Origin of the sequence: Bacillus sp. HMSC036E02 (genome assembly GCF_001836235.1) — a bacterium.
In the GTDB taxonomy this organism is placed as follows: Bacteria; Bacillota; Bacilli; order Bacillales; family Bacillaceae_G; genus Bacillus_A; species Bacillus_A cereus.
Genome location: NZ_KV827882.1, coordinates 1 through 115,343, shown reverse-complemented (window position 1 = coordinate 115,343; position 115,343 = coordinate 1). Strand labels below are relative to the sequence as shown.

Here is a 115,343-nt window from a genome sequence, read left to right as displayed (position 1 = left end):
AAAAACGTATAGAAGAATTACGTGACTTGTTAAATACATTTAACTATCAATATCACGTATTAGACAATCCTTCTGTTTCTGATGCGGAATATGACCGTAATATGCAGGAGCTTATAAAATTAGAAGCAGAGAACCCAGAGTTTATGAGTGAAGATTCTCCCTCCGTTCGCGTTGGGGGGACTGTTCTTGATATATTTGAAAAAGTAACACATAAGTCACCAATGTTAAGTTTAGGAAATGCATTTAACGAAGGAGATTTACGTGATTTCGACAGAAGAGTACGTCAAGGAATTGATGGTGCGAATGTAAGATATATATGTGAATTAAAAATTGACGGGCTTGCCGTTTCGCTTCATTATGAAAAAGGACGCTTCATTCAAGGGGCGACACGTGGTGATGGTGTAACGGGTGAAGATATTACTCAAAATTTAAAAACGATTAAAGCTATCCCACTTCGTTTAAATGAAGAAGTAACGTTAGAAGCAAGAGGCGAAGCTTATATGCCGAAGCGTTCATTCGTTAAACTAAATGAAGAAAAAGAGCAAAATGGAGAAGATGTATTTGCGAATCCGCGTAATGCAGCAGCTGGTTCAATACGTCAACTTGATCCGAAAATTGCAGCGAAGCGTAACTTATCTATGTTTGTGTATGGTCTTGCGAATGTAGAAGAAAAAACAATTTCATCACATAGTGAATCGCTGGATTTCTTAGGTGAACTCGGATTTAAGACAAATCCAAATCGCCGTACATGTGAAACAATTGAAGAAGTTATAGCTTATGTAGAAGAATGGCAAGAAAAACGTCCGCATCTTGATTATGAGATTGATGGAATCGTTATAAAAGTAGATGATGTTGCTCTTCAAGAAAGTCTAGGAACTACAGCGAAGAGTCCAAGGTGGGCGATTGCTTATAAATTTCCGGCTGAAGAAGTTGTAACGAGATTAACAGGCATTGAATTAAGTGTTGGCCGAACAGGGGTTGTAACACCGACTGCAGAACTAGAGCCAGTGAGAGTTGCTGGTACGATTGTTCGTCGTGCTTCTTTACATAACGAAGATTTAATTCGTGAAAAAGACATTCGAATTGGTGACTACGTTGTTGTGAAGAAGGCTGGAGATATTATTCCTGAAGTTGTGAACGTTATTTTTGATAAGCGTACTGGTGAGGAAGAAGAATACCGCATGCCAACTCATTGTCCAGCATGTGAGAGTGAACTTGTTCGTTTAGAAGAAGAAGTAGCACTTCGTTGTATAAATCCAACTTGTCCTGCTCAAATTCGAGAGGGATTAATCCATTTCGTTTCAAGAAATGCGATGAATATTGATGGACTTGGAGAACGTGTCATTACACAACTCTTTGATGCTGATTACATTCGTACATTTGCTGATTTATATGCATTGACGAAAGAGCAATTATTACAGTTAGAACGTTTTGGTGAAAAATCAGCAACAAACTTAATACAAGCAATTGAAAATTCTAAAGAAAACTCGTTAGAGCGATTATTATTTGGTCTTGGAATTCGCCACGTTGGAGCGAAAGCAGCACGTACATTTGCAGAGCACTTTGAAACGATGGATGAGCTTGTAAAAGCAACGGAAGAAGAACTAAAAGCAATTAATGAAATTGGCGAAAAAATGGCTCAATCTGTTGTGACATATTTTGATAATGAAGATGTATTAGAGTTATTACAGCAGTTTAAAGAGTATGGCGTGAATATGACATACAAAGGTATAAAAATTGCAGATTTACAAAATGTTGAATCTTACTTCGCAGGAAAAACGGTTGTTTTAACAGGTAAGCTAGAAGTTATGGGACGAAGTGAAGCGAAGAAGAAGATTGAGGCATTAGGTGGAAAAGTAACAGGAAGTGTTAGTAAGAGTACGGATTTAGTTGTTGCAGGTGAAGCAGCTGGTTCGAAATTAGCACAAGCGGAGAAACATAATGTTGAGGTTTGGAATGAAGAGAGGTTCTTACAAGAGCTAAATAAGTAAGAGGTGCAAACTTACCATGAAAAAAATAGCATTAGCGGTATTAAGCCTTGGCCTACTTGTAAGTGGGTGTAGTGCAGGTGCCGACAAAGATGAAAAAGTGGCTGGGAAATCGGGGAAAGCAAAAGAACAATCAGTTGTTCCAAAATACGCTATTTCGGATGAATATTATAAGACGACTATTCCATTTGATGGTGGAAAGGCACGTGGTTTAGTGGTGCAAGGGTTAAATAGTCGCCTTGATATAGATGAATTTGAAACAGGATTAATGCGAATTGCAAAAGAATCATTTAGTACGAAAGATAATTTTTTAAAAGGCGGAAAAGCTCTAGATACTCAAACTATACAGATGCTTGTTAAAAGAAAACGTACAGATGCTGAACAAAAGGAACTAGAGGAAAAATTAAAAAAAGATGCAGTTAAATTTCCTAATATAGGATTAAATCCTGCATTAGGAACAGGATCCGAATCACTAGAAGTGAAAAATAAAAAAAATCCAATATATATTTCAAATATTTTAGAGCATGATTATTATGTGAAAAAAGGCGATAACGGCGAGGAACGTGTTGGTATGGTAGTTGGATTAGCGATGAATTCTGTTCAATATTTTAACGAAGAGCATGGTTACCCACGTGAAACTGCAATCCCAGATGAAAAGATGTTAGCTGAAGGGAAAAAAATGGCGCAAGAAATTTTGAAAGTCATACATCAAAAAGAACCTGAAACAAAAAATATTCCGATAACATTTGCGATTTATCGCCAAGCTCCAAAGTCTTCGCTCGTGCCAGGTAATTTTGTTTCTTATGCAAATGTCGAAAAAGGTAGTGAAACGGTTGAAGATTGGAAACAAATTAATGAAAAATATTATTTGTTCCCATCAGAGCAAGCGAAAACAGATAATAAACGTGAAGATCTTGCAAGAGTATCCAACTTTAAGGCAAAACTAAGCGATTATTTCCAAGGCGACTATACAGCTGTTATTGGTACTGGTATGTATAGAGATGATGAATTAAGAGAAATGAAGCTTGATATTCCTGTCCAGTTTAATGGAAAAGCTGAAATAGTTGGTTTTACACAATATGTGGCAGGGCTTGTTATGGAATACTTCCCGAATTATATGAAAGTACAAGTAACGATTAAATCTGTAGAACGCCCAGAAGCTATTATTATACGTGAAGCAAAACAAGATGAACCACTTGTGAAAATTTTAGATTAAATATGAAGGCTGTTCCTCTATGGAACAGCTTTTTTTCTTATGTAATTTTGTTATAATTTAAAATGTTGTAAAAAATAGGGGTGAGGGGTAAAGCTCATGGAAGAATTAAGTTTTCAAGTCATTATTTTATTAATTGCATTCGGTTTTTTAGCAGCTTTTATTGATTCCGTTGTTGGAGGAGGAGGGTTAATTTCACTTCCTGCACTTATGTTTGTTGGCCTATCGCCAGCTTCGGCAATTGCAACGAATAAATTAGCGGCAACAATGGGGACGTTTACGAGTGCGATGTATTTCATTCGATCAGGAAAAGTTGATTTTAAAATTGTAGGAAAGTTAATCCCGTTAACTATTGTTGGAGCTGTTGCAGGTGCTTTAGTAGTAAAATTTATTCCATCGGATATTTTACGCCCATTAGTACTTGTGATGTTGGTATTTATTGCTATTTATATTATTGCAAAAAAGAATTGGGGAAGTGTGTCTACCTATAAGAAGATGACGCAAAGAAAAACATTAATATTTTTCTTTGCTATTTTAATGATAGGATTTTATGATGGGTTTTTTGGACCAGGGACAGGGTCGTTTTTAATTTTTGCATTTTTATTAATTGGCTTGGATTTTATTCAAGCGGCAGCATCTGGAAAACTTTTGAACTTTGTTAGTAATATTGTATCTTTAATTACTTTTTTATTCTTAGACATAATTCATTTTGAATACGGTATTATCATGGGATTATCAATGATCTTAGGTGCTTATTTTGGATCGAAGTTTGCGGTTCAAAAAGGTGTTGGATATGTAAGGACTTTATTTTTATTAGTTACTATATTATTGATCGGGAAAAATGTTTTGGAATATACTCATATTTTGTAGATTCATACGCATGTATGAATCTCTTTTTTTATTATATTTTAAAAATTTATTAATTTTTAAAATATAAGTCTAGGAATATTTGAATAAATCTAAATTATCGTGTAGAATAATGTTGTAAAATGTAAACGTTTTTCTAAGGGGAGGCTAAAAAAATGGTAGTAGCATACAAACATGAGCCATTTACAGATTTTTCAGTGGAGGCTAACAAATTAGCGTTTGAAGAAGGTTTAAAGAAAGTAGAATCTTATCTTGGACAAGACTATCCATTAATTATCGGGGGAGAAAAAATCACTACAGAAGACAAAATTGTTTCTGTAAACCCTGCAAATAAAGAGGAACTTGTTGGTCGTGTTTCAAAAGCAAGCCGTGAGTTAGCTGAAAAAGCAATGCAAGTAGCGGATGAAACATTCCAAACTTGGAGAAAATCAAAGCCAGAAATGCGTGCAGACATTTTATTCCGTGCTGCAGCAATCGTTCGTCGCAGAAAACATGAATTCTCTGCTATTCTTGTAAAAGAAGCAGGTAAGCCATGGAATGAGGCAGATGCTGATACAGCAGAAGCAATCGACTTTATGGAATATTATGGTCGTCAAATGTTAAAATTAAAAGACGGTATTCCAGTAGAAAGCCGTCCAATTGAATATAATCGTTTCTCTTACATTCCATTAGGAGTAGGTGTTATCATTTCTCCTTGGAACTTCCCATTCGCAATTATGGCAGGTATGACAACAGCTGCTTTAGTTTCTGGTAACACAGTATTACTAAAACCAGCTAGTACAACTCCTGTAGTAGCAGCGAAATTTATGGAAGTATTAGAAGAAGCTGGCTTACCAGCTGGCGTAGTAAACTTCGTTCCAGGTAACGGTTCTGAAGTTGGTGACTACTTAGTAGATCATCCTCGTACACGTTTCGTAAGCTTCACGGGATCTCGTGATGTAGGTATCCGCATCTATGAGCGTGCAGCGAAAGTAAACCCAGGACAAATTTGGTTAAAACGCGTTATCGCTGAAATGGGCGGTAAAGACACAATCGTTGTTGATAAAGAAGCAGATCTTGAATTAGCAGCTAAGTCTATCGTTGCATCAGCATTCGGATTCTCAGGACAAAAATGTTCTGCATGTTCTCGTGCAGTAATCCATGAAGATGTATACGATCACGTATTAAATCGTGCTGTTGAATTAACAAAAGAATTAACAGTTGCTAACCCAGCAGTATTAGGTACAAACATGGGTCCTGTTAATGACCAAGCTGCATTTGATAAAGTAATGAGCTATGTTGCAATTGGTAAAGAAGAAGGTAGAATCTTAGCAGGTGGCGAAGGAGACGATTCTAAAGGCTGGTTCATCCAACCAACAATCGTTGCTGACGTTGCAGAAGATGCTCGCTTAATGAAAGAAGAAATCTTCGGACCAGTAGTAGCATTCTGTAAAGCGAAAGACTTCGATCATGCACTTGCAATTGCAAACAATACGGAATACGGTTTAACAGGTGCTGTTATTACTAACAACCGTGACCATATTGAAAAAGCACGCGAAGACTTCCACGTTGGTAACTTATACTTCAACCGTGGATGTACTGGTGCAATCGTAGGTTACCAGCCATTCGGTGGCTTTAACATGTCTGGTACAGACTCTAAAGCTGGTGGACCTGATTATTTAGCACTTCACATGCAAGCAAAAACTACTTCTGAAACTTTATAAGAAATAGTAGAGGAGCTCTTCACAGAATGTGAAGAGCTCCTTTTAAAATTGAAACCCCATATATTACCGTCGTTCGAAGAGAATGAGCTAAAACCTATTAATAGCGGGATAAACATGTAAACAGAAATAAAATAATGAGAAAAGTTGACTTATTAGTCATATTTTTTAGTATTCATTTTGAGAATTTCCTGTATAATACAATTTGAAAGAAAATCTATGGTTCGACAAGGAACACTCCTTTCGGTTTTGCTCACTGAAAGGAGTGTTTTTTTATGTAGCTAAAAATTCTTGCGTGCTTATTACATTTGCATATACACCATTTAAACTAGCTAAAATTGTATTATGAATATAAACAGCTGGTATAGTAGCGTTCTTAAAAGAAAGGTCTTTTGTAGCACAAGCATCATGTATAACGGTACATTGAAAGCCAAAATCGAATGCAGCCCTTACTGTAGCATCAATACACATATGAGTCATCATCCCGCATACAACGACATGTTCAATGTCTAAACGCTGTAATTGCTCTAGAAGATTAGTTTCTCGGAAGCTATTTGGATAATGTTTGACTATAACTGTTTCTTCTCTAAGTGGACGTACGCTTTCGTGAATATGTACACCTTCTGTATTAGGTAGGAAAAAAGTAGCGTCATCTTTTATAGCTACGTGTTGGATATGAAAAATAGGTTCGCTGTTTGTTCTAAAGTATTGTAATAACTGATTAGCATATTCGCTTGCTTCTACTGGATTACGCAATTCCATCTTTCCATTTGGAAAATAATCGTTTTGAATATCGACGAGTAAAAGAGCTGTTTTCATATATTTATCTGCCTCCGAGTTTCATATTCAAATAAATTTATTCAATTCGTGGAGAGGATTCTCCTGTTTAAAAATATGAGGAAGAAGAATTTTAAATAACCTTGAAAGTTACTATTTTCTCATGAATTTTCATCTGAAAATTTTAATAAAGGAATAATTAATATTTTTCTAAAAAATGTATTGACTCTTATTATTCTGAGTTCTATAATGAGAATTAATTAAATGACAATTAAATCGATACATTCTTATCCAGAGAGGTGGAGGGACTGGCCCTACGATACCTCAGCAACGGGTTTTTTAATACCGTGCTAACTCCAGCAAGCCATATAAAGGCTTGGAAGATGAGAAGATGTGAACGAGTACATATAAGTGCTCTCCTTCTTATCTTTATGGTTGATAAGAAGGAGAGCACTTTTTATTTTACCTCGAAAGCTCTGCTTCAAGTTTTTACAGCATATAGGAGGGAAAAAATGATTTCTTTTACCAATGTAAGTAAAGTGTATGAATCAGCTGGCCAATCTGTTCATGCGGTGGAGGATGTAACATTATCAGTTGAGAAAGGCGAAATTTTTGGCATTATCGGTTTTAGTGGCGCTGGAAAGAGTACGTTATTACGCCTAGTAAATATGTTAGAGAGACCGACGGCAGGAACGATTTCAATAGATGATAAAGATATTACATCATTATCGACGAAAGAATTGCGTAAACTAAGACAAAGAATTGGAATGATTTTTCAAAGTTTTAATTTATTTAATTCAAGAACAGTATTTGGAAATATTGCTTATCCATTAAAGTTAGCGAAAGTACCAAAGAATGAGATAAAAGAAAGAGTAAATGAACTGCTGAAGTTTGTAGGGTTAGAAGATAAAGCAAACTATTATCCAGAGCAGCTATCAGGTGGGCAAAAGCAGCGTGTGGGCATTGCTAGAGCACTTGCGACATCGCCAGATATTCTTATATGTGATGAGGCAACATCAGCCTTAGATCCAGAAACAACGACAGAAATTCTAAACTTATTAAAGAAAGTAAATCGAGAATACAATTTAACAATTCTTCTTATTACACATGAAATGCATGTTGTGAAAGAAATTTGTCACCGTGTAGCTGTAATGGAGAAGGGGAAAGTTATTGAAGAAGGAAAACTGTTTGATGTTTTCACGCAACCAAAAACAAAGACGACTCAAAACTTTGTACGTTCTGTCATTAATGATCATTTACCGGAAAGTGTTCTAGCGAAAATTCAAAATGGTGGTCAAATTTATCGTCTAACATTTACTGGTGAGGAGACAGGACAGCCGGTACTATCATATATCGCAAAAAACTATAACGTCGATGTAAATGTACTGTACGGAAATATTATTGAACTTCAAAATGTGCTATTTGGAAATCTTCTTGTAGAGTTGCAAGGTGAGCAGAGGGAAATTCAAAAAGCATTACAACATCTAAGACTGCAAGTGCAGCTGAAGGAGGTAGAAGCTCATGCGAGTTGATTGGAGTATATTTTGGCCGCGCATACTAGATGCGACGGGGGATACCCTCTTAATGGTAATTGTAACCCTTATATTCGCTACAATTCTGGGTATACCTCTAGGTTTACTTTTATATGTAACGAGAAAAGGAAACTTTTTAGAAAATAAATGGGTCTTTTCTATTCTTAACATCATAATTAATACAATTCGTCCGGTACCATTCATTATCTTTTTAGTAGCTTTAAGTCCACTAACAAGAAGTGTTATCGGAACGACGATTGGAACAGCAGCGGCAATTTTCCCGATGACGTTAGTCGCATCAATTGGTATTGCTAGAATGGTTGAAACAAACCTTGTTTCCGTTCCGAAAGGAGTAATTGAAGCAGCGCAAGCAATGGGCGCCTCGCCAATTAGAATTGTTTTTGAAATCCTTGTACCAGAAGCGTTAGCACCATTAATCTTAGGTGTCACATTTATGACAGTTGGTTTAATTGAATTTTCTGCAGTTGCTGGGCTTGTCGGTGGTGGAGGTCTTGGTGACTTGGCAATGACATATGGTTATCAACGTTTTGATACATCAGTTATGTTCGTAACGGTCGTGTTACTTATCATTCTCGTACAGATAGCTCAAAATTTAGGAAACTACTTTGCGAAAGTCTTGTTACGCAGATCATAAAAAGGAAGAGAGGAAAAGAAAATGAAGAAAATTTTAGCATTTGCATTATCAGCGATTGTAGGAGTCTCAGCATTAAGCGGCTGCTCAAGTGGAGACACGGGTGCAGGAGCGAAAGAAAAAGTAGTTCGCGTCGGTGTAACTGGAACGGATGGAGACGCTTGGGAAATTTTGAAGAAAAAAGCTGAAAAAGAAGGGATTAAGATTAAACTGGTGGAGTTCTCTGATTACACAACGCCAAATAAAGCGTTAGCTGATGGAGATATTGAATTAAACTCATTCCAGCATATTGCTTTCTTAGAGCAATTTAAAAAAGAGCATAAGTTAGATATTACAGCTGTTGGTACAACGCAAATTGCGCCAATGGGTTTATACTCTGAAAAATATAAGAAAGCAAATGAAATCCCAGATGGTTCAGAAATTGCAATTCCAAACGATCCAACGAACCAAGCACGTGCATTAAAACTTCTTGATGCAGCTGGATTATTAAAGCTTAAAAAAGACTTTGGTCTATTTGGAGATCCAAGTGGTATTGCTGAAAATCCGAAGAAATTAAAAATTACACCGGTTATCGCACAGCAAACACCTCGTGTGTTAAAAGATGTTGCAGCATCAGTTATTAATAACGGTGTTGCTGGTCAAGCTGGATTAGATCCAGCGAAGGATCCTATTTTCTTAGAAGATCCAAAGAATGAAAATGCGAAGCCATATATTAATATTTTTGCAGCTCGTACGAAAGATAAAGATGATCCAACATTGAAAAAAGTAATTGAACTATATCATTCAAAAGAAGTAACAGATGCAATTAAGAAAGAAACAAATGATGGTTCCATTTCAGTAGATCTTTCACTTGATGAGCTTGAAAAAATCGTAAAATAATCATTGGGTTTAATGGACTAACAGAAGGAACCCCTCCGCTGTTAGTTCGTTCAACATATAAACTTAACAAACGAACCCTAATTCTGTACCTTCCAATTTTGTATAACGTAGAATCCAATGTTTGTTAAGTAGAGTGATAGACCAGGAATTTTCCAGGTCTTTTTTTATGAATGAAAGTAGCTAGCGAACAGTAAGGTGATCCAAATTATAATGGGATAAGAAAATAAGCTGAAAAGGAGTGTAATTACGAATTGCTTTGGATGAATTAAGTGTTTTTTTGATAAAAAAAAGAAAATAGAAAAGAGAGTAATGAAAAATGCTGATATTACGCCGGGGTTATAAGAGCGATAAATGAAAAACAAAATAATATGTTGAACAGAGTTGAAGAAGATGGCCCCTTGTATAAAAATAATCCAGCATATAGAAGACAAGAAGTTAAGTTGATATAGAAAGACGATAAGTAATACAAAGATTGTTAATACGGAAATGGCGATGAAAAATTGTTGGCTAGTTATAAGACGGATTGAAAATTGATTAGCAAGGTATTGTGGCATTTGGAAAGCTTCTTCAAGGTTATGAATGAAAAATAATAAAGGAATGATCCAGAATATAGTAGTGGAATGTTTTTTCATCAATTTACATCACTCCAATAAAGTATAGAAAGCCTAAAAAAAGGCCCTCTATACAGAGATGGTTATTCAATTATGATATTTTTTAAATTAACTTCATGATGCTCTCGTTCTTTCAGATAAGCAGCTAGTTCCTCTTGTAAAATATTTAATATTTGCTTAGCTGATTGTTGGATTGGATTAGGTAGCTCTTCTAATATATGCATCCCGACTTTTACTTTTGTACGAATTACCCTTCGTAGTAATTCCTCATGCATGTACTACACCTCCAAACCGAATATTTAGTACATCTTCTTCAAATTTTGCTCCTTGAATAGAAAGGTGTGTTAATGTTTTTGGTAACGTGATGTTCCGTTTAACAGAACCCGCTCGAATAATAAGTTCATCACCTTTTTGATTTAAGGAAAGTTCACTTTTGTTTGAGAAGGGAATGGACAGAACGAAAATATACTCATCGCCATCCTTTTTTACATATTGAGTGCGCCCGTTAAATTTCACTTCTGTAGGGGAATGATCAGTTTTAAATAAAGAATCTCCTACACGTTCTAACATAGACAAACCAACAACTTCTTGTTCAAACATTGGAGATTCGTAAATAGGAAGGGGTTGAAAACTATCTTGAATTAATGTTTTATATTTCTTCTGTGTATCTTTCCATGCCTGAAAATAAGGATCGGTGACAGTGTTAGGGATGACGCGGTTAATCATAATAGCATCTACGTTATAATCGTATAAATTCAAATAAGTAAAGCTACGCTGGGCTTCTTTAATGACCATTTTTTCAGGATTTACAACGATGCGGATACTTGTTACTTCTCGATTTGATAAAATATCTCTCATTTCTCCGAGCTGTTCAAGTGTACTTGTTAATTCGTCCATAATATCGTCGGTTGGAAGAGGGACACCAAGGAGTGGTTGAGCTACAGGACGAACGACTTTTAAAACTTTTCTTTTAATAGGAAATAATTTTTCCATCCACCAGCCGAGCATGTCTGGAAAGCTTAGCATTGCTAATGTTTCTCCTGTTGGAGCACAATCAATGATAATAACATCATATGTGTTTTGTTTATAATAATCGAGTACGCGAAGTAGGCTAATTAAATCTTCCATACCAGGAAACATCGTTAACTCTTCTGTTGTAATATCATCAGCTGCTTTGGAAGTGAAGAGTAGTGTAATATATTTCTGTAATTTTCCCCAGCCTTTTTCCATTTCATAAATCGTATTAATTTCTTGTGCCCACAAATTTTCACGAATTTCTAGTGGTTCAGAAGATAGCTTTATACCAAATGAATCTCCTAAACTATGAGCAGGATCTGTGCTCATTACTAATGTTTTTAATCCTTGTTTCGCACTTTGAATTGCTGTTGCTGCTGAAATGCTAGTTTTTCCTACGCCGCCTTTACCTGTATACAAGATAATTCTCATCATTCATATCCCCTTTGTTTCGAATGCCGAATATTACGAGTGTCGAAGTAAATAGTTGAATAAAAACCCAGACAGGGTTTTATTCAATCGGAATGTTTTTCATTTTAGGTGTAGAAACTTTTTCTTCTGTTTTCTGCTGTGACGTAGCGATGTGATTCATGATTTTTTGGAAGATTTGTAGTAAGAATGCTTTTTCTTCTTCTGATAATGCTTCTGTTACTAAGCTAAAGTAATGGGCCGCATTTTGTTTTACTTCTTGAACGAGCATTACGCCGTTTTCTGTTAACCGAATTAATACAATACGTCGGTCATTTTCATCACGGTAGCGTTCAATAAATCCCTTTTTTACAAGGCGATTTACAACGCCCGTTGTTGTACTCATCGGTATATCAAGAAGATCAGCAATTTTCGTCATTGTAATATCTGTATTTCGTTCCATCCAAAGTAAACAAAATACTTCTGTTTTAGAAAGTGTTAAATCTAGGCTTACCCATTCTTCAGGATAGAAAAGTTTCTTGGCGTTATCTAGCAGTAAGTCTAAAAAATGTTCATATTGCAACAATTAATTCCACTCCCGTATATTTCGAGGTTCGTAATATTTATTTTTATTTTATGTAGAATAGAAATAATTGTCAATGATTTTAATTGTTTTTTCAGATTAGGCAGAAAACTTTCTTTAAAATAGTATTCTTTTATGATAGATTTATAAATATAAAACTAGAATTTACATAAAAATCCATCATGGTAAATATACTTATCTATAATGGGTATACAGCTAACGAGGGGGAGAACGATGAGAAGACGTAATACGCAAGCGTTCACGTTTTTAGCATGGACTTCATTTGTTTGTGCGCTTTCAGGTATGCTAATTGGGATTTATACGTTAGATGAAACGCTTAGTGTAAAAGGATACTATTTAATTGGAACATTATTTTTAACGATGTCTTGTTTTGTATTACAAAAAACAATTCGTGATAATGAAGAAGATAACGAGAGATTTCCGAAAAATAAACCGTTAGATAAAGAGTAAATTGTAAAGAAAGGCATTTGCCTTTCTTTTTTTATGTAAAAATGGCGTAAGTACTCTGTGTTGACTTGCTTGAAGTACTGAAAATTTGGTATCATCAATAGTATTGTAGATTGAACGATATATTATGGAGGTGGCCTAGCCGTGTCAAGAATTTCCGTTGAGAATGTAAAGCACGTAGCACATTTAGCACGTCTTGCAATTACTGATCAAGAAGCAGAAAAATTTCAAAAACAACTAGATGCAATTGTTACATTTGCAGAACAGTTAAATGAATTAGATACAACAGATGTAAAACCAACAACTCATGTATTAACTATGAAAAATGTTATGCGTGAAGATGTACCAGAAAAAGGTTTACCAGTTGAAGAAGTATTAAAAAATGCACCGGATCACAAAGATAATCAAATCCGTGTTCCAGCAGTATTAGAATAGAGGAGGGGAATTTCGATGTCATTATTTGATCATTCAGTATCAGAGTTACATAAGAAGTTAAACAGCAAAGAAATTTCCGTTACGGATTTAGTAGAAGAATCTTACAAACGTATTGCGGATGTTGAAGATAACGTAAAAGCTTTTCTTACATTAGATGAAGAAAATGCACGCGCAAAAGCGAAAGAATTAGATGCAAAAATCGGCGCTGAAGATAATGGTTTATTATTCGGTATGCCAATTGGTGTAAAAGATAACATTGTAACTAACGGTCTTCGTACAACTTGTGCGAGCAAAATGTTAGCAAACTTCGATCCAATTTATGATGCGACAGTTGTGCAAAAGCTAAAAGCTGCTGACACAATTACAATTGGTAAATTAAACATGGACGAGTTCGCAATGGGTTCTTCAAATGAAAACTCAGGATTCTACGCTACGAAAAACCCATGGAACTTAGATTACGTTCCGGGCGGATCTAGTGGTGGTTCTGCAGCAGCTGTAGCAGCAGGAGAAGTACTATTCTCTCTAGGTTCTGATACGGGTGGTTCTATCCGTCAGCCAGCTGCATATTGCGGTGTTGTAGGTTTAAAACCAACTTATGGACGCGTATCTCGTTACGGATTAGTAGCATTTGCATCTTCACTTGACCAAATCGGACCGATTACACGTACAGTAGAAGACAATGCATACTTATTACAAGCTATTTCAGGTATTGACCGCATGGATGCAACTTCTGCAAACGTTGAAGTTGGAAACTATTTAGCTGGTTTAACAGGCGATGTTAAAGGTTTACGCATTGCTGTACCGAAAGAATACTTAGGCGAAGGTGTTGGCGAAGAAGCTCGTGAGTCAGTACTAGCTGCTTTAAAAGTATTAGAAGGTATGGGCGCAACTTGGGAGGAAGTATCGCTTCCACACTCTAAATACGCTCTAGCAACGTATTACTTACTATCTTCTTCTGAAGCATCTGCGAACCTTTCACGCTTTGATGGCGTGCGTTACGGTGTTCGTTCTGATAATGTAAATAACTTATTAGATCTTTACAAAAACACACGTAGTGAAGGTTTCGGTGATGAAGTTAAACGTCGTATTATGCTTGGTACATTTGCGCTTAGCTCTGGTTACTATGATGCATATTACAAGAAAGCACAACAAGTACGTACATTAATTAAAAACGACTTTGAAAATGTATTTGCTAACTATGATGTTATTATTGGACCAACAACGCCAACTCCGGCATTTAAAGTGGGCGAAAAAGTTGATGATCCAATGACAATGTATGCAAATGACATTTTAACAATCCCAGTAAACTTAGCGGGTGTTCCAGCGATTTCCGTTCCATGTGGATTCGGTGCTAACAACATGCCACTTGGTCTACAAATCATTGGTAAACACTTCGATGAAGCGACAATTTACCGCGTTGCACATGCGTTTGAGCAAGCAACAGACTATCATACAAAAAAAGCAAGTCTGTAAGGAGGCGAGCATAGATGAATTTAGAAACAATTATTGGTTTAGAGGTTCACGTTGAGTTAAAAACAAATTCGAAAATTTTCTCTGCGAGTCCAACAGAATTCGGAGCGGAGCCAAATACACAAACAAGTGTAATTGACTTAGGATACCCAGGGGTACTTCCTACTTTAAATAAAGAAGCAGTTAACTTTGCAATGAAAGCTGCAATGGCATTAAACTGTGAAATCGCAACGGAAACGAAGTTTGACCGTAAAAACTATTTCTATCCAGATAACCCGAAAGCTTACCAAATCTCTCAATTTGATAAGCCAATTGGTGAAAATGGTTGGATTGAAATCGAAGTAGACGGTAAAAAGAAACGTATCGGTATTACACGTCTTCATTTAGAAGAAGATGCTGGTAAATCAACGCATACAGCTGATGGTTCATTAGTAGACTACAACCGTCAAGGTATGCCTTTAATCGAGATCGTATCTGAGCCAGATATGCGTACGCCAGAAGAAGCATATGCATACTTAGAGAAGTTAAAATCAATCATTCAATACACTGGTGTATCTGATTGTAAGATGGAAGAAGGTTCCTTACGTTGTGATGCGAACATTTCTCTTCGTCCAGTTGGACAAGAGAAGTTCGGTACAAAAGCGGAACTGAAAAACTTAAACTCATTCACTTACGTACAAAAAGGTCTTGAGCATGAGCAAGTGCGCCAAGAAAAAGAACTGTTATCTGGTGGCATCATCCAACAAGAAACACGTCGTTATGATGAAGCAACGAAGAAAACAATCTTAATGCGTGTGAAAGAAGGATCTGACGATTACCGTTACTTCCCGGAGCCAGACTTAGTTGAACTTTACATCGATGATGAGTGGAAAGAAGCAGTTCGAGCTTCTATTCCAGAACTTCCAGATGCACGTAAAGCTCGCTACGTTGCAGAACTAGGCTTACCAGCTTATGATGCACACGTGTTAACATTAACGAAAGAAATGTCTGATTTCTTTGAAGCAACTGTTGCAGACGGTGCTGATGCGAAATTAACATCGAACTGGTTAATGGGTGAAGTACTTGCATACTTAAACAAACAACAAAAAGAATTAAAAGACGTTGCATTAACGCCTGCTGGTTTATCTAAAATGGTTCAATTAATTGAAAAAGGTACAATTTCTTCTAAAATCGCGAAGAAAGTATTTAATGAATTAATTGAAAAAGGTGGAGACCCAGAAGAAATCGTTAAAGCGAAAGGTCTTGTTCAAATTTCTGATGAGGGTACACTTCGTAAAGTTGTAACAGAAATTCTTGATAATAATGAGCAATCTATCGAAGACTTTAAAAACGGTAAAGACCGTGCAATTGGCTTCTTAGTTGGTCAAATTATGAAAGCTACAAAAGGACAAGCAAATCCACCACTTGTTAACAAAATCTTACTTGAAGAGATTAATAAGCGATAATAGTAGTGACTTTTAAAGATTAAGCAGAAAAACACCCGTACATGGGTGTTTTTCTAGGTTAATCAAACGTTTGTTTAAATGAGACAAAATCGTTTAAACAAACGTTTGATTAACTGTCAAAAGTGGAAAAATGTTTGTATAGCAACTATGGTATGATAGTTGCAAAAAGGTGGGAATAATGATAAATCTAAACATAGAGGTTTTTTTCATCTCATGAAATAATAGATAGTTATTATTCGTTATATGTAAATTTTTATGGAAGAATGGATAGAAATAAAGTGAAACTTTAATCAGTAGGAGGTTCATCCACCATTGATTATTAGCCCTCACCAATCGGGCATTTACTGCCCGCAAATAGCGGGATAAATTTTGGAGTCAAATAAAAAAACCATTGAAATGAATATTTACTTTTGATGGACTACACGAATCGGGTTCTTACTGCCTGTTTGAGCGGGATAAAAGAAGGATAGCAAGATGAGAGGAGGTAGGCATGGGAATACTGAATAGAAGTTCAGTATGTTCTTTTTCGATACATAAAGAAATTTCCTGTGCTAATAAATGATGAAGCGAGCAAGAATTATTTATAATCCTACTTCTGGGCGTGAGCTATTTAAGAAGAGCTTACCAGAAGTATTACAAAAATTAGAACAAGCTGGCTATGAGACATCTTGTCATGCGACAACGGGTCCTGGAGACGCTACTGTGGCGGCGAGGCAAGCTGCGGATCGTAAGTTTGATGTTGTTATTGCGGCTGGTGGCGACGGTACATTAAATGAAGTAGTAAACGGTTTAGTTGGGCATGAATTCCGTCCGAAATTTGGAATTATTCCAGTTGGAACGACAAATGACTTTGCACGTGCAATTGGTGTACCTCGTTCTATTGAAGAGGCAGCAGATATTATTTGCGAAGGAAAAACAGTGCCATTAGACCTCGGTAGAGCGAACGATACATATTTTATTAACATCGCTGGTGGCGGTCGTATTACAGAATTAACATACGAAGTACCGAGTAAGTTAAAGACAGTATTAGGACAACTTGCTTATTACCTAAAAGGTATCGAGATGTTACCATCATTGCATCCGACATATGTTGAAATTGAGTATGATGGAAAGTTACTACAAGAAGAAATTACGATGTTTTTAATTACGAATACTCGTTCAGTAGGTGGATTTGAAAAGGTAGCACCGTATGCATCTATTAACGATGGGTTATTTGACCTATTAGTACTGAAAAAAGGTTCTATCGCTGATTTAATTAAAGCAGCAACACAAGCACAACGTGGTGAACATATTAATAATCCAAAAGTGTTATATACACAAGCGAACCGAATTAAAGTACATTCACCAGATAAACTAATGATTAATTTAGATGGTGAGTATGGTGGAGATGCACCGATGGAATTCGAAAATATATATCATTGTTTAGAACTATTTGTTCCTGAACATCAAGAGGATGCCCTGTAAAGGCATCCTTTTTTACTTTGTTAAAATGAATTGTAAATTGGGAGTTAGTTTGATTTTTATGGTATTTTTACAATTCTTTTATTTTACATCCATACTTTATTGATACACTGGAAGAGATAAGAAATGAGAGGTAGGGTAACTAACTGTTACGATTTATTTAACCGATTATAACCAATGTTAATTAAATATATCAGTAAGCCCTGCTAGTCAAGTGATTGGCTAGTAGTGAGGGTTAACTGCGGGCAATCCCTAAAGCTGATTGAACTACAACGTGGCTAGAAATAGCGAGCGTGAATGTTGCGAAAGCAGAAAAAATCAATCAGATGGTGCAAGGTTAAATCCTAAACACTAGAACAATGGGTCTTCCGCCTCGAATCATCTAAGTCAAAAGTGATAGGATGAACGTTCAACGACTATCTCGTATAACTGACGAGAGTACATCACAAGCCTATGGTGGTGGAAAAATCCTCTATCTCTAAAGAGATAAACATATAGTCTGCGCTCATGTGAAAACATGAGAAGTTCATAAGAGAACTGGCTAAGGAATTGCGCCCTTAGTTGAACAAGATAAATTTTATTGAATCTATCAAACTTTATTGATTTTATCGAACGTACGTGCTATGTTTGGTTCGATGAGGTGAGAATAATAATGAAATTTTCACGAGTTAGTCAAGTATCGGAATTAACAGGTTTGCATCCGAGTGGTCTCAGGAGAATGCTGGTGGAACACGCTACGATTCAGAAGAACAAATCTTTCATTAAAGGAGTTACATTCTGATGATATTGGCGAAGAAGGTTAGACTGATTCCAACGCCTGAACAAGAAAAAGTGCTTAGAAACCATGCTGGTGCTGCAAGATTTGCTTATAACTATTGTAAAAGAATAAGTGATAGATATTATAAGCTATTTGGAAAATCTGTTTCACAGTTAGCTTTACAGAAACGATTTACAAAGATCAAGAAGCGAAAGAGATATGAGTGGTTACATGACATCAACGCACAAGTTCCTAAACAGGCTTCAAAAGATTTTGACAAGGCGCGAAAACATTCGTTCAAAAAGTACAAAAATGGTTATCACACTTCTTATAAATCCAAAAAAGATTTAATTCAAGGGTTTTATGCCAATTATGAAAGACTGATTATAGGAAAGAAAGTAGTTGATATTCAGTCTATTGGAGAAGTGAAAACAAGCCAACAACTACCAAGAAACAAAAAGCCATCCAATCCAAGAGTTACCTTTGATGGTCGTCACTGGTGGATTAGTGTAGGGTTCCAAGAAGACTTTGAATCACAAGAACTAACCAATGAGTCGATTGGTGTGGATGTTGGTTTAAAAGAGCTGTTTGTAGCTTCTAATGGTACGAAAGAACGAAATATAAACAAAGATGCTAAGGTTAAAAAACTTTTGAAAAGGAAAAAGTCAGCACAAAGAGATATGTCTAGGAGATTTAAAAAAGGTGTAAAAATTCAATCTGCCGGATATGAAAAAGCGAAAGCTGAGCACCTGCGGTTATCTAGGAAAATTACGAATATCCGAAATAACCATATCCATCAAGCAACAGCTAAATTGGTGAAAACCAAACCAATGAGAATTGTTGTGGAAGACTTATCTATTTCAAACCTGTTAAAAAACAAAAAACTATCGAAAGCATTTTCATTTCAAAAATTAAACTTCTTCTTTCAATGTTTGTCATACAAGTGCGAGAAGTATGGCATTGCGTATGTAAAAGCTGATAAATGGTTCGCCTCAAGCAAGATTTGTTCATGTTGCGGCATGAAATACGACCATTCAGTTCAACCAGAAGGACAGTGGAGTTTAAAAATACGTGAGTGGCGTTGTGCTTCATGTAATAGCCATCACGATAGAGATTTAAATGCTTCGATAAATTTATCAAGATGGGTAAAATAAAAGCTTGATAATAGGAGGTAACGATACTGCCTCGTGTGGAGTGTTATACCCCTCGTCCCTTTGGGGCTGCGAGAACACGATGAAGCACTAACTTGTGTGAATTTGATTGAATTGTATAGATTTAGTTAAGTTTATCGTATCGGTGCTATGGAGAAGGTAAAAGCAATATTATTTGATAAAGATGGGACATTAATGGATTTTCATTCAATATGGATAAAAGTAGCTGAAGAACTTGTAGCTGAATGTATAAGTTTATATCATTTACCAAGTACAATGCGGCAGACCTTATTAGAAGAGATTGGTGTAGAGGGAGCATTTGTTAATCCAAGGAGTGCAATAGCTGCTGGAACAAGCCTTGATGTAGCGAAGGGGCTTTGTAATTATATTGAGTCTGCTAGAGAAGAAGAGATGCATCAGTGGGTAAGTGAGAAGTTATTTTCCCTTATGTATGAGCATCGTTCGCATATGAAAATGACAGCAGACTTACCGAAAGTGTTACAGGCATTAAAAGATAAAGGATTTATATTAGGGGTTGTCACGGCGGATGATTTCGCACCAACAGAATTATTTTTAAAACAATATAAGTTGGAGAACTTTTTTGATTATATTATAGCCTCGGATACATTCCCTGCGCAAAAACCAGATAAAAAGATTATAGAAGTGTTTTGTGAGAAATTTAATTTAGCATCATGTGAGGTTGCGGTTGTTGGAGATACGCCAACTGATTTACATTTAGCCCAAAATGGCGATTGCTATGCAATTGGGGTGCTATCTGGTACGGGAGACCGTCCAACATTAGAACCACTTGCTGATTTAGTGTTAGATTCTGTTGAAGAGTTTATTTCTCAATCGGGTGAGTTTTTCTGGGAGAAAGAAAAGTCTAATGTGTAAGGAAAATAAGTCTATAAAGACTCTTAATGAGTCTTTGTAGACTTATTTTTTATGCCTGGATACAAAGAATATAGGATAAATGCTAGAAAAGAAAGTTGGCATACATTTTGCAATAAAAAGAGAAAACAATGTAAAGAAAAGGATGGGGTACGCAATGAACACAAAAAAATTTGCTAAAATAAATGAACAAATTCCAGGACCGAAAGCGGCATCTTTATTAGAACGCCGTCAAAATATAGTACCAAAAGGAGTAAGTAACGGCATCCCAACGTTTGTACAATCTGCAAATGGTGCTCTTGTAACAGATGTTGATGGTAATCAGTACATTGATTTTGCAGGAGCAATTGGGACAATTAACGTAGGGCATTGTCATCCAACGGTTAAAGAAGCGCTCCATAAACAAGTCGATCAATACATTCATACTGGATTTAATGTCATGATGTATGAGCCATATATTGAATTAGCGGAAAAGCTTGCGGCATTGGCACCGGGAAGTTTCGATAAGCAAGTCCTCTTTTTAAATAGTGGTGCAGAAGCAGTTGAGAACGCGGTGAAGATCGCTCGTAAATATACGAAGAGACCTGGTATTATCGCATTTTCTAAAGGTTTCCACGGGCGTACATTAATGACAATGACGATGACAAGTAAAGTGAAGCCATATAAATTTGGGTTTGGTCCCTTTGCTCCAGAAGTATATAAAGCGCCATTTCCATACGAATACCGTCGCCCAGAGGGATTAACGGAAGAGCAGTATGATGATTTTATTATTGAAGAGTTTACGAACTTCTTCATATCGGAAGTAGCACCAGAAACAATTGCAGCTGTTGTAATGGAACCTGTTCAAGGGGAAGGTGGATTTATCGTCCCAAGTAAGAAATTTGTTCAAGAAGTACGCCGCATTTGTTCAGAGAACGGCATCTTATTTGTAGCGGATGAAATACAAACAGGCTTTAGTCGTACAGGAAAATATTTTGCAATTGATCACTATGATGTCGTTCCAGATTTAATTACAGTGTCTAAATCATTAGGTGCTGGTGTACCGATAAGTGGTGTCATTGGACGTAAAGAAATTATGAATGAGTCTGCACCAGGTGAACTTGGTGGAACGTATGCAGGAAGTCCATTAGGATGTGCGGCTGCATTAGCTGTTCTCGATGTAATAGAAAATGAGAAATTAAATGATAGAGCGATAGAATTAGGAAAAGTCGTAATGAACCGATTCGAAGAGATGAAAAATAAATATCATTGCATCGGTGATGTGCGTGGGTTAGGAGCAATGTGTGCATTTGAGGTCGTTCAAGATCGTAAGACGAAAGCACCTGACAAAGCGTTAACAGCTAATCTATGTACAGAAGCAAATAAGCGTGGGTTACTGTTATTATCAGCAGGAACATATGGAAATGTTATCCGTGTGTTAATGCCTTTAGTTATTACAGATGAGCAACTTGAAGAAGGATTAACAATAATTGAAGAATCGTTGCAAGCTTGTTATGAACAAACAAACATCGCTCGCGTTTAAAAACTGAAGTATAAATAGCAAACATTCTAGCTGACTCTATATTAAATGCAGAAAATTCACTTTATAATAAAGGTAGTGAAGTGGATCGATGGATTTGAAGTTAGGGGTGGCTAGGATGGTTGCAGAAAAGGAACGAGTGTTAATGGATTTAAAAGATGTATTTGAATATGCGTTTGACGAAATTTTTGTTACAGATGAGCAAGGGATCGTTGTGCGTGTAAATAGTACATGTGAAAGGCACTACCAACTAGCTGCCGAAGAGTTAGTTGGTAAGCATGTAAAAGAACTACAAAAGGATGGAATCTTTTATCCATCAGCGACATTAGAAGTGATTGAAAAAAAGAGGCCAATTGAACTCGTTCAAACTACAAAATCAGGAGAGTATTTACACGTTCGTACAAGGCCTGTTTTTGATGATGAGGGAAATTTAAGAAGAGTGATTAGTTATTCTCGCGACCTTACTGAACTCTATCAATTACGTCAAAAGGTAGAGGAAATGGATAATCAGCTAAAAACATATAAAAAAGAATTAAGAGAAACATATGAGCATGAAGGACTTATTTTTAAAAGTCTAGCTATGCAAAAAATAGTCGATACAATCAAAAAAGTATCTGTAGTGGATAGTACTGTTCTCGTTTTAGGCGAGACTGGAGTAGGAAAAAGTCGATTAGTACGCCATTTACATGAAGTGAGTCACCGTAAGCATGAAAGTTTCTATGAAATTAATTGTGCGGCATTGCCAACTAATTTAATTGAATCAGAGCTTTTTGGATATTCAGGTGGGTCTTTTACAGGTGCGAATCGTGAAGGGAAAAAAGGACTATTAGAATCCGCGCATAAAGGAACTCTTTTTTTAGATGAAATCGGTGAAATGCCGCTGGAAATTCAAGCGAAGCTTTTGCAAGTATTGCAAGAAAAAACATTTCGTCCTATAGGGGGAAGAGAATTAAAAAAAGTGGATGTTCGAATTGTGGCGGCAACAAATAGAGATTTAAGCGAGATGGTGAAACAAGGAACATTTCGGAAAGATTTATACTATCGTCTGAATGTCATTCCAATTGCAATTCCCCCGCTTAGGGAAAGAACAGAAGATATTTTACCGCTTATTTATCATTACTTGCAGCACTTTAATAAAAAGTACGGACGTGATGTGAAACTAGCGCCGAGTACGTTACAAATGTTTGTTGGATATCCGTGGGAAGGGAACAATAGAGAAATAGAGAATGTAATTGAGAGAATTGTTATTACTGTTGATGATGTTGTAACGGTAGAGGATTTGCCACTCTCTATGCAAGAGGCTGCAGTTGAACAATCGGGGCAAAGCCTTTATAAAATGCTGGAAGAGGTAGAGAGAAATATAATTCTTAAAGCGTATAAAACGTATGGATCAAGTTATAAAGTGGCTGAGTTTTTGCAAATTAGTCAATCTGCTGCTACTAGGAAAATTAAGAAGTTCATAGAGGAGGAAGAAAACATTGGATAAAAAGGCGACTTTCGTAAGTATAGATAAAAAGGCGATGTATATAAATGGTAAGTGGATTACACTACAAGAACAAATTGAAGTAAATAATCCTGCGACGAAGGAAATATTTGCAACTGTACCAAAAGGCGGAGTAACAGAGGCAAAGCAAGCTGTTGATGCTGCACATGAAGCTTTTAAAACGTGGTCTAAGTTAACGGCAGCAGATCGTGCAACGAAGTTAAAAAAGTGGTTCATGCTTATTGATGAAAATAAAGAAGAGATCGCAGCGCTTATGACGAAGGAACAAGGAAAGCCGTTTGCAGAAGCGCTTGGTGAAGTAAATTATGCAAATAGTTTTGTTGAATGGTATGCAGAAGAAGGGAAACGTGTATATGGTGAAATGATTCCTGCTTCTCATCCGAATAAGCGCATTTTAGTTATGAAGCAACCAGTTGGCGTTATGGCAGCTATTACACCTTGGAACTTCCCAGCTGCTATGATTACGAGAAAGGTAGCCCCAGCGCTTGCAGCAGGCTGTACAGCCGTTGTGAAACCGGCAAGTCAAACGCCGCTAACTGCATTGAAATTAGCGGAATTAGCCCATGAAGCAGATATTCCAAAGGGCGTAATCAATATCGTAACAGGTAGTGCAAAAGCAATTGCTGATACATGGATGGAAGATGGTCGCGTTCGAAAAGTGTCCTTTACAGGGTCAACGGAAATCGGGAAAGAGTTAATGGCTAGTGCGGCGCAAACGATGAAAAAAGTTTCGCTTGAGTTAGGGGGACACGCTCCGTTTATCGTAATGAATGATGCAGATTTAGATAAAGCAGTAGAAGCGGTGATTGGTTCGAAATTCCGTAATGCAGGACAAACGTGTATATGTACAAACCGAGTATTCGTTCAAGAAGAAGTATACGAAGTATTTGTAGAGAAGTTCCAAAAGGCAGTAGGGCAGTTGAAAGTAGGAGACGGTTTCGGTGACGGAACGACTGTCGGGCCACTTATTGATGAGAATGCAGTTTCAAAAGTACAAGAACATATTGAAGATGCTATTCAAAAAGGTGGAACAGTTTTATATGGTGGTCAAAAGGTCGCAGAGTTAGAGGGACATTTCATTCAACCGACTGTAATTGGGTTGGCAAATGATACGATGCTTTGTATGAATGAAGAAACATTTGGGCCAGTGGCACCAGTTGCGAAATTTAAAACAGTTGATGAAGTAATCGAACGTGCAAACAATACACCATACGGTTTAGCTGCGTATATTTTCACGAAAGACATTAGCCAAGCATTCCAAATTAGTGAAGCGTTAGAGTACGGTATTATCGGTCTAAACGATGGTCTTCCATCAGTTGCACAAGCACCATTTGGTGGATTTAAAGAAAGTGGTATCGGTCGTGAAGGAGGCCATTTCGGCATCGAGGAATATTTAGAAATTAAATATATTTCATTGGGATTATAAGTAGTATACTAGAATCTCTATAAGGTAACAGAGAAGGAGATTCTAGTATGGTATATTGGCTATTATTACTTGTTACAATTATTTTTGAAGTAGCTGGAACAATTGCGATGAAATTATCGAATGGTTTAACAAAGCTCGTTCCAAGTGTACTGATTTTCGTATTTTATGGAATTTGTTTTAGCTTATTTGCTATCGTCGTTAAAAAGATCCACTTAAGCATTGCATATGCCATTTGGTCTGGCGTTGGAACGTTACTTATTACAATCATTAGTGTGTACTTTTTTAAAGAGCATATTAGTTTATTTCAAGCATTTTGTATTCTTTTTATTGTTTTGGGTGTCATTGGGCTTAAGGTTTCATCGGCATCATGAAAGCTATCTTTTGTAGAAGATAGCTTTTTTCTATTTGTGCAGTTAGCAATTAATACGACAAAATATGACAAGAAAGCGTAAAGCATTTTGTTATGATACATATGAAATATTGTCTTATGTGGGGGAAATAGTATGTTAAAAAAGGTGAGTCGAATTTTTTTGATTTCTGGCATAGCTTTTAGTTTAAGTGCTTGCACTGAGACTAAAGATAGTAATGAAAGTAAACAAGAAGATGTTCAAGATAAAGTGTATAAAATAGGGGAGACGGTAGACGTAGATGGTTTGCAAGTAACTATCGATTCAGTTAAATTAGGATATCCAAATTATGATGAGGATAAAAAGAAAGAGGAGATTTTGGGGATTATTTTCAAAGTGGAAAATAATAGTGAAAAGGAAATGCCTTTTGCATTTTATGAATTTGAGATTACCGATAAGAAAGGTACAAGATTTAAAGAATATAATAACCCTGATAGCTTTATTAGTAAAAAGTTAGCACCAGAAGAAAAAATTCAAGATATCATGCTATTTGACGTAGCGAAAGAAAATACGTATATCGCTACGTATAGACCAGAGTTTACGCATGAAAATAGAACAATAAAATTTGAATTGAAACCAAATAAATAAAGAAACACATTGGATTATCCAATGTGTTTCTTTATGGTAATAAATTTAAAACGCCCAGTTACCTTTACGGAAGATAGGCTCATGTCTGCCATCAGCAGTAATACCGTCAATATCAAGCTCAGCTGATCCAATCATGAAGTCGTTGTGTGTAATACTAGCGTTTGCGCCGTTTTCAGCAAGTTCTTCTTTAGACATTGTTTTTCCGCCAACTAAGTTAAATGCGTAAGCATTTCCAATCGCAAGGTGGCAAGATGCATTTTCGTCAAATAGTGTATTGTAGAATAAAACATTTGTGTTTGAAATTGGTGAGTCATGAGGTACTAAAGCTAATTCCCCTAAGAAGTGAGAACCTTCATCTGTTTCTACTAAATGTTTTAAAGCTTCTTCACCAGCTTCAGCTTTATAGTCTACGATACGTCCGTTTTCAAATGTTAACGTGAAATTATCGATAATATTACCTGCAAATACTAACGGTTTTGTACTAGAAACTTGGCCGTTTACACCTGTTTTAAGTGGCATTGTAAATACTTCTTCAGTTGGAATATTAGCCATAAATGGTACGTTCTTTTCATTTAAGCTACCAGCACCAGCCCATACATGTTTTTCTGGAAGTTCGATTGTTAAATCTGTTCCAGGACCTGTATAGTGAAGAGCTTTATAATGCTTTTCGTTTAAGTAATCCACTTTTGTATGTAATGTTTCATCATGTTCTTTCCATGCTTCTACAGGATTTTCTAAATCAGCACGAGTAGCTTTGAAAATAGCATCCCATAACTTGGCTTCTTGTTCTTCTGGCGCTACGTCAGGGAATACTTTCGCAGCCCATTCTTTCGTAGGAACAGAAATGACACACCAGCTTACTTTATCTGCTTGTACGTAATCACGGTATACTTTCATTGCTTCTCCAGCTACTTTATGAGCTGTTGCGATACGCGATGGTTCTACACCTTTTAATAAATCAGGGTTTTCTGCATAGATAGACATAAATGCAGCGCCTTCTTTTGCTAATTCTTCACGAGCATGTGCTTTCCAAGATGGAAATTCAGCGAAAGCTTCTTCAGGAGCTAGATCGAATTTTAAGCGTGTTAACGTCTCATCATTCCAATCTACATATACGTGTTTTGCACCAGATTTATATGCTTTTTCTGTAACGAGGCGTACAAATTGTACAGCTTCAAGAGGTGCACTAATTGATAAAGTTTGTCCAGGTTGAATATTAACACCAACATTAACTGCAAGAGCAGCATATTTCTCTAACGTTTGTTCAAATGACATATGTATAATCTCCTTTAATTTGAAAGATTTCTTACTATATATAATACAAGAAAATTCTAAAAATATATATAAATATAAAGTAAAAAGAGAGCTCAAAATGTATTGAGCCCTTATATTTACTTAATTGAAGAAGCAAACTGCTCTACAGTCGTTGTATGGTGTATACGAACGCGCTTCATCTTTAACAATTCATCAGGTTCACCCTTCGTAATGAATTGCCCAGGCTTTGTCGTCGTCGCAAATTGATAATACTTCTTCGTTTCTGCAACAACCTTATCATCTACATGACCGAATGGATAAGCAATCGCGATAACAGGCTTACCTGTTATTTTTTCTAGCTTTTCTTTTGAACCTTTTAACTCTTCCTCATAGTTTGTAATTTTCGGTAAGTCTGCATGTGTTGCAGTATGAGATTGCACCGAGAAAATGCCGGAATCAACCATTTCTTTTATTTCAGAAGTAGACAATGCTCCTTCTACATCAACGTTATCAACAATCATATATTCTGTTGCTGCCGGTTTAAAAGTATCATCTTTTAGCTTTTGTAAAATGCGAAATGCATTCATATTATTTTTCATACCGTCATCAAATGTAACGAAAATCGGTTTATTTACTTTATTTATATCGCCCCAGCGTTCAAACGTTAAAAGCGTATAACCATTGTCCTTTAAATGTTTCATTTGTGCTTCAAAGTTAGCTGGTGATACGAATAAGTCTTTAATGCCTTGACCATGATAATCATCAATTGCGTGATACATAAGAACAGGAACCTTTTGTTCGAAAGTAATAGTAGATTTCGTAAGCGGGATTGTTTTCCCATCTTCTTTCATTCCTGTTGCTTCAATTTGGAACTCACCGCGTTTTCCTTCAAATTCCTTTATATCAAAAGGAAGTGTGAATTGTTTCTCTTTTTCTTTAGAAGAAAAAGATTTAGCACTTTCCTTGCCATCAGCTGTGCGCCAAATTTTATATTGTACTTCATTTAAAGAATCTTTTATGTCTGTAATATGAATACTTGTGTTTGTAGATTCGTATGTGATGGGAGTATAAGAAATTTTACCTTGTTCTTGTACAGTCTCTTTTTGTTTAGCTACTTCTTGAACCTTTTTCTCTTTTTTAGGTTCTGGACTTACATTGTTAGTATTACAGCCTGCTAGAATGGCAGACGTACATAAAGCAATTGCTGCGTATTTTCTCATAAAAATCACCTTCTATTGTGTAGTATGTTGCATATTTACATTAAAATCCCCACCGCTATAAGAGTGGTGGGGATATACCCTTGTTCATCATATCATTTGAAGAAAATGAGGGGAATATGATTTTTAGGAGGTTATTAATGTAATAGATTAGTGACTTTGAATAGATGTGTTTTTTTGTTTCTTATTAGAATTAATAATAATATAACCGACTACAAAGATAAGAGGAATAATGAAGACATAGATAGGCATTCCCCATACATAATAGCTTTTCAGGGTTAAGACTAGTAAATGTAAGAAATCGAAAAGGGCGTGAATTTTCATAAGGTCCTCCAATGTTTTTTACAAATTATAACATTTAATACTTGTTATTTGTATAATTTGGAAAGTAATTTAAGCTAATTTTAAAGTAAGAAGAAGACTTATTAATATGCAATTTTGCATAAGGATATGTATTTTATTAAAATATAAAGATTTTATACTATAATAAAAACCGCTATAAAACTAAGTAAGAATAATGTATGGAGTGGAGAATAGAAATGAAATATAAAAAAATAATATATATCTTTTTCATATCGCTATTTATAGTTGGTTGTCAAAGTGAAGTGAGTAAAGCGAATAGCGTGGAAGAGTATATTCCATCGCATCTTATGAATGCGGAAGTGACGGCGGATATTATGACACTTGAATTTCCTTATGAGATAAAAGAGAAATTAGAGAAAATCGGAAATAAAATGAGCGATAGTATTACAAATAATTTAGATTGGTATTTGAAGTATGCCGAAGAAGAAATTATACCGAAAAAAACGTTTCCTTATCATCAAAACTTAGGTATTACAAAAGAAGAATATGATTTTATGATAGATAAAATGGATAATGCAGAATATATAAATACCAAAGATGGAAAACTCTTTTTTAAAAAGAAAGATCATGAAATTCAAATTCTCTCTGATGAAAATTTGAATCTAATTAAAAATATTCGAATTGATACAGAGAAGAATACAATTAAAACTCCTTTGGGAGAATGCGAATATGAAGGTGAAATCAAGGCGTCTGATGAACAAAAAGCTACTGGTCCATGGAGTGGAAAGATGTGGACTTTAAAAAGCAATGGATTGCTTTATCATTTTTCATTAGGAAAGTTAAAAAACATAAACAAATCTATCATTTACATTTCAATAAAAGGTATATATAAAGATAGGATTATCAATACAGAAGAAGCAGTTGAATTTCACTCGGTTTCATAAATAATCAAAAAAATCACCTTACTCGTTAAAGTAAGGTGATTTTTTATTAAATAAACAATCCAGCGATTGTCGCAGATAAAATAGAAGCAAGTGTTGATGCAAATAGCATTTTCCAACCAAATTTAGAAACAACGCTTCCTTGTTTTTCAGAAAGGGCACGGATTGTACCAACGATTGCACCAATTTGGCTAATACTTGCGAAGCTAATTAAGAATACTGTAACGATTCCAACTGTACGTGGAGCTAATGTTGTAGCTGTGTCTTTTAAATCAAGGATTGCTACAAACTCATTTAAAACAATCTTCGTACCCATAATACCACCAGCTGGGATAATATCTTGAGTTGGAATACCCATTAAGAATGCGAATGGAGAAAGTACGTAACCGAAGATTTGTTGTAAAGTAATGGCATGTCCCATTGCGCCTGAAGCTGCACTAATTACGTAGTTTACAACTTCCATCACACCGATAAAGGCGATCATTAATGCGGCAACGATACCAGCTACTTTTAAACCATCAAGCGCACCGTTAATCATTGCACCGATAAAGCTGTCCCCGAATAGCGTTCTATCAAATTTTTGAATCACTTCATCTTCTTTCTTCGTATCAACTGGTGTTAATAACGAACAAACGATTAAGCTTGAGAATAAATTTAGCGGAAGAGCTGCTAGTACGTATTTTGCATCTAACATCATTACGTATGATGCTGTAACAGAAGCAGAAACGGAGCTCATCGCAGAACAACAAATGATAAACATACGGTTTTTATTGAAATGCTGTAAATCGTTTTTAATAACGATTAACGCTTCACTTGAACCGAAGAATACAGAGTTTACTGCGTGGAATGACTCAACGCGTGGCAAACCAGTAATTTTTGAAATTGCACCGCCGACAACACGAACGATGAATGGTAAAACACCTAAATAACTAAAGATTGAAAGTAGTGCTGAGAAAAATACGATAATTAATAATACGTTTAAGAAAAAGACAAAATCTCTGTGAATTCCATTAAAGAGAAAATCGACACCTGTCGTACCAAGTTTAATTAGTTTGTTGAAAACTTTACTAATGAAAATAATGATTTGTTGACCAACCTTTGTAGCAAACATAAACCAACCGATTAAAATTTGGAAACCAATCATAATTGCAATTGCACGGAAGTTGATTTTACTTTTGTTGTTTGACAAAGCAAAACATAAACCTAACACGGCAAGAATACCGATAATGCTCATTACATATTGCATGTAGTTGCCCCTTTCAGAAGTTCGTATAAAGTTTGTACATAAAACGCTCGTTATATTACTAAAAATAAAGGAATGAGGTTTTATGTCATACGTAAGATGTCTGACCTTTTAGAAAAATAAAAATAAAAAAAGACCCATATGGATTCACTTTCATCTATGAGAGAAAGCTAATCAATATGAGTCCTTTTTTGCGCATAGGCTAATATTCATTAGTTTTCCCCATAGTCCAGCAATTTAAGGTTGCTGGGTAGAAACTCTCGATCCATATTATCAAGTATATATGAGGTAACATCGTCCGTATTAAATTAGTAGTAGCGTAACATTAACAGAGAAGTATCGTCAATAGCTTTTTTTCTTCCAATAGAAAAAGACCATATAAGTATGATAAAATGTAACGCAGTGTTATGAAAAAGAGAGGTCGGAAAATGAGTACTAAAATGACGCCACCAGTTGAGAAAAACGAGTTTATAGATGTAGTATTTGAAGATTTAACACATGATGGTGCCGGTGTTGCGAAAGTAAAGGGCTATCCTATTTTCGTTAAAAACGGATTACCAGGTGAAGAAGCGCAAATTAAAATTATTAAAGTGAAGAAAAACTTCGCATTTGGTCGTTTAATGAAGCTTCATACAGAAAGTCCATATCGTAAAGATGCTGAATGTCCAGTATATAATCAGTGCGGCGGTTGTCAGCTTCAGCACTTAACTTATGAAGGACAATTACAAGCGAAAGAAAAACAAGTACGTGACGTTATGCAACGTATCGGAGGACTAGGTGATGTTCCTGTTCATCCTGTACTTGGCATGGAAAATCCGTGGGTATATCGCAATAAAGCACAAGTACCAATCGGAGAACGTGAAGGCGGACTTGTAGCTGGTTTCTATCGCCAAGGAACGCATGATATCATTAATATGGAATCATGCTTAATTCAGGCAGAAGAAAACGATACATTAATTCAAGAAGTAAAACGTATTTGTGAAAAGCACGGTATCACTGCGTACAACGAAGAGCGTAACAAAGGAACACTTCGTCACGTAATGGCTCGTTACGGACAAGTAACAGGGGAAATTATGCTTGTCTTCATTACACGTACAGCAGAATTGCCGAACAAAAACGCAATCATTGAAGAAATTGCAGCGAAATTCCCAGAAGTAAAATCCATTGTTCAAAACGTAAATACGAAGCGTACGAATGTAATCTTCGGAGATAAAACGACAGTACTGTACGGATCAGAATATATTTATGACTTTATCGGTGACATTAAATTTGCGATTTCAGCACGTTCATTCTATCAAGTAAACCCAGAACAAACGAAAGTGCTATACGATAAAACGTTAGAATACGCAAAATTAAACGGTAACGAAACAGTAATTGATGCCTATTGCGGAATCGGATCAATCTCGTTATTCCTAGCGCAAAAAGCGAAAAAAGTGTACGGCGTTGAAATCGTCCCAGAAGCAATTGAAGACGCAAACCGAAATGCAGCACTAAACAACATGACAAACGCTGAATTTGGCGTAGGAGAGGCAGAAGTAGTCATTCCAAAATGGTACAAAGAAGGCGTAATTGCTGACACAATGGTCGTAGACCCACCGCGTAAAGGCTGTGACGAAGCATTACTAAATACAATCATCGACATGAAGCCAAAACGCGTCGTATACGTATCGTGTAACCCAGCAACATTAGCACGTGACTTAAAAGTACTAGAAGAAGGTGGATATAAAACACAGGAAGTACAACCTGTTGATATGTTCCCGCATACGACTCATGTGGAGTGTGTGGCTTGGCTTAAGTTGGTATAATAGGAAAGCAGTTGATATAGGGGAAATCTATACCACCTGCTTTTTGGTTTACAAAAATACCATTCATAAGCGATTTTAGTTAAAATAAATATTGCTGATTTTCACAAATTATAAATTAAGATTTTGAAATTGTATTCATAGTGAGAGGATTTGAATTTGAAATGATAGATAATTTTTGGCGTGAATTACCACGACCATTTTTTGTACTTGCACCAATGGAAGATGTGACAGACGTTGTTTTCCGTCACGTAGTAAGTGAAGCAGGTCGTCCGGACGTATTCTTCACAGAGTTTACAAACTCGGATAGCTATTGCCATCCAGAAGGTATGAAAAGTGTACGTGGCCGTTTAATTTTTACAGAAGATGAACAACCGATGGTAGCACATATTTGGGGAGACAATCCTGAATACTTCCGTCAAATGAGTATCGGTATGGCAGAGCTAGGATTTAAAGGTATCGATATTAACATGGGTTGCCCAGTTCCGAACGTTGCATCAAGAGGAAAAGGTAGTGGCCTTATTCTACGTCCAGACGTTGCAGCAGAACTTATCCAAGCAGCAAAAGCGGGCGGACTACCTGTCAGCGTAAAAACACGACTTGGCTTTAAAGAGTTAAGCGAGTGGGAAGATTGGTTAACGCACATTTTCAAACAAGATATTGCAAACCTTTCTATTCATTTACGCACAAGAGAAGAAATGAGCCAAGTAGATGCGCACTGGGAACTAATTCCGGAAATCAAAAAATTACGTGACCGCATTGCACCCAATACGTTAATAACAATCAATGGAGACATCCTTGATCGTAAAATGGGACTGGAACTTGCTGAAAAATACGGCATTGATGGCGTAATGATCGGACGAGGCATCTTCAAAAATCCATTTGCGTTTGAAAAAGAGCCAAGAGAGCATAGCAGTAAAGAACATCTAGATCTTTTAAGACTACAACTTGATTTACAAGATCAATATGCAGAAGTACTGCCACGCTCAATCACAGGGCTTCACCGCTTCTTCAAAATTTATGTGAAGGGCTTCCCAGGAGCTGCGGAATTGAGAAATCAATTGATGAGTACGAAGTCGACGGATGAGGTGCGTGCTTTGTTGGATAAGTTTGAGGATAGTGTTGGTGAGGCTCAGGATAGTGAGACGGTGTAATACTTTGAAGATAGAGGGAAATGGATTGTATTAATTTGTGGGTAGTTATTTTATTTAGTTTTGAGTTTTTTTGTTGATACAGTCTGCTTGCTGAAAAAAGAAGTCTTTGAGAATATAATGAACTAACGAATACTCGTAAGGAGAAAAATGACAAGAGCTGGAGTAGAGTACATTAGGCTCTATCGAGGTATGAAATGTAATCTGAATAATAGACAGAAATAAAAAATCTCTTTATTTGAGCATGGCCATCAAGTTAAGAAAATGTATGATTTTTATCTAAATAGGACCTCCTTACATGCAGAGTGCATGTAAGGAGGTCCTATTTTATGTTCAAATTAATTAATTTAACAGCGGAAAAATTAAATTTGAATTTCCGATTATAAAAATATTGTTTTTCGACTTCTTTCGACATAATTTATAAAGTTAATTATTTAGTATTGGTATGAAGATCTTTTGAATAATAGTTATTTTTAAATATTCGATAATAATTTTAGAGTACTGTGGAATTTTCTTCTGATTTGAAGATTTTTTCTTATAGGAGCTACCAGAATTTTTTTATTTTAATTGGAGGGAAATTATGAAGAAAGTATTAATAGCTTTACTTACAGCAGGATTAATTACATCGGGTTGTCAAAAATCAACAGAATCAGTACCAACAAAAGAAGTAAGCCAAAATGTTAAGCAAGATGAGAAGAAAATTATGACGAATGAGAGCAATGATATTTCGACTTCAAATTTAAGTGGAATAGCAATGTACCTAAAAAAAACTTATCGACTTGAAGATTTAGAGAGAACGCTTTCATCCCCAAGAACAAAAGAGGAAACTAGATGGTTATATGTAGATAATTATGCTAAATATACATTTGAAAGTGATGGGAAAATTATTAATCATATTAAGATTGAATTATTAGAGCCAAAAGATTTGAAGTATAAGGATGCCTTCAAATTATTAGGTCTTGATATTATGTTAGGTACTAAAATTGAATCAGAAGGCACTGAGGCGGAAGGGTATGCAAAATATGATGTTCGAGGAAATGATGCGGAAAGTGTGCAGATTGAGAAGTTTTCAGGAACTGGGGGCGGTAGCATATCTGTAAGTGTGGATGGGGCTTTCAAAAATAAAGAAGGTACTGTTTGGTTGGATTGTGACCGGGATGGTAATGTGAAATTTATTGAAATGAATTATAAGGGTAAGGCGGTAGGAAATGAAACAAGTGTTGCTAACGAGAAATTAGAACCCTTTGATGCAGAGGCAGGATCGGAAGTAGGAAAGAATATTGCAAATATAAAAGTTTATGATACGAAGGATTTACTTATTGAACAAACCGGATTAGCCCCATTTTTATTTCAAGCAACGCTGTATGATAATCCAAATATGTATTATACAGCTGATTTTCCGATAAAAGTTCGAGTTGATAATAAGTCTACGGTAGAAGAAGCTGTGAAAATCGGAAATGAAATTAACAATTTAGTGGTAAGTGCTGTAAATAAAAAGTTTCCACATAAAAATTTTAGAGTCAAAACGTACATTTATCATACAGAATTGGATTCATCAGGTAATTTTAATGCTACTACATCAAAAAAATTGAAAATAATAGAAAATTAATATGTGAAACTTTGGGGATTTGATTTTAATAATAGGGCAGGGAGAAATAAAATAATGAATTGTACAGCATGTAATAAGAAATTATTGAAAACAAATAAGTACTGTACTAGTTGTGGTACAGAGAGAATAAATTTGGATGAATCAGAAGAACTATTTGATAATGGAGAATTCCATAACGATATTACGCCCCAAAATAGAAATGATAAAAACATAAAATTAATAAGAATTGCAAAAAAATCTCCTTGGTACGTGTGGATAATTGGGATTGTGTTTATAGTTATATTAGTTAACGTTCTAATTCAAAATAATAGTCCACAAGAAACAGTAAAAGGCTTTTTTAAAGCTCTTGAATCAAGAGATTTAAACAAAGCAGGTGAGTATATACATCCGAGTCTCCCTTGGGATGTAGAAGCTGGAAAACGTATTGGAATTCCAAAAAATGCGTCAATAGATATATTGAATATAGAAGAAAGAAAAGTTGGAGATAGAGCAAAATTAAAAGTTACGATAGATATCTCTCCAAAACCTTTATACGGCCCTAATCCTGACAATATTACTATTGATTTGAAGAAAGTTGACGGAAAGTGGCTAATTTATGATATGCAATAGTCTCCTATATGGATAAAATTCATCGAAACCCATAAACTCTAGTTTGTATAGAAGAAATATAACAATGTAAGAGACGAGCAGTGTATTTGAGGAATCAATGCACTGCTTTTATAGTTAACAAATATAAAATAGAATGTAGATCTAATGAACTAAGAAAAAATGAACCGAAAAGTTACTGTAACCCTTCTATAGAATCAAATTATTGCTTGGATTGTAGTATAGCCTCTATAATCATAAATTTGGTTAAGACTACAAAACCTCCCCCTAAAATGTTAAAGTAGTAACTTAACGACATTAATTTACACATGCTAAAAGCATTACTATAATCAACATTTCAGGAGGAAACCCAATGGCAATGAGCAACAACGATATATTAAAAAGAGTACGATACGCTTTAGATATAAAAGATATAGATATGGTAGAAATCTTTAAACTTGGCGGGATGGAAGTAACGAAAGAAGACGTAGTTGATATGCTTACAAAAATAAAGAGAGCTCCTCAGCACGAAGCTGAAAATGATGAGGTAGCTGAAGATGAGTACGTAAAAACATGCGATATGATGATGTTAGAGGCATTTTTAAATGGATTTATTACTTTAAAAAGAGGAAAGCAAGATCCGAAACCAGGACAACCAGCACCTGTACAGAGCAAGGAGAGTGCCAATAACCTTCTTCTAAAGAAAATGAAAATCGCACTATCTTTAACGAGTGAGGATGTACTTGATATATTAGATAGCGTAGGCGTTACGGTAACAAAAGGAGAGTTAGGCGCTCTATTAAGAAAAAAAGGTCATAAAAATTACAAAGAGTGCGGCGATAGATACGCAAGGAATTTCATTAAGGGATTAGGTGTAAAGTATAGAGGATAATGAGGTCGTTAAAGCAGTAAATGATATAATAGGTAGAGTAGGACGTTCGTATCCTACTCTTTTTTATTTGTAAAAATACTATGCTAGGTGATGAAATGGTACATACATATTTAGGTGAGACAATTAATTTTCATATAACTTATAAGAAGAAAAAGTCCGTGCGTCTTTTTGTAGATTCGTATGGAAATGTGGAAGTGCAGGCTTCGAAAGGGACACCTGTTGAATACTTAGTCCAGTTGCTAGAAGAGAAGTGGGGTTGGATTCAGACAACACGTAAGGAAATGCAGGAGCGAGCGCATGGACCACAGGAAAAGGATTATGATCAAGGAGAAGGCTTTTTGTATTTAGGGAATACGTATCCGATACAGATTTCCCAAGATGCAAGCATTGAGCAAGACAACGCAGTATTTGAAGGGGATAAGTTACATATTTATGTGAAAGAGCTTAAGGATGAGAAAATACAACAAGCTTTAAAACGATTTTACTATAAGCAGTGTAAATCTTTAGTAGAGAAGAGTATTAAAGCGCATCAAAGTAATTTCAAAACAAAACCACGTTCTATTCGTATTACAGATAGTAGTCGTACTTGGGGTACTTGCGATTCGAATTTACAGCTAACATTCAATTGGAAGCTAGCAATGGCACCACAGCGAGTAATTGACTATGTAGTCGTTCATGAAATGTGTCATATGGTTCATTTAAATCATGATCGATCGTTTTGGCGTCTTGTCGGGAAGATAATGCCCGATTATAAGGAAATGGAGAACTGGTTAGCTTTATCTAGTTGGAAGATGACGGTTTAATGTTGCGCTTTGTATAGGTTGCGATTATTGTCAATCTTTGTCGGTAAGTCGATATATTTCGAAAATCGCTGATATATTTGGAGTTGCGCCGATATATTTCGAAAACCGCTGATATATTTGGAGTTGCAATCAATATGTTCAATGAAGAGAAAGTAAAAGGAGAGGTCACAGCAGACATCTCCTCTTTTCGAGTATATAGATTATCGTCCAAACTTCACAACAAAATCCCCATCCACTTTCTCCATCTCATACCCACGATACCCTTCCGAAAGCAAAGCCTGCTGTCCACTAGCATCACTCATTAGAATACTTTGAACATCCGTCAAATCGCTTTCTTTATCTCCGCGCAATTTCTTCACAAAAACATACCGCAGACTACCACCATACTTTTCCTTCAGCGCAGCAATCTCCATTCCTTGCGCAAATTTATCCTTCAAACTCGGAATGTTAAAAGGAGCAACGGTGCAGCATACATAATCATATTTGCTGTCTTCTTTTTGCAATTCTTCCATAATGACTTTTGCTAATATTTTTTGCATACCATTTCCTCGGCAGTTCGGATGAACGTTTGAGATTTCTTGATAGATGACGCGGTGTAGTTCACTTTCTGGCAAACCAATATCAAGCCCTAAATGTTCATCGTCGATAGGAGGGACGAGTAGAGCTCGAAATGCGATGAGTTCGTTTTCGATAAAAGCACCGATCATCATGCCGTTTCCTTCTAGAATGTATTGCAATTCTTCTTGTGAGAGTGGTTGTAAACGACTTTTATCTTCTAGTGCTTCAACTACAATGTTTTGTAGTGATAAAATTTGTTCGATGTGCTCTAGTGATAGTAATGTAACGTGAAATGATTCGTTATTTTGTTTTAATGTTCCTTCGTATAGAACCGTCATATGATAGTCCTCCTTTAGCGTACAACGTCTTGAAAGACGGTTAGTTCTTGTAGTGTATCTTCGTTTATTTCAATACCGAGTCCGGGCTTTTCGTTTAAGCGAATGAATGGTATATCGTAATGTAAGTTTCCGATGTCTTTCGTGAATTTTAATGGTCCTGTTAGCTCTACGCTCGTAATGATTTTCTTTGAGAAAGCGACATGGAATCCTGCGGAAGAGGCAACAGATGATTCGACCATTGATCCCACTTGGCATTCAATGCCGGCCATTTCAGCTTGATGAGCGAGCTTTACAGCTGGATGTATGCCACCGCATTTCATTAGTTTTATATTCACTTTATCAGCAGCTTCTAATTTAATAATTTGGCGCATTTCACGAGAACTTTTTAGTCCTTCATCAATCATAAGCGGGAGGTCTGTCTTAGAACGAATATGAGCCATGGCATCAATATCGTCCGCGATAACAGGTTGTTCAATCCAGTCAATGTTTAAATGTCCTAATGACCGCAGTGCTGTTAATGCGTTTGCGCTATTTTTCCAGCCTTGGTTTACATCAACGCGAATAGCGATGTCATTTCCTACACGTTCTCGTACAGCTTCAATACGTTTCACATCTTCTTTTACATTCGTACCAACTTTCATTTTGAAAGATTGGTAACCTTTTTGAATCATAGAAGCAGCTTCTTCAGCCATATCTTCAGGATCGGCAATACTTAAAACGTGAGTGACAGGGAATTCTTCATGATAGCGCCCGCCAATTAATTGATATACAGGTTGATTTAGTTTTTTGCCCATTATATCAAAACAAGCAATATCAATTGCAGCTTTCGCTGTTGGAACACCGTAAATTGTATTGTCCATCATGTCGTGTATTTTTTCGATATTCATTGGATTTTTCCCGATTAGAGCAGGGGTTAGCGTATGTTTTAAAGTATGGAAAGTACTTTCCCATGATTCACCTGTGACGTGATCATCAGCAACGCCTTCACCGTAACCGATAATACCTTCATCTGTTTCCATTTTGACGATAATAGAGGGCATATCAGAATAAGAGCCATAACTAATAACAAACGGATTGCGAAGCGGTAAACGAATTGCGTAAAGATGAATAGCTGTAATTTTCATTGAATAGAAACCCCTTCCTGTTTACAATAGTTTTGTACATTTGATATAGTTGACGTTAAATAGTCGTTAATTAATGATAAGGAGTTAGAGAAAATGATGATAAAAATTGCAGTTGTCGGTTCAAAGGAGTTTATGGAGAACCTTTTTCCTATTGCTCAAAAATTAGAAGGAATAGAAATTGATCCATATATTTACCTTCATCCGGCGGAATCTTCTGAATTATTAAAGTGTCTAAAGCCTTGTGATGTCATCTTTTTCTCAGGTGCTTTACCTTATTATATGGCAAAAGAAATAAGAGAACAATTACGAATTCCAAGTACATACTTACAGCAAGACGAGACAACTGTCGCATCTTCAATTCTTTCTATCATGTATCATCAAAGTATTCAACCACATAACATTTCCATCGATTTAGTAGACCGCTCGTTTATTACAAATGTGTTCCATGATATTGGTATAAAAGAAAGCCCGCAAGTGTTGGATTATGAAAATATGCTGTGGAGTAAAGATGAAATAAATAGAGTTATCGATTTTCATGTAGCTAAATATCAATCTGGAGAGGCTCATTTAGCTTTAACTAGTATTCACGCTGTTTACGATGAGCTTCAAAAAATAGGTGTTCCTTCAGAGCGTATGATTGATCCAACACAGTCCATTATACATGGGCTAAAAGATGCAAAAATAAAAGCTGAGTTAGCAAAAAGCTATTCAGCTACTGTTGGTGCCTGTATTATTTCTTCCTTAGAATTACGAGCGAGTTTGCTTGAAAAACTAGATGTCATTTCAAAAGAACTACGTGGTTCATTTAAACAAGTGGATGAAATGACATGCATTTTGTATACAACTCGTGGTGATATCGAATCAATTATTAAAACAAATGCGATAGATAACTTGTTTGCGAGCGTAGAAGGAACGATAGCTATTGGATTTGGTTATGGGAAAACCGTGAAAGAGGCGGAGCAAAATGCAAAAATTGCTCAAAGTTTTGCAAAGAATAATCCAATAGATCGTTGTTTTTATATACTAACAAGTGATAAAGATTTGTTTGGTCCGTTCCCGAAAAAACAGAGAGTACAAAGTTTGAAAAATGATAATCCGGAACTAATGAAAATAGCGAAGGAAACGAAGCTTAGTCCGGCCAACTTGTCAAAAATCATTCAATTTAGTCAATCGCATCCGTCATTGAAGTTTACAGCAGCTGACCTTTCTGAGTACTTACAAGTGACTCGAAGATCGACAGAAAGGTTGTTAAAGAAATTAGTTGATTACGGGTATGCTCATATTTGTGGCGAGGAAATGCCCTATCAACAAGGGCGACCTCGCGCACTATATGAACTGAATTTACCGCTATTTTTAAGCTTCTAGTTGAGCTTTTTGTTTCTTTAGTAATTCTGCTTTTTCAATGTCTGATAGTTTTACAATTGTGAAGCCTGTTATGCCATAAATGATTGAGATAATAGGTACGATGAAATTCAAAATAGCATAAGGGGCATATTCAAATGCACCTACGCCAAGTGTAGCGAGAATAAATACACCGCACGTATTCCAAGGAACGAAGACAGAAGTTAATGTTCCGCCATCTTCTAATGCTCTGGATAAGTTTTTTGAATGTAGTCCTTTTTCTGTGTATGCATTTGCGTACATTCTTGAAGGGACAACAATTGAAATATATTGTTCAGAGCAAGTAAGGTTTGTTGCAAAACAAGATGCGATAGTAGAAGCGATAAGCCCTTTTGCTGATTTCGCTAACTTTAAAATTTGATTTACAATTGATCGAAGAATACCTGTATGTTCTAATACTCCTCCGAAAGTCATAGCGACAATTGTCATAGAGACTGTATTCATCATCGAATCTAAGCCACCGCGGTTAAATAGTTCGTCTACTAGCTTGTTTCCAGTGTCTATAACAAATCCAGCTTGGAGTGCACCGACAGATGCTGAGACAGAACCACCTTGAATAAAGACTTGTGATAAAAATCCTAAAATAATACCGACGAGAATCGCTGGTATAGCAGGGACCTTTTTTGCGACCAATACCATAACGACTACGGGTATAATGAGTAGGAAAGGTGAGATAACAAAGTTTTGTTGCAATACTTGTAACGTTTGATCGATGCTCTTCGCATCAATATTGTTAGCGCCGAAGCTTCTTCCTAAGAGAGCATAGACGATAAGAGTAATAATTAAACCTGGAACTGTAGTAAATAACATGTGACGAATGTGTGCGAATAAATCTGTATTTGTTAATCCTGCGGCTAAGTTAGTTGTGTCTGAAAGCGGTGACATTTTATCGCCAAAATAAGAGCCTGAAATAATGGCACCAGCAACCATTGGAGCTGGGATTCCCATACTTAGGCCAATTCCCATTCCAGCAACACCAATTGTCCCCATTGTAGACCAAGAGCTACCAATTGCTAATGCAACGATAGAACAAATGACGGTAATGGAAACTAAAAATAGTGATGGAGTTAAAAGTTTTAAACCGTAATAAATCATCGTTGCGACGATTCCACCGCCAATCCAAGCACCAATTGTTAAGCCAACAAGAATAATAATGACGATAGCAGGTAATGCAAGACGAATCCCTTTATACATTGCTTCTTCAAGATCATTCCATTTGTAACCATAACGCCAAGCGACAATAGAAGCAACGGTTGTACCGATAATAAGTGGAACGTGAGGGGTTTGTTTTAATACAACAATTGTAACCATCATAACTGCAACGGTAATGATAATAGGGATAATCGCTATTCCAAAAGGTATTTCTTTTTTCATAAAGTTCCTCCTTGTTACGTATGTTTGTTTGTATTTTTAGAATTGTCGTAAAATAGACGTTTATTAGGTTATGATAACTAAAAGTTTATGTAAGCGTCAACATAAAAAAACAGAAAATAAGGAATGTTCTAGTTTTTTTGTTTAGTTTGTAATATAAGTGCAGAGTAAGGTTTTTAAGTATTTAAAAATAAACAATTGACTTTTTTCTTAAAATTCAATATGTTCATAAAAACATCTGTTTTTCATAAGTATAATTAACCCGAATCGTTTGTAATGTGGGAAGGAGACTGGAACGTTGAAAACATTAGAACTACAAGAGCGCTTAACGGAGATTTTTCAGCATTTACACGAAAACCCTGAAGTAAGTTGGAAAGAATATGAAACGACAGCGTATATTACTGACTTTTTAAAAGAAGAAGGAATTTCATATAGAACATTTGATGATTGTCCAGGTGTAATTGCTGAGATTGGAGGCGGGAATCCAGTTATTGCGATTCGTGCTGATATGGATGCACTTTGGCAAGAAGTAAATGGAGAATTTAAAGCGAACCATTCATGTGGCCATGATGCTCATATGACCATTGTAATGGGACTTATTTTACAATTGAAAAATATGAGATGGAAAAGTGGTACGGTTAGATTTATTTTTCAGCCGGCAGAAGAGAAGGGGAATGGTGCTTTGAAGATGGTGGAGAAAGGTGCTGTAGATGATGCTGATTTCTTATTTGGCGTCCATCTAAGACCAATTGAAGAACTATCTTTGAAACAAGCAGCCCCATCTATTCGCCATGGAGCAGCAGGATTTTTAGAGGGTATGATTCATGGGGAGGATGCACACGGGGCAAGACCACACCAAGGTGTGAATGCAATTGATGTCATTTCCATGATTAATATCGGTTTGAAAAATATTTGGCTGCCACCGCAAAGTTCCTATTCAGTAAAAATGACGAGATGCCAAGCAGGTGGTGATAATTTAAATATCATTCCGGGAAATGGTCATTTCAGTTTAGATGTAAGAGCTGAGAGTAATATACTATTAGAAGAATTAAAGAAAAAGATTGAGCATGTAATAGAATCAGCTGCATCGATGGGATCAAAAACTTCATACGAATGGATGGATCTTGCACCAGGAGCAGAGGTTTCCGAAGAAGCAGAGCGCTTTATGCGTAAAGGTATTCTCGAAGTGTATGGGGAAGAGAGATGCACAGGGCCTCTCTATACGACAGGAAGCGATGATTTCCATTACTATACAGTGAAAAGACCACATTTAAAAGCTGTCATGCTTGGACTAGGAGCAGACCTACAACCTGGATTACACCATCCGTATATGAGGTTTGATCATAGTTGTATTATGGATGGGGTAGAAATATTGAAACAAACTGTATTGAAAGTGTTAGAAGACAGGGGCTAAAGAGCTCCTGTTTTTTTGTCGTGAATTGTCGGTAAATCGATATATTTGAAGTTATGATAGATATATTGAGAAAATCGTTAATATAATTTCACGTACCTATTAATTTGATGAAAAATGAGCCTCCAGTACATGGTGTATAATAATAAGTACCATTTTTTAATAGGAGAAAACGAATGAACGAACAATATTACGATGCAGTTTTACATATAAAAACAGTCGGTGAGCAAAAAGGGTTTAACAAGTCTATGCATTATCACCGCTACGAACCGACGCCGTATAGCGGGTTAGATGAGTTATTGAATCAATATGAAATACGAAGTAGCGACCGAATTGTAGACTTTGGGTGCGGAAAAGGGCGATTAAACTTTTATATGCATCATAAATGTGGGGCTTCAGCAGTTGGAATTGAAATGAATGAAGAATTTTATAAAGAAGCGATGGATAATCGAGATCGTTATGCCCGAAAGGCACGAAACAGTAAGGGGAAAATTCAATTCCAATGTTGTTTAGCGCAGGAATATAAGATTGATCCACATGATAATAGGTTTTATTTCTTTAATCCGTTTTCTGTGCAAGTGTTTATGAATGTAGTAAATAACATTTTGCTTTCAGTAGAAAACACGGGGAGAGAAGTGGATATTATTTTATATTATCCTTCTGAGGACTATATTTTCTTCTTAGAAAATCAGACTGCGTTTGAGCTGAATAAAGAAGTAAGGTTGCCTGGGGCTTATGAGAAGAATGGGAATGAGAGGTTTTTAGTTTATACATTAGGGTAATAAAAAACAGGTGCCAAGGCACCTGTTTTTATTAGTTACGGATTAAGTAATCAAATGCACCTAAAGCTGCGTTTGCACCTGAACCCATAGAGATGATGATTTGTTTGTACGGATTATTTGTACAGTCACCTGCAGCAAACACTCCTGGTACGTTTGTAGCGCCGTGCTTGTCTGTTACGATTTCACCGCGAACGCGTTCAACTGTTTCGCCTAACCAGTCTGTGTTTGGCACAAGACCGATTTGTACGAATACACCTTGTAATTCAACGTGATGAACTTCTTCAGTTTCACGATCGATGTAAGAAATACCGTTTACTTTATCAGTACCAGTGATTTCTTTCGTTTGAACGTTTTTCAGAACAGTTACGTTTGGTAAGCTGTTAAGACGCTCTTGTAATACAGCATCAGCTTTTAATTCTGGCATGAATTCAAGAACAGTTACGTGCTTAACGATACCTGCTAAGTCGATAGCTGCTTCAATACCAGAGTTACCGCCGCCGATAACTGCTACGTCTTTTCCAGTGAATAATGGACCGTCACAGTGTGGGCAATATGCTACACCTTTATTTTTGAACTCAGCTTCACCTGGTACGCCAACATTACGCCAGCGAGCACCTGTAGAAACGATTACGCTCTTACTTTTCAGAATAGCGCCGTTTTCAAGTTCCACTTCAATAAGTTCTTTTTTCTCTAAACGTTTCGCACGTTGTAGGTTCATTACATCGATGTCGTATTCTTTTACGTGCTCTTCAAGGCTTGCTACTAGCTTAGGACCTTCAGTCTTTTTTACGCTGATGAAGTTCTCAATGCCCATAGTATCCATTACTTGACCACCGAAGCGCTCAGCAACGATACCAGTGCGGATGCCTTTACGTGCTGCGTAAATTGCTGCACTTGCACCAGCAGGGCCGCCACCAACAACAAGAACATCGTATGGATCTTTATCAGAAAGCTCTGATGCATCTGGACCGTTACCCATTTTAGCTAAAATTTCTTCAAGTGTCATACGACCGCTTCCGAAAGATTCGCCGTTTAGGTAAACAGTTGGTACTGCCATGATGTCTTTGCTTTCTACTTCCTCTTTGAATGCAGCGCCATCAATCATAGTATGTGTAATACCAGGGTTAAGAACGCTCATTACGTTAAGAGCTTGTACAACATCAGGACAGTTATGACAACTTAGGCTGATATAAGATTCAAAATGATATTCGCCTTGAATGTTTTTAATTTGATCGATTAATTTTTGTTCAACTTTTGGAGCGCGTCCACTTACTTGTAGTAAAGCTAACACTAATGATGTAAATTCGTGTCCTAATGGAATACCAGCGAATACGACACCAGTGTCTTCACCAGGGCGGTTTACGCTAAAGCTTGGTGTTCTCTCTAATTCAACTTTTTCTACTGTAATCTTAGATGACATAGTAGCTAATTCGTCTACTAGAGCTAACATATCTTTAGATACGTTATCGTCTCCTGCGCTTACCTTAAGTAAAATATCGTTCTCCATTAATTGAAGGTATTGGGATAGTTGTGTTTTTATATCTGCATCTAGTATCATTTTGATCGAACTCCTTAGATTTTGCCTACAAGGTCAAGGCTTGGTTTAAGTGTTGCAGAACCCTCTTGCCATTTAGCTGGGCAAACTTCACCTGGGTTGTTACGTACGTATTGAGCAGCTTTAATTTTGTTAACAAGAATGCTTGCGTCACGGCCGATACCGTCAGCATTGATTTCCATAGATTGGATAACGCCGTCTGGATCGATGATGAATGTACCACGAGCAGCAAGACCTTCTTCTTCCATTAAAACGTTGAAGTTTGTAGTGATTGTGCGAGTTGGGTCACCAATCATGATGTACTCGATTTTGCCGATAGTTTCTGAGCTATCATGCCATGCTTTGTGAGTGAAGTGAGTGTCTGTAGATACAGAGTATACTTCAACGCCTAAGTCTTTTAGAGTTGCGTATTGGTTTTGTAAGTCTTCAAGTTCAGTTGGGCAAACGAATGTGAAGTCAGCTGGGTAGAAACAAACTACACTCCATTTTCCTTTTAAACTTTCGTCAGTAACTTGGATAAATTCTCCATTATGGTAAGCATTAGCTTTAAACGGTTTTACTTCTGTGCCGATTAATAACATATTAAAATTCCTCCTAAATGTTGGTTTTGAGCATCAAAAAATAGTGTGCTCATAAAATATATTTTTTAATTAACTATAATAATTCTAATTCGATATTAATTATCATATAGAAGTGGTTATTTTGTCAAGAGAATAAACCAACTTTATACCGATTTAATTAATATTTATTCTCAATTAAGGCTAACAGGGAATGGAAAGGTAACTTTAAGTTTATAAATTTTCAATGATTGTTTGAAAGAGTAGTGTGTATGTTAGAGATATGGTGTAAGTGTAAATTCTTAGGAAGGAAATATTTCTTAGAAGTTATGTATTTGAAAAGGAACTGCTTATTTCTATTTTACAAAGAATTGTGCGATAAATAAAATAAAATGAATCGAAATCTTTTTGAACAATTTTTGTCATCTCAAATATATAATTAGGAAGTATATTACGCTGATAGTTAGAAATATTGACTCAAAGTGCTAACGAGATATAATAAAACCTAGATATACCTTTCAAAAAGAAGAATACATATTTATAGGATGAAAAAATTCAACCTATTATTTTTTATAGCTTTTAGAAAACGCTTACAATTGGTGTGGAGGGGAAACCATGTCTAAGTTCACAAAGTATTTTTTAATGGAAGCTAAAGATGTGATTGCATATGTGAAAGAGAAATTATCTAAGTTTGAACATACAAAGGGGCTAAAGTGTAAAGAAATAGGTGATGGCAATTTAAATTATGTGTTCCGCGTTTGGGATGAAAAAGAGAACATCTCTGTCATCGTAAAGCAAGCTGGGGATACAGCTCGCATTTCAGATGAGTTTAAGTTGTCGACGAATCGTATTCGCATAGAATCAGATGTTTTGCAGTTAGAGGATGAGTTAGCACCTGGACTTGTTCCTAAGGTGTATTTATTTGATAGTGTGATGAACTGTTGCGTAATGGAAGATTTATCGGATCACACAATATTACGTACAGCACTTATAAATCATCAAATATTTCCGCAGCTTGCTGACGACTTAACTACTTTTATGGTAAATACACTTTTATTAACATCTGATGTTGTAATGAATCATAAAGAGAAGAAGGAACTTGTGAAGAATTATATAAATCCTGAATTATGTGAGATTACAGAGGACCTCGTATATTCAGAACCATTTACAAATCATAATAAGCGTAATGAGTTATTTCCTTTAAATGAGGGATGGATTAGGGAGCATATTTATAGTGATAAAGAGCTTCGTATGGAAGTAGCGAAACGTAAATTTTCTTTTATGACGAATGCACAGGCATTGCTTCATGGTGATTTACATACTGGTTCTGTTTTTGTAAGAGATGATTCTACAAAGGTTATTGATCCTGAGTTTGCTTTTTATGGACCTATGGGATATGACGTTGGGAATGTAATGGCGAATTTAATGTTTGCTTGGGTGAATGCAGATGCAACGATGCCACCTGGAGCTGAGAAAGATACGTATATGGATTGGTTACAAACTACGATGGTAGAGGTAATTGATTTATTTAAGAAGAAGTTTTTAGATGCTTGGGATATTCATGTGACCGAGATTATGGCGAAGGAAGAAGGCTTTAACGAAGTATATTTACAATCTGTATTAGAGGATACAGCTGCAGTGACAGGTCTTGAATTAATCCGCCGTATTGTTGGATTAGCGAAAGTAAAAGATATTACTTGTATTGAGAATGAGGAAGCACGTGCTAGAGCGGAGCGAATTTGTCTTAAAGTAGCGAAGAGTTTTATTTTACGAGCGAATCAATATAGAACGGGTACAAGTTTTGTAGAAACGTTAAAAGAACAGTCAATGCACTACGCGGAGTAAGGGGAGAATATGATGGAAGAGCAATTAATACCAATTCAGTGGAAAGATGATACTTTAGTTTTGTTAGATCAAACGTTATTACCGAATGAAATTGTCTATGAATCATTTAAAACAGCTGAAAGTGTGTGGGATGCCATTCAAGTAATGAAAGTACGAGGTGCACCAGCGATTGGTGTTTCAGCAGCTTATGGAGTGTATTTAGGGGTAAAGGAATTTGCTGAAAGTACGGAAGAAGGATTTATGGATGAAGTAAGAAAGGTATGTACATACTTGGCGACATCAAGACCGACTGCAGTAAATTTATTTTGGGCACTTGAAAGAATGGAAAGTGTAGCGGCAGATAATATTCATTTATCAATCTCACAGTTGAAAGATAGATTACTAGAAGAGGCAAAAGAAATTCATAGAGAAGATGAAGAAATTAACCGTCAAATTGGAGAACATGCATTAACATTATTCCATGATGGAATGGGAGTATTAACACATTGTAATGCTGGTGCGTTAGCGACGACTAAGTATGGTACTGCGACGGCTCCAATGTACTTAGCAAAAGAAAAAGGATGGGACTTAAAAATCTTTTCGGATGAAACACGTCCAAGATTACAAGGGTCAACGTTAACGGCATTAGAACTACAGCGAGCGGGAATTGATGTTACTGTCATTACGGATAATATGGCAGCTATGGTCATGTCACAAGGGAAGATTGACGCTGTAATTGTTGGATGCGACCGTGTGGCAGCGAACGGTGATATAGCAAATAAAATTGGAACATTAGGCGTATCTATTTTAGCGAAATACTACAACATTCCGTTTTATGTAGCAGCGCCAACGCCGACAATCGACTTGAAAACACCGACAGGAAAAGAAATTCCCATCGAGGAAAGAGATGCTTCTGAAGTGATTAATCGCTTCGGACAATATTCTGCTCCGAAAGAAAGTAAAGTATATAATCCAGCATTTGATGTTACTCCACATGAAAATGTAACAGCGATTATTACAGAAAAAGGGATTGTAAAGGCACCGTTTACGGAGAATTTAAAAAAGCTATTTCAATAAATAGATAAATATAAAAGTCAGTCATCATAAGCTTCATACTTAGGGGGATGTATATGTTATTACAAAAAGAAAGAGAAGAAATTGTAGCGTATGGAAAGAAAATGATTTCTAGTGGTTTAACAAAGGGAACGGGCGGTAATATTAGTATCTTTAATCGTGAACAAGGTCTTGTTGCGATTAGCCCAAGTGGTTTAGAGTATTATGAAACAAAGCCTGAAGATGTAGTTATATTAAACTTAGATGGTGAAGTAGTAGAAGGAGAGAGAAAACCATCAAGTGAATTAGATATGCACCTTATTTACTATAGGAAGCGTGAAGATATAAATGCGCTTGTGCATACACACTCTCCTTACGCGAAGACGATTGCATCATTAGGATGGGAGCTTCCGGCTGTGTCATATTTAATTGCTTTCGCAGGACCGAATGTGCGCTGTGCACCGTATGAAACATTTGGTACGAAGCAATTAGCAGAGGCTGCTTTTGAAGGCATGATTGATCGCCGTGCTGTTTTACTTGCGAACCACGGTTTAATTGCAGGTGCAAATAATATAAAAATGGCATTTACCGTTGCGGAAGAAATTGAGTTTTGTGCACAAATTTATTATCAAACGAAAAGCGTCGGAGAACCGAAGTTATTGCCAGAAGATGAGATGGAGAATTTAGCGAAGAAGTTTGAAGGATATGGGCAGCAGTAGAATGAAACAAAGACACCCTCAAGAAAAGATCTTGAGGGTGTCTTTTAAGCTTTTTTAAGCAACAAATACATAAAGTAAGGAGCACCAATTAAAGCAACGACAATACCTGCTGGGATGCCATTAGGTTCAACGATGTTTCTTCCGATTGTGTCTGCTAATAGCAATAGCCATCCACCGATTAAAACGGCGATAGGCATGAATATTTGATGTCTCGGACCTACTAAAGATTTTGCGATATGAGGAGCCATTAGTCCGATAAAGCTAATTCCTCCTGTTACGGAAACTGCTGCAGCAGCAAGTGCAACGGCTGCAACTAATAAGTATCTGCGTTCTTTTTCAATTTCAATTCCAACACCGATTGCAACTGGCTCGTTTAATGCTAAAATGTTTAATCGATTTGCTTTATAGAAAACAAACGGAATTAATACGATTAGCCATGGGAGCATTGCTAAAACGAATATCCAATCATCTCCCCAAATATTTCCGGCAATCCATTTTGAAATAAAGTCTACTTTCATACGATCCGCGGATGAAATAAGGACAATCATCGTTCCAGATAGTGCAAATGCAAAACCGATACCGGTTAATGTTAATCGGATTGGTTGAAGTCCAGTTGATTTACTATATGAAAATACGTAAATTAGAACAGCTGTCAGAAATGCTCCGATAAATCCAACGACAGGTAGTAAGTAAAGAAATGAACCTACATCTATTGGAAAGTATAAAAAGAAAATAGCGACAGCAACACCGGCCCCAGAGTTGATTCCAAGAATACCAGGTTCAGCTAAATCATTTCGGGTAATTCCTTGCAGAATAGCTCCTGATAAAGCGAGAGCCATACCAGCTAATAATGTAATGACAATTCTAGGTAGCCTTAAAGAGTATAAAACGAACTCCTCTTTAAACGTCCCTTGTCCCATTAATGTTGGGAGTAGTCGATCATAAGATAAAGATGCTGAACCAAGTCCCATTCCAACTACAATGGTTGTGATGATTACTATAAGTAAAGCGAGTATAATAAGACGTTGTTTTCTTAGCATAGATTGCATCATGAGAATGTTTTTCCTCCTTTACGTACAATGAATAGGAAGAATGGTAATCCTACAATTGCGACAATAGCGGCAACTGGTGTTTCGTACGGAGCGTTAATAGTACGTCCGATTGTATCTGCAAGTAGCATAAAGGAGGCCCCAGCAATTGCTGACATCGGTATAACAAATCGGTAATCTGGACCGACAATTGGGCGTACCATGTGAGGTACCATTAAGCCGATAAATGCCATATTTCCAACAAGCGCTACAGATGCACCTGCAAGTAAGATAATAATGATAAATAAAATAGTTTTAATAACAATAATTTTTTGACCTAGTCCAATAGCCACTTCCTCACTGAAACTAAGAACTGTCAATTTTTTTGCTAGTAAGATAGCGATAAAGATACTAATTGAAATGACTGGAATAATAATTTTTAATTGGTTCCAAGTTGTTCCAATTACGCCACCAGCAGTCCAAAGTGATACCTCTTGTGAAATTTTAAAGTAAATGCCGATTCCTTCTGAAATTGCGAGTAGAAATGCTGAAACTGCAGCGCCCGCTAATACAATTCGAAGAGGAGAAAGGCCGCCTTTTTTCACCATACCAATTCCAAATACCATAATTGCGCCAATTGCAGCACCGATAAAGCAAGCTAATGTTAAGTAAAGATAGCTGATGGAAGGGTTGAAGGCCAGCGTTAATGCAAGCGCAGCATTTGCTCCACCAGATAGCCCTAATAATCCAGGATCCGCAAGTGGATTTCGTGTTAATCCTTGCATAATTGCTCCAGAAACAGCAAGTCCAGCTCCTACAAAAATAGCAGCTACTTCACGTGGTAAACGAATTTCGCGAATAATAGATAGTTTGTCCCCTTTAGCGGAAGAAGTGAGTGCTAACCATACATCTTTTATTGAAGTATCTGCAGCCCCTAATACCATTGCCACCATAAAAATAAGAAAGAATGCAATTATGCTTAAAATAAGCTTGTATGTAAAAGCTATAGAACGTGGATTGTCGTGATCTTTTGTCATTCGTTTCACATCTTTTCTGTTCATAGAATAAAGGAAGAGGAATTCTTAATTTAAGAATTCCTCATGTTTGTATTATTTACCAAGAAAGCTTTTCTTGAAGAAGTCTAGTTGGAAGTCTAATGTAAGTGGATCATTGAAATAGAATTCCATCATGTTCGCTTCGTATACGCGATTATTTTTTACTGCTGGGATGTTTTTATATGATTCTGTCTCTTGGAATGAGTTATCAGTATCTTTGTTTTTACTTACGATTAAGTAATCACCAGCAAACTCAGGTAATACCTCAGTAGATAATGCGTAGTAACCTTCTTTTAATGCTTTTTCTTTTACTTTTTCAGGCATTTTTAATTTCATTTCTTGGTACAGAATTTCTGTTCCACGGCCCCAGTTCTCGCCGTATACATAAAGCTGCTTGTTGAAGTTTTCTACAACAGAAACTGTAGCATCTTCACCGATTTTTGCTTTAATTTCTTTACCAGCTTCTTGTGCACGTTTCTTGAAGTCATCAACCCAAGTTTTTGCTTCTTTTTCTTTGTTTAATAACTTACCGATTTCTAAATGCTGTGTTAAGTAATCAACTTTTCCGTAAGTGTATGTTACAGTAGGCGCGATTTTCTTTAACTTATCAACATTTTTAATATTTGATAAACCAATGATTAAATCTGGATTTAGTTCAGCGATTTTTTCAACATTTTCATCTGATACTTCAGCAACATCTTTAAGTTTGCTATCAAAACGTGGGTTTTGCTTAGACCATGAATCTACCCCAACAAGATTTACTCCTAATGACATTACGTTACCAGCGAATGATGATAATACAACAACGCGTTTTGGATTTGCAGGAACTTCTACTTTACCATTTTCAGATTGGTATGTAATTGTTTCTGATTTGCTACCTTTTGCATCGTCCTTTTTGTCTGTAGAGCTATTGCTACAAGCGCTCATAACAAGAACGAAAAGGACTGTTAGTGAAATAAATAACTTTTTCATTGTCTTTCTCCTTTAACATAGATGATATGTGTATACAATAATTTGTTTAACTGTAATCTTTTTGAAATAGTAGTGGTAATGCAAAATAATTTATTAAAAATCTTGAATATGAGATTTTATAATATAGTAATAACCATATTAATGAAAGAAGATGTAATCTCAAATTTGCTAATTATTAACAAAATGATAATGATTATCACTATTGATTCTTTAAATAATATAATTTTATATAGGTGTATTGTCAATAGTAATTTTGATTGTAAATTTTGCGGAAACAGGTTATATTTTATTGAGAATGATAATCAATGATTAATAGCTGAGGAGTGAGCACGAATGAATCGAGAAGAATTGTTTGATGTAACCGTGATAGGCGGAGGACCTGCAGGGCTTTATTCAGCTTTTTATAGTGGACTCAGAGAAATGAAAACGAAAATAATAGAATTTCAACCACATTTAGGTGGAAAAATACATGTGTATCCGGAAAAGATGATTTGGGATGTAGGAGGACTATTGCCAGTTACAGGTGATAAGTTAATTGAACAACTTGTACAGCAAGGGTTAACATTTAAGCCAGAAGTTGTATTAGATACAAAAGTAGAATCGATTATTCGTAATCAAGATGGTACTTTTACATTAAAAACAAGTACTGGCGAAGAACACTTTTCAAAAACAGTTATCGTCGCAACAGGAAGTGGTATATTGAAACCGCAAAAGTTATCTATTGAAGGTGCTGAGCGATTTGAAGTATCGAATTTAAATTATACAGTTAAATCTTTAAAGCGTTTCAAAGGTAAAACAGTTATTATTTCCGGTGGAGGCAATTCTGCTGTTGATTGGGCAAATGAATTGGAACCAATTGCGAAAAAAGTGTATGTAACGTATAGAAAAGAAGAATTATCTGGTCATGAAGCACAAGTAAAACAACTTATGAACAGCTCGGCGGAGTGTTTCTTTAATACATCGATTACAAAATTAATTGCTGGTGATAATCATGAAGCAATCGAATATATAGAATTAACAAATCATGAAACAGGTGAGGTTTCTCATTTACCTATTGATGAAGTTATTATTAATCATGGATATGAACGCGACATTACATTATTAGAAAATAGTGAGTTAGACGTTGCAATTATAGATAATTATTATATTGCAGGTAATGCAAATAGTGAGTCTTCAGTAGATGGATTATATGCTGCTGGAGATATTTTAAAGCACGAAGGGAAACTACACTTAATTGCAGGTGCATTCCAAGATGCGGGAAATGCTGTGAATAAAGCAAAACAATTTATCCAACCAGATGCAAGCGAGTATGGAATGGTTTCTTCTCATAATGAAGTATTTAAGAAGAGAAATCGCGAACTGATTAAGCAGATGATGAAATAATAAGGAACAAGTATACCCCCACGTATTTCTCTATTCAAATGGATGAGAGATGTACGTGGGGGTTTTCCTGTTTACTATATTTTCTATCATTATAATGACACCGGTTTCATCAGTTCATATGATATGAACATTTTATTGGTAAAGCATCCTAGAAAACAATTTAGCTATGTTTTGCTTACGCAGAACATGGCTAAATTACGCCGTCCCTTTAGCGCGTTCATTAGGAAATGGCATATTTAGTATAGAAGCAATATACTGTTTTCCATGCATTCGAGCTAATGATTCTAATATTTGGCGAACACGTTTTGTAAGATGACCTTGTTTTTTGATGGCTTCACAATATGCATCATAGAAGGCATATTTAGCCCAAAGGAAATCATCTTGTTGGAATAAGAAGTGATTTTTGTACCATTCACCAATTGTATGATAACAATTGTTTTCATGTATTGCTGTGCTTTGAGAAAGAAAACGATCAGATAAAGATACATTCAAATGAGAAATTGTGTTTTCTGTTTCAACTTGTAGTGTTTTTTCTAACATTGTAATGATGTGACGAGTAGCCATATGTTAACTCTCCTTTGTGTAAATGGGTAATACCATTCTATATTTAAAAAATTCTTACTATATAATACTATACAATATATGGAATGCATCTACCTGCTTTTTGAACTGCATTTACAAAATCTTTTTTATTTGTTTACAAAAATAAAGTAAGATACAGTATAGATGAAAAAATAATAAAGGAATGAACGCATTGTATATAACAGTAGAAGAGACTGCGGAGTATTTGAATTTACCAAAATCGTATATTGAAGAGTTAATTCAGCAAAAGAAAATTCGTGCGCTATTCGATGGAGAGCAATATTTAGTAAATAAAGAACAATTTAATACACATTTAGAACAAATGGAGAAATATAAGCAATTAGTGGAAGAAATATTGAACGAACCAATTCCAGAAGATATGGATGTTAAAGACGAAGATTAAACTATGGAAAATCCCTTATGAAGATATGCAGAAATGTATATTCATAAGGGATTTTTTGTTTGAAGATATCAAAAACATAAGGAGTTCTTAGCCTTTCTTCAAATTTTGATAGGTAGTAGTCTACCATGTTAAAAGCATATTTTTTTCTAGCTAGGACAAACATAGAGAACGTAACCTGTACAGATACATATACTATCAGTGCAAAAGCTTATAAATTAATGGAAGGGGTTTTCTCGTGAGTTTATTTCATTGTGATTTTCTGAAAGACTTAATTGGATCTTTTGTGAGAGTAAACAGGGGTGGTCCAGAATCTCAAAAAGGGACAATAGTCGCTGTATGTTCGGATTACTTTGTATTAAAGAATGAAAAAGGAGAGCTCTATTACTATCAGATTCGTCATCTGAAAAGTATTACAAAAAATGCGAAAGATTGTAAAGCAGATGATTGCAGATGGTTGGAATGTGAATGTGAAGATGACTTTGAAAAGTTACTTCAAAGCTTCAAATATTGCTGGGTGAAAATTAATCGTGGTGGCCCAGAGAAAGTTGAAGGTATTTTACAAGATGTTTCTTGTGAATTTGTGACACTAATTGTAAAAGAAGAAGTTATATTAGTTGCAGTATCTCATATTAAGAGTGTAACAGTACCTTGTAGAGAGAGCGAAGAAAGCGAAAGTGAAAGCGAAAGTGAAAATAATAATTCAGGTCGAGCTCGCGCACAAAGACAGTCAAGAAGAGGAAGATAATAAGAAAGGAGGATATAAATTTGGAAAGTATATTATGCTGTGAACAAATTAAAGGCCTAGTCGGTGAGACTGTAAAAGTAAATCTTCGTGGACCAGAGAGTCGAGTGGGGGTACTTGTATCGTTAGGAAGAGATTACCTTACATTACAACTTCCTCTTGGTGAATTAGTATATTACCAATTGAAACATGTGAAAAGTCTAGTTAAGAAAGTGAAAGAAAGTAAATGTGGCGATGGCTATGTTTCATGTTTCTGCTCTGATGATGATACTTTTGTCGATGTATTACGTGACTTGAAGTATAAGTGGGTAAAGATTAATCGTGGCGGCCCAGAGTGTGTAGAAGGCTTATTAAGTGAAGTGCATGAAGAATGTATTACGCTAGTAAACGGTGATGAAGTTATTTATATCATTAATTATCATATTAAGAGTGTGAGTCAAGTAGTGAAATGTAAAAAGAATGAAGATGAATAATGTTTAATAAATAAGAGGGGCATTATGAGGGAAAGAGAAGAACAATTTCTTATTTCGATAGTATGAAAAGGAATTACTTACTATTAAGACAGAACATTGCCCTGATTATTTTTTTGAAACGGAAGATTGGAAAGCTGAAATTCATAGGAAGGAGGATATAGATGAATGAGTTAAACAAAAGTATTGGGGAAAATATATATGTTAAATTAATCGGTGAAAAAAGGTTTAAAGGTATATTAATAGACGTAGGAAATGACATTATTGTTCTTTACAATGGACAAGACTATGTATATATATCTTTATATCATGTACAATACTATAAATTTTTAAGACCACATGACGAAGACATACTAAAACCAGATGTTGATTCTGTAATTAAGAGGGAATCCCCTTCAATTTCTTTGAGAAAAGTATTAAGTACTTCTAAAGGGATTTTTACAGAAGTTTATGTAGCAGGAAATGCTCCAATACATGGTTATGTTACAAGTGTGATGAACGACTATATTGTTTTTTATAGTCCGGTTTATAAAACGGTATATATATCTTTAAAGCATTTAAAATGGTTAATTCCGTATAAAGAAAACCAAGTACCGTATGCCCTCAATAAAAATGAACTCCCCGTAAATCCGTTAAATATTACATTAGCTAGAACATTTGAAGAACAGCTTATTAAAATGACTGGGAAAATTATGGTGTTTGATTTAGGTGAGGAGTCCAATAAAATTGGAAAAATGGCGAAAATTGATGAAGGTCATATTGAAATATCAAAAGCACGTGATGCAAAAATGTATGTGAATATTCAACATGTAAAATCCGTCCATTGTCCGTAGATTAGTTGGAAGGGCTGACTTTTTCTTTTATATGCAGAAGAAAAGGTCGAGCCTATTTGTTTTAGTTTAATTTGAAGATGAGGGGAAAAATGAATTGAATATAAACATAGTATAGTGTGATTTTTTAAAAGGTAACTTTGCACTAACTTATAAAAATTGTGTACGAGCTATCTTTTTATGTATTCAATTTATTTTTTGAGGAGGAGTTGCTCAACTAATTTATTAAAGGGGTTTTGTTCGTGGAGCAGTTTCCGAATTCGTTATCAATTACATTGCTTGGTAGTGCTGGTGGAGCAGCAAAAGCAGTTTTAGCAATTTTAAATCAAGCGATAGCAAATGAAAAAGATCCAATTTATGAAGTATTAAAGAATGCCAAATTTCATTTAGTGGATATAAAACAAAAAGATAGGACTTATTATGATGAGTTGTTTTCGAATTTGAAAGGTCAATTATATTTATATGAGATAAACCTTCAAAATGTAGTGGAATTTAAACAACATTTAAAAGAAAAAAGTACGAGTGTTGTGATTGATGTTTCAGGGGCAGATACAGTTAGAGTATTAAGCTGCTGTAATGAATTAGGAATTTGTTATATTAATTCAGCCTTGGAAAATGAAGCAGTAGATCAGGACGACAGCTTAATCGGCTTTCAGCTTACGGAAAGATATACAAGGTTTGAGAAGGAGAAAGAGAAATTTACAAATACAAAAGCGATTATAGGTTCAGGTATGAATCCAGGTGTTGTTCAATGGATGGTTGTTGAGCTTATGAAGGAACGACCAAATGAAAGGCCAAGAGCATGTTATATTGTAGAACATGACACGTCGTTTTTGCATGATACAGCACTTATAAAGCCACATACACTTTATGCTTCATGGGCAGTAGAGCGATTTTTAGATGAAGCAATCTGGAGTTATCCGATGTATATGAGTCATCATCGGCCTCTTTACTTTTATGAAGATGTATATGCTTCAGAGTATAAAGTGAAGTTAGGAGAAAAAGAATTCTATGGTTGTTTAATGCCACATGAGGAAGTATTAATTTTAGGGAAAAACTTCAATATGGAAGTTGGTTTTCTTTACCGAATTAATGAGTATACAACAAATATAATTAGACAGAACTTAGATCAAGTAGAAGATTTATGGAACTGGAATCGTAAAGTGTTTAATCCAGCGGAAGAAGAGGTTGCTGGAGAGGACTTGGTCGGTGTGTTACTCGTTTATGAAAATAGTGAGACATATATGTATAATGTAATGAATAGTAGCCAAGTTTTTCGTAAATATAAAACGAATGCAACGTATTTTCAGGTAGGGTGCGGAATTTATGCGGGCTTGTCTAGTTTACTTTTAGATCAATTTGAACAAGGTGCTTATTACGTCGAGGAGTTGTTATTAAATACAGAAAGTAAGTACGGTGAGTATTTAAATTTATATATGAAGGATTTTGTAATAGGGCATAATAATTTTACTGATGGATTGTTACATGATAGGGTAAGGTGGATATAAGTTGTTACTAAAAGGAAGGAGAGATCTCCTTCCTTTTAGTATTATAAGGTTAAATATTGCCCTGAAAGCAATTTCATACTTATACTTTAAGGAGATAACAATGAAAGTTTTTTGTATCGATCAAGGGGAGTTTTTATATGAACAAATACAAGAGCTTGATTTATGAAGAAAGAAGAGCCTTAAAGGTATTTATATTATTATTTTATATTATATTCTTTTTATATGACGCTATATATTATTTTGTATATCCTGCTATGAATATTAGTGGAACAGCGGTAGGGTGGCCAGAAGGTAGTCTTGGGATAGGTGTGCCTATATTTGTAATAGCATTATTTCCTATTTCTATATATCTTCAAAAAAGAGGGTATGTATATTCTGTAAAATATTTATTTTTATTTGGATACATGTTTATCAATCTTGTTAACAATTTAATGATTTATTTGCGAACGGATAGACCTTTTGAACATGGTAGTATGGTAGAAATGTTGTTAATTTTATTTGCCCCAGTTTTCGTGAATAGAAAATACTTTTATTTAGTTTCCTTTAGTGTAATTGGAAAGTACGTATTTTTCACATTGCTATTACAAGATTTAAAAGTGATAATTCCACTTGTTTTATGTGTATTTTATTTCATTATTTCACATTCTTTATTAAAACGATTTCAATCTTATGTAAGAACAGTGGTTGAAATGATGAACAATATGAAAGAGACGGAAAATTTAGCTGTGATTGGGACTATGTCTACAACAATTGCCCATGAAATTCGAAATCCACTAACAGCGTTAAAAGGGTTTACGCAAATGCAAAAAGAAAGAAATCCAACTGATACGATGAGCTACGACATTATGCTACAAGAAATTGAAAGGGTTAATGGATTTGTTAGTGAATTGATGTTGTTAGGGAAACCAAAGCCAACAAATTATGAAAGGTGTAATATACGAGACACCCTTCTATATGTTGTGCATCTAATGGAAAGTTATGCAACGCAATATAGAGTTAAATGTAATTTACAAGTAGATGGAAATCTACCGGCTATAAACGGTGATGATAAGCAATTAAAACAAGTGTTATTAAATATCATTAAAAATGGAATAGAATCAATGCCAGAGGGTGGAGAAATTCATATCCGTGCATATCAAAAAACGCAAGGACATTTGTGTATTTCTGTTGAAGACCAAGGATGTGGTATAGAGAATGAGAAGTTAGAAAAAATCGGCAAGGCGTTTTACACAACAAAGGAGAATGGTACAGGACTTGGATTAATGATTACATATAAAATTATTAAGGAACATCAAGGGAGTATCACGATCCAAAGTAGTCTAGGAGTAGGAACGAAAGTAGAAATTTTTCTGCCGACCGTTTAATGTATTTGAGAAAAGATTTTTCAGAAAAGTGTTCTTGTTGTGTAAATATAAACATTTTATAAAATGTTTCAAGAAGGGTTTTTTTTATAAAATACTTCGTTTATAATGGAGGAAAATATCGACATGAGATTGATTGCTCATGTAACGGTTCAGTAGTGTTATGAAAAGATAAGAAGGGGTGCACGCGCATCCTTTTTTCTATGCAGATATTATGAAAGAGGTGGTATGATGGAATTAACATTAAATTCGACTGTATGTTTACACACGATTCAATTTCGAAAAGAGCAAAAGAATTATACTGTAAAAGACACAATTACAGGAGAAAAATATGAAATGCCGCCACTTTGGATTGATGCATTGGCAATGATGCGTGACGGTTTTTTATTGGGGGAAATTGAGGAGAAATTAAAAGAAGAGTATCCATCCGAAGAAGTGAATATGTTAGCATTCACGAAGCAACTGTTAGAACTAGAACTTGTTGAAATGGTAGATGGGGAAGAAATAGCTTGTACAAAGAAGAAAGAGAAGGATTATTTAGCTTGGTTACGTCCTCATGTTGAGCAATTCTTTCTTAATTTAAATAAAAAAAATAGAAGCAAAGGTCAATGATGATCTTTGCTTTTTTGTATAGTTTGTTTAAAAAATTACAGCAAATGCTCTTGCAAAAGCACCGTCGCTATCTTTAATTTTTAAAGGTGCTGCTGAGAAGAAGAAACGTTTCGTGTGAATGGCATCTAAGTTTGTTAAGTTTTCGATTAAATAAATATTATTCCCAAGTAGTATGTGATGAATTGGTGATGTTTCTGTCGTTACCTCATCAGGAGAAATAAAATCTAAACCGACAGATTTTACTTTTAATTGTACTAGTTCCTCGGCTAATTCTTCAGAAAGATAAAAAGCTTCTTTCTCATACGCCTCCGTGTTCCATTTAGTAGATAGATTGGAATGGAAAATAACAATATCTCCTTCTTTTATATCAGCATCGTGCAGTACTTCTTTAGGTAGTTTTCGTTCTTGTACATGCGTTACATCAATAAGAACAGCTTCACCTACAAATTGATCCAGCGGTAATTGATCGATGGTCGTTGCGCCTGAAATAAAATGCGCAGGAGCATCACAATGCGTGCCAACATGAACGACAGAATGAAAATCTGTAACTTGATAGCCTGATTCTTCAACACTTGTAACAGCTTCTAGTTGTATTTTAGGTGTTCCAGGAAATTGAGACATATTATTTTCAAATGTTTGTGATAAATCAATTACTTTCATTTTACATACCTCCAATATATGTTTTTCAAATAATAAAAAGCTCATCCTTCAGTATCAAGAAAGATAAGCTTTACATGCTAGTTGAGTTTTATCTTCCAAAATGCAATGCATTTTGCAGGAATTAGCACCTATTCAGTTCGTATAAACTGAGGTTGCTGGGCTTCAAAGGGCCAGTCCCTCTGCCTCTCTTGATAAAGAAGTATTCAGTTTCAAAGTCTTAATTTTCTGATAGTTAAATTGTAATTCATTTCCTTTTTGTGTGCAATACAAAATAGGTATTCACCCAAATAAAGCCGCTCGCATATTGTAGCTTATGTAAATAGAATGCTGCGAAGGAGTGAGTGCAGTGACAGGAAATGTATTGAATTATTATGCTGGTGGTAATACAGCTAGGGGATTTCACAATTTATACGAAGAGAATTTAAAAGGATTAGACAGATTATTTATCTTAAAGGGTGGTCCAGGAACGGGAAAATCTTCTTTAATAAAGGCAATAGGTCGTGAATGGGTTGGAAAAGGATATGATATTGAATTTTTACATTGTTCTTCTGACAATAAATCGGTTGATGGTGTAATTATCCCACAATTAAAAGTAGGAATTGTTGATGGGACATCACCGCATGTTATTGAGCCAAAAATGCCAGGAGTTGTTGAAGAGTATATAAATTTAGGAATTGCTTGGGACTCAGATAAACTAAGAAAGCAGAAGTTAGAAATTGAAAGATTTGTTTCAGAAGCAAGAAAAGCTTTTCAGTCTGCTTACGCACGTTTTAAAGAGGCATTGGTTATACATGATGAGTGGGAGAAGATATATATTGATAATATAGATTTTAATAAAGCAAATGAACTAACCGATCAGCTAATCCAGAAATTATTTGCAGATAAAAGCGGGAGACAATCGCTTGTCAAACATCGTTTTTTAGGAGCTGCAACACCGAAAGGAGCAGTTGACTTTGTTCCTAATTTAACAGAAGGGTTACCACATCGTTATTTTATAAAAGGGCGCCCAGGCTCTGGAAAATCAACAATGCTCAAAAAGTTAGCTAAGGCAGCTGAAGAAAAAGGATTTGAAGTTGAAGTATATCATTGCGGATTTGACCCGCATAGTCTTGATATGGTTATCGTAAGAGAATTAGGCTTTGCAATTTTTGATAGCACCGCACCGCATGAATATTTTCCAAGTCGTGAGGGTGATGAAATTATTGATATGTATGCCCTTATTGTTACGCCAGGGACTGATGAGAAATATGCGAAGGAAATTCGTGATGTTTCCATTCAGTATAAAGCAAAAATGAATGAGGCAATGTCTTTCTTAGCGAAAGCAAAATCGGTTCGTGATAAATTAGAACGAATTTATATTGCTGCTATGGATTTTTCAATAGTAGATGCATATAAAGAGGAGATTCAAAAAGAGTTTGAACGAATTGCTGCTACTGTAATTGAAAAGCAACAATAGAAGTTTTATTAGGCTGTCAGTAATTTCTGACAGTTTTTTTAGTATGTAGTAAAATTAATAGTGTATTGTCGAATTTCCAAGGAAATAATCAAAAAATGGAGATGTTATGAAATGAGAGAGAAAATCGAGTTGGAGTTAGAAAGAATTGAAAAAGAGAATGATGTGAAAATTTTATTTGCGGTGGAATCAGGGAGTCGTGCTTGGGGGTTTCCATCGAAAGATAGCGATTATGATGTTAGGTTTGTTTATATACATCCGGTAGAATGGTATTTATCAATTCATGACAAACGTGATGTAATTGAATATCCAATTAGTGATGATTTAGATATAAGTGGTTGGGATATTAAAAAGGCGTTGCAACTATTCGCGAAGTCGAACCCAGCTTTACTTGAGTGGATTCGATCACCAATTTTTTATTCGAAAAACTCTAATTTTCCAGAACTACTTCAACAGATGAGTGAGAAGAATTTTGATCCAAAAGCAACGATATATCATTATTTACATATGGCGTCGAAAAATTATCGTGAATTTTTGCAAGGTGAGAATGTAAAGCTGAAAAAGTACTTTTATGTATTACGTCCTATTTTAGCTTGTAAGTGGCTAGAAGAGAAAGCAACTTTACCACCTGTAGAATTTGATCGATTGATTACAGAATTACCATTAGAACGTAGTGTATTAGATGAGATTGAAAAGTTGTTAATAAAGAAAAAAGCAGGTACTGAATTAGATGTTGGATTGAAAATTAAGGTGCTAAATCAATTTTTAGAAGAACAAATTCATTACTATGGGCAATATGTAAAAGGAATTGAAAAGGGATCAGGGATCGATATTGAAATTTTAAATACACTATTTCGAGACATGCTGTTTGAAGCATATGAAAAAGAGCACAAGTAAGTTTGTGCTCTTTTTATTTTGTAGGAATGAAGAAAACAGATATAGCTGCGATAAGACCTGCAAAGGAGAATAAGTAAAAATTCCATGCTAAGTCATATTGCATTGTCATAATAATACCGATGAGAATAGGGCCAGCAATTGCACCAACTCGGCCAAGTCCCAGTCCCCAGCCTAAGGAGGTAGCTCGGATATGTGATGGGAAGTATTGTGTTACATATGCATTTAATATTTGAGTAATACCGACAGATCCAATACCAGCAAGGCCAATTAAAAGATAAATGATTGTAACAGATGGCTTAATTGTTAATAGTCCGATACATATGGCTGCCATAAGATAAGAGATGCTAATAACAATTTTTGCGCCTATACGATCAGCAATTGCTCCAGCGAATAACGCACCAACAGCTGCGGTAATATTTAGCATAAGTAGAAAAGACAGACTAGATCCAAGAGGATATCCCGCCTGGCGCATCATCTGTGGTAACCAAGTATTTAAACCGTATATTAAAAACATTCCCATTATATAAGTGATCCAAAAAAGTAGTGTTGCTTTTATGTATTCTTTTGAGAATAAAGTAAAAAATCCATTTTTCTTTCGTATAGTAGATGGAGCTTGATGAGTTTTATTTTTTACATGAAATTCAATTTGAAAACGATTAAGAATTTGGTTCACTTCTTCTTGGCGATTACGTGATAATAAAAATTGAATGGACTCAGGTAAATAGCGAATAATGAAAGGAATGAGGAGTAGTGGAATCATTCCGATACCAAACATAATTCTCCATCCGAAATCTTCTAACATAAACATAGACAAAATAGCACCTAATACGATACCTAAAGGATAGCCAGTAAACATAAGAGCATAAATAAAAGATTGCCTTTTTTTGGGTGAATATTCAACAGTAAGTGCTGAAGCCGTTGGGATAACACCGCCTAATCCGATTCCTCCTATAAATCGAGATAATCCAAATAATTCAGGAGAAGAAGCGATAGCCGCTAAACCCATTGTGATAGAAAAAAGTGCTAAACAGCATATAAGCGTCCATTTACGCCCAATTAGATCTGTAATCGTTCCAACTAGAATAGCCCCAATAAACATCCCAAATAAAGCATAGCTTGCAATTGTACCAGCGTGCGCTGGTGATAGCGCCCAGCTTTTGTCTTCTAGGAGCTTTGGTAGAACGGCACCGTAAATACCTAAATCATATCCATCAGCTAAAATGGCTAGCCAACAAATAAAAACAACAAGTTTTGTAATAGAGCTTGAAAAGATAGTTTCTGTAGATTCTAGATGAGGTGGAGCTGAAGGTTGCATAATATTCACCCCTTTTAATTTGTAGATGAATATATTATTTTATTTAATGTTAATATTTTCCTTCCTGTGTCGAAATTTATCTGAACAGGTTTTATAACAAATAAAGAAGTTCAACCGTAATTCTGTTGAACTTCTTTATTTGTTTACTCATTATCAACGCGTTTTAACGGTTGATCTGCTGGGCCTTCAAGAACGTCTCCCTCAATTGAAAAACGAGAACCATGGCAAGGACAATCCCAAGTACAATCACCATTATTCCATTCAACTTCACAGCCGAGATGTGTACAAGTTGTATCGACGATATGTAATTTTCCTTCTTTGTCCTTATAAGCACCTGCTCGTTTACCGTTAACATGTACGACAGATCCTTCACCAACTTCGAGATCTTCTGGCTTACGTAATGCGGTTTCAATCTTTCCTTCAATTAAATGTTTCGCAACATCAATGTTCTGGGAGAGGAACGTTTTTATATCTGGATTTGCATGGAAGCGTGATGGTGCATACAGTTCTTTATAGGGACTGTGGACTTTTAAGATTGAGTCCTTCAGTAGGTGAGCGGCAGCAGTTCCAGTTGTCATGCCCCATTTGCGATATCCAGTTGCAACAAAGATATTTGGATTTCTTTCGTTAATATGTCCGATATAAGGAAGCTTATCTAGAGTGATTAAATCTTGTGCTGACCATCTATAAGGAACCTCGTCTATTCCAAAAGTTGCTTCAGCAAAAGAATAGAGTGCTTCATAATGAAGCATAGTATTTATTCCTTGTCCTGTTTTATGACTCTCTCCGCCAATCAAAATTAATTTTTCTCCATTGTTTGTTATATAGCGTAAGGAGCGCTTTGGATCATCAATACTTAAATACATGCCACCTGGATAATCCGTTTTTGCTTTTATTGCAAGAGCGTAGGAGCGTTCTGCGTACATTCGCGTAAAGAAAAAGCTATTTGCATCATAAAAAGGAAAATGTGAACAAGAGACGACATATTCACAAGTGATATGATGGCCCTCTTTTGTAATTATTTGTGGATGATCTCCCTTTTCCACATCCATAGCTGTTGTTTGTTCGTAGAGCTTTCCGCCCATCTCCACAAACTTTTCTAAAAGTGTTTTTAAATAAAGAAGGGGATGGAATTGTGCTTGATTTTTCATTATAAGCGCAGATTGTACTGGAATAGGAATCGATAGAGATTGAACATAGTCACAAGGTATATTTAATTTTTGATAAGCTTCATATTCTTTCGATAAATTTCTTAATCCGTTATCGGTAGTTGTATATAAATATGAATCTTCATTTGAGAAATTACAGTCGATTTTATATGTTTGAACAGTTTCATTTATGAATTGTAGAGCCTGATTATTTGATTCATAGTAAAGCCCGGCCTTTTCTACACCGAAATGGTTTATTAATTCATCATAAATAAGATCATGTTGTGCTGTTACTTTCGCTGTTGTATGCCCAGTCGTTCCGTTTAAAATACGACCAGAATCAATTAAAACAACATCGATGCCTTCTTTTGCAAGTAAATAGGCAGTAGTAATACCTGTAATACCAGCACCGATAATAGCAACTTTTGTCTTTATATTTTCGGATAAACGAGGGAAAGTAGGAAACTGAGTAGATTCAATCCAATAAGATAGCGGCAGTTGTGGAAATGTATCACTTGTCATTGCGGAAACCTCCTGATTTTAGAACAATTTTCCTTTTAATATTTCCATAATATATGAAATTCATGTGTGTTGTTTTAGAAGTAGTCTATTTTTATTAAAAGAGGTTATAAATTATTTTAATATAATTAATTAGATGGGGCATTATGAAGTGGTAGGATTTATATAAAACTAAATTCAAGTGATTCTGTTTGTTGATTACATAGGGAGTTATTGAATGAGATAGAGTCTATGGCGTTTAAGAAAATGTCTATATATAGTGGGTAAATCCTTATGGAATCTATACATTTTCTTTAGTGAAATAAAGTATGATTATAAAAATATAACCACCTTTTATTACTAGGTCATAAAAGGTGTTGACAATATAGAAATTCTATTGTTATGATTCATCATGTGGAAAGGTTGATAGAGAGTAAAAAGAGAAATGTTTTTCATTGATAATAAAAGCGAAAAATAAGTGACGATAGAGTGAGTATATTTTCCTTATAATAGATGCTTTTTGGATCATCTAGTAAAATCAATCTGGAAGCAAGAATTGATATATGTAAGTTGCGCAAGGCGCGGCATAAGAAAGGAGCAAAAGGATGAAGGAGCTTCATACGTTTGGGTGGTATGCAGCACGTGTATCACCACATTTGCCGAAAAAAGCATTTAAACCAGTGCCTACTCGTTTATTTGGTGGACTGGCTTATTTGCTTGTGGCATTGGCGGGGTTAATATCGATTGGTGTATTTGAATTGAATGTGTGGGCGAATCTAGGAATTGCGATTGTTCTTGGATTATGTTTTGCTTCACTTGGATTTTTAGGGCATGAAATTTTACATGGAACTGTTGTAAGAAAGGCATGGCTTCGTGACTTCTTAGGCGCGATTGCATTTATGCCATTATCAACAGGGCCAAAGCTTTGGAGAAAGTGGCATAATGCAACGCATCATGTTCATACACAGCATGAAGAGAATGATCCGGATGCATGGCCGACACTTGAGAAACTTAAGAAGAGTAAGTTTTTGAGTTGGGTATATCGTATGCCTTTACATGTACGTTCATTCTTTAGTTTTCTGTCACTAACAATTCAATTTACATTGCATTCGACTCGAATGTTCTTTCATTTTATAAAAGAGTTCAAGTCATCCAATCAAAAATCTGTATGGCTTCAACTTCTTTTGCCTTGGACAGTTTGGATTAGTTTATTGTTTATTATGGGACCTGGAAAATGGTTATTTGCATATGTCATTCCGTTGTTAATTGCTAACTTTATTGTAATGGCATATATTGCAACAAATCACCGCTTAAATCCAATTGTTCCAGTAAATGATCCGTTAGCAAACTGTTTGTCAGTAACAGTGCCGCGCTGGGTAGACGTTTTACATTTCAATTTCTCATATCATACAGAACATCATCTGTTTCCTGCTATGAGTTCTAAATACTATCCGTTAGTAAAAGAGAAGATTAAAGAAATGTGGCCGGAACGCTATCATGAGATGCCGATGACAAAAGCTTTGGCAGCGCTATGGAATACACCACGTGTGTATTATCAAGGAAGTGAATTAGTGGATCCGCATAGAGAGCATTTCTATGGTTCTTTAGGAAATGGACTAGATCCTCATAATATTTCATATCGTGAGGAACATATAGAGGAAGAAAAGAGTATTAAAAAAGTAAATCAGTAAAAATTAATATATTTTTGCAATGAAAAAGCAAGCCATCTCAGGCTTGCTTTTTCTTATAAAGAAACTTCCTTTTTGTTCTTTTTATGGAATTGGACGGAGTTAGTTTCTTTTCGTTGTAGTCGTTTTTCTAAGAGATTAACAAAATAAGTAAATAGAAGAACAAGTACGAGATAGTATACACCAACGATTATGTAAGTATCTAATTGTTGGAAGTTACCTGCTGCAATTGATAAACCTGATCCCCATAACTCGGACAGTCCTACGTAAGCGACAAGTGAAGAGTCTTTTAATCCGATAATAAATTGGTTTCCTAGAGGAGGAAGAGACAGACGAAATGCTTGTGGTAATATAATCCGGCGCATAGCTAAAGGGTAAGGCATACCTAAGGAGCGAGCGGCTTCCAATTGTCCCCGGTCGACGGATTGAATGGATCCTCGGAAAATTTCCGTAATATATGCACCGTTATGAATTGCTAAAGCGATTGCTCCTGCCCAAAAAGGGGAGAAAACAATGACAGATGTAATGCCAAAATAGAGAATTGCGATTTGAACGATTAAAGGTGTACCACGAATAATAGCAATATAGATATGAGCAATGCTATTTAAAACTTTGTTATTCGAGATCCGAAAGAAAGCAAATAATAATCCAATTAATGAACCGAGTACTAGGGAGGTTAATGTTAATTGTAATGTGACAATAGTAGCTTTTAAGAGTGTGGGATAGGTAGAGATAAAAATTTCAAACATGCGTTTCACCTCATATTGTATAGATTTTAGTAGAGAATGAAATGCCCCACATAAAATGAACATTTAATCAGTGGGGCACTGTTTATGAATCTTTTGAATGGCTAACTTACTTCGTTTTTTCCTCTTCACCGAGAATATTACGCCCGAACCATTTTTTACTGATCTTTTCATACGTACCATCTTTAATGATTTCATCTAACGCTTTATTTACTTTCTCAACCATTTCTTTATCATCTTTGCGAATAGCAATTCCCATTTCATCAAGATTTAATGGTTTTCCGGCTTCTTTTATATTTGATTTTCCTTCTTTTATCATACGTAGACCAACCATTTGATCCGTAATTACTGCGTCAACACGCCCAGGCTCTAAATCCATAAGAGCAGTAATATCGCTGTCATATTCAGTGATTTGATCTGTATATTTTGCAACAAGATTTTTAAAGGTACTAGCTTTTACAACACCAATTTTCTTACCTTTTAAATCTTCTGGAGAAGAGATAGCGTTATTCTTTTTAGCTACAAAAATTTGGGCGCCAGAGCGATAGTACGGATTTGAGAAACTAACAGCTTTTAAGCGCTCCTCTGTAATTGCCATACTACCCAGTATTACATCATATTTCTTCGCTTGAAGACCTTGAATCAGCGTTTCCCATGGGTTTGTAACTGGCGTAGCCTTCATGTTCATCTTTTTAGCAAGAGCTTCACCGATTTCTACATCAAAACCGACAAGTTTGCCGTCATTTTCTTTATAGTTAAAAGGTTTGTATAATCCACTCATCGCATAGCGAAATTCTTTTTCACCATTTGTTGAAGTAGTAGAGCTTTCTTTGCTACAAGCTCCTAGTATGAAAGATGTACATAGTGTAATGCTAGCAACAATGGTTAATAGTTTTCTTTTCATAAAACCCCTCCTATATATTGATCATACGGATGGTTTTTTAGTATGTTATTGAAATATTTTATTTGGATGATTAGTTGTGCACCGTATGAATGTATTCTTTTTCGTTCGAAACAAAAGTTACATTATAAAACGTTGCGTAAAAATTGTTTTGCCCGTTCATGTGATGGAGCTGAAAAGAATTGTGCTGGCGGAGCATCTTCTACAATCTTTCCATCATCCATAAAGATGACGCGATCAGCTACATCTCTTGCGAAATTCATTTCATGAGTAACAATAACCATTGTCATCCCTTCTTCAGCAAGTTCTTTCATAACTTGCAATACTTCTCCAACAAGTTCAGGGTCTAAAGCTGAGGTAGGCTCATCAAATAGCATAATCTTAGGGCTCATTGCAAGAGCTCGTGCAATGGCAATGCGCTGTTTTTGACCACCTGAAAGAAGATGAGGAGTTACATCTGCTTTATCTTGAAGGCCGACTTTTTGGAGAAGTTGAGTTCCAATATCCTTTGCATTTGCTTTCTCTAATTTTTTTACGTGAATAGGTGCTTCTATGATGTTTTCTAGTGAGGTCATATGAGGAAAGAGGTTAAAGTGCTGAAAAACCATACCGACATTTTCACGGACTTTATTTAAATTTGAATGCTTTGGATCAATTCGCTCACCTTGTAAGTGAATTTCGCCTTCATCGTACATTTCTAAAAAGTTAAGACAGCGAAGTAATGTACTTTTACCAGAACCACTGGCACCAATTAAAACAACAACTTCTTTTTCTTTTACTTCTAAATCAATTCCTTTTAACACATCAAGTGAACCGAATGATTTTACTAGATTTCGAACTTGAATCATACAAAACCCCCAGTTAAAAATATATTTTACAAATGTTGCCCCTTATTTCTGTTATTAGTCATAAATTGTCAGAATCCTTTATTTTTTTCGTGCAATTTGATATTCAAAGAAATAATTTTTTTAAAATCTCTATATCCTTCTATAATGAAAATATGGATAATAATATATAGGTAGTATTTATATTGCTTATAAAAAGGGGGAAAGGGAAGATGGAAAAAGAAAGGAAAACATTTTCTTTTGGATTACGTACACAACTTATGCTATTCACTACAGTTTTAGCTTTCATTACATATTCAACAAGTATCTTTTTTATTTACGTGATATACGATTATTTTCAAAGTTATATAAGTCAAACTGTATATAATATTATCGTTATGTTATTAGGGGTAGTATGGTCTGGAATTTTAGCATATGGAGCAGCCGTATTTTTAATTAAACCGCTTCGCAAGTTAGAGGAAGCGGCAAGAAAAGCAGCTGAGGGTGATATTCGTGAAGATGTTCCATTACCGAAGACAGATGATGAAATTAAATCTTTAAGTGTTGCATTTAATATGATGTTAGGAAACTTAAGGGGCATGGTAAAAAATATTGATACAACATTTTCGTATACAAACAATCAAGTACAGCAGATTAGAAAACAAACAGGTGAAGCAACGAGACAAGCGCAAGGTGTATCAGAGACACTTGCAGAAATTTCTTCAGGCGCTGAGCAATCAGCGGCATCAATTCAAGCAATTGTTTCTGCTGTTGATACAACGACTTCTATTGCAAGTGAAGTAGAAGAAAAAGCGAAGCAGTCTGATACATTGTCTTCAGAAATGGTTGAAGCTTTAGGGCATAGTACTCGTGTCTTTACGTCTTTAATTCAAGGTATTCAAACATTGGCAAAAGAAAATGAAGATTCAATGCAAAATGTACAGAAGTTAGAAGAACGAATGAAACAAGTAGAACATATTGTGTCTGTTGTGAGTGCGATTGCTAGCCAAACGAATTTATTAGCACTAAATGCTTCTATTGAGGCAGCTCGCGCAGGAGAGCATGGAAGAGGCTTTGCGGTTGTTGCGGAAGAAGTACGTAAACTTGCTGATGAAAGTGATCATTCTGCAAGAAACATATCGCAGTTATTACGGAATATGCAAGATGAAGTACAACAAGTTGCAATGAAAATGACAGAACAAGTGAAAATAGCTAAAGAAGAGGCGAAACGTGGGGAAGCTACGGAATTAATTTTAAAAGAAATGTCATCAAGTGTTATGGAAGTAGCCGATGCAACTCAGCAAATTAGTAGTTATATGAATGAACAAGTGAGCCACATTCATCAAACAGGAGCACAAACAAAAGCTGTAGCAGCAATTGCTGAAGAAACGTCAGCTGGTTCGCAAGAAGTGGCGCGTGTGACGCTACAACAGTCTAAAAATATGATAGTAATCGATCAATTATTAAAGGATTTAGAGAAGCAAGCAACTGATTTGAAACAAACAATTGAACGATTTTCAATGTAAAAGGAAGAACAGAATGCTGTTCTTCTCTTTTTTATTTAGCTTGATTTAATATTTACAGTTAAACTATGAACGTTTCCGCAACATTCTTTTCTGCCCCTTTCGGATGAAAATTATAGCGAGCTATAATATTAAAAGGGGTGTCTTTTATGAAAAAAGAAAAAAGACAACGGTTAATTAAACAATTTGTAAAGGAGTATGAAATAGATAAGCAAGAAAGATTAGTAGAATTGTTAGCAAAAAAAGATGTATTAGTAACACAAGCTACGATTTCTCGCGATATTCGTGAGTTAAACTTAACGAAGGTACCTTCTCAAGAAGGATTAATGATATATAAAGTTTTCTCAGAAGAGCATTTACAAACTGATATAAAGTTAAAGAAAAAATTACGAGAAGTTGTTGTAAAAATTGATTGTGTAGATCAATTAATGGTTATTAAAACATTACCTGGTAATGCACATGTTATTGGTGTTTTATTTGATGAGTTAGATTGGAAAGAAAAAATAGGATGTATATGTGGAAATGATACATGCCTTATAATTTCACAGTCGAAATCAGATAGGGAGATTATAGAAGAAAGATTAAATTTAATTATTTAGATGCAAAAATCCTGTTTTTAATAAAATTAAAAACAGGATTTTTGTTTAAATACGGAAGTTAAATATTCAACATATATGCGTAATATATGTATTTTTTATTGAGAAAGCGAGATAGTTTGTTATAAAAATACATATTCGTATGATTTTAAAAAAATAACTTGTTTAATATTTCACAATGATAATGTGGATGCTTTCACAAAGATGAAAGTGCAGAGTATTTATTATGTACTTGTAAGACATCAAACATATTTAAAAGGAGGTACAACAAATGAAACATCCGATACATGTTACTTCAGAAATTGGGGAATTACAAACGGTTTTATTAAAACGGCCGGGTAAAGAAGTGGAAAACTTGACGCCAGATTATTTGCAGCAATTATTATTTGACGATATTCCATACTTACCAATTATTCAAAAAGAGCATGATTATTTTGCACAAACGTTACGCAATCGGGGTGTTGAAGTTCTTTATTTAGAAAAACTAGCCGCTGAGGCGTTAGTAGATAAAAAACTTCGAGAAGAATTTGTTGATCGTATTTTAAAAGAAGGGCAGGCCGACGTAAATGTTGCACATCAAACTTTAAAAGAATATTTACTTTCCTTTTCAAATGAAGAATTAATTCAAAAAATTATGGGCGGTGTACGGAAAAACGAAATTGAAACAAGTAAGAAGACACATTTATATGAATTAATGGAAGATCACTATCCGTTTTACTTAGATCCAATGCCTAATTTATATTTTACTCGTGATCCAGCAGCTAGCGTGGGCGATGGCTTAACGATAAATAAGATGAGAGAACCAGCGCGTAGACGTGAATCATTATTCATGGAGTACATCATTAAATATCATCCAAGATTTGCAAAACATAATGTACCAATCTGGTTAGATCGTGATTATAAATTTCCAATTGAAGGTGGCGACGAGCTAATTTTAAATGAAGAAACAATTGCGATTGGAGTATCTGCTCGTACTTCAGCTAAAGCAATTGAACGTTTAGCTAAAAATCTCTTTAGCCGACAAAATAAAATTAAGAAAGTGTTAGCAATAGAAATTCCAAAATGTCGAGCATTTATGCATTTAGATACAGTATTTACAATGGTTGATTATGACAAGTTTACAATTCACCCAGCCATTCAAGGGCCAAAAGGGAATATGAATATTTATATTTTAGAAAAAGGATCAGATGAGGAAACTCTTAAAATTACACATCGTACTTCTTTAATGGAAGCATTAAAAGAGGTATTAGGCTTAAGTGAATTAGTTCTTATTCCATGTGGAGGAGGAGATGTAATTGCTTCTGCTCGTGAACAATGGAATGATGGCTCGAACACATTAGCAATCGCGCCAGGTGTAGTTGTTACATATGATCGCAACTATGTATCTAATACGTTATTACGGGAACACGGTATAGAAGTGATTGAGGTGCTAAGTTCGGAATTATCTCGTGGTCGTGGGGGTCCACGTTGCATGAGTATGCCAATTGTTCGTAAAGATATTTAGTATAAATAACGGAGAAAGTAGGGATGAATTATGTTAATGACTAGACCAAATTTAAAAGGAAGAAGCTTTCTAGCAGAAAAAGATTTTACACAAGAAGAATTATTATATTTTCTAGATTTGGCAGCAGAATTAAAAGAGAAAAAGAAAAATGGTATTCCGCATCATTATTTAGAAGGTAAAAATGTAGCGCTCTTATTTGAAAAAACTTCTACTCGTACACGTTGTGCATTTACAGTAGCATGTACAGATTTAGGAGCAAATCCTGAATATTTAGGGAAAGGTGATATTCAACTTGGGAAAAAAGAATCTGTAGAGGATACAGCAAAAGTGTTAGGGCGTATGTTTGACGGAATTGAGTTTCGTGGATTTAATCATGAAACCGTAGAATCTTTAGCACAAAATTCTGGTGTGCCGGTTTGGAATGGATTAACAGATATGTGGCATCCAACACAAACACTAGCAGATTTATTAACAATTAGAGAACATATAGGGAAATTGAAAAATGTGAAGCTCGTTTACGTTGGCGATGGACGAAATAATGTTGCTAATAGCTTACTAGTTGGTGGAGCAATCGTTGGAATGGATGTACGTATTTGTACACCGGAATCTTTATGGCCTGCACAAGAAGTAATTGATTTAGCAAAAAAATATAATGAACAGGTAATGATAACAAGTAATGTGGAAGAAGCTGTTGCGAATGCAGATGTAATTTATACAGATGTATGGGTGTCTATGGGGGAAGAAGAAAAATTTGCTGAACGTGTCGAGTTATTGAAACCTTATCAAGTAAATATGAAAATGATTAAAGCAACAGGGAATGAAAACGTGATTTTCTTACATTGTTTACCTGCATTTCATGATGTTGAAACGATGTATGGCGAAGAAGTTTATGAGAAATATGGGTTGAAAGAAATGGAGGTAACTGACGAAGTATTCCGCAGTAAACATTCAAAAGTATTTGATCAAGCTGAAAATAGAATGCATACAATTAAAGCGGTTATGGCAGCTACTTTAGGAAACATGGAGTAAAGAAGAAAGGGAGTCTTCCTTTCTTCTTTCTCCTCCTTTAGACACTATCATTCACTATTGCTTTTGTATTGTTATTGCAATTTAAGAGAGGTGAGTGGAATGGGTGAAGATAAGAAATTAGGGTTGTTTACACTAACGGCTCTTGTAGTTGGGTCTATGATTGGCGGTGGAGCCTTTAATTTAGCGAGTGATATGGCAAAAGGTGCTGGTGCTGGAGCCATTATTATTGGCTGGGTTATAACAGGAATTGGGATGATTGCACTTGGATTATCTTTTCAAAATCTAACTGTAAAACGGCCAGATTTAGATGGTGGTATTTTTAGCTATGCAAAAGCAGGATTTGGTAATTTTATGGGGTTTAATAGTGCGTGGGGATACTGGCTATCTGCTTGGCTTGGAAATGTAGCTTACGGTACATTATTGTTTTCTTCATTAGGATATTTCTTCCCAATCTTTGAAGGCGGGCAAAATGTAGCGTCCATTATTGGTGCAAGCGTATTATTATGGTGTGTTCACATGTTAATTTTACGTGGAGTTCAATCAGCAGCACTTGTGAATTTAGTAACTACAATCGCAAAATTAGTACCTGTATTTGTATTTATTGTCATAGGAATCTTCGCGTTTCATATTGATACGTTCTTAGATGGATTTTGGGGGCAAACTGGTTCTTTTTCATGGGGAGCAGTTGGCAGCCAAGTTAAAAGTACAATGCTTGTAACTTTATGGGTATTTATTGGGGTAGAAGGGGCTGTTGTTTTATCCAGTCGAGCAAAAAATAGAAGTGATGTAGGGAAAGCAACCGTTATTGGCTTAATTGGTACACTCATCATTTACATTTTAATCACATTATTGTCTCTTGGACTTATGCAGCAAGCAGATATTGCAGGTTTGAAAAATCCGGCTATGGCTTATTTATTTGAAAGTGTTGTTGGAAAATGGGGTGCTATCTTTATTAATTTAGGTTTGGTCATCTCTGTATTAGGTGCTTGGTTAGGTTGGACTTTGCTCGCTTCTGAAATTCCATATTTAGCGGCTAAAGATGGAGTATTTCCAAAATGGTTCGCAAAAGAAAATAAAAATAAGGCTCCAGTAAATTCATTATGGATAACAAATGGTTTAATACAAATGTTCTTGTTAACATTCGTCGTTTCTGATCAGGCGTATAACTTTGCATTCTCTTTAGCATCTTCAGCTATTTTAATCCCATATGCTTTTTCAGCGTTTTATCAACTGAAGCATAGCTTAAAGTCTGAAGAAGCAGATCGAAATAAAAATATAATAATTGGCTTGATAGCAAGTATTTATGGCGTGTGGCTAGTTTATGCAGCTGGTTTAGAGTATTTATTATTAACAATGACTTTATATGCGCCAGGTATTTTTATTTTTTACAATGTTCAAAAGCAAAAGAGTTCGAAGCAAATATTTACTCGAGTGGAATTAGCATCATCCGTAGCAATTGGTGCTTTAGCATTCTTTGCGATTTATGGATTAATTACAGGCAGTATTACTTTATAAAGCGCTGTGAAAGCGAAATCAACTGGAGGGCTGGAATATGGCACGAAGAAAAATTGTAGTTGCACTAGGGGGAAATGCGATACAGTCTGGAGAAGCTACTGCGGGAGCGCAGCAAGAAGCGTTGGAAAAAACGGCAGAACAACTTGTGAAAATAATGGAAAATGATGTGGATATAGTAATTGCGCATGGAAATGGCCCACAAGTGGGGAATATTTTATTACAGCAAAAAGCTGCAGAAACGGAAAAGACACCTGCAATGCCATTAGATACTTGTGGGGCAATGAGCCAAGGAATGATTGGATATTGGATGGAAAATGCGATTGAAAAGGCATTGAAAAAACGGAATATAAAAAAAGACGTAGCAACGGTTATAACACGCGTTGTTGTGGATAAAAAAGATGAGGCATTTAAAAATCCAACTAAACCAATCGGTCCTTTTTATACAGAAGAAGAGGCCAGAAGATTAATGGATGAAACAAAAGCAGTGTTTAAAGAAGATGCTGGTAGAGGGTGGAGACGCGTTGTTCCATCACCGAAGCCTGTAAGTATTCATGAACATAAAGTGATTAATTCTTTGGTCGAAGATGGAAATATAGTGATAGCTGTTGGCGGAGGTGGAATTCCAGTAATTGATTCCGAAGAAGGGCTAAAAGGAACTGAAGCAGTTATCGATAAAGATTTCGCTGCACAGAAATTAGCAGAATTAGTAGATGCCGATACGCTCGTTATTTTAACTGCAGTTGATCATGTGTATGTAAATTATAATCAACCGAATCAAAAAAAATTAGAGCATGTCACAGTGAATCAATTAGAAGAATATATTGAAGAACAACAATTCGCTGCGGGAAGCATGCTTCCAAAAATTGAAGCTGCTATTAATTTTGTTAATAAAAATCCAAAAAGAAAAACAATTATTACGTCTTTAGAAAAAGTATATGAAGCACTAGAAGAAAAAGCTGGTACTATTATTTCAAAACAGAATGTATGCATATATGTTTAAATTCTTATGTACGCTACTTAGTAGTAAAAAAGAATGGAGTTAGTAACTTCATTCTTTTTATTTATTAATATTTTTTGTACTTATTGTTCATAAAGTTTTCATGATGAAATCTGAATATGTAAGTTAATTATGATAAAATTCAAATTGAATACGCTTTCTTGATTTTTCGCTCCAACATACAGCAAGAGAGAGGGAATTTTATGAATAGACGGAACGTAGTTAAGGACTTAAAGCAGTTCGAATTATTTGCTCATTTAACAGAAAAAAAATTGAAAGGCTTAACAGAGTTTGTTTATTGGCGAACTTATAAAAAAGGTCAATTTTTATTTTTAGAAGGAGATTCAAGAGAAAGAATCTACTTCATGTTAGATGGTTTTGTAAAGTTAGAGCGGGTTAATCAAAATGGGAACTTATTATACGATGACTATGTAAAGCGATATTCTATTTTTCCTTATGGTGGCATGTTTACAGACAGAGGATATAACTATACAGCAGAAGCAATGACGGATGTGGAGGTATATTATATTCCAACGGTAATCTTTGAAGATATGGTAAAATCCAGCAGAACGCAATTGATGTACGTTGTTCAGCAATTATCATCTATATTAAAATTGAACGAAAATCGAGTGCAAAATATTACAATTCCTAATGCACAAGATCGTGTTATCCAAACGTTAAATTATTTAATGCAGGATTTAGGAGAACAGAGTGGGGAAAAGATTGTAATTTCATGTCCACTTACAACAATTGAAATATCCAAAATATCTGGAACATCTCGAGAGACAGTTAGCAGCGTATTAAAACAATTAAAAAATGATAGCATTGTTACAATTTTAGATAAAAAAATTACAATACATGATCCAACATATTTTGAAGAAATTTCAATGTGAAAATTGTATATTGATTTTTTAATTCATAGTGTATATTAATAAGGTTCTTTATATATTTATAAGGAACTTTTTTACGTTATCCTCTATAAAAAGATTGTATAGTATGGTAATAATAGCTAAAATCGATAATAAAATACAAAGTGAAGGGGAGAAAGAATGATTCGTATTGAGTATGATCGATTAGTAGCTATTTGTTACAGTATAGGGGTTTTGTTATTATTAAAAATTCCAAATGATAATGAATTAATTGGGGAAAAATTATTCAATGTCTATAAGGTTCCGATACATACGTATGTCTATATGGATTATAAAGTCTCAAATATATTGATTGTTTCTTTCATACTACATGTAATTGCATTTATATTATTTTTAAAATGGCTAGGAAAAAAGGAGTCTAGTACATTTAGAAAAACGAATAAGATAAAAGTAGTAGGCATTAGTATTTTAATTTTAATTTTAATGATGCCGTTTATTTTAAATAACATCCTCCAGACATTGAATAAAACATGGTACTATGCAGGAAAAACAGGCGTAGAAGCGATAGAATATAAAAAAGATGATAGCCAGTGTAGAATGGAGAAAAATGGAGAGAATATCCAACCGAAGTGCATTGTTACTTTAAAAAATTATCGTAATCATTCACAAGCATTAAAAGTTGTTTTATATGATAATGCAAACGAGAATTCAAAAAGCTATCCAGTACCGAAACCAGTCTATTTACAAAAACATGAGACAAAGCAATTCGAATTTCAAGTTCCTGTTTCTTATAATAGAGGTATTGAAAAAGATAAAGTACCAAATATTAAATTACATTCATTGCATGAAAATGATACGAAATACAATTAATCTGTAAGTAAAAGTTTATGAGTAGGAGCAAGAATTTGAAACGATATAGAAAATCAACTTGAATCATCCAACATACTGCGAGGTAACGGTATATTGGGTGATTTTTTTATGTTATCCCCTTTTTTCAAGTATGAAAAGGAGGGATACTTTGTTGGAAATGAAAAACATCACAAGGATCATACATGATTTTTACTTTACGTAATCTGTGAAAGTTAGAGCCATAATAACTAGTTTGCCAATTTTTAATGTCGATATCGGGCCAGTTCACATAGTCACCTAATGTATAAGGATCTAAGTTTTCTCGTAAACCTTTAACCCAGCGTATATTTCGATTTTCTTCATCATCGCATTTCCAAGAGGTAATGTATTCTTGAGCAATAATTGCTTTACGATGAAAATAAGCCGTTTCATTCGGCGAAATATTTTCAACAGCACCTATGGGCGATTGATGCCAAATACTAGCATCTTTATTTGGTGCATGAGAAAGAAAGTATTGCATGATTTGAATGCCTTTAAGGGGAATAGGTTTATAGACATAGGAACCAGAGCGCTTGAAATTTTCAGGGATGTTACCGCCATTAAAAAATTCAACAGCCTTTATATAAGGAACTTCTTCTATAAAGAGAGAGGGGCTACCAGTTTCAAGAAGAGGTGAAGAATGAGATTTACCTTTGTGAGAAATAAATAAAGCATAAGAATAAAGAATCTACATAGAGTTCAATGAAAACAGTTGCAAACTGTTCATATTTTGTTATGATAGTGTTACGAAAACGTTTGCATAAAAATTCCGATGGGATGCAAAAGGAGAGAATGACTATGAATAAGACATGGTGGAAAGAAGCGGTTGCTTATCAAATTTATCCACGTAGCTTTATGGATTCAAATGGAGATGGTATTGGAGATTTACAAGGTATTATTGCGAAACTGGATTATTTAAAAGATTTAGGTATAGATGTAATTTGGATTTGCCCAATGTATAAGTCACCTAATGATGATAATGGTTATGACATTAGTGATTATCAAGATATCATGGATGAGTTTGGTACGATGGAAGACTTTGATGCTTTACTAGATGAAGTTCATAAGCGTGATATGAAGCTTATTATTGATTTAGTTATTAATCATACAAGTGATGAACATCCATGGTTTATTGAGTCTCGTTCATCTAAAGACAATCCGAAGCGTGATTGGTATATTTGGCATGATGGTAAAGATGGTGCGGAACCAAACAACTGGGAAAGTATTTTTAATGGTTCGGCATGGGAATATGATGAAGTAACAGGACAATATTATTTACACTTATTCTCGCGTAAACAACCAGATTTAAACTGGGAGAATAAAGAAGTTCGCGAAGTATTATACGATACAGTTAATTGGTGGCTTGATAAAGGTATTGATGGTTTCCGCGTTGATGCGATTAGTCATATTAAAAAAGAAGAAGGCCTCAAGGATATGCCAAATCCAAAAGAGTTAAAATATGTGCCATCTTTTGATAAACATATGAATGTGAAAGGTATTCAACCTTTATTAGAAGAGCTAAAAGAAAATACATTCTCTAAGTACGATATTATGACTGTTGGTGAAGCAAATGGCGTTAAGATTGAAGATGCTGAGCTATGGGTTGGAGAAGAGCAAGGTAAGTTCAATATGGTATTCCAGTTTGAACATTTAAGTTTATGGGATGCAGAGAAGAAGAAAGACCTTGATGTTGTAGGATTGAAAAAAGTATTAACGAAATGGCAAAAAGGATTAGAAAATAAAGGATGGAATGCTTTATATATTGAGAATCACGATAAGCCACGTATCGTTTCAACATGGGGAGATGATAAACAATATTGGCGTGAAAGTGCAACAGCTCTAGGAGCGATGTATTTCTTTATGCACGGTACACCGTTTATTTATCAAGGACAAGAAATTGGTATGACAAATGTTCAGTTACCAAATATTGAAGATTACGATGATGTAGCAATTAAAAATTTATACCGCGAGAAAATTGCAGAGGGCGTACCACATCAAGATATGATGGAGATTATATGGGCTTCTTGCCGCGATAATTCACGTACACCTATGCAGTGGAATGATGAGATGAATGCTGGTTTCACAACAAGTACACCTTGGTTTAGCATGAATCCAAATTACAAAGAAATTAATGTTGAAAAGCAAAAAAATGAACAAAAGTCTATTTTCAATTTCTATAAGAAAATGATTGCCCTGAAAAAAGAGCACGATGTACTGAACTATGGTACGTACGATTTACTTTTAGAAGACGATCCACAAATTTATGCATATACACGTACGTTACAGGATGAAAAAGTCATTGTAATTAGTAATATCTCAAAAGAGGAAGCTGTGTATAATGAGGGTTCATTCGCACTAGAACGCAAACGTTTGCTTTTAAATAACTATGAAGTTGCGGAACATGAAGAAGTAACAACAATTGCTTTAAAACCTTATGAAACAAGGGTTTATCGCATTTCATAATAAAAAAGGATGCTCTTTGAGCATCTTTTTTTATGAAAAAAAATAAATTTCTATTGCAAAGTGAAAACGCTTTTATTAAAATAGATTTATGAAAACGGTTGCGTAAAGATAAAAATAAAGTAATATAAGGAATCGTTTTCATAAAGGGAACAGAAATTATAATTTAAATCATTATGTTGTTATAAATAAAGGGGAGGAAGAACAGATGAAAATTACGTCTTTTGATTTTTGGCAAAAGTTCGGGAAAGCTTTATTAGTTGTTGTAGCCGTAATGCCAGCAGCTGGTTTAATGATTTCCATCGGTAAGTTAATTGGTATGTCTGCTGGGGATGTTAACGCAGTTCATACAATCGCTCGCGTAATGGAAGACATCGGTTGGGCAATCATTACAAATCTACACATCTTATTCGCAGTAGCAATTGGGGGATCTTGGGCGAAAGATCGCGCGGGTGGTGCATTTGCAGCGCTATTAGCATTCGTCTTAACAAACCGAATTACAGGAGCTATATTTGGCGTAAACGCTGAAATGTTAGCGGATTCAAAAGCGAAAGTTTCTTCAGTAATAGCGGGAGATTTAATTGTAAAAGATTACTTTACTTCTGTACTTGGTGCACCTGCATTAAACATGGGAGTGTTCGTAGGGATCATCACAGGTTTCTTAGGAGCTACTTTATATAACAAATATTATAACTATAATAAACTGCCACAGGCATTAGCATTCTTTAATGGAAAACGATTTGTGCCATTCGTTGTAATTCTTTGGTCTACAGTTACTGCGATTGTATTATCACTTCTATGGCCATTCATCCAAAGTGGGTTAAATGAATTTGGTCGCTGGATTGCAGCTTCAAAAGATAGCGCACCAGTTGTTGCACCGTTTGTATATGGAACGTTAGAGCGTTTATTATTACCATTTGGTTTACACCATATGTTAACGATTCCGATGAACTATACAGAGCTAGGCGGAACATATACGATGTTAACTGGTTCAAAAGTTGGACAAGTTGTAGCAGGACAAGATCCATTATGGCTTGCATGGATTACAGATTTGAATAATTTACTAGCAAATGGAGATACGAAGGCATATAACGATTTATTAAATAACGTTGTACCAGCTCGTTTCAAAGCTGGACAAGTTATCGGCTCAACAGCAGCGTTAATGGGGATTGCATTTGCGATGTTCCGTAACGTGGATAAAGAAAAGCGTGCAAAATATAAACCAATGTTTTTATCAGCAGCATTAGCAGTATTCTTAACAGGTGTAACAGAACCAATTGAATTCATGTTCATGTTTATTGCTCCAGTATTATATGTTGTATATGCTATTACAACAGGACTTGCATTCGCGCTAGCTGATTTAATTAACTTACGTGTTCATGCATTTGGATTTATTGAGTTAATTACTCGTACACCAATGATGGTTAACGCAGGTTTAACAAGAGACTTAATCAACTTTGTTATTGTTTCATTAGTGTTCTTCGGTCTTAACTTTACACTATTTAATTTCTTAATTAAAAAATTCAATTTACCAACACCAGGGCGTGCAGGTAACTATATTGATAATGAAGATGAGGCATCAGAAGGAACAGGAAATGTACAAGGCGTTTCATTAGCAACAAAAGTTATCGATTTATTAGGTGGAAAAGAAAATATTGCTGACGTAGATGCTTGTATGACACGCTTACGTGTAACAGTAAAAGATTTAGATGTTGTTGCATCAGAAGCACAGTGGAAACAAAATGGTGCTTTAGGGCTTATTGTAAAAGATAAAGGTGTACAAGCGGTATATGGTCCGAAAGCTGACGTATTAAAGTCAGACATTCAAGATATGTTAGGTGCGTAATAATATGAAATTGCTAACTTTAAACTGTCATTCTTGGCAAGAAGAGAATCAAATAGAAAAGATACAATACCTTGCTAAAGTAATTCAAGAAGAAGAGTACGATGTCATCGCATTGCAAGAAGTAAGTCAGTCCATACAAGCTGAAAATGTATGCGGTAACAAGAAAGAAGATAATTTTGGACTTTTACTATTAGAAGAGTTAAAAGCGCTACATGTAAAAGATTACAATATTACTTGGGATTTCTCTCATATTGGTTATGACGTGTATGAAGAAGGATTAGCGATTATAACGAAGCATAATATTATAAAAGAAGATACGTTCTTCATTTCAGAGAACGAGGATACAACGTATTGGAAAACGCGTAAAATTGTAAGTGCAACAATTGCTTATAATGGTAAGGATATAACGTTTTACTCTTGCCATCTCGGTTGGTGGAATGATGAAGAAGAGTCATTCGAAGGTCAAGTCGATCGTTTGATGGAGCGTGTAGATAGCAATAAGCTCGCCTTCTTAATGGGGGATTTTAATAACAATGCTCGGTTGGAAGGCGAAGGTTATGAGTATATGATGCAAAAAGGGTTGTATGACACATATGAATTAGCAATAGAGAAGGATGAAGGAACGACTGTCCAAGGTGAGATTGCTGGTTGGGATGAAAATAAACATAATTTGCGAATCGATCTAATATTGTGTAACCAAAGTAAAAAAGTTCATTCTTCAAAAGTTATTTTTAATGGTACAAACAGAAATGTAATTTCAGATCATTTCGGTGTAGAGGTTCAATTGGATATATAATAGAAGAAATCCTCACAGAGAATAAAAGCTGTGAGGATTTTTTTTAGGAATACAAGTATTTCCAAGAGAAAATACTTGTATTTTTTATGACATTTCATATATATTTGTTATTATTGAATGTAAAACCGATTTGGTCATTTTGTATTCATACTTTGACTCACTTCGTTATATAATGAAGTAAGTGAAAGTTAATGGGAAAAAATAGTACGTTTTTGGTTAATACACGATGTAGAAAGTGATATAATTGCAAAATGCATGTATCATTTTCTAAAGAAGGAAAAATATATAATTAGGTGATAACTTCTATGAAACAAATTTGGCGTATTTATAAGACAGATTTACGGAATGTAGCCAAACATTGGGCTGCAATTGTTATTGTTTTAGGATTAATGATTTTACCATCGTTATATGCATGGTTTAACATTAAAGCTTCTTGGGATCCATATGGAAATACAAAAGAGGTTCCCATTGCAGTTTCTAACCAAGATGCAGGTTCTAATTTAAGAGGGAAAGATATTAATATCGGGAAAGAGATTGTAGACTCCCTTAAGAAAAACAAAAATCTTGGCTGGAAATTTGTAGATGAAAAACAAGCAATTTACGGAGTTGAGCGTGGGGATTATTATGCAAGTATTACGATTCCAAAAGACTTCTCTGAAAAAATCGCAACTGTTCTGGATGAAAATCCGAAAAAACCAGAACTGGATTACTATGTGAATGAAAAAGTAAACGCGATCGCACCGAAGATTACAGCAAAAGGTGCATCAGGTATTACAGAAGAAATTAGTAAAAACTTTGTAAAAACAGCAAACGGTGAGATTTTTAAAATTTTCAATGACCTTGGAATCGATTTAGAAACAAACTTACCAAGTATCGAAAAAGTAAAAGATCTTGTCTTTAAGCTAGAAGCGCAGTTCCCAGAAATGAATACACTTATGGATAAGGCGTTAGATGATGCAACTCGAGCAGAAGATGTTGTGAAAGTAGCGCAAAAAGAGTTGCCAGTTGTAGAGAGTATTATGAATGATGGGCAAGAAGCGTTAGGGAATTTAGATAAATTCTTTGCGAGAAATGATGAAACATTGAATCGCGCTCCGGGAACTATTAAAAATAATTTAACAGTAATGCAGCAGGGATTGGATGCTGCAGCGAAAATTACGGATTACTTAAAAAATCCGGCATTTGACTTTAATCTGACATTGCCAGATCCAGCTAAATTACCAGTCTTACCTAATATAACTATTCCACAAATACCAGAGATTCCAGCATTACCACAAGTGAATGGTGAAGGGTATAAAAATATTGCTAAAAATATTGATCAAACTGTAAACACTGTTTTCAATTCTACTCGTGTTGGAACGGCATATGTAAAGAGTGTTATGGATGGCCTTCAAAATAAAGGCGTGGATCCAGCTGTAGCACAGAAAAATGTGCAGGATGCTTCAAAGCTCCTCCAAGAGCGTATCGATAGTGTTTCATATTTGATTGATTTCTTTACAGCTTTCAAGGAATCAGCTTCCACGGAATTCGGTAAACAGTTCTTTGGAAACAGAGTGGAAAGTTTAACGGTGCTTAAAAATTCTATGGTGGATGCTAACAATAGGGTTAAGCATGTAGGAGATTTAATTAGTTCCGGACAAGAAGTTAAACAAGATGTGCGAGATGCTGTAAATCAAAAATTAGATGCAGTAAATAATTTAGTAAATCAAGCTGAAAAGGATTATAATGCAACGTTTGTAGCTGATTTTGAAAAAGCAGTAAGTACAGCTGAGCAACTGAAAAGTAAGGCTGAAAATGCGCAAGAAAATGCACAGCAGCTTAGAGGCAATTTAAATCAAGATATAAATAAGGCTAATGAGATATTAGACAATGGTAGAGAGAAATATGATAAAGCTGTAAATGATTACAGCAGATTAAAAACAGAGCTTGAAAAAGCAAGAGAAGACTTAAGTAACAAAGGGGTTAACGGATTAGATTCTACAAAAGTAGCCTTAAATGATTTGAATGGGCAGTTCAAAGCAAGTTGGAATTTAGTTAATGACATGATTCCAGTTCTGGAAAGTACAAATAAAGTGTTAGCTGATGTGAATAGTGATAAAAACCTTAATGGTACAATTTCTAAGTTAAATAAAGCAAAAGATGGTTTGCAAAAAGGAATGGATTTAACTGATAAAGGAATTGACGCTATTAATAAAGGTCAAAAACCAGCAGCTGATGTTATTGAAAGTATTAATCAAGTGTCTAAAAGTGTTTCGGGCCAAATTGGTGACATTTTAGCTAAATATGACTCAGAAATCACTCCAAATTTCAATGCAGCAATTGCTCGCACAAAAGAGATGTCTAAAAACACATCTCAAATTTTAAAAGAGGCAGACAAAAAGCTTCCAGACGTTAAAAAATTACTAGAAGATTCATCAAAAGGTTTAGTAGATGGTAAAAAGAAATTAGCAGACATTAAAGCTGAAATGCCAGCTACTGAGAAAAAGATTAAAGAATTAGCAGATAAAATTCGTGATTTTGAATCTGAAGAGGATTTAAAAGACATTATACGCTTATTGAAAAATGATGTTGAAAAGCAAAGTGATTACTTTGCGAATCCAGTAAATTTAAAAGAAAATAAATTATTTGCGATGCCGAACTACGGTTCAGCGATGTCACCATTCTATACAGTGCTTGCATTATGGGTAGGCGCATTATTAATGGTTTCATTATTAACGGTAGAAGTACACGAAGAGGGCGCGAATTATAAGAGCCATGAAATTTACTTCGGACGTTTATTAACATTCTTAACTATAGGTCTTTCACAAGCGTTTATCGTATCGATGGGAGATATATTCTTACTCGGTACGTACGTAGTCGATAAGTTCTGGTTTGTATTATTTAGTTTATTTATTGGTGGAGTCTTCGTTTGTATCGTATACTCACTCGTTTCTATTTTCGGAAACGTTGGGAAATCGATGGCGATCATTTTACTTGTACTACAAGTAGCGGGGTCGGGCGGAACATTCCCAATTCAAATGACACCGAAATTCTTCCAAGCGATTTATCCGTTCTTACCGTTCACATACGCAATTAGTGCAATTCGTGAAACGGTAGGCGGAATGCTTTGGGATATCGTAATAAGGGATTTACTTGTGTTAAGTGTTTTCGTAGTAGTTATGATTGTTGCTGCGTTATTACTGAAAACACCAATTAACAAATCAAGTGAAAAATTTGTTGAGAATGCAAAAGGAAGTAAAATCATTCACTAAAATAAAAGGTTCCTACCGATAGAGGTAGGAACCTTTTTGTTTAATCAAATTTTAATTTTTTTAATGCTTCCGCGAATGGGTTATTTAATGGTTCTTCTTCTTTTTTCTGTTGTTTCATATATTTTTGAACGTCGCGTTTATCGGCTTTGTTTCCAGATTCTTTTTTACGTCGCTCTTGGAATGTTGATAATTTCTCGCGATAGCCACATTTACATGCGAAAATTTGGCCTGCACCCTCACCACGTAATTCTAGTTTCTTTTTACATTGCGGACAGCGAGCATTTGTTGTACGAGATACATTTTTACGATGACCACATTCACGGTCTTGGCATACGAGCATTTTTCCCTTTTTTCCATTTACTTCTAGCATTGGTTTACCGCAATCTGGACAAGACTTCGTTGAAATGTTGTCATGTTTATATTTCTTATCACTCGATTTAATTTCAGAAACAATTTCTTTCGTATAGTTCTTCATTTCCGAAATGAATACTTCTTTCTTTAATTTTCCTTTTGCAATTGCTTCAAGTTTTTGTTCCCACTCACCAGTTAGTGTAGGTGATTTTAATTCTTCTGGTACTAAATCAAGTAATTGACGACCTTTTGATGTAATGTGAATATCTTTACCACGTTTTTCAATTAAGAAAGAATTGAAAAGTTTGTCGATAATATCTGCACGTGTCGCTACAGTACCTAATCCACCAGTTGATTTTAACGTATCAGCAAGTTGTTTATTTTGCGTATCCATATATTTTGTAGGATTCTCCATTGCTGAAAGTAAAGTTGCTTCATTAAAGCGTGCAGGTGCTTTCGTTTGACCTGATGTTTGCATAAGTAACTTTACAGTTAATGTATCGCCCTTTTCAATGTGAGGTAGAATTTGCTCTTTTACGTCATCAGTTACATCATCGTCTTCAAATCGATTTTCGTATACTTCCTTCCAACCAGCATGTAAAATCGTTTTTCCGCGTGCAATGAATGTTTCATTGCCGACCTTTGTGCGTAACGTTAGTTGTTCGTATTCGAATGCTGGGAATAAAACAGCTAAGAAACGTTTTACAACTAAATCATAAATTTTGCGTTCTTTATCTGTGAATGCTGCGAAGTTAACGTATCCTTCTGTTGGAATAATCGCATGATGATCGCTTACTTTACTATCATCAACAAATGATTTGTTAGGTTTGATAGGCTTTTGTAATACTTTATGTGCGAAGGGACGGTATTCTCCAACACCACATGCTTTTAGACGTTCTGGAAGTGTTCCAACGATATCAGATGAAATGTAGCGTGAATCTGTACGAGGGTACGTTAGTACTTTATGCTGTTCATACAATTTTTGCATAATATTTAATGTTTCTTTAGCAGAGTAACCGAACTTTTTATTTGCATCACGTTGCAATTCAGTTAAATCGTAAAGACCAGGAGAGAATGACTTCTTCTGTTTCTTATCAATTTCCACAACAGTAGCATTTTGTTTATCTAAACTTTTTACAATACCATCGATTTTTTCTTTATTAAAACTACGGCTATTGCCATTTGCATCTTGCCAAGTGAGTTTGAGCTTCTCCATTGTTTGAGCTTCGATGCCGTAGTAAGTTTGAGCTTTGAAGTTCTTTATTTCATCCTCACGACTAGCAATCATAGCAACAGTAGGGGTTTGTACACGGCCGCAATTTAACTGGGCATTAAAGCGAGTTGTTAAAGCACGAGTTGCATTAAGACCGATATACCAGTCAGCTTCTGAACGTGCAACTGCTGAAGCGTATAAATTGTCATAGGCTTTACCTGGTTTTAAATTTGCAAAACCATCTTTAATTGCTTTATCGGTTACAGAAGAAATCCATAAACGTTTGATTGGTTTATTTAGCTTAACTTTATCGATAATCCAGCGTGCGACTAATTCCCCTTCACGTCCAGCGTCTGTTGCTACAATAATTTCATTTACATCTTTTCTAAGTAGCTGACTTTTTACAGCATTAAATTGTTTACCAGTTTGTTTAATAACCGTTAATTTCAAACGCTCAGGTAGCATCGGTAAATCTTCTAAATTCCACTTTTTATATTTCACATCATAACTTTCTGGATCTGCTAATGTAACGAGATGACCTAAAGTCCAAGTTACAATATATTTACTACCTTCAAGGTAGCCATTTCCTTTTTTATCGCACTTAAGTACACGAGCAATATCTCGTGCAACAGAAGGTTTTTCAGCGATTACAACGCTTTTCGACATATTAAAAACATCCTTTCAAATTTCCATAAGTTAAATATAGCATACATCTTCTTGAGATTCAGTTTCGCTCTATATTTGAGCTGTTTTTAATGGAGTGAACAAAATCCCAACTAATTAAAGTTTCACTTTATCCCGCATTAACGGGCAGTAAGATCCCCACCTCAAAATTCAACGAAAGCAAATAAGTTAGGGGGGAACAACTGCCCGTAAAAGCCCGATTGGTGAGGGCCGATAATCAATGGGGGATGAAAAAAATCACTGATTAAAGTTTCACTTTATCAGTTGCTTCTATATTAAATAGAAAAGTAAAGAACTTGTTATTTTAGTAGAATAAGAGTAGACTTTGAAGTAGATGAATAATAAGCACATGGGAGTTTGTGGATGCAAACTGAGAGTATGACTAGTCCGTCATTGACCATTTGAACCTGTTGGATAATGCCAGCGTAGGGAGAGTGTAAAAGCACATGTTCAGGCACTTTGCGTACGCGCAAAGTGTCTTTTTGTGTATCTCCCATCATTATAGTTAGGAGATGAAAAGGATGAATATGAAAGAAATTAGTAAAGTAGTGGATTTGGTGAGAGAATCTAATCCGCTCGTTCATAATATTACAAATGTTGTTGTAACAAATTTTAGTGCTAACGGTTTGTTGGCACTTGGAGCATCGCCTGTAATGGCGTATGCAAAAGAAGAAGTAGCAGAAATGGCTAGCATTGCTGGAGCGTTAGTATTAAATATGGGGACACTTCGTCCTGAAGAAGTAGAAGCGATGTTACTCGCGGGTAAATCAGCAAATGCGAACAATGTGCCAGTACTATTTGACCCAGTTGGTGCAGGAGCAACTTCGTATCGAACAGAAGTTGCGAGACATATTCCAGCCGAAATAGATTTAGCAATTATCCGCGGAAATGCGGCTGAAATAGCAAATGTTATTAATGAGAAATGGGAAATTAAAGGGGTAGACGCTGGTACTGGAAATGGCAATGTTGTAAGTATTGCAAGGCAGGCAGCAGATGAACTAAATACAGTTGCGGTCATTACTGGAAAAGAAGATGTTGTTACAGATGGAGAGAGAACTATTGTTATTCGAAATGGTCACCCTATTTTAACGAAAGTTACGGGAACAGGTTGTTTACTAACTTCTGTAATAGGAGCATTTGTAGCAGTGGAAAAAGATTATGTAAAAGCAGCAGTAGCCGCATTAACGTTTTATGGTGTAGCTTCGGAACTGGCAGCTGCTAAGGCGGTAGAAAAAGGGCCTGGTAGTTTCCAAATTGAATTTTTAAATCAATTAGCGAATACAACTTCAGGTGATATTGAGAAGTATGGGAAGATTGTGGAGTTAGAGTAAGAGGGAGTGAAAGAAATGGCACGCATTGAAATAGATAAAATGTCTAAGCTATTGCAAGTGTATTTTATTATGGGAAGTAATAACTGCACGAGGGATCCTTTAGCTGTATTGAAAGAAGCGTTAGATGGTGGAGTGACACTTTTTCAGTTTCGCGAGAAGGGGGAAGGTTCTTTAATCGGAGAAGATAGAGTGCGCTTTGCAAAAGAATTGCAGACGCTTTGTAAGGAATATAGTGTTCCTTTCATTGTAAATGATGATGTAGAATTAGCCATTGAATTAGATGCAGATGGTGTTCATGTTGGACAAGATGATGAAGGAATTACATCTGTTCGTGAAAAAATGGGAGATAAAATTATCGGCGTATCTGCTCATACAATTGAAGAAGCACGTTTTGCAATCGAAAATGGAGCGGATTATTTAGGTGTTGGTCCTATTTTCCCAACGAGTACGAAAAAAGATACGAAAGCGGTTCAAGGAACGAAAGGATTAGCTTATTTTAGAGAACAAGGAATTACAGTGCCAATCGTTGGTATTGGTGGGATTACAATTGAAAATACAGCGGCAGTTATAGAGGCGGGTGCGGACGGTGTTTCAGTTATTTCAGCAATTAGTTTAGCGGAATCTGCGTATGAAAGTACGAGAAAATTAGTTGAAGAAGTAAAGAGAAGTTTGTAGGGAAGGAAGTGTAGTATTTTAAGTGCTACATGAAGAAATAGACTGCCCAAAATTTAAACAAATATTTGATTAAAAAAGCACAAACCTTTTTAAATAAAGGTTTGTGCTTTTTCTTTAAAACATAATTGAAATTAAGAGCATTCCAATTCCGATAGAAGTAAATGTTGCAATTAGGCCCGGAATCATAAAACTATGATTTAATACGTATTTACCAATACCTGTTGTACCAGTGCGGTCAAAGTTAATGGCAGCAACGATTGTCCCATAGTTTGGAATGAAGAAGTATCCATTTACTGCAGGGAACATCGCAATCAGTAGCGCTGGTGGAATACCAAGAGATAGTCCAAGTGGCATTAAGGCACGAACTGTTGCTGCTTGGCTGTACAGTAAAATAGATAGAATGAATAATGCGATAGCAAATAGCCATGGTGCACTTGTTACTAAATGCTGAATGGATCCTTGAATCATATTTAAGTTTCCGTTAAAGAAAGTATCTCCCATCCAAGCGATACCGAAAATAGCAACAACTGCTGTTGCTCCTGCTTTAAAGACGTTACCAGATACAATGCTTTCTACATTTGGCTTACAGAAAATAATAATAAGAGCCGCGATAGTTAACATAACCATCTCAATTGTGTTCGGCATGGAAAGACGGGCTAACTTCCCATCAACTATCCATCCTGGACGAAGTGCTTCAAATGAACCAAGAAGTACAACAAGGAAGGTTCCTACAAGGAAAAGGATAACTGATAATTTTGCGCCCTTTACACCTACAAATTCTTTTTTCTCTTCAAGCTTAGGAATTAATCCTTCTTTTAATCGTTTTAAGTATTCAGGGTCTTCATTTAATTCTTTTCCCATCTTACTAGCAACAAATGCAGCTATCATACAAGCGATGAAAGTAGAAGGGATACTTACTTTTAAAATATCTAATAAGGTGATTTTATAGTCAGCTAACATTGCTAAAAGTGCAACTGTTGCAGCTGATATAGGACTAGCCGTAATTGCTTGTTGGGAAGCAATTACGGCAATGGACATTGGTCGTTCTGGTCTAATTCCGGATTCGCGAGAGACTTCAGCGATAACAGGAAGTACAGAATAAGCAACGTGACCAGTTCCTGCACAAAGTGTAAATAAATAAGTAACAATTGGAGCAAAGAATGTAATGCGTTTTGGATTTTTTCGTAATGCCTTTTCAGCTAGATGAACAAGGTAGTCCATTCCTCCAGCGGCTTGCAAAGCACCAGCAGCTGTAATTACTGCCAAAATCATAAGCATTACATCGATAGGAGGCGCCGTTGGTTGTAAGTGGAAGACAAAAACGAGTATTGCCATACCAACTCCACCCATTACTCCTAAACCAACTCCGCCTAGGCGTGCACCAATAAAAATACAGAGTAACAAGGTAAGAAATTGTAGCCAAAACATGATAAACTACCTCCGAAATTCATTAGTTAAGATATATTCGAATAGTTTAATTTGATTGAAAATTAAATAAATACCCGAAAAAATCCTTGTTATTAATACATTTTTTATTATATAACACAAAAAAAGTAACATTCACGTACTTTTTGAAATTATTTTGAAAAAACAATGCGTTAAAAATTTGTATTTATATCTCTAAATAAGTAGACATTTTGATTTATATGTTGTAATCTTTGAAAGAGAATAAATTAATTCTCATAGAACTCCCATATCGTTCAACTCGTTCAGCGAGAAAGGCAAACTGATGGAAACATGAGGACGCAAAACTACAGGAGCTAAGGTCGAAAGGCTATGCTAGCCAGTTACCGGACGGATAGGGTTGGTCTTTGCCAATGCTTTTACATTGGCTTTTTTTTATTCTCGAACATATTGAGAAACATTTTTAAACAAAATATTCATATATTTTGTTTTTTTGTTTATGTTAGTTAAGGAAGGTGGATATTAATGAAAAAATATTGGCATAAGTTATCGTTCCTTCAAAAGAACGTCTTATTAACCGTACTAGTTATTTTGACGCTTGTTGGAAGTATGGGTGCGTTAAGTTTCAACATGTTTCAAAATAGTATGATGTCTTTATTTGAAAGGCAGTCTATTGAAACAGGAGAAATAGTATTAAAAAAATTGGATTTAGAGTTAGTTAGAGACATGGCGAAAGATCCTACAGCCGAAAAAGTGAAAAAAGAAAAGTTAACAGAAAAATTAGATGAAGTTTCAAAAGAATTGAAAAGTGTTGGACAAACGTATGTTACAGGAGCAAAGCCGAATGAAAAGCGAGAATTACAACTCGTTGGTTTGACTACAGAGTTAACAAATGCATTCCCTATAAAGACGGGAGATTATTATGAACAACCCGCTCATTGGATGAAGGCATACGATAAAGTGATTGATACGAAAAAGGCACAAATGACAGAAGTATATGAAGATGAAATAGGTTCGTGGGTGACAATATTAGAACCAATTACAGATGGAGAAAACAATATTGTTGCAATTATTGCGGCTGACTTAGATGCTTCCATTGTTCCTATTACAAAAGAGAAGTTTATGATACAGGGCTTACTCTTTATCATTATTTCATTAGCAATTGCGACTATTACTCAATTCTTTATCGTGCGTCACTCGTTAGCTCCATTAAAAGATTTACGAGAAGGGTTACGTAAAATTGGTGAAGGTGACTTAAGTGTTAAATTAAAAGAAAGACCAGATGATATTGGAATTATTAATGTTTATTTCAATAACACGATTGAAAAATTTAAAGGGATTATAGATAAAGTAAGGCAAACTGCTGAGCAAGTTTCTTCTTCTTCACAAGAATTGTCGGCGAGTACAGAGGAAAACAGCATGGCAGTTCAAGAGATTGCAAGTTCTATTGAAGGTTTAAGAGTAGGGGCACAGTCTCAAAAAACTTCAGTACAACAATGTTTAGGAATTGTACATGGAATGGAAGATAAGGTAGAAGAAATAACTGGGGCTGCAAAACAAGTTGCGGTTGCTTCTGAAGGTATGGAACAACATTCAATTGAAGGTAATGAAGTGATTGGACAAATTATTAATCAAATGAGTTTAATCCAAAATGCAGTACAAGATTTATCTTCCATCATTTATTCGTTAGAAACAAGGTCAAAAGAAATTAGTGATATCGTAACTGTAATTACAGGTATTTCAAATCAAACAAATTTATTAGCTTTAAATGCTTCTATTGAGGCTTCACGTGCTGGAGCAGCTGGAAGAGGGTTTGCAGTTGTTGCTGATGAAGTACGAAAATTAGCAGAACAAACGGAAGCGTCTGCTAAAGATATAGCGAAATTAATTGGTGAAACACAAGCTGAGACAGAAGATGCTGTAGTTTCCATGCAAAAAGGTTCAAGAGAAGTAGAAACTGGAATTTCGCTTGTTCAAAGTAGTGGAGATTTCTTTGAAAAAATCTCAAAATCAGCGCAATCTGTTACAGATCAAGTAAAAGCTGTTTCTGGTAATTCGAGTGACATTTTACAAAATAGCCAGAATATTGTTCAAGTCGTAAATGAATTATCACATATTGCAAATACTTATGCCAACAGCAGTAGTAATGTTGAAGAAAGCATGAAAGAGCAAGAAATATCAGTACAAGATATTGCAGAATTAGCGACTTCTTTAAGTTGGCTTTCTCAGGAATTACAAGAGCTTATTGGTGAGTTTAAAAGCGAATAAGGAGAAAGTTCAATTCTAATCAAGGGAATCCTCCCTTGATTATGAATTGAACTAATCTGCCCTTTAATAAGGGATGAAAAAGGTGTGAATTTTCACACCTTTATTATATTTAAGAGAGGAATTTACATAAATATGAAATTAGCAATTTCTTATAGTGAGATGGTAAAAGAATTTTTAGGAAAAGTAGAAGGAAGTATTAAAATACCTAAAGATGTGCAAGGAACGGAACTTAGGATAAAAAGGAAAACGGAACTGTTTTCAAATTTGACTCACATTGTGGATTTAATAGGAGCGACTACAACGTGGTTATATCATATTTCTAAAGAAAAACATATTGTCGTGCTTTATCATGTAAGAGGAAGTTTATTTCCGATTACTATTGAAGTTTCTAATTTTCTCTCCTATGAAAGTTTAAATTTACAAATTGAAGAGCAGCTGGAGCAAATTAAAGAAATGAATGAGGAAGAAATAGAAGAGTTTCAAAACGGTAATACATTATATGAAATGTCACCTATTATTATTGGTGAAACATATTATGAGCTACAAGACATGAATACATTACAATTTGTATTTAGTAAAAATATGAAAAGTGTAGAAATAATATTTAATAGTGTTAATTGGAAAGAGACAACGATTACTCGTTATGCACAACAAATACAAGGTGTTTTAATTGATATATTACGAAATACTAATAAGTATATAAAACGTTTTAATATTATTACAGAGGCCGAGATGGCACTTTATAGTCAAGTGAATGATACGACAGCAGTATATCCTGAGAAAAGTATCGTCGATATGTTCTATAATACTGTTACTCAATTTCCAAATCGTATAGCTTTATCTTCAAGGGAAGGTACTTTAACTTATGAGGAGCTAAATAAAAAAAGTAATCAAATAGCTCATATGTTAATTAAAAACGGCGTCCAATTAGGAGACTATGTTGGAATATTTATGAAACGTAGCATAGACACAGTAGTAAGTATGGTAGCTATATTAAAAGCTGGTGCAGCGTATGTTCCAATTGATCCAGATTATCCCGAAAGTAGAATACAGTACATTATTCAAGATAGCCAAGCGAAAGTTATATTGATGAAAGAGACGCCTATAACATGTGATGGGGTTCAAACAGTTTCAATGTATGATAGTGAAACTTATGAAGATATAGATGTAAAGTTGTCTATTCATTGTGACGATGTAGCTTATATGATTTATACATCTGGTTCAACAGGGAATCCAAAGGGAACGATGTTAGCACATAGAGGCGTTGTTAATCTGTATACTTGGATGAAAAAGCAATATGAATTGACAGAAGAGGATGTATTTGCCCAATTTCCTTCCTTTAGTTTCGATGCCTCTGTATGGGAGTCATTTGCTTCTTTATTCTGCGGAGGAAACTTGTATGTATTACTAGAGGAAGAGCGATTGTCTGTAGAAGCATTTGCAAATGCAATCTATAAAGTGAAAGCAACTTCAATCTTGGCATTAGCAACAATTTTTGTTCGACAAGTAGCAACTTATTTAGCAGAAGAAGATATATATAAGCTAGCTTCCCTAAAAAGAATTGCGATTGGCGGTGAAATGTTGCCTGTAGAGGTTATTAAATTGTGGAGAGAAAGAATAGGTACAAATGTTGAAATTTATAATGTATACGGACCGACAGAATGTACTGTAGTGACGACAACCTATAAAATACCTAGTCAGTTAAATGAGGATGTTGCGAGTATTCCCATTGGTAAACCATGTGCTAATTATCAAGTTATGATTTTGGATGAGAATATGAATCTTTGTCCAATTGGTGTACCTGGTGAATTATATATAGATTCAGTGGGATTAGCAAAAGGGTATTTTAATAAGCCTAATAAAACAATTGAAGCTTTTATTCCGAACCCTTTTAATCCTATAGTTAATATATACAAAACAGGTGATATCGTTAAGTTGCTAGAGGATGGAAATATAGAGTTTTTACATCGGAAAGATGATCAAGTAAAAATTAGAGGACATCGTATTGAACTAGGAGAAATCCAAAGTAAAATTTCTCATAATCATAATATAAAAGAAAATGCTGTTTTTGCTAAGAAGAGTAAGGAAGGTAGCCAATATTTAATCGCGTTCTATACAACTTTAAATAAAAAAGAAATACCAGAATTAGTTTATCAGTTACAAGAGCAATTACCAGATTATATGGTGCCATCTAAACTAATTTATATTAATGAATTACCACTTACACCTAATAAAAAGATTGATGTTAAGAAGTTAGCTCAGTTAGAAGAAAAGTATGAACCGGTTCGTCTACAAGAATATGTTGCACCTTCTAATAAAGCAGAAAAACAAATAGCGAACGCTTGGGCAGAAATATTAGGAATTTCAAAAGTTGGAGTACATGATGATTTCTTTACAATTGGTGGACATTCATTAAAAGTATTACGAGTCTTAACATTGTTAAAAGAAGATTTCTCACATTTAACAATTCAAGATTTCTTTAAAGAAAGAACGATATATGGATTAGCTCGAATTGAGCGAGAAGTAAAAGTAGAGAAAGAAGAAGTATTTCGTGAATATAAAGTGATTCACGAACCAGATACTATCACGTATGCAAACGTTTTGGAAGAAACCCAGATTTCAAATGTCTTTTTAACAGGAGCTACTGGTTATTTAGGATCACACATATTATATGAATTGTTGAGAGATACATCTGCTACTATTTATTGTTTAGTAAGACCAACGAAAGATGTGCAGCAAAGAATTATAGATACATTAACAGGCTACTTTAATGATATATGTGAAGAATGGTTACAGCGTATACAGGCCGTAGCTGGTGATCTGGGAGAACAGTATCTTGGGATGAGCGAAGAAGAATTTATGTTCATCAGTTCTAAGATGGATACGATAATTCATTGCGGTGCAGATGTAAGACATTTTGGAGATGTAAAACAATTTGAAAATATAAATGTCCAAGGAACTAGCCGTATGCTAGCATTAGCTGAGAAAGGTGCTACATTCCATTTTATTTCTACAATTGGTATCCCGTTAGAATTAGCGGTAGATCAATGGGATACATACATGAAAACTGGTGATTTTAATTACAGTGTAGACTTAGAGAATGTATATTCAAATAGTAAACTACAAGCGGAAAACATTGTTCGTGAAGCAATGAAAAATGGTTTGCGCGGAAATATTTATCGTGCAGGTAATTTAGCATGTCATTCAGAAACAGGTTCGTTTCAACAAAATATTGATGGAAACGCATTTTATCGTCTTATTAAAACAATGCTATTAATTGGGAAAGCACCAAATGTGAAGTGGAAAGTTGATTTCACACCAATTGATTTTGCTAGTAAATCAATTGTATCGTATTTACAAGATGCGCAAATTGTAGGAGAGACGTTACATATTTGTCATCCACATCAAATTGAGTTTGAACAATTTATACAGCTAATTGGAGAGTGTGGATACAATCTTGAAATGGTTCCACTTTCAGAATATGTAAATACCGGACTTGCATTAGCGAAGGGAAATGAAGTAATAGCAGAGTTGATTGCTTCTCAAGTTGCAGGAGATGGAGCGCAGCAATCTGAAATTGTAATGGGTACGCGTAGAACGAATGAATGGATTAAGAAAAAAGAATTGATAGTACCAGCAATTAATAAAGAATTTATTCAGCAGTTATTAGCTCATGGTGAAAAAGTTGGTTATTTTCCAAAAATAATGAAATGATTATGCATGCTTTTGTTTGTTCAATAAAATAAATCATGCTACAATGAAAACGAATTAAGGACCGGGGAGCCAATTGGCTGAGAGGATGTAAGTAAACATCGACCCTCAACCTGATCTGGATAATGCCAGCGTAGGGAGTTACTTAAAGTGATGTAGCATATGTTATTCTGTAATAACTTGCATACAAGGCTTTCCTACGCAGTAGGAAAGCCTTTTCTTATTTTTGAAATTTAATTTTATAAGGGGGATTTTATTATGTCACAACAAGTTACAATGTCATTTTCAGTAGTACCACAAGCGAAAACGAAAGATGTATATTCTGTTGTCGATAAAGCAATTGAAGTTGTGCAACAATCGGGAGTTCGTTATGAAGTAGGGGCAATGGAAACAACTTTGGAAGGAGAATTAGATGTACTTCTTGATGTCGTTAAACGTGCGCAACAAGCTTGCGTCGATGCTGGAGCAGAAGAAGTGATTACTTCTATTAAAATCCATTATCGTCCAAGCACTGGTGTAACGATAGATGAAAAGGTTTGGAAGTACCGTGATGAATATGCAAAACCAGAAGCAATCTAAACTTATTACAACTATTTGGCTTATCCTTCTCATTGCGATATGGGAAGGATCTGTTTCATTATTTAAAATCGAACCGTGGATTTTACCAAAGCCTTCTGCCATTGTTCAAGAATTAATTGGGATGAAAGATTTACTATTACCAAATACGATGCAAACACTGCAGGAAGTTATAATTGGACTATTCTTTGCAATTTTATTGGGGACGAGCATCGCAATTATTATGGATGTTATACCGTTATTTCGTATTTTAATAAATCCATTGCTCGTTATTTCGCAAACAATTCCAATTGTTGTACTTGCACCGCTATTTATTATTTGGTTTGGATATGGGATGTTGCCGAAAGTAATGGTCGTAATACTCGTTTGTTTCTTCCCAATTGCGCTTAGTATTTTAGAAGGTTTTCAAACAGTAGATAAAAATATGCTGAAACTGTTACAAACAATGAAGGCGACGAAATGGCAAGTTTACCAGAAGGTAAAATTTCCAGCAGTGCTCCCATACTTTTTCTCAGGTTTAAAAATTGCAGTTACATATAGCGTAATGGGGGCAATTATCGGAGAATGGCTCGGTGCAAGTGAAGGATTAGGCGTTATGCTTACGAGGGCTACAAAATCCTTTTTGACTGCCCGAGTATTTGGTGTTGCAGCAATCATCGTTATGGTGACATTATGCCTGTATTTTATCGTAGAGTTTATGGCAAGAATAACAGCACCATGGATATATAGAAAGGACGGCAGAAAATGAAAAAAGGTTTGAAAGTTATGTTAGCTGCCTTAGTAGCGGTAGGTGTGGCTGGATGTAATCCGGCGAAGAAAGAAGAAAGTGCAAGTAAAGATCAAAAAGTAAAAGTAGTATTAGATTGGTTTCCAAATACGAATCATACTGGCTTGTATGTAGCGAAAACGAAAGATTATTACAAAAAGCAAGGATTAGATGTAGAAATTATTCAACCAGGTGACAATGTAACAGCAGAGCAAATGATAGCATCAGGAAAAGCAGACTTCGCAATAAGTGCACAAGAAAATGTAACGTTAGCTCGTGTAGAAGGAATTCCTGTTGTATCTGTAGGAGCGATTATTCAGCATAACACTTCAGCGTTTGCATCGCTTAAGAAAGACAATATGACGTCACCGAAAGATTTTGAAGGTAAACGTTACGGCGGCTGGGGAGGACCAGCAGAAGAAGCGACATTAAAGACGATTATGGATAAACATCAAGCTGATTTTAATAAAGTTGAAAAAATCATCTTAGGACAAACAGATTTCTTTAAATCAATTGGCCGTGATGCAGATTTCGAATGGATTTATTACGGTTGGGATGGTATTGAAGCGAAGCGTCAAGGAAAAGAGTTAAATACGATTATGGTGAAGGACTTAGATCCAGCGCTTGATTTCTATAGTCCTGTTATTATTACGAGTGAAAAACATACGAAGCAAGATAAAGACTTTGTGAAAAAGTTTATGAGTGCAACGACAGAAGGTTATAATTTTGCAATTAAGGAACCGAAAGAGGCTGCTGATATTTTAATTAAAGCTGTTCCAGATGTGAATAAAGATTTAGTTCAAGAAAGCCAAAAATGGTTAAGTACGAAGTATCAAGATGATGCTAAAGCATGGGGAGTACAGAAGGAAGAAATTTGGACGAATTACATGAATTTCTTATATGACAACAAAGTTATTAAAAAGAAAATCGATGTAAAAGATGCTTTTACAAATGAATTCCTTCCAAGTGAAAAATGAGCGGATTACAAATAAAAAATATAGTGAAATCTTTCGACGGAAAGAATGTATTAGAGAATATTAGTGCCTCTATACAAGAGGGAGAGTTTGTTTCCTTTGTAGGACCGAGTGGTTGCGGGAAAAGCACATTATTAAACATGATTGCAAATGTTGAAAAACCAACAAGCGGGAACGTAACGTATAACGATAAGCAAGTACAAGAGCAAGATGTTGTTAGTTATATGCCACAACAAGATTTATTACTACCGTGGCGATCAGCTTTGCAAAATATCGTTCTTCCGTTAGAAATTGAAGGAAAGCCGAAAAAACAAAGGCTGACAGAAGGAATGGAAGCATTAAAGCAGTTCGAACTAGATGAATATGCAAACCATTATCCAGATGAATTGTCTGGTGGTATGCGTCAAAGAATTAGTTTTCTGCGCACATATTTATGTGAAAAGCCAATTATGCTGCTTGATGAGCCTTTTGGTAAATTAGATGCATTTACAAAAATGGAAGTACATAGCTGGCTTTTAAACTCTTGGCATCAAGAGAAGCAAACAATCGTTATGGTTACACATGACTTAGATGAGGCAATCTTGCTTTCAGATCGCGTATTTATTTTATCTCAAAGACCAGCGTCAATAGTTGGCGAGGTACAAGTGAAATTACCTAGGCCGAGAACGATGGATATGTTAACATCACTCGAATTAAAAAAGGATAAAGAAGAGATTTTAAGTGTGTTAGCTCCTTATATGAAAAAATAGAAAAAGCTGATGTTTTAATTTTAGACGAACGGACTAATCATTTGGATGTAGAAACTAAGATGGCTTTACAGGAAGCGTTACAACAATACAAAGGAACGGTTTTAATTGTCTCACATGAACCTTCTTTCTATGAATCGTAGATAACAAAATTATGAAATATAGAAGAATGGAATACTCAACAATATGAATAAAGAAAAGGCATTAGCTTTTATGAGCTAATGCCTTTTCTTTGTGATTAACATGATTTTCGAGAACTCTTACATGAGAATTGTATGAAGAAGCACTCTTATGGTGCGCTTATAAGCGTGCTTTTTCTTTTGTTATATTTATAATACGAAAGCCTTTCCCTAACAGGTGACTATCTTTCTTTATATATATAGATAGTTCAAAATGGAATAAAAATAATTCCTTTATGTAAAGGATAATATGGATATTATAGGAAGACAATAGAAATTAAAGGGAATTCATGTAAAATTCAAATGAACTTCATATAAACTTCATATTAGAAATTAAATATAATTATAATAGGTTATTGTGATATTTTTGATTTTTCATAAAATTAAAAGTTTGAATTTAGGAGGTATTGCTCAAACCTAAATTCAAACTTTATTGAAGTAATTAATGGATATTACGTCTAGTTTTCGCTAATGACGGCATTTAAAAGTTCGGCAGGATTACCTGTTCCTGCACCGCCAATTGTAATAGATCCACCAGGAGGAATTTCACCATTCCATCCTGCGTTCGTAATTACATAATGATTATTTGTTTTACTACTAATTTTAGAATCCCAAACTTGTGTTAAATTGCCGCTATAATCAAATTCTAATTTCCAATTTTTAATAGGAGTCGTTCCATTATTTTTGATTATAATCGAGAAGTTATAACCGCTGCCCCAATTCGAAGTGACTGAAAATGTAGCAGTACCATTTCCATCAGGAGGTGTCGTATTAGCTTCATCCGTTTTGACAGTAAGAGCGGTAGGTTGTGATTTATTTCCAGCAGCATCTTTGGCAATTACCGAAAATTTGTATTCCGTATTAGGTTTTAAGTTTTTAATTGTAATGCTATTTGTTGTTGTACTCCATTTCTCTTCTCCAGCAGTAATTTCATATTCCGTAACTCCTACGTTATCAGTAGATACAGTCCAGTTTAATTGAACTGAGTTTGAATTTTTATTCGTAACTACAATGTTTTTAACATTCGTTGGTGGCTCAGTATCTTTTTGACTAATAGGTCCACCAAGTAATTCTTTTACTAGCGTATCAAGTAATTTTGGACCACTGCAACTATATTTTGGACTTGTACGGCAATCTCCGCTTAGTTCCCAAAACATTGCTCCATTTAAACCTTTCGTCTTTATATAGTCTGTTTTGTATTTCATAGATTCATTGTCATCGTAGCTAATAAATGTGCCTGTAGTTGCATTATATAAGTAAGGTACTTTAGCTGTGTCATTCCAGTAGCGTACAAAACCATTTTTATTAACGTAATTGGCTGCTAAATCACCGTAATCATACACACCTGTGTCACCGGTAGAGTAATCATCCCAAGTACCTTTAGAAGCAAGTTTCCCATCACTACCTGGTTTGCAAGGTTGATATTGTCCGTTATTTTCTTTGCCACAACTTTTCCAGCCACGTCCGTAAAAGGGTACGCCTAATACTAGTTTATCGACTGGAACACCTTCATTTGTATAAACATTTATAGCACCATCTACGTAAAAATTCGTATTTGCTGCTGGGTCATTTGGATCCTTATATAGAGCTGCATTATGATTAGAAGTAGCTTCCCATCCGCCGTGGAAATCATATGTCATAATATTAATCCAATCGAGTATTTGAGAAATTTTCTTTAGTTCTGTATGATCAGCGTAGCGTTGACTTGCACCTGAAGCGATTGTTAGTAAATATTGTTTGCCATCTTCAGCACCTGCTTTATTCAAAGCATTTCGGACGTCTTGAAGAAGGAGAGTGAAATTTTGTTTATCTTCAGGACGATAACTACCACCAGGAATCGTTTCAACGCCCGGATATTCCCAGTCTAAATCTACGCCATCAAACCCATATGCGCGAAGAAAAGCTACTGTAGATTCAGCAAATACTTTTCTTGTTTTTTCATCAGCGGCCATATCAGAAAAGCGGTTAGACCAAGTCCAGCCACCAACGGAAATAATTGTTTTTAAGTGAGGATATTTAGCTTTTAATCGTTTTAGTTCCCCGAAATTTCCGCAACGGGCATATTTATCGCAATCTTCCCAAGTTGTCCCTGAGCCAGGATACGATTTGGTAACATCAGCCCATGGTTCACCGAGTACGAGAGTACCATTAGGAACCTCTTTATTTTGCAATGGTACACCAGATTCTTTACAGTTCCACGTTTGTTTATTTGGATTATCAGGATGAGTAGAAGGGTTTCCATGTTTTCCGTTCCAACAAATATCCGCGAAAGCATAGTTAAGGTGAGTAAGTTTTGATGCATCAATGTCAGCAACTTGATAATTACGTCCGTAAACGCCCCACGAAGGAAAGTATCCAACAATTTTTTGACTTTGCTTTGGTGAATCTGCTAATGCGAGATTTGGATTAATAAAATTTGTGAGAAAAAGAGGTAAGAAAAGTAGTAGAGATAGTAATAACAGTGTGAATTTTTGAGACCTCATAGCCATTTCTCCTTTCAAAATAAAAGATATATTTAAAGGCATACGCCAATAAATCAAAATGAATCTAGACGTATAAAACGTCTAGATAAAATGATCAGACATCACGAAGTCTATACAAGGGAGCTGAGGGTGATTAAATCGTAACAAATGTAAGATTTAGTGTAAACGCTTTATTAAATTGAAAAAGACTTTCTCAATACAAAAAGGCTTGAATACAAACTGTATATGAAAACGAAAGATCGGTATGGGAGGAAAAAGCTCATTATAAATAAATTTGAGAAAAAATTGTATGGAGCCAATTATTAAAGGCATAGAAAGATAAGGAAATATCATGTAAAATAATAGTAAAAATATGTAAAGGAGGGAATAGTGTGGATGTGTTTTTGAACATTGCTGAAGAAAAAATTCGACAAGCAATAAGGAATGGTGATCTTGATTATCTTCCGGGAAAAGGAAAACCACTACAATTAGAAGATCTTTCAATGGTACCTCCAGAACTTAGAATGAGTTATAAAATTTTAAAAAATGCGGGAATGATTCCACCAGAAATGGAACTACAAAAAGATATATTAAAAATAGAGGATCTAATTGCTTGCTGTTATGATGAAGAAGAGAGAAAGAGATTAGGAGAAGAGTTAACAGCAAAAACGCTTCGTTTTCAGCAGGTAATGGAAAAGAGAAAGATTAAAGATAGTTCAGCTTTTCGTATGTATCAAGACAAAGTATTTCGTAAATTACGCTAAGAGGGATAAGATGACTACATTTAAAACGATAGAAGAATTAGCGACCTATATCGAAGAACAACAATTGGTACTTCTGTTTATTAAAACGGAAAATTGTGGTGTTTGTGATGTTATGCTAAGAAAAGTAAATTGCGTATTAGAGAATTATGATTACGTAGAGAAAATAGAGATATTACTACAAGACATGCAGGAGATTGCGGGGCGATATGGAGTATTTACAGGGCCAACAATTTTATTATTTCATAATGGAAAAGAAATTCTTCGTGAATCACGCTTCATTTCACTTGAAAATCTAGAGAGAACCATTCAATTATTCGAGGAATAAGGGAGGCTTTTAAATGGAATTTATTATTGTCATACTATTATTTGTTGTAGTTGGAACAATCGTAACAGCAGTTCGATCGAACAAAAAGAAGGTAAATCTTACAAAACAAAATAACATTCATAATTCATCTAACAGCTCATCACCATTATTTTTCTTTGCTGGATCTGATAATGATAGCTCGCATGATGGCGGCTCACATGATTGTGGAGGATCTTTTGGGGGAGATAGCGGAGGAAGCTGCGGTGGCGGTGGTGATTGATAAAAATGCGCCTTATATAGGTGTATTTCTTTTTAAACAAACGTTTGATTAGTCGGCTTACATATGCATAAACACAGTTAAACAAACGTTTGTTTAATATTTTTAACATACTAAGGGGAATGGAAATGAAAAGGGAACCGAAAGTGAAAAATAAGGGGAAAGTAGTGTTATTTTTATTAGCTGCGGGAGGCGTATTTCTTGTTAAATTAGCATTTAAATTTGGAACCATACATATGATTCGAAATTGGTTTGAAAGTACGTTTTCTTAAATAAGGAATATAGCCTCTTGCGATAGAGGTTTTTGATTTGTTATTATTAGACTGAACGGTCGGTTTAAAGAGGTGTGAATATGAGAAGAAGCGCAGAAGAGATAAAGAAAGAAATTGCATATAAAGCAGAAAGTCTATTTTCACAGAAGGGCTACGCAGCTACATCTATGGAAGAGATTTGTGAAATTACAGAGCGAAGTAAAGGAAGTATTTATTATCACTTTAAAAGTAAAGAAGAATTATTTTTATTTGTAGTGAAACAGCATACGTATGATTGGATTGAAAGATGGAATGAAAAAGAGAAGTTGTATAGCACTAGTACTGAAAAACTATATGGTCTCGCCGAATATCATGTAGAGGACATACAGCAACCAATTTCAAATGCAATAGAGGAATTCTCTATGAGCCAAGTTGTAAGTAAAGAGATTCTGGATGAACTGTTAGCTTTAACTAGAGAATCATATGTTATGTTTGAGAAATTAATTGAAGTAGGTATAGAGTCTGGAGAGTTCCGTGAAGATAATACTCGTGATCTTATGTATATTGTAAACGGATTATTATCAGGACTTGGAGTGCTTTACTACGAATTAGATTATAAAGAGCTGAAACGTATTTATAAAAAGGCAATAGATGTATTGTTAAAAGGAATGGCAGCTGAATAATAGGTCAGTTGCTTTTCTTACAAAAAAATTAGACCGAACGGTCGGTTTGTGAAAGGGGAATGAAAATGAACGCTTTATTTAAAAACCGAGCATTTATGCTCGTTATGGCGTCTGATATTTTACAACAATTTGCAGTTTGGATCAGAAATATGGCTCTTTTGTATTTTATAATGGAGCGAACGAATAATGATCCAGTTTCTGTTTCGTTGTTATCAGTTATGGAATATGCACCTATTTTTATTTTCTCGTTTATCGGTGGTGCGCTAGCTGATCGCTGGAATCCGAAAAGAACAATGGTCGCTGGAGATGTATTAAGTGTACTGTCTATTATAGGAATTGTCTTGTTGTTAAAGCTGGATTATTGGCAGGCTATATTTTTTGCAACACTCATTTCCGCGATTGTAGGTCAGTTTTCTCAGCCCTCATCTTCGCGTATATTTAAGCGCTATGTAAAAGAAGGAGAGGTAGCAAATGCGATTGCATTTAACCAAACATTACAGTCATTATTTCTGATTTTTGGACCAGTGGTAGGATCGCTTGTGTATACACAACTTGGTTTATTTACATCACTATATAGCTTAATCATTTTATTTTTGTTATCTGCTATCGCCCTTTCATTCTTACCAAAATGGGTTGAAAAAGAGCAGGTGGCGAGAGACTCATTAAAAAATGATATAAAAGAAGGTTGGAAGTATGTTCTTCATACGAAAAATTTACGTATGATTACGATCACTTTTACAATTATGGGTTTAGCTGTTGGATTAACGAATCCATTAGAAGTATTCCTTGTAATTGAACGTTTAGGTATGGAAAAAGAAGCTGTTCAATATTTAGCGGCAGCTGACGGAATAGGTATGTTACTCGGTGGTATTGTTGCTGCAGTTTTCGCTTCAAAAGTGAATCCGAAAAAGATGTTTGTATTCGGTATGGGTATATTAGCCATTTCATTTTTAGTAGAAGGGCTATCTACATCATTTTGGATTACTAGTTTCATGAGATTTGGAACAGGTATTTGTTTAGCTTGTGTTAATATTGTTGTCGGTACGCTTATGATTCAACTTGTACCAGAAAATATGGTTGGAAGAGTAAATGGAACGATTTTACCACTGTTTATGGGGGCAATGCTAATTGGAACTTCATTAGCTGGAGGATTAAAGGAACTAACTTCACTAGTTACTGTGTTTTGTATAGCGATGGCACTTATTTTATTAGCGATAGGGCCAGTTGTACGTATGCAAATAAAGAAAGAAGATATCGCTAACAAAGAGGCACTAACAAATTCATTAGCTTCAAAATAACTATTGTAAGGGAGCAATATTGCTCCTTTTTTCTTTGAGGAACTTTTGACAACTATATGAGCCAATTATATACTGATGTTGTAAAAATAATTTTACAGGTTAGGAGCAATGGTGTGAAAAATCAAATCTATGAATTACGCACTGAAAATAATATTTCACAAGGCGCATTAGCTGATAAATGTAAGGTTTCTAGACAAACGATAAATGCAATTGAGAATAATAAATATGATCCAAGCTTAGCGTTAGCGTTCCGTTTAGCTGAAGTATTAGGAACAACTGTTGATAAATTATTTTTGTACAAGCAGTAGAGTCGTTCATTATAAGGCGCACCTTTAAAAATAAAAAAGATCCTCTTCTTATGAGAAGAGGATCTTTTCTTATAGCGTTTTAGTCTTTGGACTAGGTGGTGTAACGGATGTATTATTTTCTGGAACTCTAGTTAGTAAGAATCCTCCGATAATAAATAGAACAATAATACTAAGAACACCAGCGTTTGTTTTTCCTGTTAATTGCGTTGTAACACCGACTAATACCGGACCCATAATTGCGGCAAACTTTCCAAATATATTATAAAATCCGAAGAATTCATTAGCAGATTCTTTTGGTACTAGTTTTGCAAAGTATGAACGACTTAGTGCTTGAATACCACCTTGAGATGTAGCAACTAACATTGCTAAAATCCAAAAATCAAGTGTCGTTTTTAAGAAATAAGCATATGTGCAAATAATGATATAAATAATGATACCGACATATAGCATTTTTTTGCCAGTAAATGTTTCAGATAATTTTCCGTATAGTAAAGCAAATGGACAAGCGACAATTTGTGTTACAAATAATATGATTAATAGATTCGTTGCACTAATACCGAGATCGGTTCCGTAAGCGGTAGACATAGTAATAATTGTATCGACTCCGTCAATATAGAAAAAGTAAGCGATTAGAAACATAAATACAGTTTTATATTCTTTAATATTTTTAAAAGTATTAGCAAGACGTTTAAAGCTCATTTTAATAGGTCTTGGATGACGCTCAATATAGTGTGTTTGCTCTACGTTTTTTAGCATTGGAATTGTAAATAACCCCCACCAAAGAGCTGTTATTACAAAGGAAATTTGACTAGCAATGCCGACCGATAAGGGAATAGTTCCTTTTTGAGAAAGAATAATAAGAGCGATACAACCGATAAAAGGAATTGTACTCCCGATATAACCTAATGCAAATCCTCTTGTAGAAATTCGGTCCATTCTATCTTCAGAAGTGACGTCTACTAAAAATGCATCATAGAAAATGTTTGCTCCAGCAAAGCCGATTAAGGCGAGCATATAGCACCCTAGCAATAAGTACCACTGAGAGGTTGGAACGACTGCTAACATACTTGTAAATACGATACCGAGTCCAAAGAAGAATGTGAAAAAACGTTTTTTAAATCCTTTATAATCAGCAACTGTGCCAAGAATAGGAGCAAGTATAGAAATTAAAAGTGTTGCGAATGAGTTTGCATATCCCCAATATGCTGTTGAAGTTGCCCCAGATAGTCCAGCTTCTTTTGCAGCTGCTTTAAAGTAAATTGGAAATAATGCAGTTGTAATGACGAGCGAGTATACAGAGTTCGCCCAATCGTATAATATCCAGCTTTTTTCTTGTCTGGACATTTTTTTCATATAATGTTCCCCCTTAAATTTGTTTTACTAACAGTGTACAAAAATAAAAATTATAAAAAGAGAAACAGTGATGAATTTTACATAACTTTTACATATATACACAGTTCTTTACAATTGGAGTAAATCCTCTACAGTTGCTCCGTCTGTTTCACCTAAGTGTAAACCTAGTAGTCTAGCGATAGTTGGACCTTCATCAATAAGTCTCATATATGGGATTGTCACACCACTTTTTATACCTTTTCCGGCAGCGATAAAAATTGTTTCATAGTTAGGTTTTGTTGGAGAGTATCCATGCGTACCAAATGTATATTTTTTACTAGGCGTAACATCTTTTTCGGTAATTTCTTTTATAAAATCTCCTGTATAGTTTTCAGTGAAATAATACCCTTCTCGTGCTTCTAACATGAATAAACAATTACCGTCTGCACCGCAGTCTTTCGCAGCTTCATCATGAAGTATAAATTCAATTCCGTTTTGTTTATTTTGAAGTAGGTCTTCAAGGAGTAGTTGTACCTCGCGAATTGTATGCGTATCATTTTTGTCCTTTACATATACATAGGCAGAGCCGTCGCAACTTTGGCAATAGGCTTTCCAGTCTACTAATTTTCCTTTTTTATTAAGAGATATAAGTCCTCTTTGATGGAATAGCACATTTAATTGGATGGATTTGTTTTCACTTAAAGCGCTATGATCACCAAGGGCAATAATTGTACTTTCTTCGTATAGGTCACCTTCTTTTAGTGCTTGAATAATTTTTCCTAGACGTTCGTCATGTCTCTGGATAGCAGCTATTGTTTCGTTAGATTCAAAGCCGTGATAGTGTCTTTGGGTGTCTAGATCGGTGAAATGTACAAACATGACATTAGGCTTTTTCGTCTGGATTGTATGCACAGCAGAGGCGAGGACGAAATCATCCAGCTCTGGTTGTGATAAACCATTTCTTATATGGCCGAAACGACGATTTAAATCTAATTGGTATAGTGGGCTACCGCTAAATAAGGAAACTAACACTTGATTTTGCCAAGGTCTATTGGGGAAAATTTCTGGTAAATTGTAATCGATGTTCGCTCTTCCAGTAACAGGCCATAGAAGGGCGGCTGTCGTTAAATTTGCTTTGCGCGCTTCATCATACAATGTTGTTCCTTTTATTGATTTTCGGTACCAATGCCAATCAGGTGATTCACGCCCTGGTTGAAGTAACGTATTGCTAACAACACCGTGCTTGTTAGGGTAATTACCAGTTACAATTGTTGAGTGGCTTGGATATGTTACAGAAGGATAAATTGGTTCTACTTTTTCGACAACCGTGCCCTTTTTTATTAGAGATTGGAAATGAGGTAGTTTTTGTAGTATAGGAAAATCTAAAGCTGATAAACAGTCGAATGATAAAATAATGACATGGTTTGTTAATGCTTTATCCATAAAGTTCCCTCCTGATTATATAAAACCTATTCTTATATATTACTATTAATACCTAGTAATAAAAATATATTTTTAGGTGAAAATTTATTATTTATTTTCAGAAAAATTAAACATATAATTAAGTATAAGGGAATCTATGGAAGGAGGAAACACTATGGATTGGTTAGATGGATTTGGTATCTTTTACATCATTGGTGGAATTACGATTATCCTTGTATTTGCTATTTCATATTTACTAAAGAAACAGTTTCCAGACAAACAGTTCGATATTATATTTGCACTTAGTTTAATACTTCTTTGCTTAGCGTCCTTTCCCGTTACAATGATGGTTATTGGTGGGTGGGAAGGAATGGGATATGGATTTATTGGTTTCTTTGTCCTACTTGGTACACTTATCGGTATGATTGCACATCAACTTGTGAAAATTACGCGGAAAAGCTACGTATAAAACTGTAAAAAACGAAAAGAATATATAATAATAAGAAAATTAGCTATTGTTTTAAAAAAGAATTTGTATTATGATAATCAACAAATTTATTTCGTTATAACGATGAAAAAGGACTAGTACATGTTCAACCTTTTTAGCAGAGAGAGAATTCGCCAGGCTGAAAGATTCTTAAAAAGGCAATATGGAACCTGCCTTTGAGTTCTGCATATGCAGCGGGAATTTCCCGTTATCAAAAAGAGAGCATGCGCAATTTTTGTGCATGAATCAGGGTGGTAACGCCGGCAAAGCTCGGTCCCTATTTAGGGACGCGGGCTTTTTTGTATTTTCTAGAAGGAGGAAGACTGACTATGGCAAAAGAACAAGTGCAAGCCATTACGAAGATGGAAGAGGACTTTGCGCAGTGGTATACCGATATTGTAAAAAAAGCCGAACTTGTTGATTATTCAAGTGTAAAAGGGTGCATGATTTTACGTCCGTATGGTTATGCCTTATGGGAGAATATGCAGAAGGTGATGGATGAGAAGTTAAAAGAAACTGGCCATGAAAATGTATATATGCCAATGTTTATCCCAGAGAGTTTATTGCAAAAAGAGAAGGATCATGTTGAAGGATTTGCTCCTGAAGTAGCATGGGTTACGCATGGTGGAGATGAAAAGTTAGCGGAAAGACTTTGTGTACGTCCTACATCTGAAACTTTATTCTGTGAGCATTTTTCAAAAATTGTGCAATCCTATAATGATTTGCCAAAGTTATATAATCAGTGGTGTTCAGTAGTTCGTTGGGAGAAGACAACTAGGCCGTTCCTTCGTACGACTGAATTTTTATGGCAAGAGGGTCATACAATCCATGAAACGGCAGAAGAATCGCAGGCTGAAACATTAAATATTTTAAACTTATATGCTTCTTTCTGTGAGGATTATTTAGCAATACCAGTTATTAAAGGACAAAAAACAGAAAAAGAGAAGTTTGCTGGAGCAAAGGCAACTTATACAATTGAAAGTTTAATGCATGATGGAAAAGCACTTCAAACAGGGACCTCTCATAACTTTGGGACGAATTTCTCAGAAGCATTTGATATTAAGTTTTTAGATCGTAACGGTAAGTGGCAATATGTGCACCAAACATCTTGGGGTGTATCAACAAGAATGATAGGCGGGCTAATAATGGTTCATAGTGATAATAATGGACTTGTAATGCCACCAAAAGTCGCTCCAGTGCAAGTTGTTATTGTACCGATTGCTCAGCATAAAGAAGGAGTTTTAGCAAAAGCAACAGAGTTACAAGCGCATATTCAAAAAGTTGCACGAGTAAAAATAGATGCTAGTAATAAAACACCAGGCTGGAAATTCAATGAGTATGAAATGAAGGGGATTCCAATTCGATTAGAAGTTGGCCCTAAAGATATTGAAAAGAATCAAGTTGTACTTGTAAGAAGAGATACGAAGGAAAAAGAGTTTGTACCAATGGATCAATTAGAAGAACGTATTCCAGCATTACTTGAAGAAATTCATATTGCTTTATTTAATAAGGCAAAAGCATTTCGCGATGAGAATACGTATGTTGCGACAAATTTCGAAGAGATGAAAAAAATAGCTGACGAAAAGCAAGGCTTTATTAAGGCAATGTGGTGCGGGGAATTAGCTTGTGAAGAAAAACTAAAAGAAGAAGTTGGAGTATCTTCACGTTGTATGCCTTTTGAGCAAGAGCATTTAGCTGAAGAATGCATTTGTTGTGGTAAAGAAGCTAAACAAATGGTGTATTGGGGAAAAGCGTATTAATACTTTTTCTGATAGGTGATAAAAAGGACTTTGGGCTGCATAATAAAATATAATCCAAAGTCCTTTTTAGTTTTATACTGTATTTCATGTATTCTTTTGATGGAAGGATGCTGCTCTTATTTTACGTTTTTACGACGAATAAACAGTAACATACCAATTAGGAATGTTGAAAGACCCATTAAAATAGATATAGGGTAATGCGTTGCAGTATTAGGTAATTTATCACCTTGTTTTTTTGTATTATCTTTTACATTATCCCCTTGAGAACCGTTGCCCTCCTCAGAATTGCTATCGCCTTTAACACGATTGCCACCTTGAGAGCCATTACCACCTTGAGAACTGCTATCACCTTTAACACGATTGCCACCTTGAGAGCCATTACCGCCGTGTGAGCCACTGCCACCAGAGCCGTTGCTACCAGAGCCGTTGCTACCAGAGCCGTTACCACCAGAACCGTTACCACCGGAATCGCTGCCACCAGATTCATTGCCACCAGAACCACTGCCACCAGAGCCGTTGCTACCAGAG

At 35.3% G+C, this 115,343-nt stretch carries 100 protein-coding genes, 4 pseudogenes, 6 riboswitches and 1 other annotated feature (1 of these 111 running past the window's edge); of the genes and pseudogenes, 74 read left to right on the top strand and 30 right to left on the bottom strand.

Features of this window, described 5'->3' with window-relative positions:
- The 4 genes from ligA to pruA form a co-directional block, all read left to right on the top strand.
- Positions 1-1,991: the 3' portion of an NAD-dependent DNA ligase LigA gene (gene ligA, locus HMPREF2590_RS28230; protein ID WP_000031613.1), read on the top strand. It extends 19 nt beyond the left edge of the window; the window shows 1,991 of its 2,010 coding nt (coding positions 20-2,010); its start codon lies beyond the left edge, outside the window; it ends in the stop codon at positions 1,989-1,991.
- Positions 1,992-2,007: 16 nt separating this feature from the next.
- Positions 2,008-3,204 carry a CamS family sex pheromone protein gene (locus HMPREF2590_RS28225; protein WP_044584071.1) on the top strand — a complete coding sequence of 399 codons (1,197 nt, stop codon included), beginning with the start codon at positions 2,008-2,010 and terminating at the stop codon, positions 3,202-3,204.
- A gap of 96 nt (positions 3,205-3,300) precedes the next feature.
- Positions 3,301-4,071: a TSUP family transporter gene (locus HMPREF2590_RS28220; protein WP_000391975.1), complete on the top strand. Its 771-nt coding sequence runs from the start codon at positions 3,301-3,303 to the stop codon at positions 4,069-4,071.
- A 152-nt stretch (positions 4,072-4,223) separates the two neighbouring features.
- Positions 4,224-5,771: an L-glutamate gamma-semialdehyde dehydrogenase gene (pruA, locus tag HMPREF2590_RS28215; RefSeq protein WP_000259555.1), complete on the top strand. Its 1,548-nt coding sequence runs from the start codon at positions 4,224-4,226 to the stop codon at positions 5,769-5,771.
- A gap of 250 nt (positions 5,772-6,021) precedes the next feature.
- Here pruA and HMPREF2590_RS28210 read toward each other — a convergent pair.
- Positions 6,022-6,587 (bottom strand): annotated as a pseudogene (locus HMPREF2590_RS28210) (cysteine hydrolase family protein).
- A 242-nt stretch (positions 6,588-6,829) separates the two neighbouring features.
- Positions 6,830-6,935, top strand: a riboswitch (SAM riboswitch).
- A 122-nt stretch (positions 6,936-7,057) separates the two neighbouring features.
- Between HMPREF2590_RS28210 and HMPREF2590_RS28205 the strand changes: the two are divergent.
- From HMPREF2590_RS28205 to HMPREF2590_RS28195, 3 genes are read left to right on the top strand one after another with little or no spacing between them, the layout of a single operon-like run.
- Positions 7,058-8,077, top strand: a complete 1,020-nt coding sequence (locus tag HMPREF2590_RS28205; RefSeq protein WP_000623013.1) for a methionine ABC transporter ATP-binding protein — start codon at positions 7,058-7,060, stop codon at positions 8,075-8,077.
- Positions 8,067-8,732 carry a methionine ABC transporter permease gene (locus HMPREF2590_RS28200; RefSeq protein WP_001261865.1) on the top strand — a complete coding sequence of 222 codons (666 nt, stop codon included), beginning with the start codon at positions 8,067-8,069 and terminating at the stop codon, positions 8,730-8,732. Before HMPREF2590_RS28205 ends, HMPREF2590_RS28200 begins: the two co-directional genes overlap by 11 nt.
- Positions 8,733-8,753: 21 nt before the next feature.
- Complete coding sequence (locus tag HMPREF2590_RS28195) at positions 8,754-9,608, top strand: MetQ/NlpA family ABC transporter substrate-binding protein (protein ID WP_000721595.1); 855 nt, start codon at positions 8,754-8,756, stop codon at positions 9,606-9,608.
- Positions 9,609-9,772: 164 nt separating this feature from the next.
- On the opposite strand, the gene HMPREF2590_RS28190 is transcribed toward HMPREF2590_RS28195, so the two are convergent.
- The 4 genes from HMPREF2590_RS28190 to HMPREF2590_RS28175 form a co-directional block, all read right to left on the bottom strand.
- Positions 9,773-10,240 (bottom strand): HXXEE domain-containing protein, encoded by a 468-nt coding sequence (locus HMPREF2590_RS28190; RefSeq protein WP_001986283.1) that lies wholly within the window; start codon positions 10,238-10,240, stop codon positions 9,773-9,775.
- Between the two features lie 62 nt (positions 10,241-10,302).
- Positions 10,303-10,494, bottom strand: a complete 192-nt coding sequence (locus HMPREF2590_RS28185; protein WP_000544105.1) for a DUF3926 domain-containing protein — start codon at positions 10,492-10,494, stop codon at positions 10,303-10,305.
- Positions 10,487-11,668: an ArsA family ATPase gene (locus HMPREF2590_RS28180; protein WP_003311724.1), complete on the bottom strand. Its 1,182-nt coding sequence runs from the start codon at positions 11,666-11,668 to the stop codon at positions 10,487-10,489. Before HMPREF2590_RS28180 ends, HMPREF2590_RS28185 begins: the two co-directional genes overlap by 8 nt.
- 76 nt (positions 11,669-11,744) lie before the next feature.
- Complete coding sequence (locus tag HMPREF2590_RS28175; RefSeq protein ID WP_000942463.1) at positions 11,745-12,227, bottom strand: MarR family winged helix-turn-helix transcriptional regulator; 483 nt, start codon at positions 12,225-12,227, stop codon at positions 11,745-11,747.
- 231 nt (positions 12,228-12,458) lie between these two features.
- Here HMPREF2590_RS28175 and HMPREF2590_RS28170 point away from each other — a divergent pair, with 231 nt between their 5' ends.
- The 13 genes from HMPREF2590_RS28170 (at position 12,459) to HMPREF2590_RS28115 (ending at position 25,746) form a co-directional block, all read left to right on the top strand.
- A complete protein-coding gene (locus HMPREF2590_RS28170) occupies positions 12,459-12,695 on the top strand; it encodes a YiaA/YiaB family inner membrane protein (protein ID WP_001254393.1) in 237 nt (78 codons plus the stop codon).
- A 141-nt stretch (positions 12,696-12,836) separates the two neighbouring features.
- The gene (gene gatC / locus HMPREF2590_RS28165) at positions 12,837-13,127 is read left to right on the top strand and encodes an Asp-tRNA(Asn)/Glu-tRNA(Gln) amidotransferase subunit GatC (RefSeq protein ID WP_000086999.1); all 291 of its coding nucleotides are present in this window, start codon (positions 12,837-12,839) and stop codon (positions 13,125-13,127) included.
- 15 nt (positions 13,128-13,142) lie between these two features.
- Complete coding sequence (gatA, locus tag HMPREF2590_RS28160) at positions 13,143-14,600, top strand: Asp-tRNA(Asn)/Glu-tRNA(Gln) amidotransferase subunit GatA (protein ID WP_000051455.1); 1,458 nt, start codon at positions 13,143-13,145, stop codon at positions 14,598-14,600.
- 14 nt (positions 14,601-14,614) lie between these two features.
- Positions 14,615-16,042: an Asp-tRNA(Asn)/Glu-tRNA(Gln) amidotransferase subunit GatB gene (gatB, locus tag HMPREF2590_RS28155; protein WP_001047685.1), complete on the top strand. Its 1,428-nt coding sequence runs from the start codon at positions 14,615-14,617 to the stop codon at positions 16,040-16,042.
- Positions 16,043-16,600: 558 nt separating this feature from the next.
- Entirely contained in the window at positions 16,601-17,506 is a 906-nt protein-coding gene (locus HMPREF2590_RS28150) for a diacylglycerol kinase (RefSeq protein WP_000977679.1), read from the top strand.
- Positions 17,507-18,155: 649 nt separating this feature from the next.
- Complete coding sequence (locus HMPREF2590_RS31005) at positions 18,156-18,284, top strand: hypothetical protein (RefSeq protein ID WP_000672782.1); 129 nt, start codon at positions 18,156-18,158, stop codon at positions 18,282-18,284.
- Positions 18,284-19,414 (top strand): RNA-guided endonuclease InsQ/TnpB family protein, encoded by a 1,131-nt coding sequence (locus tag HMPREF2590_RS28145; RefSeq protein WP_000599308.1) that lies wholly within the window; start codon positions 18,284-18,286, stop codon positions 19,412-19,414. The genes HMPREF2590_RS31005 and HMPREF2590_RS28145 overlap by 1 nt, the downstream gene beginning before the upstream one ends.
- A gap of 147 nt (positions 19,415-19,561) precedes the next feature.
- Positions 19,562-20,305 (top strand): HAD family hydrolase, encoded by a 744-nt coding sequence (locus tag HMPREF2590_RS28140; protein ID WP_000416670.1) that lies wholly within the window; start codon positions 19,562-19,564, stop codon positions 20,303-20,305.
- A 154-nt stretch (positions 20,306-20,459) separates the two neighbouring features.
- Complete coding sequence (gene gabT / locus HMPREF2590_RS28135; protein WP_001092997.1) at positions 20,460-21,824, top strand: 4-aminobutyrate--2-oxoglutarate transaminase; 1,365 nt, start codon at positions 20,460-20,462, stop codon at positions 21,822-21,824.
- A 115-nt stretch (positions 21,825-21,939) separates the two neighbouring features.
- Positions 21,940-23,307, top strand: a complete 1,368-nt coding sequence (locus HMPREF2590_RS28130) for a sigma-54 interaction domain-containing protein (protein ID WP_000225136.1) — start codon at positions 21,940-21,942, stop codon at positions 23,305-23,307.
- Positions 23,300-24,751 (top strand): NADP-dependent succinate-semialdehyde dehydrogenase, encoded by a 1,452-nt coding sequence (gene gabD / locus HMPREF2590_RS28125; RefSeq protein WP_000358139.1) that lies wholly within the window; start codon positions 23,300-23,302, stop codon positions 24,749-24,751. Before HMPREF2590_RS28130 ends, gabD begins: the two co-directional genes overlap by 8 nt.
- Positions 24,752-24,798: 47 nt before the next feature.
- Positions 24,799-25,122, top strand: coding sequence for a DMT family transporter (locus HMPREF2590_RS28120; protein ID WP_000263257.1), 324 nt, complete (start codon positions 24,799-24,801; stop codon positions 25,120-25,122).
- Positions 25,123-25,254: 132 nt separating this feature from the next.
- Entirely contained in the window at positions 25,255-25,746 is a 492-nt protein-coding gene (locus tag HMPREF2590_RS28115; RefSeq protein ID WP_000915112.1) for a DUF4352 domain-containing protein, read from the top strand.
- Between the two features lie 45 nt (positions 25,747-25,791).
- Here HMPREF2590_RS28115 and HMPREF2590_RS28110 read toward each other — a convergent pair whose 3' ends face one another.
- Entirely contained in the window at positions 25,792-27,021 is a 1,230-nt protein-coding gene (locus HMPREF2590_RS28110) for an aminopeptidase (RefSeq protein WP_003311731.1), read from the bottom strand.
- 116 nt (positions 27,022-27,137) lie between these two features.
- Positions 27,138-28,220: a polysaccharide deacetylase family protein gene (locus HMPREF2590_RS28105; RefSeq protein WP_050821507.1), complete on the bottom strand. Its 1,083-nt coding sequence runs from the start codon at positions 28,218-28,220 to the stop codon at positions 27,138-27,140.
- Between the two features lie 536 nt (positions 28,221-28,756).
- Between HMPREF2590_RS28105 and HMPREF2590_RS28100 the strand changes: the two genes are divergently transcribed.
- The gene (locus tag HMPREF2590_RS28100; protein WP_000875595.1) at positions 28,757-29,464 is read left to right on the top strand and encodes a hypothetical protein; all 708 of its coding nucleotides are present in this window, start codon (positions 28,757-28,759) and stop codon (positions 29,462-29,464) included.
- A 46-nt stretch (positions 29,465-29,510) separates the two neighbouring features.
- On the opposite strand, the gene HMPREF2590_RS28095 is transcribed toward HMPREF2590_RS28100, so the two are convergent.
- Complete coding sequence (locus HMPREF2590_RS28095; RefSeq protein ID WP_001200493.1) at positions 29,511-30,707, bottom strand: NupC/NupG family nucleoside CNT transporter; 1,197 nt, start codon at positions 30,705-30,707, stop codon at positions 29,511-29,513.
- A 202-nt stretch (positions 30,708-30,909) separates the two neighbouring features.
- A riboswitch (purine riboswitch) is annotated at positions 30,910-31,011 on the bottom strand.
- Positions 31,012-31,132: 121 nt separating this feature from the next.
- On the opposite strand from HMPREF2590_RS28095, the gene rlmD reads away from it, so the two are divergent.
- The 6 genes from rlmD (at position 31,133) to HMPREF2590_RS28065 (ending at position 37,546) form a co-directional block, all read left to right on the top strand.
- A complete protein-coding gene (rlmD, locus tag HMPREF2590_RS28090; protein WP_003311736.1) occupies positions 31,133-32,509 on the top strand; it encodes a 23S rRNA (uracil(1939)-C(5))-methyltransferase RlmD in 1,377 nt (458 codons plus the stop codon).
- A gap of 161 nt (positions 32,510-32,670) precedes the next feature.
- Positions 32,671-33,660 (top strand): tRNA dihydrouridine synthase, encoded by a 990-nt coding sequence (locus tag HMPREF2590_RS28085; RefSeq protein ID WP_000566706.1) that lies wholly within the window; start codon positions 32,671-32,673, stop codon positions 33,658-33,660.
- Positions 33,661-34,237: 577 nt separating this feature from the next.
- Entirely contained in the window at positions 34,238-35,266 is a 1,029-nt protein-coding gene (locus HMPREF2590_RS28080; protein ID WP_000756602.1) for a hypothetical protein, read from the top strand.
- Between the two features lie 54 nt (positions 35,267-35,320).
- Positions 35,321-35,875 (top strand): zinc ribbon domain-containing protein, encoded by a 555-nt coding sequence (locus tag HMPREF2590_RS28075; RefSeq protein ID WP_000995851.1) that lies wholly within the window; start codon positions 35,321-35,323, stop codon positions 35,873-35,875.
- 349 nt (positions 35,876-36,224) lie between these two features.
- Positions 36,225-36,743 (top strand): YehS family protein, encoded by a 519-nt coding sequence (locus tag HMPREF2590_RS28070; RefSeq protein ID WP_001251702.1) that lies wholly within the window; start codon positions 36,225-36,227, stop codon positions 36,741-36,743.
- A gap of 95 nt (positions 36,744-36,838) precedes the next feature.
- Positions 36,839-37,546, top strand: coding sequence for a M48 family metallopeptidase (locus HMPREF2590_RS28065; RefSeq protein ID WP_000233772.1), 708 nt, complete (start codon positions 36,839-36,841; stop codon positions 37,544-37,546).
- A 200-nt stretch (positions 37,547-37,746) separates the two neighbouring features.
- Here HMPREF2590_RS28065 and HMPREF2590_RS28060 read toward each other — a convergent pair whose 3' ends face one another.
- Complete coding sequence (locus HMPREF2590_RS28060; RefSeq protein WP_050821508.1) at positions 37,747-38,442, bottom strand: hypothetical protein; 696 nt, start codon at positions 38,440-38,442, stop codon at positions 37,747-37,749.
- Between the two features lie 14 nt (positions 38,443-38,456).
- Positions 38,457-39,566 (bottom strand): mandelate racemase/muconate lactonizing enzyme family protein, encoded by a 1,110-nt coding sequence (locus HMPREF2590_RS28055; RefSeq protein WP_050821510.1) that lies wholly within the window; start codon positions 39,564-39,566, stop codon positions 38,457-38,459.
- Between the two features lie 93 nt (positions 39,567-39,659).
- Between HMPREF2590_RS28055 and HMPREF2590_RS28050 the strand changes: the two genes are divergently transcribed.
- The gene (locus HMPREF2590_RS28050; protein ID WP_000972807.1) at positions 39,660-40,931 is read left to right on the top strand and encodes a hypothetical protein; all 1,272 of its coding nucleotides are present in this window, start codon (positions 39,660-39,662) and stop codon (positions 40,929-40,931) included.
- Here HMPREF2590_RS28050 and nhaC read toward each other — a convergent pair.
- Entirely contained in the window at positions 40,920-42,341 is a 1,422-nt protein-coding gene (gene nhaC, locus HMPREF2590_RS28045) for a Na+/H+ antiporter NhaC (protein WP_000711520.1), read from the bottom strand. The genes HMPREF2590_RS28050 and nhaC overlap by 12 nt on opposite strands.
- Positions 42,342-42,636: 295 nt before the next feature.
- Here nhaC and HMPREF2590_RS28040 point away from each other — a divergent pair, with 295 nt between their 5' ends.
- Positions 42,637-43,752, top strand: coding sequence for a M20 peptidase aminoacylase family protein (locus tag HMPREF2590_RS28040; RefSeq protein WP_000853516.1), 1,116 nt, complete (start codon positions 42,637-42,639; stop codon positions 43,750-43,752).
- A 173-nt stretch (positions 43,753-43,925) separates the two neighbouring features.
- Positions 43,926-44,531, top strand: coding sequence for an SAM-dependent methyltransferase (locus tag HMPREF2590_RS28035; protein WP_001005632.1), 606 nt, complete (start codon positions 43,926-43,928; stop codon positions 44,529-44,531).
- Positions 44,532-44,562: 31 nt separating this feature from the next.
- Here HMPREF2590_RS28035 and ahpF read toward each other — a convergent pair whose 3' ends face one another.
- Both ahpF and ahpC read right to left on the bottom strand, forming a co-directional pair.
- Entirely contained in the window at positions 44,563-46,089 is a 1,527-nt protein-coding gene (gene ahpF / locus HMPREF2590_RS28030) for an alkyl hydroperoxide reductase subunit F (RefSeq protein WP_000599501.1), read from the bottom strand.
- 14 nt (positions 46,090-46,103) lie between these two features.
- A complete protein-coding gene (gene ahpC, locus HMPREF2590_RS28025; RefSeq protein WP_000924420.1) occupies positions 46,104-46,667 on the bottom strand; it encodes an alkyl hydroperoxide reductase subunit C in 564 nt (187 codons plus the stop codon).
- Between the two features lie 591 nt (positions 46,668-47,258).
- On the opposite strand from ahpC, the gene mtnK reads away from it, so the two are divergent.
- From mtnK to HMPREF2590_RS28010, 3 genes are read left to right on the top strand one after another with little or no spacing between them, the layout of a single operon-like run.
- Positions 47,259-48,488, top strand: coding sequence for an S-methyl-5-thioribose kinase (mtnK, locus tag HMPREF2590_RS28020; RefSeq protein WP_003311741.1), 1,230 nt, complete (start codon positions 47,259-47,261; stop codon positions 48,486-48,488).
- Positions 48,489-48,497: 9 nt separating this feature from the next.
- On the top strand, positions 48,498-49,544 hold the full coding sequence (gene mtnA / locus HMPREF2590_RS28015) for an S-methyl-5-thioribose-1-phosphate isomerase (RefSeq protein WP_065845590.1): 1,047 nt from the start codon (positions 48,498-48,500) through the stop codon (positions 49,542-49,544).
- A gap of 53 nt (positions 49,545-49,597) precedes the next feature.
- The gene (locus HMPREF2590_RS28010) at positions 49,598-50,239 is read left to right on the top strand and encodes an L-fuculose-phosphate aldolase (protein ID WP_000926558.1); all 642 of its coding nucleotides are present in this window, start codon (positions 49,598-49,600) and stop codon (positions 50,237-50,239) included.
- Between the two features lie 44 nt (positions 50,240-50,283).
- On the opposite strand, the gene HMPREF2590_RS28005 is transcribed toward HMPREF2590_RS28010, so the two are convergent.
- The 3 genes from HMPREF2590_RS28005 to HMPREF2590_RS27995 are packed head-to-tail and all read right to left on the bottom strand — an operon-like array spanning position 50,284 to position 53,294.
- Positions 50,284-51,291 carry a FecCD family ABC transporter permease gene (locus tag HMPREF2590_RS28005; RefSeq protein WP_003311746.1) on the bottom strand — a complete coding sequence of 336 codons (1,008 nt, stop codon included), beginning with the start codon at positions 51,289-51,291 and terminating at the stop codon, positions 50,284-50,286.
- On the bottom strand, positions 51,288-52,328 hold the full coding sequence (locus tag HMPREF2590_RS28000; protein WP_002023144.1) for a FecCD family ABC transporter permease: 1,041 nt from the start codon (positions 52,326-52,328) through the stop codon (positions 51,288-51,290). The genes HMPREF2590_RS28005 and HMPREF2590_RS28000 overlap by 4 nt, the downstream gene beginning before the upstream one ends.
- Before the next feature lie 48 nt (positions 52,329-52,376).
- A complete protein-coding gene (locus HMPREF2590_RS27995) occupies positions 52,377-53,294 on the bottom strand; it encodes an iron-hydroxamate ABC transporter substrate-binding protein (protein WP_000732594.1) in 918 nt (305 codons plus the stop codon).
- Between the two features lie 333 nt (positions 53,295-53,627).
- Between HMPREF2590_RS27995 and HMPREF2590_RS27985 the strand changes: the two genes are divergently transcribed.
- Positions 53,628-54,677 (top strand): NAD(P)/FAD-dependent oxidoreductase, encoded by a 1,050-nt coding sequence (locus tag HMPREF2590_RS27985; protein ID WP_003311750.1) that lies wholly within the window; start codon positions 53,628-53,630, stop codon positions 54,675-54,677.
- A gap of 195 nt (positions 54,678-54,872) precedes the next feature.
- Here HMPREF2590_RS27985 and HMPREF2590_RS27975 read toward each other — a convergent pair whose 3' ends face one another.
- Positions 54,873-55,241 (bottom strand): hypothetical protein, encoded by a 369-nt coding sequence (locus HMPREF2590_RS27975; protein WP_000235475.1) that lies wholly within the window; start codon positions 55,239-55,241, stop codon positions 54,873-54,875.
- Positions 55,242-55,422: 181 nt separating this feature from the next.
- Between HMPREF2590_RS27975 and HMPREF2590_RS27970 the strand changes: the two genes are divergently transcribed.
- The 7 genes from HMPREF2590_RS27970 (at position 55,423) to HMPREF2590_RS27940 (ending at position 61,185) form a co-directional block, all read left to right on the top strand.
- Entirely contained in the window at positions 55,423-55,662 is a 240-nt protein-coding gene (locus HMPREF2590_RS27970; protein ID WP_001998970.1) for a helix-turn-helix domain-containing protein, read from the top strand.
- 235 nt (positions 55,663-55,897) lie between these two features.
- Positions 55,898-56,407: a hypothetical protein gene (locus HMPREF2590_RS27965; RefSeq protein WP_000051531.1), complete on the top strand. Its 510-nt coding sequence runs from the start codon at positions 55,898-55,900 to the stop codon at positions 56,405-56,407.
- A 20-nt stretch (positions 56,408-56,427) separates the two neighbouring features.
- On the top strand, positions 56,428-56,877 hold the full coding sequence (locus HMPREF2590_RS27960; protein ID WP_000443836.1) for a hypothetical protein: 450 nt from the start codon (positions 56,428-56,430) through the stop codon (positions 56,875-56,877).
- Positions 56,878-57,038: 161 nt separating this feature from the next.
- The gene (locus HMPREF2590_RS27955; RefSeq protein WP_001004268.1) at positions 57,039-57,707 is read left to right on the top strand and encodes an LSm family protein; all 669 of its coding nucleotides are present in this window, start codon (positions 57,039-57,041) and stop codon (positions 57,705-57,707) included.
- Positions 57,708-57,946: 239 nt separating this feature from the next.
- Complete coding sequence (locus tag HMPREF2590_RS27950; RefSeq protein WP_000434722.1) at positions 57,947-59,212, top strand: hypothetical protein; 1,266 nt, start codon at positions 57,947-57,949, stop codon at positions 59,210-59,212.
- A 137-nt stretch (positions 59,213-59,349) separates the two neighbouring features.
- Entirely contained in the window at positions 59,350-60,576 is a 1,227-nt protein-coding gene (locus HMPREF2590_RS27945) for an ATP-binding protein (RefSeq protein ID WP_001046106.1), read from the top strand.
- 228 nt (positions 60,577-60,804) lie between these two features.
- Positions 60,805-61,185, top strand: coding sequence for a hypothetical protein (locus HMPREF2590_RS27940; RefSeq protein WP_000424119.1), 381 nt, complete (start codon positions 60,805-60,807; stop codon positions 61,183-61,185).
- A gap of 27 nt (positions 61,186-61,212) precedes the next feature.
- Here HMPREF2590_RS27940 and HMPREF2590_RS27935 read toward each other — a convergent pair whose 3' ends face one another.
- On the bottom strand, positions 61,213-61,845 hold the full coding sequence (locus HMPREF2590_RS27935) for a cyclase family protein (RefSeq protein WP_000862983.1): 633 nt from the start codon (positions 61,843-61,845) through the stop codon (positions 61,213-61,215).
- 85 nt (positions 61,846-61,930) lie between these two features.
- A riboswitch (SAM riboswitch) is annotated at positions 61,931-62,043 on the bottom strand.
- A 148-nt stretch (positions 62,044-62,191) separates the two neighbouring features.
- On the opposite strand from HMPREF2590_RS27935, the gene HMPREF2590_RS27930 reads away from it, so the two are divergent.
- Both HMPREF2590_RS27930 and HMPREF2590_RS27925 read left to right on the top strand, forming a co-directional pair.
- Positions 62,192-63,301 carry a PRK06851 family protein gene (locus HMPREF2590_RS27930; RefSeq protein WP_004413415.1) on the top strand — a complete coding sequence of 370 codons (1,110 nt, stop codon included), beginning with the start codon at positions 62,192-62,194 and terminating at the stop codon, positions 63,299-63,301.
- Between the two features lie 111 nt (positions 63,302-63,412).
- Positions 63,413-64,195 (top strand): nucleotidyltransferase domain-containing protein, encoded by a 783-nt coding sequence (locus HMPREF2590_RS27925; protein ID WP_001208232.1) that lies wholly within the window; start codon positions 63,413-63,415, stop codon positions 64,193-64,195.
- Between the two features lie 13 nt (positions 64,196-64,208).
- Here the strand turns inward: HMPREF2590_RS27925 and HMPREF2590_RS27920 are convergent, their stop codons facing one another.
- Positions 64,209-65,510 carry an MFS transporter gene (locus HMPREF2590_RS27920; RefSeq protein WP_001183092.1) on the bottom strand — a complete coding sequence of 434 codons (1,302 nt, stop codon included), beginning with the start codon at positions 65,508-65,510 and terminating at the stop codon, positions 64,209-64,211.
- A 143-nt stretch (positions 65,511-65,653) separates the two neighbouring features.
- On the bottom strand, positions 65,654-67,180 hold the full coding sequence (locus HMPREF2590_RS27915) for an FAD-dependent oxidoreductase (protein ID WP_000199977.1): 1,527 nt from the start codon (positions 67,178-67,180) through the stop codon (positions 65,654-65,656).
- 581 nt (positions 67,181-67,761) lie between these two features.
- Here HMPREF2590_RS27915 and desB point away from each other — a divergent pair.
- On the top strand, positions 67,762-68,847 hold the full coding sequence (desB, locus tag HMPREF2590_RS27910) for a Delta(10) desaturase DesB (protein ID WP_000661226.1): 1,086 nt from the start codon (positions 67,762-67,764) through the stop codon (positions 68,845-68,847).
- A gap of 53 nt (positions 68,848-68,900) precedes the next feature.
- Here the strand turns inward: desB and HMPREF2590_RS27905 are convergent, their stop codons facing one another.
- From HMPREF2590_RS27905 to HMPREF2590_RS27895, 3 genes are all read right to left on the bottom strand, one after another.
- A complete protein-coding gene (locus tag HMPREF2590_RS27905) occupies positions 68,901-69,656 on the bottom strand; it encodes an amino acid ABC transporter permease (protein ID WP_002004337.1) in 756 nt (251 codons plus the stop codon).
- 43 nt (positions 69,657-69,699) lie between these two features.
- Positions 69,700-70,494 carry an ABC transporter substrate-binding protein gene (locus HMPREF2590_RS27900; RefSeq protein WP_000823768.1) on the bottom strand — a complete coding sequence of 265 codons (795 nt, stop codon included), beginning with the start codon at positions 70,492-70,494 and terminating at the stop codon, positions 69,700-69,702.
- 122 nt (positions 70,495-70,616) lie between these two features.
- Complete coding sequence (locus HMPREF2590_RS27895; protein WP_000616925.1) at positions 70,617-71,339, bottom strand: amino acid ABC transporter ATP-binding protein; 723 nt, start codon at positions 71,337-71,339, stop codon at positions 70,617-70,619.
- 209 nt (positions 71,340-71,548) lie between these two features.
- Here HMPREF2590_RS27895 and HMPREF2590_RS31335 point away from each other — a divergent pair.
- From HMPREF2590_RS31335 to HMPREF2590_RS27855, 9 genes and pseudogenes are all read left to right on the top strand, one after another.
- Positions 71,549-71,899: pseudogene (locus tag HMPREF2590_RS31335) on the top strand (HAMP domain-containing protein); the annotation flags it as partial.
- A gap of 369 nt (positions 71,900-72,268) precedes the next feature.
- A pseudogene (locus HMPREF2590_RS31330) lies at positions 72,269-72,841 on the top strand (methyl-accepting chemotaxis protein); the annotation flags it as partial.
- 146 nt (positions 72,842-72,987) lie between these two features.
- Positions 72,988-73,437 (top strand): arginine repressor, encoded by a 450-nt coding sequence (gene argR / locus HMPREF2590_RS27885; protein WP_000711822.1) that lies wholly within the window; start codon positions 72,988-72,990, stop codon positions 73,435-73,437.
- Between the two features lie 268 nt (positions 73,438-73,705).
- Entirely contained in the window at positions 73,706-74,938 is a 1,233-nt protein-coding gene (arcA, locus tag HMPREF2590_RS27880) for an arginine deiminase (protein ID WP_000682331.1), read from the top strand.
- A gap of 30 nt (positions 74,939-74,968) precedes the next feature.
- Positions 74,969-75,967, top strand: a complete 999-nt coding sequence (argF, locus tag HMPREF2590_RS27875; protein WP_000930289.1) for an ornithine carbamoyltransferase — start codon at positions 74,969-74,971, stop codon at positions 75,965-75,967.
- Between the two features lie 99 nt (positions 75,968-76,066).
- Positions 76,067-77,482 (top strand): arginine-ornithine antiporter, encoded by a 1,416-nt coding sequence (gene arcD, locus HMPREF2590_RS27870; RefSeq protein ID WP_000503399.1) that lies wholly within the window; start codon positions 76,067-76,069, stop codon positions 77,480-77,482.
- Between the two features lie 37 nt (positions 77,483-77,519).
- The gene (gene arcC / locus HMPREF2590_RS27865) at positions 77,520-78,482 is read left to right on the top strand and encodes a carbamate kinase (RefSeq protein WP_050821517.1); all 963 of its coding nucleotides are present in this window, start codon (positions 77,520-77,522) and stop codon (positions 78,480-78,482) included.
- Positions 78,483-78,682: 200 nt separating this feature from the next.
- On the top strand, positions 78,683-79,372 hold the full coding sequence (locus HMPREF2590_RS27860) for a Crp/Fnr family transcriptional regulator (RefSeq protein ID WP_001081905.1): 690 nt from the start codon (positions 78,683-78,685) through the stop codon (positions 79,370-79,372).
- A 156-nt stretch (positions 79,373-79,528) separates the two neighbouring features.
- A complete protein-coding gene (locus HMPREF2590_RS27855) occupies positions 79,529-80,218 on the top strand; it encodes an ABC transporter permease (RefSeq protein WP_070861628.1) in 690 nt (229 codons plus the stop codon).
- 124 nt (positions 80,219-80,342) lie between these two features.
- Here the strand turns inward: HMPREF2590_RS27855 and HMPREF2590_RS27850 are convergent.
- Positions 80,343-80,879, bottom strand: a pseudogene (locus HMPREF2590_RS27850) (BBE domain-containing protein); the annotation flags it as partial.
- 155 nt (positions 80,880-81,034) lie between these two features.
- Between HMPREF2590_RS27850 and HMPREF2590_RS27845 the strand changes: the two are divergent.
- The 4 genes from HMPREF2590_RS27845 to HMPREF2590_RS27830 all read left to right on the top strand — a co-directional run bounded on the left by HMPREF2590_RS27845 (position 81,035) and on the right by HMPREF2590_RS27830 (position 88,589).
- Positions 81,035-82,699 carry a glycoside hydrolase family 13 protein gene (locus HMPREF2590_RS27845; protein ID WP_050821519.1) on the top strand — a complete coding sequence of 555 codons (1,665 nt, stop codon included), beginning with the start codon at positions 81,035-81,037 and terminating at the stop codon, positions 82,697-82,699.
- A gap of 205 nt (positions 82,700-82,904) precedes the next feature.
- Positions 82,905-84,542 (top strand): PTS transporter subunit IIBC, encoded by a 1,638-nt coding sequence (locus HMPREF2590_RS27840; protein WP_050821521.1) that lies wholly within the window; start codon positions 82,905-82,907, stop codon positions 84,540-84,542.
- Positions 84,543-84,546: 4 nt separating this feature from the next.
- Positions 84,547-85,338 carry an endonuclease/exonuclease/phosphatase family protein gene (locus tag HMPREF2590_RS27835; RefSeq protein ID WP_000771985.1) on the top strand — a complete coding sequence of 264 codons (792 nt, stop codon included), beginning with the start codon at positions 84,547-84,549 and terminating at the stop codon, positions 85,336-85,338.
- Positions 85,339-85,643: 305 nt separating this feature from the next.
- Positions 85,644-88,589 (top strand): YhgE/Pip domain-containing protein, encoded by a 2,946-nt coding sequence (locus HMPREF2590_RS27830; protein WP_050821523.1) that lies wholly within the window; start codon positions 85,644-85,646, stop codon positions 88,587-88,589.
- Positions 88,590-88,629: 40 nt separating this feature from the next.
- Here HMPREF2590_RS27830 and topB read toward each other — a convergent pair whose 3' ends face one another.
- Entirely contained in the window at positions 88,630-90,819 is a 2,190-nt protein-coding gene (gene topB, locus HMPREF2590_RS27825) for a DNA topoisomerase III (RefSeq protein WP_050821526.1), read from the bottom strand.
- Positions 90,820-91,176: 357 nt separating this feature from the next.
- Positions 91,177-91,286: riboswitch (TPP riboswitch) on the top strand.
- A gap of 72 nt (positions 91,287-91,358) precedes the next feature.
- Between topB and thiM the strand changes: the two genes are divergently transcribed.
- Positions 91,359-92,168 (top strand): hydroxyethylthiazole kinase, encoded by an 810-nt coding sequence (gene thiM, locus HMPREF2590_RS27820; protein ID WP_050821527.1) that lies wholly within the window; start codon positions 91,359-91,361, stop codon positions 92,166-92,168.
- Positions 92,169-92,183: 15 nt separating this feature from the next.
- Entirely contained in the window at positions 92,184-92,843 is a 660-nt protein-coding gene (gene thiE / locus HMPREF2590_RS27815; RefSeq protein WP_000090967.1) for a thiamine phosphate synthase, read from the top strand.
- Positions 92,844-92,957: 114 nt separating this feature from the next.
- Here the strand turns inward: thiE and HMPREF2590_RS27810 are convergent, their stop codons facing one another.
- Positions 92,958-94,271, bottom strand: a complete 1,314-nt coding sequence (locus HMPREF2590_RS27810; RefSeq protein ID WP_000498691.1) for an anaerobic C4-dicarboxylate transporter family protein — start codon at positions 94,269-94,271, stop codon at positions 92,958-92,960.
- Positions 94,272-94,553: 282 nt separating this feature from the next.
- A riboswitch (cyclic di-GMP riboswitch) is annotated at positions 94,554-94,638 on the top strand.
- Positions 94,639-94,772: 134 nt separating this feature from the next.
- Between HMPREF2590_RS27810 and HMPREF2590_RS27805 the strand changes: the two genes are divergently transcribed.
- The 6 genes from HMPREF2590_RS27805 (at position 94,773) to HMPREF2590_RS27780 (ending at position 103,291) form a co-directional block, all read left to right on the top strand.
- A complete protein-coding gene (locus tag HMPREF2590_RS27805) occupies positions 94,773-96,515 on the top strand; it encodes a methyl-accepting chemotaxis protein (protein ID WP_000761076.1) in 1,743 nt (580 codons plus the stop codon).
- A gap of 132 nt (positions 96,516-96,647) precedes the next feature.
- Positions 96,648-100,229 (top strand): non-ribosomal peptide synthetase family protein, encoded by a 3,582-nt coding sequence (locus HMPREF2590_RS27800; protein WP_050821529.1) that lies wholly within the window; start codon positions 96,648-96,650, stop codon positions 100,227-100,229.
- A gap of 52 nt (positions 100,230-100,281) precedes the next feature.
- Positions 100,282-100,383: riboswitch (TPP riboswitch) on the top strand.
- 101 nt (positions 100,384-100,484) lie between these two features.
- Entirely contained in the window at positions 100,485-100,805 is a 321-nt protein-coding gene (locus tag HMPREF2590_RS27795; protein ID WP_000082906.1) for an MTH1187 family thiamine-binding protein, read from the top strand.
- Complete coding sequence (locus HMPREF2590_RS27790; RefSeq protein ID WP_001057166.1) at positions 100,777-101,550, top strand: ABC transporter permease; 774 nt, start codon at positions 100,777-100,779, stop codon at positions 101,548-101,550. Before HMPREF2590_RS27795 ends, HMPREF2590_RS27790 begins: the two co-directional genes overlap by 29 nt.
- A complete protein-coding gene (locus HMPREF2590_RS27785; protein ID WP_000715568.1) occupies positions 101,547-102,545 on the top strand; it encodes an ABC transporter substrate-binding protein in 999 nt (332 codons plus the stop codon). Before HMPREF2590_RS27790 ends, HMPREF2590_RS27785 begins: the two co-directional genes overlap by 4 nt.
- Complete coding sequence (locus tag HMPREF2590_RS27780; RefSeq protein ID WP_000016085.1) at positions 102,542-103,291, top strand: ABC transporter ATP-binding protein; 750 nt, start codon at positions 102,542-102,544, stop codon at positions 103,289-103,291. The genes HMPREF2590_RS27785 and HMPREF2590_RS27780 overlap by 4 nt, the downstream gene beginning before the upstream one ends.
- 634 nt (positions 103,292-103,925) lie before the next feature.
- On the opposite strand, the gene HMPREF2590_RS27775 is transcribed toward HMPREF2590_RS27780, so the two are convergent.
- Positions 103,926-105,950: a glycosyl hydrolase family 18 protein gene (locus HMPREF2590_RS27775; RefSeq protein WP_050821538.1), complete on the bottom strand. Its 2,025-nt coding sequence runs from the start codon at positions 105,948-105,950 to the stop codon at positions 103,926-103,928.
- Positions 105,951-106,321: 371 nt separating this feature from the next.
- Between HMPREF2590_RS27775 and HMPREF2590_RS27770 the strand changes: the two genes are divergently transcribed.
- From HMPREF2590_RS27770 to HMPREF2590_RS27740, 7 genes are all read left to right on the top strand, one after another.
- Positions 106,322-106,693, top strand: a complete 372-nt coding sequence (locus HMPREF2590_RS27770) for a DnaJ family domain-containing protein (protein WP_050821541.1) — start codon at positions 106,322-106,324, stop codon at positions 106,691-106,693.
- A gap of 10 nt (positions 106,694-106,703) precedes the next feature.
- The gene (locus HMPREF2590_RS27765; protein WP_000206517.1) at positions 106,704-107,018 is read left to right on the top strand and encodes a thioredoxin family protein; all 315 of its coding nucleotides are present in this window, start codon (positions 106,704-106,706) and stop codon (positions 107,016-107,018) included.
- A gap of 13 nt (positions 107,019-107,031) precedes the next feature.
- Positions 107,032-107,277: a hypothetical protein gene (locus HMPREF2590_RS27760; RefSeq protein ID WP_000394369.1), complete on the top strand. Its 246-nt coding sequence runs from the start codon at positions 107,032-107,034 to the stop codon at positions 107,275-107,277.
- A gap of 125 nt (positions 107,278-107,402) precedes the next feature.
- On the top strand, positions 107,403-107,546 hold the full coding sequence (locus tag HMPREF2590_RS27755) for a hypothetical protein (RefSeq protein WP_016111322.1): 144 nt from the start codon (positions 107,403-107,405) through the stop codon (positions 107,544-107,546).
- 80 nt (positions 107,547-107,626) lie between these two features.
- Complete coding sequence (locus HMPREF2590_RS27750; protein ID WP_050821542.1) at positions 107,627-108,208, top strand: TetR/AcrR family transcriptional regulator; 582 nt, start codon at positions 107,627-107,629, stop codon at positions 108,206-108,208.
- Between the two features lie 65 nt (positions 108,209-108,273).
- Complete coding sequence (locus HMPREF2590_RS27745) at positions 108,274-109,506, top strand: MFS transporter (protein WP_050821544.1); 1,233 nt, start codon at positions 108,274-108,276, stop codon at positions 109,504-109,506.
- Positions 109,507-109,562: 56 nt separating this feature from the next.
- Positions 109,563-109,814, top strand: coding sequence for a helix-turn-helix transcriptional regulator (locus HMPREF2590_RS27740; protein ID WP_065845593.1), 252 nt, complete (start codon positions 109,563-109,565; stop codon positions 109,812-109,814).
- A gap of 69 nt (positions 109,815-109,883) precedes the next feature.
- On the opposite strand, the gene HMPREF2590_RS27735 is transcribed toward HMPREF2590_RS27740, so the two are convergent.
- On the bottom strand, positions 109,884-111,167 hold the full coding sequence (locus HMPREF2590_RS27735) for an MFS transporter (protein WP_050821546.1): 1,284 nt from the start codon (positions 111,165-111,167) through the stop codon (positions 109,884-109,886).
- 108 nt (positions 111,168-111,275) lie between these two features.
- Complete coding sequence (locus tag HMPREF2590_RS27730; RefSeq protein WP_050821549.1) at positions 111,276-112,589, bottom strand: alkaline phosphatase family protein; 1,314 nt, start codon at positions 112,587-112,589, stop codon at positions 111,276-111,278.
- Between the two features lie 154 nt (positions 112,590-112,743).
- Here HMPREF2590_RS27730 and HMPREF2590_RS27725 point away from each other — a divergent pair, with 154 nt between their 5' ends.
- Both HMPREF2590_RS27725 and proS read left to right on the top strand, forming a co-directional pair.
- A complete protein-coding gene (locus HMPREF2590_RS27725) occupies positions 112,744-113,037 on the top strand; it encodes a YesK-like family protein (RefSeq protein ID WP_000383847.1) in 294 nt (97 codons plus the stop codon).
- 93 nt (positions 113,038-113,130) lie between these two features.
- Positions 113,131-113,337: a binding site (T-box leader), on the top strand.
- 47 nt (positions 113,338-113,384) lie between these two features.
- Positions 113,385-114,815, top strand: coding sequence for a proline--tRNA ligase (gene proS, locus HMPREF2590_RS27720; protein ID WP_001040977.1), 1,431 nt, complete (start codon positions 113,385-113,387; stop codon positions 114,813-114,815).
- A gap of 116 nt (positions 114,816-114,931) precedes the next feature.
- Here the strand turns inward: proS and HMPREF2590_RS27715 are convergent.
- Positions 114,932-115,343, bottom strand: a 412-nt coding sequence (locus tag HMPREF2590_RS27715) for an LPXTG cell wall anchor domain-containing protein (RefSeq protein WP_141763561.1), incomplete at its 5' end; no start/stop codon positions are given.

Bases quoted from the DNA above. Each gene is read 5' to 3' on its own strand.
- desB (WP_000661226.1), top strand. From the start codon at position 67,762: ATGAAGGAGCTTCATACGTTTGGGTGGTATGCAGCACGTGTATCACCA.
- HMPREF2590_RS28140 (WP_000416670.1), top strand. From the start codon at position 19,562: ATGGAGAAGGTAAAAGCAATATTATTTGATAAAGATGGGACATTAATG.
- HMPREF2590_RS27830 (WP_050821523.1), top strand. From the start codon at position 85,644: ATGAAACAAATTTGGCGTATTTATAAGACAGATTTACGGAATGTAGCC.
- HMPREF2590_RS28185 (WP_000544105.1), bottom strand. From the start codon at position 10,494: ATGCATGAGGAATTACTACGAAGGGTAATTCGTACAAAAGTAAAAGTC.
- HMPREF2590_RS28145 (WP_000599308.1), top strand. From the start codon at position 18,284: ATGATATTGGCGAAGAAGGTTAGACTGATTCCAACGCCTGAACAAGAA.
- rlmD (WP_003311736.1), top strand. From the start codon at position 31,133: ATGAGTACTAAAATGACGCCACCAGTTGAGAAAAACGAGTTTATAGAT.
- HMPREF2590_RS28200 (WP_001261865.1), top strand. From the start codon at position 8,067: ATGCGAGTTGATTGGAGTATATTTTGGCCGCGCATACTAGATGCGACG.
- HMPREF2590_RS27860 (WP_001081905.1), top strand. From the start codon at position 78,683: ATGAATAGACGGAACGTAGTTAAGGACTTAAAGCAGTTCGAATTATTT.
- HMPREF2590_RS27920 (WP_001183092.1), bottom strand. From the start codon at position 65,510: ATGCAACCTTCAGCTCCACCTCATCTAGAATCTACAGAAACTATCTTT.
- HMPREF2590_RS28120 (WP_000263257.1), top strand. From the start codon at position 24,799: ATGGTATATTGGCTATTATTACTTGTTACAATTATTTTTGAAGTAGCT.
- HMPREF2590_RS27970 (WP_001998970.1), top strand. From the start codon at position 55,423: ATGAACGCATTGTATATAACAGTAGAAGAGACTGCGGAGTATTTGAAT.
- HMPREF2590_RS27745 (WP_050821544.1), top strand. From the start codon at position 108,274: ATGAACGCTTTATTTAAAAACCGAGCATTTATGCTCGTTATGGCGTCT.
- HMPREF2590_RS28130 (WP_000225136.1), top strand. From the start codon at position 21,940: ATGGTTGCAGAAAAGGAACGAGTGTTAATGGATTTAAAAGATGTATTT.
- argF (WP_000930289.1), top strand. From the start codon at position 74,969: ATGTTAATGACTAGACCAAATTTAAAAGGAAGAAGCTTTCTAGCAGAA.
- gabT (WP_001092997.1), top strand. From the start codon at position 20,460: ATGAACACAAAAAAATTTGCTAAAATAAATGAACAAATTCCAGGACCG.
- mtnK (WP_003311741.1), top strand. From the start codon at position 47,259: ATGTCTAAGTTCACAAAGTATTTTTTAATGGAAGCTAAAGATGTGATT.
- HMPREF2590_RS27760 (WP_000394369.1), top strand. From the start codon at position 107,032: ATGGAATTTATTATTGTCATACTATTATTTGTTGTAGTTGGAACAATC.
- HMPREF2590_RS27755 (WP_016111322.1), top strand. From the start codon at position 107,403: ATGAAAAGGGAACCGAAAGTGAAAAATAAGGGGAAAGTAGTGTTATTT.
- HMPREF2590_RS28070 (WP_001251702.1), top strand. From the start codon at position 36,225: ATGGCAATGAGCAACAACGATATATTAAAAAGAGTACGATACGCTTTA.
- argR (WP_000711822.1), top strand. From the start codon at position 72,988: ATGAAAAAAGAAAAAAGACAACGGTTAATTAAACAATTTGTAAAGGAG.
- nhaC (WP_000711520.1), bottom strand. From the start codon at position 42,341: ATGAAAAAAGAAATACCTTTTGGAATAGCGATTATCCCTATTATCATT.
- HMPREF2590_RS27730 (WP_050821549.1), bottom strand. From the start codon at position 112,589: ATGGATAAAGCATTAACAAACCATGTCATTATTTTATCATTCGACTGT.
- HMPREF2590_RS27835 (WP_000771985.1), top strand. From the start codon at position 84,547: ATGAAATTGCTAACTTTAAACTGTCATTCTTGGCAAGAAGAGAATCAA.
- ahpF (WP_000599501.1), bottom strand. From the start codon at position 46,089: ATGATACTAGATGCAGATATAAAAACACAACTATCCCAATACCTTCAA.
- HMPREF2590_RS27925 (WP_001208232.1), top strand. From the start codon at position 63,413: ATGAGAGAGAAAATCGAGTTGGAGTTAGAAAGAATTGAAAAAGAGAAT.
- HMPREF2590_RS27855 (WP_070861628.1), top strand. From the start codon at position 79,529: ATGATTCGTATTGAGTATGATCGATTAGTAGCTATTTGTTACAGTATA.
- pruA (WP_000259555.1), top strand. From the start codon at position 4,224: ATGGTAGTAGCATACAAACATGAGCCATTTACAGATTTTTCAGTGGAG.
- HMPREF2590_RS27765 (WP_000206517.1), top strand. From the start codon at position 106,704: ATGACTACATTTAAAACGATAGAAGAATTAGCGACCTATATCGAAGAA.
- HMPREF2590_RS28095 (WP_001200493.1), bottom strand. From the start codon at position 30,707: ATGCAATATGTAATGAGCATTATCGGTATTCTTGCCGTGTTAGGTTTA.
- HMPREF2590_RS28000 (WP_002023144.1), bottom strand. From the start codon at position 52,328: ATGAACAGAAAAGATGTGAAACGAATGACAAAAGATCACGACAATCCA.
- HMPREF2590_RS27810 (WP_000498691.1), bottom strand. From the start codon at position 94,271: ATGTTTTGGCTACAATTTCTTACCTTGTTACTCTGTATTTTTATTGGT.
- HMPREF2590_RS27795 (WP_000082906.1), top strand. From the start codon at position 100,485: ATGTCACAACAAGTTACAATGTCATTTTCAGTAGTACCACAAGCGAAA.
- HMPREF2590_RS27975 (WP_000235475.1), bottom strand. From the start codon at position 55,241: ATGGCTACTCGTCACATCATTACAATGTTAGAAAAAACACTACAAGTT.
- arcA (WP_000682331.1), top strand. From the start codon at position 73,706: ATGAAACATCCGATACATGTTACTTCAGAAATTGGGGAATTACAAACG.
- HMPREF2590_RS28115 (WP_000915112.1), top strand. From the start codon at position 25,255: ATGTTAAAAAAGGTGAGTCGAATTTTTTTGATTTCTGGCATAGCTTTT.
- HMPREF2590_RS27785 (WP_000715568.1), top strand. From the start codon at position 101,547: ATGAAAAAAGGTTTGAAAGTTATGTTAGCTGCCTTAGTAGCGGTAGGT.
- HMPREF2590_RS27900 (WP_000823768.1), bottom strand. From the start codon at position 70,494: ATGAAAAGAAAACTATTAACCATTGTTGCTAGCATTACACTATGTACA.
- arcC (WP_050821517.1), top strand. From the start codon at position 77,520: ATGGCACGAAGAAAAATTGTAGTTGCACTAGGGGGAAATGCGATACAG.
- HMPREF2590_RS27840 (WP_050821521.1), top strand. From the start codon at position 82,905: ATGAAAATTACGTCTTTTGATTTTTGGCAAAAGTTCGGGAAAGCTTTA.
- ahpC (WP_000924420.1), bottom strand. From the start codon at position 46,667: ATGTTATTAATCGGCACAGAAGTAAAACCGTTTAAAGCTAATGCTTAC.
- HMPREF2590_RS28180 (WP_003311724.1), bottom strand. From the start codon at position 11,668: ATGATGAGAATTATCTTGTATACAGGTAAAGGCGGCGTAGGAAAAACT.
- HMPREF2590_RS28100 (WP_000875595.1), top strand. From the start codon at position 28,757: ATGAAATATAAAAAAATAATATATATCTTTTTCATATCGCTATTTATA.
- HMPREF2590_RS28170 (WP_001254393.1), top strand. From the start codon at position 12,459: ATGAGAAGACGTAATACGCAAGCGTTCACGTTTTTAGCATGGACTTCA.
- HMPREF2590_RS28205 (WP_000623013.1), top strand. From the start codon at position 7,058: ATGATTTCTTTTACCAATGTAAGTAAAGTGTATGAATCAGCTGGCCAA.
- HMPREF2590_RS28110 (WP_003311731.1), bottom strand. From the start codon at position 27,021: ATGTCATTTGAACAAACGTTAGAGAAATATGCTGCTCTTGCAGTTAAT.
- HMPREF2590_RS27985 (WP_003311750.1), top strand. From the start codon at position 53,628: ATGAATCGAGAAGAATTGTTTGATGTAACCGTGATAGGCGGAGGACCT.
- HMPREF2590_RS27775 (WP_050821538.1), bottom strand. From the start codon at position 105,950: ATGAGGTCTCAAAAATTCACACTGTTATTACTATCTCTACTACTTTTC.
- HMPREF2590_RS27935 (WP_000862983.1), bottom strand. From the start codon at position 61,845: ATGAAAGTAATTGATTTATCACAAACATTTGAAAATAATATGTCTCAA.
- HMPREF2590_RS28010 (WP_000926558.1), top strand. From the start codon at position 49,598: ATGTTATTACAAAAAGAAAGAGAAGAAATTGTAGCGTATGGAAAGAAA.
- HMPREF2590_RS27805 (WP_000761076.1), top strand. From the start codon at position 94,773: ATGAAAAAATATTGGCATAAGTTATCGTTCCTTCAAAAGAACGTCTTA.
- HMPREF2590_RS27940 (WP_000424119.1), top strand. From the start codon at position 60,805: ATGGAATTAACATTAAATTCGACTGTATGTTTACACACGATTCAATTT.
- HMPREF2590_RS28195 (WP_000721595.1), top strand. From the start codon at position 8,754: ATGAAGAAAATTTTAGCATTTGCATTATCAGCGATTGTAGGAGTCTCA.
- HMPREF2590_RS28065 (WP_000233772.1), top strand. From the start codon at position 36,839: ATGGTACATACATATTTAGGTGAGACAATTAATTTTCATATAACTTAT.
- HMPREF2590_RS31005 (WP_000672782.1), top strand. From the start codon at position 18,156: ATGAAATTTTCACGAGTTAGTCAAGTATCGGAATTAACAGGTTTGCAT.
- HMPREF2590_RS27955 (WP_001004268.1), top strand. From the start codon at position 57,039: ATGAATGAGTTAAACAAAAGTATTGGGGAAAATATATATGTTAAATTA.
- topB (WP_050821526.1), bottom strand. From the start codon at position 90,819: ATGTCGAAAAGCGTTGTAATCGCTGAAAAACCTTCTGTTGCACGAGAT.
- thiE (WP_000090967.1), top strand. From the start codon at position 92,184: ATGGCACGCATTGAAATAGATAAAATGTCTAAGCTATTGCAAGTGTAT.
- HMPREF2590_RS27905 (WP_002004337.1), bottom strand. From the start codon at position 69,656: ATGTTCATTTTATGTGGGGCATTTCATTCTCTACTAAAATCTATACAA.
- HMPREF2590_RS28220 (WP_000391975.1), top strand. From the start codon at position 3,301: ATGGAAGAATTAAGTTTTCAAGTCATTATTTTATTAATTGCATTCGGT.
- HMPREF2590_RS27895 (WP_000616925.1), bottom strand. From the start codon at position 71,339: ATGATTCAAGTTCGAAATCTAGTAAAATCATTCGGTTCACTTGATGTG.
- HMPREF2590_RS27915 (WP_000199977.1), bottom strand. From the start codon at position 67,180: ATGACAAGTGATACATTTCCACAACTGCCGCTATCTTATTGGATTGAA.
- HMPREF2590_RS28050 (WP_000972807.1), top strand. From the start codon at position 39,660: ATGATGATAAAAATTGCAGTTGTCGGTTCAAAGGAGTTTATGGAGAAC.
- HMPREF2590_RS28080 (WP_000756602.1), top strand. From the start codon at position 34,238: ATGAAGAAAGTATTAATAGCTTTACTTACAGCAGGATTAATTACATCG.
- HMPREF2590_RS27735 (WP_050821546.1), bottom strand. From the start codon at position 111,167: ATGAAAAAAATGTCCAGACAAGAAAAAAGCTGGATATTATACGATTGG.
- HMPREF2590_RS28105 (WP_050821507.1), bottom strand. From the start codon at position 28,220: ATGAGAAAATACGCAGCAATTGCTTTATGTACGTCTGCCATTCTAGCA.
- HMPREF2590_RS27945 (WP_001046106.1), top strand. From the start codon at position 59,350: ATGAACAAATACAAGAGCTTGATTTATGAAGAAAGAAGAGCCTTAAAG.
- gatB (WP_001047685.1), top strand. From the start codon at position 14,615: ATGAATTTAGAAACAATTATTGGTTTAGAGGTTCACGTTGAGTTAAAA.
- proS (WP_001040977.1), top strand. From the start codon at position 113,385: ATGGCAAAAGAACAAGTGCAAGCCATTACGAAGATGGAAGAGGACTTT.
- HMPREF2590_RS28005 (WP_003311746.1), bottom strand. From the start codon at position 51,291: ATGATGCAATCTATGCTAAGAAAACAACGTCTTATTATACTCGCTTTA.
- HMPREF2590_RS27845 (WP_050821519.1), top strand. From the start codon at position 81,035: ATGAATAAGACATGGTGGAAAGAAGCGGTTGCTTATCAAATTTATCCA.
- gatA (WP_000051455.1), top strand. From the start codon at position 13,143: ATGTCATTATTTGATCATTCAGTATCAGAGTTACATAAGAAGTTAAAC.
- HMPREF2590_RS27790 (WP_001057166.1), top strand. From the start codon at position 100,777: ATGAATATGCAAAACCAGAAGCAATCTAAACTTATTACAACTATTTGG.
- HMPREF2590_RS28060 (WP_050821508.1), bottom strand. From the start codon at position 38,442: ATGACGGTTCTATACGAAGGAACATTAAAACAAAATAACGAATCATTT.
- HMPREF2590_RS27800 (WP_050821529.1), top strand. From the start codon at position 96,648: ATGAAATTAGCAATTTCTTATAGTGAGATGGTAAAAGAATTTTTAGGA.
- HMPREF2590_RS27740 (WP_065845593.1), top strand. From the start codon at position 109,563: ATGAGCCAATTATATACTGATGTTGTAAAAATAATTTTACAGGTTAGG.
- HMPREF2590_RS27750 (WP_050821542.1), top strand. From the start codon at position 107,627: ATGAGAAGAAGCGCAGAAGAGATAAAGAAAGAAATTGCATATAAAGCA.
- HMPREF2590_RS28225 (WP_044584071.1), top strand. From the start codon at position 2,008: ATGAAAAAAATAGCATTAGCGGTATTAAGCCTTGGCCTACTTGTAAGT.
- HMPREF2590_RS28085 (WP_000566706.1), top strand. From the start codon at position 32,671: ATGATAGATAATTTTTGGCGTGAATTACCACGACCATTTTTTGTACTT.
- HMPREF2590_RS27995 (WP_000732594.1), bottom strand. From the start codon at position 53,294: ATGAAAAAGTTATTTATTTCACTAACAGTCCTTTTCGTTCTTGTTATG.
- HMPREF2590_RS28035 (WP_001005632.1), top strand. From the start codon at position 43,926: ATGAACGAACAATATTACGATGCAGTTTTACATATAAAAACAGTCGGT.
- HMPREF2590_RS28190 (WP_001986283.1), bottom strand. From the start codon at position 10,240: ATGAAAAAACATTCCACTACTATATTCTGGATCATTCCTTTATTATTT.
- mtnA (WP_065845590.1), top strand. From the start codon at position 48,498: ATGATGGAAGAGCAATTAATACCAATTCAGTGGAAAGATGATACTTTA.
- HMPREF2590_RS28075 (WP_000995851.1), top strand. From the start codon at position 35,321: ATGAATTGTACAGCATGTAATAAGAAATTATTGAAAACAAATAAGTAC.
- HMPREF2590_RS27725 (WP_000383847.1), top strand. From the start codon at position 112,744: ATGGATTGGTTAGATGGATTTGGTATCTTTTACATCATTGGTGGAATT.
- HMPREF2590_RS28150 (WP_000977679.1), top strand. From the start codon at position 16,601: ATGATGAAGCGAGCAAGAATTATTTATAATCCTACTTCTGGGCGTGAG.
- HMPREF2590_RS28055 (WP_050821510.1), bottom strand. From the start codon at position 39,566: ATGAAAATTACAGCTATTCATCTTTACGCAATTCGTTTACCGCTTCGC.
- HMPREF2590_RS27780 (WP_000016085.1), top strand. From the start codon at position 102,542: ATGAGCGGATTACAAATAAAAAATATAGTGAAATCTTTCGACGGAAAG.
- arcD (WP_000503399.1), top strand. From the start codon at position 76,067: ATGGGTGAAGATAAGAAATTAGGGTTGTTTACACTAACGGCTCTTGTA.
- thiM (WP_050821527.1), top strand. From the start codon at position 91,359: ATGAATATGAAAGAAATTAGTAAAGTAGTGGATTTGGTGAGAGAATCT.